Annotated in this window: 68 protein-coding genes, 1 tRNA gene and 1 pseudogene; 31 read left to right on the forward strand and 39 right to left on the reverse strand. The window is 62.3% G+C overall.

From position 1 onward, the window contains the following. Nucleotides 1-550: 550 nt before the first annotated feature. Nucleotides 551-2,605, forward strand: a complete 2,055-nt coding sequence (locus tag JQ611_RS30795) for a tetratricopeptide repeat protein (protein WP_212263234.1) — start codon at nt 551-553, stop codon at nt 2,603-2,605. Nucleotides 2,606-2,671: 66 nt separating this feature from the next. On the opposite strand, the pseudogene JQ611_RS30800 reads toward JQ611_RS30795, so the two are convergent. Continuing rightward, nucleotides 2,672-4,362, reverse strand: a pseudogene (locus JQ611_RS30800) (AMP-binding protein). Between the two features lie 174 nt (nt 4,363-4,536). Further along, nucleotides 4,537-5,730, reverse strand: a complete 1,194-nt coding sequence (locus JQ611_RS30805; RefSeq protein ID WP_212467543.1) for a serine hydrolase — start codon at nt 5,728-5,730, stop codon at nt 4,537-4,539. Nucleotides 5,731-6,081: 351 nt separating this feature from the next. On the opposite strand from JQ611_RS30805, the gene JQ611_RS30810 reads away from it, so the two are divergent. Together JQ611_RS30810 and JQ611_RS30815 are read left to right on the forward strand one after the other, a co-directional pair. Then, complete coding sequence (locus tag JQ611_RS30810; protein ID WP_212263231.1) at nt 6,082-6,399, forward strand: hypothetical protein; 318 nt, start codon at nt 6,082-6,084, stop codon at nt 6,397-6,399. Between the two features lie 134 nt (nt 6,400-6,533). Continuing rightward, nucleotides 6,534-8,027, forward strand: coding sequence for an NAD-dependent succinate-semialdehyde dehydrogenase (locus JQ611_RS30815; protein ID WP_212386345.1), 1,494 nt, complete (start codon nt 6,534-6,536; stop codon nt 8,025-8,027). 158 nt (nt 8,028-8,185) lie between these two features. Here the strand turns inward: JQ611_RS30815 and JQ611_RS30820 are convergent, their stop codons facing one another. The 6 genes from JQ611_RS30820 to JQ611_RS30845 all read right to left on the reverse strand — a co-directional run bounded on the left by JQ611_RS30820 (nt 8,186) and on the right by JQ611_RS30845 (nt 14,867). Further along, nucleotides 8,186-9,220: an alpha/beta fold hydrolase gene (locus tag JQ611_RS30820; RefSeq protein WP_212467544.1), complete on the reverse strand. Its 1,035-nt coding sequence runs from the start codon at nt 9,218-9,220 to the stop codon at nt 8,186-8,188. Nucleotides 9,221-9,260: 40 nt separating this feature from the next. Next, nucleotides 9,261-11,462, reverse strand: coding sequence for a SulP family inorganic anion transporter (locus JQ611_RS30825; protein ID WP_312012291.1), 2,202 nt, complete (start codon nt 11,460-11,462; stop codon nt 9,261-9,263). A gap of 88 nt (nt 11,463-11,550) precedes the next feature. Next, entirely contained in the window at nt 11,551-12,360 is an 810-nt protein-coding gene (locus JQ611_RS30830; protein WP_212263227.1) for a crotonase/enoyl-CoA hydratase family protein, read from the reverse strand. Continuing rightward, on the reverse strand, nt 12,357-12,794 hold the full coding sequence (locus JQ611_RS30835; protein WP_212467546.1) for a VOC family protein: 438 nt from the start codon (nt 12,792-12,794) through the stop codon (nt 12,357-12,359). Before JQ611_RS30835 ends, JQ611_RS30830 begins: the two co-directional genes overlap by 4 nt. Before the next feature lie 168 nt (nt 12,795-12,962). Then, nucleotides 12,963-13,877 (reverse strand): phosphoribosylaminoimidazolesuccinocarboxamide synthase, encoded by a 915-nt coding sequence (locus JQ611_RS30840; protein WP_212467547.1) that lies wholly within the window; start codon nt 13,875-13,877, stop codon nt 12,963-12,965. A 72-nt stretch (nt 13,878-13,949) separates the two neighbouring features. Beyond that, a complete protein-coding gene (locus JQ611_RS30845; protein ID WP_212467548.1) occupies nt 13,950-14,867 on the reverse strand; it encodes a pirin family protein in 918 nt (305 codons plus the stop codon). A 189-nt stretch (nt 14,868-15,056) separates the two neighbouring features. On the opposite strand from JQ611_RS30845, the gene JQ611_RS30850 reads away from it, so the two are divergent. Next, nucleotides 15,057-16,169, forward strand: coding sequence for a helix-turn-helix domain-containing protein (locus tag JQ611_RS30850; protein ID WP_212467549.1), 1,113 nt, complete (start codon nt 15,057-15,059; stop codon nt 16,167-16,169). A gap of 326 nt (nt 16,170-16,495) precedes the next feature. Next, nucleotides 16,496-17,929, forward strand: coding sequence for a serine hydrolase (locus JQ611_RS30855; protein ID WP_212467550.1), 1,434 nt, complete (start codon nt 16,496-16,498; stop codon nt 17,927-17,929). A 165-nt stretch (nt 17,930-18,094) separates the two neighbouring features. Here the strand turns inward: JQ611_RS30855 and JQ611_RS30860 are convergent, their stop codons facing one another. Then, nucleotides 18,095-19,465, reverse strand: a complete 1,371-nt coding sequence (locus JQ611_RS30860) for an MmgE/PrpD family protein (protein ID WP_212467551.1) — start codon at nt 19,463-19,465, stop codon at nt 18,095-18,097. 132 nt (nt 19,466-19,597) lie between these two features. On the opposite strand from JQ611_RS30860, the gene JQ611_RS30865 reads away from it, so the two are divergent. Continuing rightward, nucleotides 19,598-20,716: an aromatic acid exporter family protein gene (locus JQ611_RS30865; protein ID WP_212467552.1), complete on the forward strand. Its 1,119-nt coding sequence runs from the start codon at nt 19,598-19,600 to the stop codon at nt 20,714-20,716. A 151-nt stretch (nt 20,717-20,867) separates the two neighbouring features. On the opposite strand, the gene JQ611_RS30870 is transcribed toward JQ611_RS30865, so the two are convergent. The 12 genes from JQ611_RS30870 to rpsT all read right to left on the reverse strand — a co-directional run bounded on the left by JQ611_RS30870 (nt 20,868) and on the right by rpsT (nt 39,134). Beyond that, nucleotides 20,868-22,196 (reverse strand): SMI1/KNR4 family protein, encoded by a 1,329-nt coding sequence (locus tag JQ611_RS30870; protein ID WP_212467553.1) that lies wholly within the window; start codon nt 22,194-22,196, stop codon nt 20,868-20,870. Nucleotides 22,197-22,366: 170 nt separating this feature from the next. Beyond that, nucleotides 22,367-22,837 carry a DUF2867 domain-containing protein gene (locus JQ611_RS30875; protein WP_212467554.1) on the reverse strand — a complete coding sequence of 157 codons (471 nt, stop codon included), beginning with the start codon at nt 22,835-22,837 and terminating at the stop codon, nt 22,367-22,369. Next, on the reverse strand, nt 22,834-24,237 hold the full coding sequence (locus JQ611_RS30880) for an MATE family efflux transporter (protein ID WP_212467555.1): 1,404 nt from the start codon (nt 24,235-24,237) through the stop codon (nt 22,834-22,836). Before JQ611_RS30880 ends, JQ611_RS30875 begins: the two co-directional genes overlap by 4 nt. A 50-nt stretch (nt 24,238-24,287) precedes the next feature. Then, the gene (gene murA / locus JQ611_RS30885; RefSeq protein WP_192736310.1) at nt 24,288-25,586 is read right to left on the reverse strand and encodes a UDP-N-acetylglucosamine 1-carboxyvinyltransferase; all 1,299 of its coding nucleotides are present in this window, start codon (nt 25,584-25,586) and stop codon (nt 24,288-24,290) included. 14 nt (nt 25,587-25,600) lie between these two features. Then, nucleotides 25,601-28,036, reverse strand: coding sequence for a DNA topoisomerase (ATP-hydrolyzing) subunit B (gene gyrB, locus JQ611_RS30890; protein WP_212263216.1), 2,436 nt, complete (start codon nt 28,034-28,036; stop codon nt 25,601-25,603). Between the two features lie 430 nt (nt 28,037-28,466). Next, nucleotides 28,467-30,650, reverse strand: a complete 2,184-nt coding sequence (locus JQ611_RS30895; protein ID WP_212467556.1) for a hypothetical protein — start codon at nt 30,648-30,650, stop codon at nt 28,467-28,469. Nucleotides 30,651-30,789: 139 nt separating this feature from the next. Then, nucleotides 30,790-32,967, reverse strand: coding sequence for a hypothetical protein (locus tag JQ611_RS30900; protein ID WP_212467557.1), 2,178 nt, complete (start codon nt 32,965-32,967; stop codon nt 30,790-30,792). Nucleotides 32,968-33,078: 111 nt separating this feature from the next. Then, nucleotides 33,079-34,218 (reverse strand): DNA replication/repair protein RecF, encoded by a 1,140-nt coding sequence (gene recF / locus JQ611_RS30905; RefSeq protein ID WP_212263213.1) that lies wholly within the window; start codon nt 34,216-34,218, stop codon nt 33,079-33,081. Nucleotides 34,219-34,296: 78 nt separating this feature from the next. Beyond that, the gene (locus tag JQ611_RS30910; protein WP_212467558.1) at nt 34,297-34,602 is read right to left on the reverse strand and encodes an endonuclease domain-containing protein; all 306 of its coding nucleotides are present in this window, start codon (nt 34,600-34,602) and stop codon (nt 34,297-34,299) included. A gap of 146 nt (nt 34,603-34,748) precedes the next feature. Next, complete coding sequence (gene dnaN / locus JQ611_RS30915) at nt 34,749-35,867, reverse strand: DNA polymerase III subunit beta (RefSeq protein ID WP_212032095.1); 1,119 nt, start codon at nt 35,865-35,867, stop codon at nt 34,749-34,751. A gap of 354 nt (nt 35,868-36,221) precedes the next feature. Further along, complete coding sequence (dnaA, locus tag JQ611_RS30920; RefSeq protein ID WP_212263212.1) at nt 36,222-37,652, reverse strand: chromosomal replication initiator protein DnaA; 1,431 nt, start codon at nt 37,650-37,652, stop codon at nt 36,222-36,224. A gap of 1,215 nt (nt 37,653-38,867) precedes the next feature. Further along, nucleotides 38,868-39,134, reverse strand: coding sequence for a 30S ribosomal protein S20 (gene rpsT, locus JQ611_RS30925; RefSeq protein WP_212263211.1), 267 nt, complete (start codon nt 39,132-39,134; stop codon nt 38,868-38,870). 346 nt (nt 39,135-39,480) lie between these two features. On the opposite strand from rpsT, the gene JQ611_RS30930 reads away from it, so the two are divergent. The 4 genes from JQ611_RS30930 (at nt 39,481) to JQ611_RS30945 (ending at nt 42,773) form a co-directional block, all read left to right on the forward strand. Continuing rightward, entirely contained in the window at nt 39,481-39,798 is a 318-nt protein-coding gene (locus JQ611_RS30930) for a hypothetical protein (RefSeq protein ID WP_192736318.1), read from the forward strand. Nucleotides 39,799-39,949: 151 nt separating this feature from the next. Next, nucleotides 39,950-40,606 (forward strand): peptide-methionine (S)-S-oxide reductase MsrA, encoded by a 657-nt coding sequence (gene msrA / locus JQ611_RS30935; RefSeq protein WP_212467559.1) that lies wholly within the window; start codon nt 39,950-39,952, stop codon nt 40,604-40,606. 251 nt (nt 40,607-40,857) lie between these two features. Then, the gene (locus tag JQ611_RS30940; RefSeq protein WP_212386359.1) at nt 40,858-41,613 is read left to right on the forward strand and encodes a polysaccharide biosynthesis/export family protein; all 756 of its coding nucleotides are present in this window, start codon (nt 40,858-40,860) and stop codon (nt 41,611-41,613) included. 152 nt (nt 41,614-41,765) lie between these two features. Further along, on the forward strand, nt 41,766-42,773 hold the full coding sequence (locus JQ611_RS30945; protein ID WP_212467560.1) for a tripartite tricarboxylate transporter substrate binding protein: 1,008 nt from the start codon (nt 41,766-41,768) through the stop codon (nt 42,771-42,773). A gap of 52 nt (nt 42,774-42,825) precedes the next feature. Here the strand turns inward: JQ611_RS30945 and JQ611_RS30950 are convergent, their stop codons facing one another. The 3 genes from JQ611_RS30950 to JQ611_RS30960 form a co-directional block, all read right to left on the reverse strand. Further along, on the reverse strand, nt 42,826-43,497 hold the full coding sequence (locus tag JQ611_RS30950) for a dienelactone hydrolase family protein (protein WP_212263207.1): 672 nt from the start codon (nt 43,495-43,497) through the stop codon (nt 42,826-42,828). A 91-nt stretch (nt 43,498-43,588) separates the two neighbouring features. After that, the gene (locus JQ611_RS30955; protein WP_212467561.1) at nt 43,589-43,936 is read right to left on the reverse strand and encodes a hypothetical protein; all 348 of its coding nucleotides are present in this window, start codon (nt 43,934-43,936) and stop codon (nt 43,589-43,591) included. Then, nucleotides 43,933-44,721 (reverse strand): alpha/beta fold hydrolase, encoded by a 789-nt coding sequence (locus JQ611_RS30960; protein ID WP_212467562.1) that lies wholly within the window; start codon nt 44,719-44,721, stop codon nt 43,933-43,935. Before JQ611_RS30960 ends, JQ611_RS30955 begins: the two co-directional genes overlap by 4 nt. A gap of 320 nt (nt 44,722-45,041) precedes the next feature. Between JQ611_RS30960 and JQ611_RS30965 the strand changes: the two genes are divergently transcribed. From JQ611_RS30965 to JQ611_RS30975, 3 genes are all read left to right on the forward strand, one after another. After that, complete coding sequence (locus tag JQ611_RS30965) at nt 45,042-45,533, forward strand: (2Fe-2S)-binding protein (RefSeq protein WP_212263204.1); 492 nt, start codon at nt 45,042-45,044, stop codon at nt 45,531-45,533. Continuing rightward, entirely contained in the window at nt 45,530-47,821 is a 2,292-nt protein-coding gene (locus JQ611_RS30970) for a molybdopterin cofactor-binding domain-containing protein (protein WP_212467563.1), read from the forward strand. Before JQ611_RS30965 ends, JQ611_RS30970 begins: the two co-directional genes overlap by 4 nt. Nucleotides 47,822-48,088: 267 nt before the next feature. Continuing rightward, nucleotides 48,089-48,427, forward strand: coding sequence for a hypothetical protein (locus JQ611_RS30975; protein ID WP_212386364.1), 339 nt, complete (start codon nt 48,089-48,091; stop codon nt 48,425-48,427). A gap of 12 nt (nt 48,428-48,439) precedes the next feature. Here the strand turns inward: JQ611_RS30975 and JQ611_RS30980 are convergent, their stop codons facing one another. Further along, complete coding sequence (locus JQ611_RS30980) at nt 48,440-49,084, reverse strand: alpha/beta fold hydrolase (protein WP_212467586.1); 645 nt, start codon at nt 49,082-49,084, stop codon at nt 48,440-48,442. Nucleotides 49,085-49,320: 236 nt separating this feature from the next. Here JQ611_RS30980 and JQ611_RS30985 point away from each other — a divergent pair, with 236 nt between their 5' ends. Beyond that, a complete protein-coding gene (locus JQ611_RS30985) occupies nt 49,321-50,628 on the forward strand; it encodes an aminotransferase class V-fold PLP-dependent enzyme (RefSeq protein ID WP_212467564.1) in 1,308 nt (435 codons plus the stop codon). Nucleotides 50,629-51,052: 424 nt separating this feature from the next. On the opposite strand, the gene JQ611_RS30990 is transcribed toward JQ611_RS30985, so the two are convergent. Together JQ611_RS30990 and JQ611_RS30995 are read right to left on the reverse strand one after the other, a co-directional pair. After that, a complete protein-coding gene (locus tag JQ611_RS30990; RefSeq protein ID WP_212467565.1) occupies nt 51,053-51,301 on the reverse strand; it encodes a hypothetical protein in 249 nt (82 codons plus the stop codon). A 115-nt stretch (nt 51,302-51,416) separates the two neighbouring features. Continuing rightward, complete coding sequence (locus JQ611_RS30995; RefSeq protein WP_283816789.1) at nt 51,417-52,205, reverse strand: MOSC domain-containing protein; 789 nt, start codon at nt 52,203-52,205, stop codon at nt 51,417-51,419. Between the two features lie 890 nt (nt 52,206-53,095). Here JQ611_RS30995 and JQ611_RS31000 point away from each other — a divergent pair. Further along, nucleotides 53,096-54,193, forward strand: a complete 1,098-nt coding sequence (locus tag JQ611_RS31000; RefSeq protein ID WP_212467567.1) for an HD-GYP domain-containing protein — start codon at nt 53,096-53,098, stop codon at nt 54,191-54,193. Nucleotides 54,194-54,337: 144 nt separating this feature from the next. On the opposite strand, the gene JQ611_RS31005 is transcribed toward JQ611_RS31000, so the two are convergent. Both JQ611_RS31005 and JQ611_RS31010 read right to left on the reverse strand, forming a co-directional pair. Then, nucleotides 54,338-55,924: an AMP-binding protein gene (locus JQ611_RS31005; RefSeq protein WP_212467568.1), complete on the reverse strand. Its 1,587-nt coding sequence runs from the start codon at nt 55,922-55,924 to the stop codon at nt 54,338-54,340. A gap of 198 nt (nt 55,925-56,122) precedes the next feature. After that, nucleotides 56,123-56,542 (reverse strand): VOC family protein, encoded by a 420-nt coding sequence (locus JQ611_RS31010; protein ID WP_212268692.1) that lies wholly within the window; start codon nt 56,540-56,542, stop codon nt 56,123-56,125. Nucleotides 56,543-56,674: 132 nt separating this feature from the next. Here JQ611_RS31010 and JQ611_RS31015 point away from each other — a divergent pair, with 132 nt between their 5' ends. From JQ611_RS31015 to JQ611_RS31065, 11 genes are all read left to right on the forward strand, one after another. Then, a complete protein-coding gene (locus JQ611_RS31015; protein WP_212268693.1) occupies nt 56,675-57,652 on the forward strand; it encodes a tripartite tricarboxylate transporter substrate binding protein in 978 nt (325 codons plus the stop codon). 92 nt (nt 57,653-57,744) lie between these two features. Next, entirely contained in the window at nt 57,745-58,002 is a 258-nt protein-coding gene (locus JQ611_RS31020; protein ID WP_212414921.1) for a DUF3551 domain-containing protein, read from the forward strand. A gap of 58 nt (nt 58,003-58,060) precedes the next feature. Next, entirely contained in the window at nt 58,061-58,528 is a 468-nt protein-coding gene (locus JQ611_RS31025; protein ID WP_212467569.1) for a helix-turn-helix transcriptional regulator, read from the forward strand. Beyond that, nucleotides 58,495-58,872, forward strand: coding sequence for an SRPBCC domain-containing protein (locus tag JQ611_RS31030; protein WP_212467587.1), 378 nt, complete (start codon nt 58,495-58,497; stop codon nt 58,870-58,872). The genes JQ611_RS31025 and JQ611_RS31030 overlap by 34 nt, the downstream gene beginning before the upstream one ends. Before the next feature lie 22 nt (nt 58,873-58,894). Beyond that, complete coding sequence (locus JQ611_RS31035) at nt 58,895-59,632, forward strand: thioredoxin family protein (protein WP_212467570.1); 738 nt, start codon at nt 58,895-58,897, stop codon at nt 59,630-59,632. 58 nt (nt 59,633-59,690) lie between these two features. Next, on the forward strand, nt 59,691-60,053 hold the full coding sequence (locus JQ611_RS31040) for a DUF1428 domain-containing protein (RefSeq protein ID WP_212414918.1): 363 nt from the start codon (nt 59,691-59,693) through the stop codon (nt 60,051-60,053). A 124-nt stretch (nt 60,054-60,177) separates the two neighbouring features. Beyond that, nucleotides 60,178-60,795, forward strand: coding sequence for a hypothetical protein (locus tag JQ611_RS31045; RefSeq protein ID WP_212467571.1), 618 nt, complete (start codon nt 60,178-60,180; stop codon nt 60,793-60,795). After that, the gene (locus tag JQ611_RS31050; protein WP_409363595.1) at nt 60,779-61,162 is read left to right on the forward strand and encodes a transcriptional regulator; all 384 of its coding nucleotides are present in this window, start codon (nt 60,779-60,781) and stop codon (nt 61,160-61,162) included. The genes JQ611_RS31045 and JQ611_RS31050 overlap by 17 nt, the downstream gene beginning before the upstream one ends. Nucleotides 61,163-61,196: 34 nt before the next feature. Beyond that, nucleotides 61,197-61,943 carry a di-trans,poly-cis-decaprenylcistransferase gene (locus JQ611_RS31055; RefSeq protein ID WP_212467572.1) on the forward strand — a complete coding sequence of 249 codons (747 nt, stop codon included), beginning with the start codon at nt 61,197-61,199 and terminating at the stop codon, nt 61,941-61,943. A 149-nt stretch (nt 61,944-62,092) separates the two neighbouring features. Then, nucleotides 62,093-63,619 carry a magnesium-protoporphyrin IX monomethyl ester anaerobic oxidative cyclase gene (bchE, locus tag JQ611_RS31060; protein WP_212467573.1) on the forward strand — a complete coding sequence of 509 codons (1,527 nt, stop codon included), beginning with the start codon at nt 62,093-62,095 and terminating at the stop codon, nt 63,617-63,619. Nucleotides 63,620-63,798: 179 nt separating this feature from the next. Beyond that, the gene (locus JQ611_RS31065) at nt 63,799-64,233 is read left to right on the forward strand and encodes an aminoacyl-tRNA deacylase (RefSeq protein WP_312012292.1); all 435 of its coding nucleotides are present in this window, start codon (nt 63,799-63,801) and stop codon (nt 64,231-64,233) included. 83 nt (nt 64,234-64,316) lie between these two features. Here the strand turns inward: JQ611_RS31065 and JQ611_RS31070 are convergent, their stop codons facing one another. From JQ611_RS31070 to JQ611_RS31080, 3 genes are all read right to left on the reverse strand, one after another. After that, complete coding sequence (locus JQ611_RS31070) at nt 64,317-64,520, reverse strand: hypothetical protein (protein ID WP_212467574.1); 204 nt, start codon at nt 64,518-64,520, stop codon at nt 64,317-64,319. 171 nt (nt 64,521-64,691) lie between these two features. Then, nucleotides 64,692-65,813 (reverse strand): amino acid ABC transporter permease, encoded by a 1,122-nt coding sequence (locus tag JQ611_RS31075; RefSeq protein ID WP_212268703.1) that lies wholly within the window; start codon nt 65,811-65,813, stop codon nt 64,692-64,694. Between the two features lie 4 nt (nt 65,814-65,817). Continuing rightward, nucleotides 65,818-67,005: an amino acid ABC transporter permease gene (locus JQ611_RS31080; RefSeq protein ID WP_409411312.1), complete on the reverse strand. Its 1,188-nt coding sequence runs from the start codon at nt 67,003-67,005 to the stop codon at nt 65,818-65,820. A 95-nt stretch (nt 67,006-67,100) separates the two neighbouring features. Here JQ611_RS31080 and JQ611_RS31085 point away from each other — a divergent pair, with 95 nt between their 5' ends. The 4 genes from JQ611_RS31085 (at nt 67,101) to JQ611_RS31100 (ending at nt 71,096) form a co-directional block, all read left to right on the forward strand. Beyond that, complete coding sequence (locus tag JQ611_RS31085) at nt 67,101-67,976, forward strand: MurR/RpiR family transcriptional regulator (protein ID WP_212467576.1); 876 nt, start codon at nt 67,101-67,103, stop codon at nt 67,974-67,976. A gap of 5 nt (nt 67,977-67,981) precedes the next feature. Continuing rightward, nucleotides 67,982-69,331, forward strand: a complete 1,350-nt coding sequence (locus JQ611_RS31090) for an aspartate aminotransferase family protein (protein ID WP_212467577.1) — start codon at nt 67,982-67,984, stop codon at nt 69,329-69,331. Nucleotides 69,332-69,342: 11 nt separating this feature from the next. Then, on the forward strand, nt 69,343-70,353 hold the full coding sequence (locus JQ611_RS31095; RefSeq protein WP_212467578.1) for an amino acid ABC transporter substrate-binding protein: 1,011 nt from the start codon (nt 69,343-69,345) through the stop codon (nt 70,351-70,353). Nucleotides 70,354-70,463: 110 nt separating this feature from the next. Then, complete coding sequence (locus JQ611_RS31100; RefSeq protein ID WP_212467589.1) at nt 70,464-71,096, forward strand: arylsulfatase; 633 nt, start codon at nt 70,464-70,466, stop codon at nt 71,094-71,096. A gap of 6 nt (nt 71,097-71,102) precedes the next feature. Here JQ611_RS31100 and JQ611_RS31105 read toward each other — a convergent pair whose 3' ends face one another. Together JQ611_RS31105 and JQ611_RS31110 are read right to left on the reverse strand one after the other, a co-directional pair. After that, the gene (locus JQ611_RS31105) at nt 71,103-71,477 is read right to left on the reverse strand and encodes a hypothetical protein (protein WP_212467579.1); all 375 of its coding nucleotides are present in this window, start codon (nt 71,475-71,477) and stop codon (nt 71,103-71,105) included. Nucleotides 71,478-71,540: 63 nt separating this feature from the next. Further along, nucleotides 71,541-71,617: transfer RNA gene (locus tag JQ611_RS31110), tRNA-Arg, on the reverse strand. Nucleotides 71,618-71,880: 263 nt separating this feature from the next. On the opposite strand from JQ611_RS31110, the gene JQ611_RS31115 reads away from it, so the two are divergent. Then, nucleotides 71,881-72,408 carry a HEPN family nuclease gene (locus tag JQ611_RS31115; protein WP_212467580.1) on the forward strand — a complete coding sequence of 176 codons (528 nt, stop codon included), beginning with the start codon at nt 71,881-71,883 and terminating at the stop codon, nt 72,406-72,408. A gap of 57 nt (nt 72,409-72,465) precedes the next feature. Here the strand turns inward: JQ611_RS31115 and JQ611_RS31120 are convergent, their stop codons facing one another. The 5 genes from JQ611_RS31120 to JQ611_RS31140 all read right to left on the reverse strand — a co-directional run bounded on the left by JQ611_RS31120 (nt 72,466) and on the right by JQ611_RS31140 (nt 81,845). Beyond that, nucleotides 72,466-74,685, reverse strand: coding sequence for a DEAD/DEAH box helicase family protein (locus tag JQ611_RS31120; protein ID WP_212467581.1), 2,220 nt, complete (start codon nt 74,683-74,685; stop codon nt 72,466-72,468). 591 nt (nt 74,686-75,276) lie between these two features. Then, a complete protein-coding gene (gene groL / locus JQ611_RS31125) occupies nt 75,277-76,929 on the reverse strand; it encodes a chaperonin GroEL (RefSeq protein WP_212467582.1) in 1,653 nt (550 codons plus the stop codon). Between the two features lie 36 nt (nt 76,930-76,965). After that, nucleotides 76,966-77,283 carry a co-chaperone GroES gene (locus tag JQ611_RS31130; protein WP_212467583.1) on the reverse strand — a complete coding sequence of 106 codons (318 nt, stop codon included), beginning with the start codon at nt 77,281-77,283 and terminating at the stop codon, nt 76,966-76,968. A gap of 532 nt (nt 77,284-77,815) precedes the next feature. Then, nucleotides 77,816-79,798, reverse strand: coding sequence for a bifunctional diguanylate cyclase/phosphodiesterase (locus JQ611_RS31135; protein WP_212467584.1), 1,983 nt, complete (start codon nt 79,796-79,798; stop codon nt 77,816-77,818). 1,123 nt (nt 79,799-80,921) lie between these two features. Then, nucleotides 80,922-81,845 (reverse strand): HNH endonuclease, encoded by a 924-nt coding sequence (locus JQ611_RS31140; protein ID WP_212467585.1) that lies wholly within the window; start codon nt 81,843-81,845, stop codon nt 80,922-80,924. Between the last annotated feature and the right edge of the window lie 316 nt (nt 81,846-82,161).

An 82,161-nucleotide genomic window follows, 5' to 3' on the forward strand; every position in this document is an offset into this window, starting at 1 on the left:
AGTCTTTCGGGAGCCAACGCTTCCGAGGGGCGACGGTGGCAATAGAGGCCGTCTCACCGGGGAGAGCGCGTCATAAGTCGTAAAGCCACTGCGCAGGGAATGTCGGATGCTCTCCGCTGCCCTGTATGCTCGTGTGCAGCTTCTTTAGCACAATCGCACACGAGACCGCGGGTGCAGCGCGCATCCGGCATTCCCCGCGCCCTCTTTTCACGGAAGGCGCGAAACGACATGTACAACTCGGGCGCATTGCGTCGCGGGAACGTGACGCTATATCCACGTCGTCCCTGCGAACGCAGGGACCCATAACCACAGGCAGCAATTGTCTGGTATGTTTGGTCGTGATCTTCCGTTTTCGACAAAGTTGGCCGCGGCGTATGGGTCCCGGCGCAAGGCCGGGACGACGAAGATACTGCTAAATTGCGTTTCCATCCCCATCTCGATATTTTGTTCACCCATTGGTATTGCGGCACGGAGGTCGGCTCTGGTTCCTCCCAAACAAAAGCAAGTCGCTCTCCGCAATTGGTTTCTCGCGGCCATTGCGGCGGCTGCGTTGTGCCAGCCGCAGGCGTCGGCAGTTGCGGATGATCTGGCGGATTGCAACAGCGGGCCGCCCGCCAGGGTGGAAGCTGCGTGTGCAGCCATCATCAACGATACCGCGCGTCCGCCGGAAGACCGCGTCAAGGCGCATCTCGGCCGGTCGCGGCTCTATCTCAATACGTCGAAGATCGATCTGGCCCTGGCGGATGCCGAAGCGGCGCTGAAGCTGGATTCCAATTCCGTTCAGGCGCTGCTGCAGCGCGGCGTCGCCTATCAACGAACCGGCAAACTGGATCTGGCGAGGGCTGATTTCGATCGCGCGCTGGAGATCGAACCGAAGAACGCGCTCGCATTTCTCTCGCGCGGCAATCTTCGTTCCCAGCAGCGGAACTGGCCGGAAGCGATCAGCGATTTCGACGAGGCCATCGCGGCGCGTCAGGATTTTGCGCAAGCCTATGTCAGCCGCGGTCGTGCCTATTCGGAAAGCGGTCAGCTCGACAAGGCGCTCAGCGACCTGAACGCGGCCATTGCGATCAACGTCAATGTGCCGGCAGCATTCTACTGGCGCGGGCAGACCTACCGCCGCAAGGGCGACATCGATCGCGCCATCGAGGATTTTTCGCGGGCTATCGCGCAGGGGCCGAAGAACGACATGGCGCCCTATTTCGCGCGCGCCCAGCTCTACAGCTCCAAAGGCGATTACACCCGTGCGCTGGCCGACCTCGACGCGCTCCTGGCGGTGGCGCCGGACAGTGCGGCGGCGAAGCAACTGCGCCAGTCCACGCTGGCGATGCAGACGGAACTGGCGAAGGTTCAAGGCAGCGACAAAGGCAGCGACAAGGACAAGCCGAAGGCGCTGCCGGCGCCGTCGGCATCGCCGTCGACATCCGAGTTGGCCGACCAGATCACCCCGCCGCTGCCGCAAGCCGCGCCATCAGGCAATGCCGCCGGCAAGCCGTTGATCGATCGGGCGCGGCAGCTCATCGTCCAGGCCAAATACGCCGATGCGGTCGGGCTCCTGAACCAGGTACTGACAGCCGATCCGCGCGACGAGGCCGCGCTGCAGCTCCGTTCCAGCGCGCGCACCAGGCTCGGACAACTCGCCGAGGCCCGCGCCGACCTCGATGAATTGATCAAGCTCCGGCCGAATGACGCGACGGCGCTTTCGCTGCGCGGGGTGACGTCGGCTGCCATGCGACAGCCCGACCAGGGCCTGGTCGACGTCGAAGCGGCACTGAAGATCAACCCCAACAGCGCGCAAGCCCATTACAGCCGCGGCGTCGTGCATCGGCAGTTGGGGAAAGTCCCGGCCGCGCTTGCCGATTTCGATCGCGCGATCGCGATCGACCCCAGGATGAGCCCCGCCTTCTATGAGCGCGGCATCACCCAGATGTCTCTCAATCAGCTCGACAAGGCCTTGACCGATTTCGACCAGGCGCTGGCATTGACGCGGGTGTACGATCTGGCCAAGGCCGCCCGCGGCGTGGTGCTGCTCATGAAGGGCAACTCGGCCGAGGGGCTGGCCGATATCAACGCCGTGCTCGAGCGAAATCCAACCAACCAGACCGCCGTCTTCGGCCGCGGACTTGCCCTGGTCAACTCGGGCCAGTTCGATCGCGCGATCGTCGCGCTCGATACCGTGGTGGGAAAGACGGCGGACGACAGCATGGCGCGCACGCTTCGCGCCCGCGCCTATCTTGGCAAGGGCGAGACGCGCAACGCGCTGGCGGACCTCGATCTCGTCCTCAAGGCACGGCCTTCGGATGCTTCGGCGCTGACGCTGCGCGGCAGTGTGTGGTCGGCGCTGCGCGACTATCCCAAGGCCCTGAACGATCTCAACGAGGCGATCGAGCGCCGCGAAACCATCGAGAGCTATGTTGCGCGGGCGCGCGTCTACGAGGCGCAGAACGATTCCGAAAAGGCCGCCGCCGATTATCGCCGTGCGACCGAGCTCGTGCCACGGAGCGTGTTCGAAACCAACGCGCAGGCCAATGCGAAGAAAAAAGCGCAGCAGCTTTCCAAGCGCGTCCCCTGCGGCGACATGGCGGGCAGCGGCACGTGTCTGTGATTTGGATTGGTGGCGAAACCATATCCTCGTCGTCCCGGCGAAGGCCGGGACGACGCGCCCTCAAACTCACGCCGTCTTTGCCGCCTTCAACCCAAGCCTCGCCTCGACCGCGTCGCGCATCAGGAATTTCTGGATCTTCCCCGTCACCGTCATCGGAAATTCGTCGACGAACTCGACATAGCGCGGAATCTTGTTATGCGCGATCTGCCCGTGGCAAAAGGCGCGGACCTCCTCAGCGGTCAGGGTCTCGCCGGGCCTGACGCGAACCCAGGCACACAGCTCCTCGCCATAACGCTCGTCGGCGACGCCGAAAATCTGCACGTCCTGGATCTTGGGATGGCGATAGAGGAATTCCTCGATCTCGCGCGGATAGAGGTTCTCGCCGCCGCGGATCACCATGTCCTTGATGCGGCCGACGATGTTGCAATAGCCCTCCGCGTCGATGATCGCGATGTCGCCGGTGTGCATCCAGCCATTGGCGTCGAGCACGTCCGATGTCTTCTCGGCCTCGTCCCAGTAACCCAACATGATGCTCCGCGGGTGCAGAGTTCGCCGCGCATCCCGCGCGGCACGATGCGGCCCTCGAGATCGACCACCTTGACCTCGACATGCGGATGAATGCGCCCGACGGTGGAAACGCGGCGTTCCAGCGGCTCATCCGTCGAACTCTGGAAACTGACAGGGCTGGTTTCGGTCATGCCATAGGCGATCGTGACCTCGCCCATGTTCATCTCGTTGTTGACGCGCTTCATCACCTCGACCGGGCAGGGCGCGCCGGCCATGATGCCGGTGCGCAGCGACTTCAGGTCGAAGCGCGAGAATTCGGGATGATCGAGTTCGGCGATGAACATGGTCGGCACGCCATAGAGCGCGGTGCATCGTTCCTTCTCGATGGTCTGCAACGTCGCCAGCGGATCAAAACCCTCGCCGGGATAGACCATGGTGGCGCCGAGCGTCACCGCGGCGAGATTGCCCATCACCATGCCGAAGCAATGATACAGCGGCACCGGGATGCAGATGCGGTCCTGTTCGGTCAGGCGCATGGCGCGGCCGACGAAATAGCCGTTGTTGAGAATATTGTGATGCGTCAGCGTGACGCCCTTGGGCGAGCCTGTGGTGCCGCTGGTGAACTGGATATTGACGGGATCGTCGAACTGCAACGTCCTGGCCAGTTCCGCCAGCGTCTCGCGGTGCCGCGCGCTGCCCATCCGCGTCACGTCCTCGAACGCGATGGTGCCGGGCGAGGGCGGCCCGCCGATCTGGATCACCGCGCGCAGCTTGGGCAGCCGCGCCGCCTGCAATTCGCCGGGCGTCGATTTGGCAAGTTCGGGCAGCAGCGTGTTCAGCATCTCCATGTAGTTCGAGGTCTTGAACGCGGTCGCGGTCACGATCCCTGCGCAGCCGACTTTTGCCAATGCGAATTCGAGTTCGCTGAGGCGATAGGCCGGGTTGATGGTGACGAGGATGATGCCTGCTTTCGCGGCGGCAAACTGCGTCAGCGTCCATTCCGGGCGGTTGAGCGACCAGACGCCGATCCGCGCGCCGCGTTCCAGCCCGAGCGCGAGAAAGCCGGCCGCCAGCGCATCGACGCGTTCGGCGAATTGCTTCCAGGTCCAGCGGACATTATGGCTTGGCGAAACCAGCGCCTCGCGGTCGCCCCAGCGTCGCACCGCATGATCGAGGCTTTGTCCGATGGTATCGCCCAGCAACGGCGCATCGGCGGTGCCGGAGACGTAACTGGCGGTTGGTTCGGTCATCGTGCCACACCCTCGGTGTCATCCCCGCCTTGTGCGCAATTGCGCACTGGAGCGGGGATCCAGTATTCCAGAGGCGTCCGTTATAGCACGACAGGCCGCGGCGTACTGGGTCCCCCGCATGCGCGGGGGACGACAATTTGTGGATGGGTCGGACCGCGTCCCGACAGTTCGCGTTCAAGCCGCCCTCTGGCGACTCCCTGCATCAAGCCCGGCATAGATGCCGCGCTCGAAGCCCGCAAAGGCTTCCAGGCACTTGTGATCCACGAACGGCAGCATCTGCATCAGGATCACGCCCGAGACATTACGCGCCGGATCGATCCAGAAATAGGTGTTGGCAAGGCCGGCCCAGGCGAGGCTGCCCGCGCTGCGGCCCTCCGGCGTCTTGGCGGTGTTGATCAGGAAGCTCAGCCCCCATTTTTTCACCATGTCCGGATAGAGATCGACATCGTTGGTGTACATCGGCTCCATGGTGGGCATCTTGCCTATGGTGAGATCGCCGATGTGGTTCTGGCCCATCAACGCGACGGTTTCCGGCTTCAGCAGCTGGTTGCCGTTGCCCTTGCCCTTATTGAGAATCATCTGGGTGAACCTGATGTAATCAGTCGCCGTGCTGTAGAGGCCGCCGCCGCCCATATGAAATTCCGGATTCTGTTCGAGCTCGAACGGGATCGGCGCCAGCGCGCCGTCTTCGCCGCGCGCATGCATGCCGACCAGCCGCTGGCGCTGGGAATCCGTAATCTTGAAACTGGTGTCGCTCATGCCGAGCGGCGTGAACATGTGGTCGCGCAGGTAAGCGTCGAGGCGCTTGCCGCTCGCGGCTTCCACCGCCTTGCCGACGAAATCGATGTTGATGCCATATTCCCAGCGCGTGCCGGGATCGGACATGATCGGCCCCTTCAGCGCGGCGTTCAGGCAGCTGAAGATGGCCGGGGTTCCGGTCTTCTCCTGATACTTGCCCATGTCGCCGTTCCACACGTCGTAGCAGTAGCCGGCGGTGTGGGTCATGAGATGGCGCAGCGTGATCGGCTTCTTGGCCGGCCGCAGCTTCGGCTCGCCCTTGGCGTCAAAACCTTCCAGCACCTGCGGGTTGGCCAAATCCGGCAGCAGCTTGCCGATTGGCTCATCCAGCGAGAGCTTGCCTTGCTCGACGAGCTGCATGCCGGCGGCGCACGTGATCGCCTTGGTCATCGAGGCGATCCAGAACACGCTGTCGGCGGTCATCGGATCGTCCTTGGAGAGGTCGCGTTTGCCGAACGCGCCCTGATAGATCACCTCGCTGCCGGTCGCCGCGACAGCGACCACGCCTGGAATCTCCTTGGCCTCGCATTTCTGACGCAGAACCTCGTCGATCTGAGCTTTGCTTTGCATGGGTCACCTCCCGTTTGTTGTTATGGAGTGCCGCGATCTTCCCCCCGCCGTTGCAATCCCGCAAGCGCTCGCGGCGCCTTGCCGTTGATGTCGCGATCTCGTGATGGGTTGATGGCTAGCGCAGGGAGGAGGAAGGAGAGCGACACAAAACTGCAACACTGCGCCACAATTCGCGGTGGATCAGCGGCAACAGCGGTGACCGCTCCGGGCGCAAACGATAAGTTGATTCCATAATGATTTCCGGTGCTGATTCTTTGCAGTAAGACATTCAGATTCCAGCGGAAACGCTGCCCCCGAACTGAATGATTTGATGAAAATGGTTGTAGTTTTTCCCATTGTGAGGATGCCGCGATGATCTCGACCTGGAGTGAGTGGAAACGATACCCCCGCCCCGGCCGCGCTGAAAACATCGAGGCCCCGATCAGCCCGGGCATCTATGAGGTCCGTGTTGCCGGTACCGGCGCGCTGCACTCGTTCGAGGCGGTCGACAATGTCGCGGTGGCGCTGGCGCAATTGCAAGTCGGTTCCAAATCCTGGTTTTCGCGCCGCAACGCCAAGCTGCCTGATCTCGAATACCGCACCTGTGCGACGTCCTCGCGGGCCGACGCCAAGGCCGCCGCCGAACGCATGATCGGCCGCCGCGAAACGTATATGAACGGCACGGCGTGAGTTGAGGCTGTCATTCCGGGTTCGCTTTACGCCCCGTAATGACGATCAGCAGCCCTGCCTTTGCGGCCGATGCAATGCCGGCTGAATAGGCCTATACTCGGATCAATACCCCAAAAAATCCGAGGAGTTACGCCATGAACCCGCCCGTCGCTGCACGCGCTTCGCAATCCGCCCCCTCCCTGCGCGACCGCCTGAAGGATCCCTCGCTGCTGCGCGAGCAGTGCTATATCGACGGCGCATGGACCGGGAAGGCGTCCAAGCCGGTGACCAATCCGGTCAATGGCATTGAGCTGGCAAAAATTCCGGTCATGAGCACCGCGGAGACGACGCAAGCGGTCGAAGCCGCCGAGCGCGCGTTCCCGGCCTGGGCCAAGCTGACTGCCAAGGCGCGCTCCAACATCCTGCGCAAATGGTTTGACCTGATCATCGCCAATCGCGAAGACATCGCGCTGATCCTGACCTCGGAGCAGGGCAAGCCGCTGACGGAAGCGCTCGGCGAAGTCGATATCGGCGGCGCCTATGTCGAATTTTTCGCCGAGGAAGCCCGCCGCGTCTATGGCGAAACCATCCCGACCCAGCGCGCCGATGCGCGGTTGCTCGCGATCAAGCAGCCGATCGGCGTCTGCGGCGCGATCACGCCGTGGAATTTCCCCTGCTCGATGATCACCCGCAAAGTCTCCCCGGCGCTGGCCGCGGGTTGCACGGTTGTTCTGAAGCCCGCCAATGAAACCCCGCTGACGGCGTTGGCGCTGGTGGCGCTCGCCGAAAAGGCCGGCGTGCCGAAGGGCGTGTTCAATATCCTGACCGGCAATTCCTCGGCGATCGGCAAGGTGCTGTGCGAACACCCGGCGGTGCGCTTCGTCGGCTTCACCGGCTCGACCGAAGTCGGCAAGATCCTGTACCAGCAGGCCGCCGTCGGTGTGAAGAAGCTCGGCCTCGAACTCGGCGGCAACGCGCCGTTCGTGGTGTTCGACGACGCCGATATCGATGCCGCCGTCGAAGGCGCCATCGTCTCGAAGTATCGCAACATGGGCCAGACCTGCGTCTGCGCCAACCGCATCTACGCCCAGGACAAGATCTACGACACGTTCGTCGAAAAACTCTCGGCCAAGGTTGCGGCGATGAAGATCGGCGACGGCACCGAAGCCGGCGTGGTGCAGGGCCCGCTGATCAACATGGAAGCGGTCGACAAGGTCGAGAAGCACATCGCGGACGCGGTCAAGGGCGGCGCCAAGATCGTCACCGGCGGCAAGCGTCATGCGCTCGGCGGCAGCTTTTTCGAGCCGACAGTGCTCGCCAACGTCAAGCCCGACGCGCTGGTCGCGCACGAGGAGACCTTCGGGCCGCTGGCGCCGGTGTTCCGTTTCAAGGACGAGGCCGAGGTGATCGCGTTGTGCAACGCCTCGCCGTTCGGCCTGGCCTCCTACTTCTATTCGCGCGATCTCGGCCGGGTCTGGCGGGTCGCCGAAGCGCTGGAGTCCGGCATGGTCGGCGTCAACACCGGGCTGATCACAACCGAAGTAGCGCCCTTCGGCGGCGTCAAGGAGTCTGGCCTCGGCCGCGAAGGCTCGCATCACGGCATGGAAGAATATGTCGAGATCAAATACGTGATGATGGCGGGGATTTGAATCCGCTGTCGTCCCGGCCTTGAGCCGGGACCCATACGCCGTGCAAGCAGTGGTTACGGGAAGTGGTAATTGCCTGCGCTTTAGCAGAGTGCCTCAAACTGCACCCTGGGGTTATGGGTCCCCGCCTTCGCGGGGACGACAAGTGGATAGAGGTACGCCTAAAGCCCATCCATAAATTGCTTCAGCCGCGGCGCCCATTTGTGGGCGTCGAGACCGGAGGCGGAGTGGCCGAGTTCGCTGTCGAGCAGGAAATAATCGGCATCGACACCGGCGGCCTTCAGTCCCTGCATCACGCCGGGCGCGATGTCAGGCGGAAACAATTTGTCGGTCCGCGACAGCACAAACAGAACCTTCGATTTGATCTTGCCGAATTGCTGCGTCACGTCGAAGCCGCGCAGCGCTTTTGCAAGTATGATCAGCGAATTGGCGTCGAATCCCTCTGCCCACCGCGCGGCCTCGTCGCGGATCGCGGCCTCGATCTCCGCAGGATCGGACATCGTCGCTTTCAGGCGGGTCTCGATGCCATAGGTCTTCAGCGTCGCTATGCGGATCTCGGTCATCGTCTCCACGACGCCGCCGCGATCGTAATAGTCGCCGCCGTTCCAGTTCGGGTCCTTCGAGAGCGCTCCGAGCAGGCGCGCGACATTGCCCTCGGATCGTTCGCGCGGCACCAGCGGCGAGGTGACGACAGCCGCGATCCCCTTCATCGCGTCGGGATAGTTGACGGCCCATTGCAACGCCTGGAAGCCGCCATAGGACGGGCCGACGATCGCAACCAGTTTGTCGATGTCGAGATGATCGAGCAGCAGCCGCTGCGTGCCGACGATGTCGCTGACATTGATGTCGGGGAATCGCGGCCCGTAGGGTTTGTCGGTAGCGGGGTCGATACTCCCGGCATTGGTCGATCCGTAGGAGGAGCCCAGCATGTTCGGGCAGATCGCAAAATAGCGGTTGGTATCGACGGCCTTGCCGGGGCCGACGATCTCACTCCAGCTGCCTTCGCCCGTCGTGCCACCGGGATCGATGATGTGTGGGCCGCTGGTGTTGCCATGTGTCACCAGCACAGCATTGCTGCGATCGGGCGCCAGCGTGCCGAGCGTCGCATAGGCGATCGTCACCTCTGGGATCACGATGCCGCTTTGCAGGCGATAGTTGGTGGTCGAAAAAGTCTTCGCGTCAGCCTGTGCGGTCATGTGCTCTAACCCCGGAGCAGGAAGCTCAAAAAGCAGCGTTCTATCGCCGTAACACTGCAATGGTGCGATTGGCAAAAGTAAGTCGTTCGGCCATAACCGATACGAAATAGGTCAGCAGCTTCTGGCTGAGCGAGGGATCGTCGATCTTGAGCGCTTCAAACTGATGCGCGCTCAGGACGTACAGAATACTTGCGACCTCGGCTTGAATCGTCGCGCTGCGTTGCGCCTGCGACACCAGGCCCATCTCGCCGATCGTCGTGTAGCGGCCGAGGCTTCGTACCCGCGTGGTGCGGCCTTCGTCAGCCGGCACCATGATGCCAACGCGGCCGTCCAGGATGAAATGCATGGAATCGGCGACGTCGCCGGCGCTGACAATGATCTCTCCGGCGTCGATCTCGACACGCTCGCAGCGATGCATCAGCGCCACGGCGTCGCGCGGGGTTCCGAGAATCTGCGTGAACCAGTCACGCAGATTGGCCTCCTCCTGCTCGTGCCCCTGATGCTTCGCGATGATCTCGTTCTCGCATTGCTCCAGCGCATGATCGAGCTCCGGCACGATACGAACCCGGCCGGAGATGAAACCGCTGGACCGCAGCGCCTTCTCGGCGAGCTTTGGCAAATGAACCAGCACCAGTTCGATGTGACGCTCGTCGGCGCTGCGCTTGATCTGGGCAAAACTGTAGGCCGCCGATGAATCGAATCCGGTGACCAGCTTGAAGTCGAACACCAGATAGCGGCATTCCGGACGCTGCGCGAGCAGCGCCTTGACGTGCTGGTAAAGCCGGTTGGCGGAACCGAAGAACAGATAGCTTTGCAGATTAAGGCCCTGGATTTGTCCGCCATGGGCCGTCAGAACCGTCTGGTCGTCGCGCGAACGATCCAGCGAACTGCGATATTCGGAGCCGTCAAAGCTGAATTTGATTGGATCGATCCGCGCGGCCGTGAACGCGAATGTCGCGCAGCCGATCACGACGCCGATCAGCACGCCCGCGACAAAACCCCATTGCAGGATGATGACGATGATCGCCAGCAGGGAGACATATTCGGTCTTGGTCAGGCGCCGCCGCGATTCGATGATCCATTTGTGCAGCTGATCGGCGCCCAGATAGATCAGCAGACCCCCGAGCACGAATTTCGGCATATAGCCGAGCAGCATCGGAGCAACCGCCAGCATCAGAACCGAGATCGCGGCCACCGTCAGGCCGGCGAGCCGGCCGGTCCCGCCGCTGCTGAAGTTGAGGATGGTGCGGCTGACCGAGATGCAGCCGGTATAGCCGCCGAACGCGCCGGACAGGATGTTGGCCAGGCCCGTGACGTTCAATTCCCGCTCGAGATTGGCTTCGCGGTGCGCGACAACCTCGATACCCGCGGTGTTGAACAGCGTACTCGACGCCGTGACGAAAATGACGGCGACCAGATTGCCGAGCAGATCCGGAACGGCATGCCAGGGATAGCGGGCAATATCGGCCGTGTTCCACGGCAGCATGATGCTGACGCTAGGGGGTGGCTGAAATGTCCATCCCGAGGCCTGCGCTTCTGCTGACGTGAATCCCGCCAGCCAGAAAGCGATATGTCCAACGACCACGCCCCCGACCAGCATGGCGGGTAGGCCAAACGAGGTGCGCGTGCGATGCCAGGTCAGATACAAGGCCAGCGCCATGGCGCAGGCCGCCGCCAATTCGGACAGGGTCAGGATGTTGGCGAACTGATCTAGCGTCGTCAGTTGAAGGCGATGGCCGGTGATGACGCGGACCGCGCCCAAAAGGATCAAACAGGCGGTGGCGCCGAGGAACCCGCCCACGACGGGATAGGGCACATAACGGATCGCGCGGCCCATCCGCGTCACCCCGAAGCCGCACAGCACGATGCCGGTGACAATGGCCGAAAGCCCAAGCGTCATCAGCGCCGGGGCGAGCAACGATGCGGAGGGATCGTTGGCGACAACGTGCTCGACCAGCGACGCTGCCAATATTCCGGTCATCGCCGCCGTGGAACTCTCGGGCGCCGCAATGGCGAACGGGAATGAGCTTCCCCACGCGATGACAGCGGCGAGGATGGCCGAGGAGATGAAGGTCGCGGCGAGGCCGTAGGACAGATGTGGTGCCAAGGGCCCGGTAAAAATCAGAAGCGAGTACGACAGGCCAAATGTAATCGTGAGGACACTGGCGGCGCTGCCGCCGAGAATGTCATTGAGGGCCTTCCGAATTAACTCCGGCTCGCCTTTGAGAGATCGACTGACCACGCCCCACTTGCCCCCGGCACCCCTGCCAGTGGTAGAGACCGCAGACAGAGATAACAACGTTATTCTTATGACAGGGGTGACGGTGCCGTCAGCCGTTCCCCACGATATCTCCACCAAACGCGCCATGGCGGCCGACGCCGGACGCAAATCGTGCAGCGCCTGAGAGTGTCTCGCCCGAGGCGATCACCTTCAGTCCGCCGCGCATTTCGTTGGCGATGGCGTCTTCCTCCGCGAGGTCCCATTGCCGCAGCGCCGACAGCCGGTCGGCGCGCATGCAGGTCTGCGGGAAGGCTGCGATTTCCCTGGCCAGCGCAATGGCCTGTGCAACGGCTTCGCCTCTTCGCACCAGACGATTGGCAAGGCCCATGCGCAACGCCTCCGGCCCGCCGACCGGGCGCCCGGTCAGGATCAGGTCGATGGCCTGGGAATGGCCGATCAGCCGCGGCAGGCGGATGGTGCCGAGATCGATCAGCGGTACGCCAAACCTGCGGCAGAAGATGCCGAAGGTGGCGTCCTCGGCGACGACCCGCATGTCCGCCCAGAGCGCCAGTTCCATGCCGCCGGCGACGGCAAATCCCTCGACCGCGGCGATCACGGGTTTTGACAGCCGCAACCGGCTCGGCCCCATCGGCGCAATCGAGTCATGGCCGCCGATCTCGCGCTTCTTGTTGGGATCGCCCGCCGCCACCGCCTTGAGGTCGGCGCCGGCGCAGAAATAACCGCCGGTGCCGGTGAACACCGCAACAGATGCTGCTTCATCGGCGTCGAACGCCAGAAACGCATCGTAGAGTTTGCGCGCGGTCGCGCCGTCGACGGCGTTGCGGCAATGCGGACGGTTGATGGAAACGATGGTCACCGGCCCATCGCGTTCGACAAGCACGCTATCGGTCTCGGTCATGTCTGCGCTCCCGCGTTAGGTTGAAGTAGATCCCACAGGTTGCCATAGAGATCTTCGAAGACGGCAACCGTGCCGTAGCTCTCTACCTTTGGCTCCCGGACAAAGATGACACCTTTGGCCGTGTAAGCGCGAAAGTCGCGCCAGAAATCGTCGGTGTGGAGGAACAGAAATACGCGGCCTCCGGTTTGATTTCCAATACGAGACGCCTGCATGTCATCTACGGCCCGCGCAAGCAGCAGGCGTGATCCGGTCGAACCCCGCGGGGCCACGACAACCCAGCGCTTACCTTGCGCGGGAATCACCCTGTCTTCGATCAGGGCAAATCCGAGTACATCGACATAGAAGGCAATTGCTTCGTCGTAATCGCGCACCACGAGAGCCAATTGGCCAATCGTCTGTCCTGCTACGACGGGTTGATCGCCTGCTCCGGTCATATTCATCCTCAATCATGCGGAGGATCATTTCGTCGCGTCGGATCGGGTGGTGTCTAGCCGATCTTCAGCTGCGTAGGGTGGGCAAAGGCGCGCTTGCGCCGTGCCCATCATCTATCGGTTATCAGAAATGGTGGGCACGCTGCGCTTTGCCCATCCTACGAGAAGTCATCATATCTTCAGTTCCGCTCCCGTCACGCGTCGATACGCTTCCAGATAGCGCTTGCTGGTGGCGTCGACCACGCTCGCCGGGAGCGGGGGAGGCGGCGCGTCGCCGTTCCAGCGGCCGGCGCGGCGTTCGGCGTCGAGGTAATCGCGCAGCGGCTGCTTGTCGAAGCTCGGCTGCGGCTGGCCCGGCTTGTAGACGTCGACCGCCCAGAACCGCGAACTGTCTGGAGTCATCACTTCGTCGATCAGGATGATGCGGCCGTCACCGTCGCGGCCGAACTCGAATTTGGTGTCGGCGATGATGATGCCCTGCTTGCGGCTGACCTTCTCGCCGAAATCATAGACGGTGCGGGCCATGCCCTCCAGCGTCTGCGCGACGTCGGCGCCCAAAATCTCGCGGACGCGCGCGACCGTGATGTTCTCGTCATGGCCGGTCTCGGCCTTGGTCGCCGGGCTGAAAATCGAAGGCTCCAGCTTCTCGCTTTCGACCAGACCCGCCGCGAGCTTCTCGCCGGCCAGCGTGCCCGATGCGGCATATTCCTTCCAGGCCGATCCCGAGATGTAGCCGCGGATCACGCATTCAACCGGGAAGACGGTAGTGCGCCGGCAGAGCATCGCGCGTCCTGCGATGTCGGCGCGGTGTGCCTTCAGCGCCGGCACCTGCGCGATGATCTCGTCGGTATCCGCGCTGATCATGTGATGCGGCACGACGTCTGCGAGCTGCCTGAACCACCAGGCGCTGATCTGGGTCAGCACCGCGCCCTTCATCGGGATGGTTTCGGCCATCACGACGTCGAACGCGCTGATGCGGTCGGTGGTCAGCAGCAGCACGCGGTCGTCGCCGACGGCATAGATATCGCGGACCTTGCCGCGCCCGATCCGTGGCAGGGGCAAATCGCTGGCGAGCATCGCGTTCATGGTGTCATGCTTTCAAGAAGCGCGCCCGCGGGTGAAGCGCGGGTAGCGGAGCTTTGGTTTCCGAGGGATAGCTCACTCCGGCAGCGGAATGAACTCGTGTTCCTGGGGAACATGGGCAAAACGGCCGGTTTTCCAGTCCTGTTTGGCCTGTTCGATCCGCTCCTTGCTGGAGGAGACAAAATTCCACCAGATATGGCGCGGGCCCTCCAGCGCGTCGCCGCCGAGGAACATCATCCGCGTCGGCTTGATCGCCTTCACGGTGATGCGGTCGCCGGGCCGGAAGATTAGCAATCGCGGCGCCTCGTAGCGCTCGTTCGCGATCTCGACTTCGCCATCGACCACGTAGATGGCACGCTCCTCGTGGTCGGGGTCGAGCGGGACGCTGGTGCCGGCGGTGGCCGTCACCTCGCTATAGAACCACGGCGATACCATCGTGACCGGCGACTTCACGCCGAAGCCGCTGCCCGCGATGATGCGCGCGGTGAAGCCGCCATCGTTCACGGTCGGCAGGCTGTCGGCGGCGTAGTGCTGGAACGATGGCGTGATTTCCTCCGAGCCCGCCGGAAGCGCGATCCAGCTTTGCAGGCCCAGCATCTTCTGGCCGTCGCGGCGCTGCACGTCGGGTGTGCGTTCGGAATGCGCGATGCCGCGGCCGGCGGTCATCAAATTCATCGCGCCGGGCTGGATCTCCTGGATGTTGCCCTCGCTGTCGCGGTGCATGATGCTGCCGTCGAACAGATAGGTGACGGTGGCGAGCCCGATATGCGGATGCGGGCGCACGTCCATGCCGTTGCCGGCGATGAACTGCATCGGGCCGAAATGATCGAAGAAGATGAAGGGACCGACCATCTGCCGCTTGCCATGCGGCAGCGCGCGCCGCACCACGAACCCATCGCCGAGATCGCGGGTGCGCGGCACGATGATGAGGTCAAGCGCGTCGCAGGTTTTGGGATCGCCGAGCACGGGATCGTTGGAAGGTTGCCAGCTCATGAGAAGCTCCTTTGCATTTGCGGCGATCATAGCAGGGATCGTCCGGCGTCGTCCAAACACACTATCGTCGGTCCCGGCTTGATCGCATCAAAGGGACGGCGGTAAGCCGACACTCTTGCAAAAATTGAATCGTGCGCCGATCTGCACTAAAAGCGGTTTGCGCGGCTGACCGCGCTTCCGGGTCGATCGATGCTGCTTTCCACAATCGACATCGCCTTGCGCGGCGCCATCGTGGCGCTGCTGCTGGTGCTCGCGGCGTCGCTGTTTCGCGGGTTCGGTACCGTGCTCGCCGGGCGGCTGGCGGCGGCGTTTGCCGTGGGATCGGCCGCGCACGCCGTGACTTCGTCGATCGGCACGCCCTCGCCGGTATCGCCAGCGCTTGCACCAGTGATCGCGCTCTCGACCGGCAATGTCGTTGTCTTCTGGCTATTCGCACGCGCCCTGTTTGATGACGGGTTCAAGCTGCGCTGGTGGCACGCTCTGATCTGGATTGTGGTTGTCGTCCTTAGCTTGACGAATTGCCTGTTCATCGCACCAATCGCGATGATGCGGAACAGCTTCGTCGTTGGCGAGGGGGTGGTAACCATCGTCTCCGCGATGCGAAGCTCGTTCGTGGCGATTAATTTGCTTGTGCTCGGTTTTATTGCCATGGCCGTTGTCCAGACCATCGCGTCGTGGTCGACCGATCTGGTCGAAGGCCGCCGACGCGTCCGTGTCTTCATCGTGAGCGCGGCGGCGCTCTATGGCGGGCTAAATGCGGTGTTGCAGATAGTGCTGTCCGGCAATGGCGCGACCGAAATCGCCAACACCTTGAATTCGGCGGCCCTGGCTGCGGTGGTTGGGTCGATCGCGATCGCGATGATGCGCGTGGATGGCGCCGATCTGTTTCCGGTCGCGCCCGAAGCAAGGGCGGATGCCGGCGAATCGGCCATGGCCGAATCCAGCGCCGCCGACCAGAAACTCACCGATGCGCTGATGCGCTTGATGGCCGATGAGCGCATCTACCGCCACGACAACATCACGATCGGCGCGCTCGCGACCAAGCTTGGGATTCCCGAATACAGATTGCGGCGGCTGATCAACCAGCGGCTCGGCTACCGCAATTTCAATGTCTTCCTCAACAACCACCGGATCGAGGAGGCCAAGGCCGCGCTGTCAGACCCGACGCAGGCCGAAGTCCCCGTCATCACCATTGCGATGGACGCCGGCTTCCAGTCGCTCGGCCCGTTCAACCGGGCCTTCAAGGCCGTCACGGGCGTGACTCCGACCGAATATAGGCGGCAGAACGCTTCGGCAGTTTGATCGGTGCCTCTTCCCCTCTCCCCTTGTGGGAGAGGGTGGACGCGATGCGAAGCATCGCGGACGGGTGAGGGGTTCTCTCCTCACGGTAGGGCTAGAGATGAGGATAGAGACCCCTCATCCGGCGCGCTTCGCGCGCCACCTTCTCCCACAAGGGGAGAAGGGAAGCACGGGCCGTCATCCGTAGATTCTTGTAATTCCATCACAATTTCAAAATCGGCGAGACGCCCGTCAGTTTCGGCCAGCCCGATTTTCAAATCCGGCGAGCGGCCAGCAGCCCCTTCGCCAACATGCCCGGCACGCGCTCATGCGTCATGCCGGAGGCCAATGTGTTCAGACGAAACCTGCTGCTCATCCTCGCGACCACCACCGCGCTCGGCGCGCTGGCGCTCTCCGCGGCGCGGGCACGCGACGTTCCCAAAATTGCCACCGGCTTTGTCGCCAACATCCTGTGCTCGGAGACCTTCGTGTCCGGCCAGCAGCCGGACCGGATTTTTCGCGAAACCACCGCCGCGATGCCCGGCGTCAGCCTGATCACCTGGGCGATGGATTACCATGTCGATCGGGCACGGAAGGAAACCACGGTGACGTTGCTCGGCCTCGGCCGCAGCCACGCGGTCTACCGCGAAGGTTTGGGCTGCTATCTCGATCACGGCGGTACGGTCGCCGAAATCGCGGTGCCATCAGACGATGTCAAATCATCACAGGCGCTATTGCCCGACATCGCATGGCCTTCGGTGGTCGCGAGCGCGAATCCCCAACTGGCCGCCGCGCTCGATCGCGCCTTTGCCGAGCCTGAGCAGCCGCCGAAGCGTGCGACCAAGGCGATTGTGGTGCTCAGGGACGGCCGCGTCGTCGCCGAGCGTTATGCCGACGGTTACGGCATCGACACGCCGATCCTCGGCTTCTCTGCGACCAAGTCGGTGATGTCGGCGCTGACCGGCATCCTCGTGCGCAAGGGCGCGCTGACGCTCGATCAGCCGGCGCCGATCGCGGCGTGGCAAGGCGCCAATGATCCCAGGCGTGCGATCACGGTGGATCATCTGCTGCGTCACACCGCGGGGCTGGCGCTCGGCAGTTCGCTGCAGGCCTCGCTCGGTTCGGTGTTCGAGCCGGTCAACCGGATGAAATTCATGGAATCAGATATGGCCGGATATGCCCAGAGCGTCCCACTCGAGACGCCGCCCGGCAGCCACTGGAATTACAATGACGGCAACACCGTCATCCTCTCGCGCGTGGTCCGCGACGCGGCGGGCGGCAAGGCGGCGGACCTGCTGCGGTTCGCGCGCGCTGAATTGTTCGCACCGCTCGGCATGCGCAACGTGACCATCGAATTCGACGCGTCAGGCAATGCGGAGGGATCGAGCCAGATGCTGGGAAGCGCGCGTGACTGGGCGCGCTTCGGCCAGCTCTATCTCAATGACGGCGTAGCCGGCGGCAAGCGCATCCTGCCCGAGGGTTGGGTGAAATATTCGGCCTCGCCGACGCCGAATGCCTGGGTCGGAATGGGCGCCGGCTTCTGGACCAATCTCGGCGACAGTTTTGGCGCCAACTATCGCAACAAGCACGGCTGGCCGCGCGACGCCTTCTTCGCCAAGGGAACGATGGGACAATATGTGATCATCATCCCCAGTGAGAAGCTCGTCATCGTACGGCTCGGCCGCTCGCCGAACGGGCCGCCGGAGGCGGATGGGGTGTTCAGGCTGGTGGCGGACGTCGTCGCGTCGACCGCTGACAAAGCGAAGCTGGCGCGCGGCAATTGAAGGGCGGTAGTCGAGCCGACTCCCTCGCCCCGCTCTTGCGGGGAGAGGGTTGGGGTGAGGGGCTCTCTCCGCCATCACGGTCTATCGATAGACCTGTACCCCCTCACCCGGATCGCAAGGGCGATCCGACCTCTCCCCGCAAGCGGGGCGAGGTAAGAAGCGCCCCTACTGCCTTCCCAACTGCGTAGCCTTCGCGACGCGATCGAATCGCTCCAGCGAGAGGATCGCATCGGCAAGCTGGTCGGCGCGGCCGTTGAGCACCGGGCGGGCGAGGGTGAGGAATTTCTGCTGCATCGCCTGCGCGTCCGGGAATGAATCCGGCTCGCCGGAAGGATCGGCATAGAGCCGCTCATGCACGGCGTCATCGGTGGTGATGGAGACGCGCGCGCCAAAGGGATGGGTGCGGCCGATCTCGAGGCGATCGTCCTGCACCACGTCGAACTTGTCGGCGAGCGCGTTCACGGCGGCGTCACCGAGCCGTTCGTAATCGTCCCAGCCGAAGCGGCCCTGGTCGAGCGCCAGCGCGCCGGTGAAGAACATCGAGAATTGCCCGCCGACGATCGAGGTCGGATGACGCTTGGTGGCGGCGTCGCCGGTCAGCGTGATGCCGTTGCGGTGCAGGCCGATCTCGACGCGCTTGATCTGGTCCGGCGTCAGATTGTGCTCCCGGCGCATCGCGATCAGCGCATCGAGGGCCGCGTGGGTGTAGCGGCAGCTCGGATAGGGCTTTACGCCGATCCTGAGCGTCTCATAGGTCTTGCCGAGACCGGCGGTCGCCTTGTCCGGATGCGCGTTGTCGCTGTAGCCGACGAGCAGGCCATGTTTGCCTTCGACCGACTCGCTCGAACCGACAAAATCATTGCGCGCCAGGGTCGCTGCGATCACGCCGTTCATCGCGGCGGCGCCGACCTGATAGCGTTTGTTCCAGGCGCCATTGACCAGGAATTGCAGCGAGCCTGCGGCCTGGCTGCCGGAGACGCCAAAGGCCGAGATGATCTGGTCCTTTGACAGGCCGAACAGTTTGCCGGCGGCGGCGGCTGCGCCATAGGTTCCTGCGGTCGCGGTCGGATGGAAGCCGCGCGCATAATGCGAGGTGGGGTCGAGCGCGTTGCCGAGCCGGCAGCACACTTCATAGCCTGCGACGATGGCGGTGAGCACGTCGCGGCCCGATGCGCCGACCATCTCGCCGACCGCGAATGCCGCCGGCACCACGGGCGCGCTCGGATGCAGCGAGGAATCCGCGTGGGTATCGTCAAAATCCAGCGAATGGCCGAGCGCGCCGTTGAGCAAAGCGGCGACCGCGGGCGTCCAGGTCTTGCTGTCGCCGAACACGGTGGATTCGCCCTTGCCGTCCAGCGCCAAGGCTTCCAGCATCTTGAGCAGCGAGGCGGTGGATTCCGCATCGCGCCGCGCCCGGATCGTGCTGCCGAGGAAATCGAGCGTCAGCACCTTGGCGCGCGCCAATACCTCCGGCGGAATATCCTCGAATTTCAGGTTGGCGACATAGGAGGCGAGCGTTGCGGTTTCGTTGGCCATCGTGTTTCCTCGTTTTGGCCCGCAGGGTAGGCGGGCTGAATCCACCTTTCAAGCCGTCTCCGGGTCGCGGGCATCAGCTATGCTAAAGCTCATTTACAGGCAGGATCGCCTGCAGGTTGCGGAATGGGGCGCATGGCCGGCTTTCTGAAGCGCGTGGCAGGTCGTTTGCGGTCGCGCAGGACGCAGCTGGCGCTCGCCGTCAGGGTGACGGTGGCGGCGGTTGTCGCCTACACCATCGCAAACGCCTTGCATCTGACGCTGCCGCTATGGGCTGTTCTCACCTCCCTCATCGTCACCCAGATGAGCGTCGGCCGGTCGCTGAAGGCGACCACGGACTATATGCTGGGAACGATCGGCGGCGCGATCTATGGCGGAGCGCTTGCGGTGCTGATTCCGCATTCGAGCGAAGCGGCCCTGCTGGCGTTGCTGGTGCTGACAGTGGCGCCGCTGGCCTATCTCGGATCGATCAACCCCAGCCTGACCGCGGCCACCGTGACAGGTGTGATCGTATTGCTGATCCCGGAGATGCACCACACCAGTCCGCTGGATTCCGTGATCGATCGTCTGATCGAGGTCACCGTCGGTGCGTCCACCGGGCTAGCCGCTTCCTTTTTGGTATTGCCGTCGCGGGCGCATCGTCAGATCCGCGCCAATGCGGCGCGCCTGATCGAACTGATCGCGGGCGCGTTCTCGCAATTGCTGGTTGGCCTGACGCATGGCCTCGACAACGACGCGGCGCACCGGATCCAGGACGGCATCGGTGCTGCGGTGACGGCCTTGCATGCGATGGGGCAGGAAGCCGAGCGCGAGCGCGCGGCGCGTCTGTCATCAGGGCCGGACACCGGTCCGCTGCTGCGGACCATTCTGCGGCTGCGTCATGACGTCGTGATGATCGGACGGGAGTGTTTGGTGGCATTGCCTGCCAATTTGCAGGCGCGGCTGGATACGCCTCTGTCCGGCGTGCGCGAGGCGATCGAAGCCCATCTGCGCGCGTCGGCGGCCGCATTGCGCAGCGGCGCCAGCCCGCCGGTGATCGACCCCGTGCAATTCGCGCTGCAGGGCTACGCGGAGGAAGTCGCCTCTGTCCGCCGCGACGGCCTGATCCGCGGCCTGCCGGGCGATGCCGCCGAGCGCTTCTTCGCGCTCGGATTCTCGCTGGAGCAGATGCGCCAAAACATCGGCGATCTCGATCGCTGTGTCGCGGAGTGGTCGGCAAAGCCGCCCGTGAAGGCAACCGGAATCGAAAGCTAGGCCAATGTCGCGTCGTTGACGGGCCTCGTGGTTCGAGACGCGCGGCCTTGCCGCGCTCCTCACCATGAGGGTCTAAGACGCCATCCTGAATTGCTAGACCCTCATCCTGAGGAGCCGCGGAGCGGCGTCTCGAAGGATGTGGCCACCGACCCTAATCGAGATACACGCCCAGAAAGTTGAGAACGGTGGCATCGCGCTTCCCGATGCCGGAGGTCAGCGCCTTCAGCGCGGCGTCGAAGCTGGGCGCGGCCTGTGTGAGTTCCCAGCTGCCGTCATGGTCCCACTCAAAACACCAGCCAAAGCGTTCGCCCTGTCCAAGATTGATCACCAGGCAGCGGCTGTGCTGCGAGGGCGCGGCGACCGGCAGCAGGTCGCGCGCGGCCACGCCGTAGTGCTCGCGGAAGTACGCGTCGACCTTTTCCGGATCCTTCTCGAAGCGTGTGATGTAGTTGAACAGATTGTTGCGCTGGGTCGCCAGTTCCGTCGGCCGGTAGAAGCACAGTTCGGCCGACTCTTCCGGCAGCCGGACCTGCAATTCGGTCGAACCGTATGTCGTGAGAAACCTCCGATAATCCTTCGGCAGGTTGGCGCCGAGCTCTTGCTCGGCCTGCAGCACGTCACCTTCGCTTGCCGGCTTTTTTGTGTGCCAACGCCAGCCCTTGTCGGATTTCGATTTGCGTTTTCTCCGCGCGACATAGTCGGCATAGGCCGGCAGCGCGATGATGTCTTCGTAGCCGCCAAACTCGTGATATTTGTAGGCGTCATCGAAAGCCTCTTCCTGCCGCTCCGGAAAGTGCTCGACCAGAATCGTCGCGAGCTGCGCGCCGCGGTCCTGGCTTGCGTCGATCCGACAGGCCTCTTCGATTGCCTCCAGCGCGGCCTTTGGGTTATCGGCGCGCAGATGCGCCCAGCTCAGAACCTCCAATATTCGGACCTCGAGGTCGCGATCCTCCATCGACCAGAAATAATGCGGCGTCTTGGCGGCGCGGTGGGCGGCGATGGTGTCGCGGCCGCGTTCGGCAAGCGCAATGATCTGGTTGTTGTCCTGATCGTCGGCATAGAAGTGATGGGCGGCGAGCCAGAGATAGAGCGGCTGGCTTGCCGCGGGCGTATCCCGAAGCGCGGCAAGGTATTTTGCCTGCACGTCAAGCGGTTCGCCCAGCGCCGCCAGCATCAGATCGTCGAGGCCCTTTTGCCAGTCGGGCTTGGGCTGCGGATCCGGCAACAGATTCCGCAGCATGTAATCCGTGTGCGTGGTTTCGATATACCCGGCTGCGGTGAGTTCGGCGACTTGCCGGCGGAACGTGGCGACGGCGGTCTTGGGTTTGGAATATTCCTTGCGCAGGAACTCGTCTTTTTTCCGCGCGCCCGGCGCCTCGTTCATATACTTGCCGACAACTGTCGGCTCGTCGCCCGGGATGAACAGCAGTCCGCGGTCATCATCGCCCGGCGGACGGTGGAAGAATTTTGCCAGCTTCATGAGGGTCTCCGAACACGCGGGCGCGAGGCTGCGTGTAAGAGCCTGCCGCTAACGCAAAAGGGTCGTGCGACCGCGGCCGTCAGCCACGGACTTAACGTTTCAGTCGCATGCTCGGAACAACAGGTTCACGACGGAAAACGGTCCTACGGAGGCCCGCGGATCGGCCCTATTCAGGCCGCGACCTGACGCAGCAGGCTGCGGACGATCAGCCGGTGAAACGGCATGATGACGGCCAGATAGGTCCGCCCCAGCCAGTTGTGTGTCAGCACCAGCGTGGTCGCGGTGACCTCTCGGGCGGCGCCTGACGTCGCGACGTCGACGACGATGCGGAAATCCAGGTGTTTGTCGTTGAAGCCGGCGACCAGCCGTTCGGGCTGCTCGCTCACGATCGGGAAAATTCCGACCATCTCTCTGGGTTTAGAACTGGCGCCTGACGTCTTGAGGCCGAACGGCGCCACCAGAATGTTGCGCAGGGTCAGCAGCGCTTCGGCCCATCGCGGCTGCCGCGCCATCATGCGCTCGGCCGCCTGCCGCGCATTGAGGGCGCGATCGCCGATTTCGATACGGAAAGCGTCGGCAAACTGCGCGCCGGGCAGTAGCGTGTTCGGGTCAATCGCGGGTGTGACTTCACGAACGGTCATTGCAGCGCCAGCCTGTTCGAGAGCAGGCGGAAGCGCAAGATCAGCAGAATAGCAAACACGACGGTGCCGACGGACAATCCGACCCAGACGCCACCGGCGCCAAGCGATGTCCGAAATCCGAGCGCCCAGGCGCAGGTAAAGCCGACAAGCCAGTAGCTGAAGGTCGCGAACACCAGGGGTATGCGCGTGTCGTTCATCCCGCGCAGCGCGCCGTTGGCGACGGTCTGAATCCCGTCGGTGATGAAAAAGGTGGTGCCGACCAGCAGCAGCGTTGCCGTCAGCGTCGCCGTGGCGTCGACGGCTTCGCCGAGGAACAGTTCGGCGATCGTGAACCGTCCCAGGATTACGGCAAGCGTCATCGTCGCCATGAACACCGTCCCGAGCAGGATCGCGACATAGCCGGCGCGCCTGACGGCGTCGCGGTCGCGGCGCCCGACCGCATGCCCGACCCGGACGGTCGCCGCCATGCTGATCCCGAACGGCACCATGTAGAGGATGGCCGCGATCTGCAGGGCGATCTGGTGCGCGGCGAGCGCGGTGGTTGAGATCAGGCCCATCAGCAGGCCGGCCGCGCCGAACAATCCGTATTCGAGCATAAACGCCATCGAGATCGGCGCGCCGATGACGACGAGCTTGCCCATCAACGGCCAGTCGATCCGCCAGATGCGGCCGAGCACGTGATATTTGCGGAACGGCCGGCGGCGCGCGGTGAACCACAGCCCGGCGAGGAATGTTCCGAGATTGACGATGCTGGTCGCAAGGCCCGCGCCGAACAGCCCAAGTTCAGGCAGGCCCCATTTTCCGTAGAGCAGCGGATAGACCAGCAGCGCATTGGCCGGGATCGCGGCAAGCGTGATCCACAGCACCGGCTCGGGCCGGTTCACGGCGCTCATGAAGCCGCGTATCGCGATAAACCACAGCGCCGGCAGGATGCCCCAGGCGAGGCCGAACAGATATTGTTGCGCAAGCTTTGCGGCAGCCGGCGCCTGGCCGAGCGCGATCAGGATCGCCTCGCCGCGGAACGGCAGTATCATCAGCGGCACCGAGATCAACACCGCCGCCCACAGGCCGACGCGCAGCGCGCGCCGCACCATGCGCGGGTCGCGCGCGCCGAAAGCCTGCGCCGCCAGCGGCGCCACGGCAGACACCAGGCCAAGGCCGAACGTGAAGATCACGAAGAAGACCGTATGCGCGAGGGCTGCCGCAGCGACCGCTTCGCCGCCGAGCCTGCCGATGAACGCCAGATCGGTCGTCATCATCGCGATCTGCCCGAGCTGCGTCAGCGCCAGCGGCACCGCGAGCTTCAGTGTTTCGGCGAACTCCTCAGCCAGATGGCCGCGCGCCCGCGCCGCCGGGGCAGGCGCGACCGCGTGTGCGTCGATTTTGTCGAGCGAGGTCATGGATCAGAACTAACACGGCGGCGGGCCGAAAAAGTGACGGTGGCTGCGACCTATCCGCCGTCTCGCGCCGGCACCCGCGTAATCCTGGCGCCGAGTGCATTGAGCCGCTCCTCGATCCGCTCATAGCCGCGTTCGATCTGGTCGGCGTTGTTGATTGTCGAGGTGCCTTCCGCGGCCACGGCGGCCAGCAGCATCGCCATGCCGGCGCGGATATCGGGCGACGTCATCAACGCCCCGCGCAATCGGCTCGGGCCCGCCACGATGGCCCGGTGCGGGTCGCACAGCACGATCCGGGCGCCCATCGAGATCAGCTTGTCGACGAAGAACATCCGCGATTCGAACATCTTTTCGAACATCAGGATCACGCCGTCGCATTGCGTTGCGGTGACGATGGCGATCGACATCAGGTCGGCGGGAAATGCCGGCCATGGCTGGTCTTCGAGCTTCGGCACATGACCGCCGAAATCATCCTGGATCTTCATGGTCTGGCCGGACGGCACCACGAGATCGTCGCCTTCGACGCCGCATACGATACCGAGCCGCTCAAAGCCCATCCGGACCGAGCGCAGATGCTCGACACCGGCGCGCGCGATGCGCAGCGGCGAGCGGGTCACGGCGGCGAGCCCGATCAGCGAGCCGACCTCGATGTGGTCGGGCTGGATCGCGTAACTGGTCCCGCCCAGCGTCGCCGGTCCGTGGATGATGATGGTGTTGGTGCCGATGCCCTCGATCTTGGCGCCGAGCGCCACCAGGAAGTTGGCGAGGTCCTGCACATGCGGCTCGGAGGCGGCGTTGCGCAGGTGCGTGGTGCCGTGGGCGGCGACCGCGGCGACCAGTGCGTTTTCGGTGGCGGTGACGCTGGGCTCGTCCAGGAAAACGTCAGCGCCCTTCAGCCGCGAGGCGCGGAACTCCAGCCGGTGCGTCGCCGTGACGGTGGCGCCAAGCTGTTCGAAGGCCAGAAAATGCGTATCGAGGCGGCGGCGGCCGATGACGTCGCCGCCGGGCGGCGGCAGCGCCACCTCGCCGCAACGGGCGAGCAGCGGGCCCGCCAGCAGGATCGAGGCGCGGATGCGCGCGCAAAGCTCGGGATCGAGATCGGCGGCGCGAATTTCCTTGGCGTGGATTTTCAGCGTGTTGCGCTGTACCCATTCGGCCGAGGCGCCGACCGAGCGGATCAACTCGACCAGCGTCTCGGTATCGCGAATGCGGGGAACGTTCTCCAGCGTGACCGGATGGTCCGTCAGAAGCGCCGCCGCGATGATCGGCAGCGCGGCATTCTTGTTGCCGGACGGCTCGATCGTGCCCGCAAGCCGGTGGCCGCCTTCAACGATGTATTGGATCGGCGCCACTGGAACTCCGTGCCCTAGACGTCAACGTTGGCGCTGAGCGAGTTATCCTGGATGAATTCGCGGCGCGGCTCGACCACGTCGCCCATCAGCTTGGTGAAGATGTCGTCGGCCTCGTCGACCTCCTTGATCTTCACCTGCAGCAGCGAGCGTTCGTTTTTATCGAGCGTGGTTTCCCAGAGCTGCTCCGGATTCATCTCGCCGAGACCTTTGTAGCGCTGCAGCGCCACGCCCTTGCGGCCGGCGTCGGTCACCGCGTCGAACAGGCTGATCGGCCCATGAATCGCGATCTCGGCGTCCTTGCGGCGCAACAGGCCCGGCTTCGGATAGGCCTCCTGCAGCTTCGCCGCGTAATCGTCGAGCTTGCGGGCGTCGGCGGAGCCGAGTAGCGCGTCGTCGATAATGGCGGCATCCTTGACGCCGCGGACGGTGCGTTCGAACAGGAACCCTTCACCCTCCGTGAAGCGTCCGCTCCAGCCGCGCTCGACTTCGTCGGTCAGTGCATCGAGCCGCTTGGCGATGTAATCGGCGGCGGCATTGGCGGTGTCGATGTCGCTTGTGATCTTCGGGCTCAAGACGCCGGCGATCGCGGCCTGCTCGACCACCATGCGGTTGTAGCGGCTGTGCAGATTGTGCAGGATGCCGCGGATGATGCGGGCGTCCTCCACCAGTTGCAGCAGATCACGGCCGGCGCGCTCCGAGCCGGTGGCCGGCTTGAAGACGCAATCGTCGAGGCCGGTTGCGATCAGGTAATCCTCCAGCGCGCGCTCGTCCTTCAGGTACTGCTCGGACTTGCCGCGCGTTACCTTGTAGAGCGGCGGCTGGGCGATGAAGAGATGGCCGCGGTCGATCAATTCGCGCATCTGGCGATAGAAGAACGTCAGAAGCAGCGTGCGGATATGCGAGCCGTCGACGTCGGCGTCCGTCATCAGGATGATCTTGTGGTAGCGCAGCTTGTCGGCGCTGAAATCGTCGCTGATGCCGGTGCCGAGCGCTGCGATCAGCGTGCCGATCTGTTCGCTGGACAGCATCTTGTCCATGCGAACGCGCTCGACGTTGAGAATCTTTCCCCGCAGCGGCAAAACCGCCTGGAATTCGCGGTTGCGGCCCATCTTGGCGCTGCCGCCTGCGGAGTCACCCTCGACGATGAACAGTTCGGACTTGGCGGGATCTCTTTCCTGGCAGTCGGAGAGCTTGCCGGGCAGCGAAGAGCTGCCGAGCGGACTCTTTCGGGTCAGTTCGCGCGCCTTGCGGGCGGCTTCGCGCGCGGCGGCGGCCTGGATCACCTTGCCGACGATGACCTTGGCTTCTGACGGATGTTCCTCGAACCACGCCGCCAGCGCTTCGTTGAGTACGTTCTCGACCACCGGGCGCACTTCCGAGGAGACCAGCTTGTCCTTGGTCTGCGACGAGAATTTCGGGTCCGGCACCTTGACCGAAAGCACCGCGGTGAGGCCTTCGCGGCAATCGTCGCCGGTCAGCGCGATTTTTTCCTTTTTCGCGTTGGCCTCGGCATAGCCGTTGACCTGGCGCGTCAGCGCGCCGCGGAAGCCGGCCAGATGGGTGCCGCCGTCACGCTGCGGGATGTTGTTGGTGAAGCACAGCACGTTCTCGTGGTAGCTGTCGTTCCACCACAGCGCGGCCTCGACGCCGATGTCGTTCAATTCCGCGCGCACCATGATCGCCGCGGGCACGATCGCCTTCTTGTTGCGGTCGAGATATTTGACGAATTCCTCGACGCCGCCGGCATATTGCATCACCTCGCGCTTTTCGACCGCGTGGCGCATGTCGGATAGCACGATATTGACGCCGGAATTCAGGAACGCGAGCTCGCGCAGGCGATGCTCCAGCGTCGCGAAATCATACTCGACATTGGTGAAGGTTTCGGTCGACGCAAAGAACGTCACCTCGGTGCCGCGCTTGCCACTGGCTTCACCCACCACCTTGAGCGGGGCAACGGAATCGCCGTGGGCGAACTCGATGTAATGCTCCTTGCCGTCGCGCCAGACCCGAAGCTGCAGCTTGCTCGACAGCGCGTTGACGACGGAGACGCCGACGCCGTGCAGGCCGCCGGAGACCTTGTAGGAGTTCTGGTCGAATTTTCCGCCGGCGTGCAGCTGGGTCATGATGACCTCGGCCGCGGAAATGCCTTCGCCCTTGTGGATGTCGACCGGAATGCCGCGGCCGTCGTCGCGCACCGTCACCGAGCCGTCGGCATTGAGCACGACTTCGACCGCCGTGGCGTGACCAGCAAGCGCCTCGTCGATCGCATTGTCGACGACCTCGTACACCATGTGATGCAGGCCGGATCCGTCATCGGTGTCGCCGATATACATGCCCGGCCGCTTGCGCACGGCGTCGAGGCCCTTCAACACCCGGATCGATTCCGCGCCATATTCAATCGGAATGGGATGCTCAGTGTCGGCAGGTGACTGCCGGGCAGGTTCTGTCATGTAAGGCCTTCGAGGTGTCCCGAATCAGCTGCGCAATATGAGGCGCTGATGGATCTATTTGTGCCATGAAAGAGGCCATGCGCCTAGCGCAAAGTCTCCTTCCACAAGCTATTGAATAAATAGTGCTTTTTGGCGCTCTTTCAAGGCGCTCAAAGGGCGATTCGGCGGCCTCTGAAAAGGCGGATTCGGGGGATGATTCCGCGCCTCGAAGTGCCTGTTTTTGAGACGTGGTCGCGGCAGGAAATAGCAGACTGCAACGGATATGCTGGAGAACGGCGCAACAGGCGGGTTCGTTGCCGGAGAACCGATTCCCCTCACCGGGAAGGGCTCGGCTACCTGATCTTGTCCGTCATCGGCCGCGTGCTCGGGACGCAAGCGCCCGCGAGCACGCCGCCCTTGGTCTTCTCTGGGCTTCTCCAGAGCGATCGTGTCAATACATCTGCAGCGACAATGCCTCGCCGCTCGGAGCGATGATCAGGCCCCAGGCGTCATCAGCGGTGACCTCGACCGTATCGTTTCGTGCCGGACGGCCCGCGACCTTCACCGAATAGGTGTATTTGCCCGGCGGCAGGTCGAGCATCGGAGGCTTCTGCGATTGCGGCCCGCCGGCGCCGGCAGCGAGCTTGATCGTCTGCTTGTTGATGGTGACGGCAGCCTCGCTGCCGCCCATGTTGCCGAACACCAGCCTGGCCTGACCCGGTTTCGGGATCACGTCAGCCTTCGCGGCGACATCAGTGTACTTTTGTGCGAGGCTGACGGTGGTCTCGTCCTTAGCTCGGCCGAGTTTCAGCTGTGCAGGCCCATCGGGCGAAGCAAATGCCAGTTGCACGCGGTCTGCCTGCATGACGGCGCGCTCCGCGGATTCCTTCCAGCCGCGTTTGCCAAGCTCGGTGCGATAGAAGGCGAGCACGGAAGCGAGATCCGCAGGAACGCTGATTTCGAGTTCCCTGCGGAATGGAACGTTGCTGCCAGGCAGCTTTCCGCTTCCGCGGGAGATAGTCGAACCACGCTGCTTGGGCATCGGAAACGGCGCGTCGGCATCGGTTTCGGGGTCAACTTCGAGAACCTGCACCGCCGCTTTGGCGGCTGCGCCGCTGGAAGCCTGATCGCCTGCGGTGCCGGGCTTGGCGGCCATCTTGGCATCGGCCGTCACCAGAGCCGATCCATCGGCGCTGATCTTCGACCTCGGACCCATCTGCATGACGGTGAACGACATCGCCTTGCCGCCTTTGGAAAAGTCCATCACGACCATGCGGGGATTGTTGATGACCGAGGGCCGTTCTTTCCAGCCCTGGGCCTGCAGCGCGCCACGGTAGAACGCCGCGACCGCTCTCACGCTTGAGGGGGAATAGAAATCGAGCCGGCCTTTGGCGCCTTCGAACTGCATCTCTTCGGCGTTCTCCGGCAGCGGTACGGGTTTCGAATTGTCGGCAAGCGCGCGCAGCGGCGCGTCCGACAGGCTGGCGGCTTGGGCCACCCGCCGCACTTCGTCGGCCGCGATGACTTCTTTTGCCATTGCTGCCGCATCGCTGAGAAACTTCGCGTCGGCTTCCTTCTTGGCTTTGGCGCGTGCCGCCAGGCCGGCTTCGGTCACCTGCGTGGTGAGGTTGATGATCGTCAGGTCGTATTGGGGCTTGAGCCTGAGCGTGGCGGTTTGATCGGGAGACGAGAAGTTGAGGACGACCTGGTCCGGCGTCTCAACGGCGCCGCGGGTTTCCTCTTTCCAGTTCCGGGACCCAAGTTCGCGGCGGAAGAATGCGAGCACCACCGGCAACTCGGCCTGAACGGAGCCGTGTACCTTGCGGGAGTTCGAATTCGAATCGCCCTCGCTTCCGAAGCCTGCTGTCTGGTTCGGTACAGGCAGGCCGGCGGTCTCGCTCGCAAGTACGAGGTCCCGCGGCTGCGCGAATGGCGCAATCCGGACGTCGACACTGGTCTTGCCGTCATCGCGGCGCTGCAGCGTCAGCATGATCGGTTGCTGCTGGTAGCCGTCACGTTTGGGGAAGCTGTAGAAGGCACGCGCGCCGTTGCTGATCGTTGCGTCGATCGTGGCGCCGGGGTAACGCGCCGCAGCGTCTGGCGCCAACAATGGCGACCAGCCGGCCGCGATCAGTTCCTTGCGGAAGAACTCCTGGCTGGTCTCGACGCTCGCGGCGGTCGTGCAGCCAAGATAGGGCCGGCGCTCGTTGAATAGGATGTCGGTCGCATCGTCCGGAAACGGCACGTTCGCATAGATCCTGTCCGCGCCGTAATTCACCTCGGATTGATTGGGCTGGATTTGCCTGAAAGACACGTTAAGTCCGTGCGGACCCCTCTTGAAGTTCAACGTGCTCCTGACGTTTTCGAACGGGCGCACGTATTGCACCCAGCCGTCTGCGGCCAGTAATTTCTTCGTCGCGAGGGTGGTGGCTGCGACGGTGCCCGGAACGTAGTAGTTCACTGTAAAAGTTTCCGGACGGCCATCCACGGCGCCTTCCAGGCGCGGCACGGTGCGGACATTGACCATCGTGGGGTCGGCGCTGGCAGCCACCGGCACGCTGGCGATCACCGCAAGGGTGACCGCAAACAGATGTTTCCGTGCCGGGACCAGCATCCCGCGCGTCGTTCCAAACATGGGTATCTCCGGTATTTGCCGACGCCTGACCCGCGCAGCGGCGATAGAAGCTCGCGCCGATGGCGCGGTTGCTGAAGTCTAGTCGCGCGGGTGGACGTCGAGGTTCAACCGGACGCCCGCCGATTCAGCCGCGCATCGTTCAATACATCTGCATCGACAATGCCTCTCCGCTCGGGAGAATGATCAGACCCCAGCCGTCGTCGGCGGTCACCTCGATCGTATCGTTTCGGGCGGGGCGGCCCGCGACCTTCATCGAATACCGGTGCTTGCCCGGCGGCAGTTCGAGAATCGGGGGGGTCGGCGATTGCAGCCCACCTGCGCCGGCGGCGAGCTTGATCGTGCGCTTGTTGATGGTGACGGCCGCTTCGCTTTCACCGACATTGCCGAGCATCAGCTTGGCCTGACCCGGCTTCGGTACGAAGTCCGCTTTCGCGGCAACGGCCGGATATTTCTGCGCGAGGATGACCGACGTCTCGTCGTCGCTGCGGCCAAGCTTCAGCATCGCCGGCCCGTCGGGAGAGGTGAATGCAAGCTGCGCGCGGTCCGCCTGCACAACGGCGCGCTCAGTCGATTCCGTCCATCCGCGTTTGCCGAGTTCGCGACGATAGAAGGCGAGCACGGCATTCAGCTCGGCGGGAATGCTGGCGTCAAGTTGCCTGCGGTACACGGCGTTGCTGCCCGGCAGCTTTCCGCTCGCCGACGTGCTCATCGCGCTGTGCTGCTTTGGCACCGGAAAGGGCGCGTCGGGATCGGCGTCGGCCTCGAGAACCTGCACCGCCGCCGCCGCTTTGGCGCCAGCGCCGGCAGCCGCCTGAGCGGGTGCTGTTGCGCCTGGCTTGGCGGCCATCTTGGCATCGGCCGTCACCAGACCCGATCCATTGGCGCTGATACTCGCCCTCCGACCCATCTTCATGATGTTGAACCGCACCGCCTTGCCGCCTTTGGAAAACTGCATCACGACCATGCGGGCATCGTTGATGACCGAAGGCTGTTCCTTCCAGCCTTGGGCCTGCAGCGCGTCACGGTAGAACGTTGCGACTGCTCTCACGCTCGAGGGGGAATCGAAACTGAGCCGGCCGTCGGCGCCTTCGAACTCCACCTCTTCGGCGTTCTCCGGCAGCGGCACGGGCTTCGAATTGTCGGCAAGGGCGCGCAGCGGCGCATCCGACAGCGGCGCATCCAACAGCTTGGCGGCCTGGGCCACCTTGGCGGCCTGGGCCGCGTCGGCTTCCTTCTTGGCCTGGGCGCGTTCGGCGAGGACGGTTTCCTTCATTTGAGTGACGATATTGACCATCGTCATGTCATATCGGCGGCTGAGCTCCAGCGTGGCGGTTTGCTCGGCCGAGGAAAAGTTCGCCGTGACGTTATCAGCCGTGACCACAGCACCGCTGGTTTCTTCGGTCCAGTTTCGCGCCGCGAGTTCGCGACGATAGAAGGCGAGCGTTGCAGGAATTTCGGCAAGGACCGCCACGTCCAGCTGCCGCCGGGCCGAATCGGAATCGCCCGAGCTTCGCGTCGTCCAGGTTAGTTTTGGCGTCGGCAGGTCGGCCGTGTCGTCACCGGCTTCGAGCGTTTCCGGCATCGCAAATGGCGCGACCCGAATTTCCACGTCGGTCCGTCCGTCGTCACGGCGCTGCAGTGTCAACATCACCGGCTGCTGCCGATGAAAGCCATTGTCGAAATCATGGGTGTAATAGGCCCGCACGCCATTCTCGATCGTCTCGCTGAGCTGCACGTTCGGCCAGCGCGCGGCCGCCTCCGCGGCTTTGAGCGGCTTCCAGCCGCTCGCGGCCATCTCCTTGCGGAAGAAGTCGAGCGTTGCGTCGAGCGCAGTCGGGGCAATGCAGCCGAGATAGGGCCGCCACTCCTCGAACACGATGTCGGCAGCATCCGGCGGGAACGGCACGTTCACATGCGCTGCGTTGGCGCTATAAATCACGCTGGATTGATTGGGCTTGCCTGGCGGGACCGACACAAACAGTCCTTGCCGTCCCTTCTTGAATTTTGACGAGAACTTGTCGTTTTCGAGCGGGCCCGCATATCGCACCCAGCCGTCGGCGGCCAGCAATTGCCTCACCGCAGCGGTGGTCGCCGCGAAGCCGGTCGGAACGTCGTAGGTCACTTGATAGGTTTTGGATTGATGGGTCTTGGCAAGGGCCGTTTGTTCCACGGCCCCCTCGAGACGCGGCAGGGTGCTGACATCGACCATGTCGGAGTTGGCACTGGCGGCAACCGGCGCGCAGGCAATCACCGCGAGGGTGACAGCAAACAGATGTTTCCGTGCCGGGACCAGCATCCCGCGCGTCGTTCCAAACATGGGTATCTCCGGATATTGCCGATGCCTGACAGGCGCAGCAGCGATGGCCGCGCGTCGTGGCGCGATTGCTGGAGTCTAGTCGCGCGGGTGGGCGTTGAGGTTCAACCGGGCTCAGGCGCGGCGGGTGACGTGGCCGGAATCCACGTCGAAAACCTCGCCGGATGCGCCGATATCGGCGAATGCCGCCGGATCGGCGCCGGTCATCCAGACCTGCGCGCCGAGTTTTTCCAGCTCATTGAACAGCGCCTTGCGCCTGCCCGGATCGAGATGCGCGATGACCTCGTCGAGCAGCAACAGCGGCACGATGCCGGTCATCTCGGCGACCAGCGTGGCATGGGCCAGCACCAGCCCGATCAGCAGCGCCTTCTGTTCGCCGGTGGAGGCATCGCGCGCCGGCATGTTCTTCGGCGCGTAGACCACTTGCAGGTCGGTCAAATGCGGGCCGTCCAGCGTACGGCCTGCCGCGGCGTCGCGCGGGCGGCTCGCGCGCAGGATCTCGCGGTAGCGATCTTCCACGGCCGTCGCGGGCTCGCCCACCAGCGCATTCTCCATCCAGCCGTCGAGCATGATCTGCGCCGACGGAAACGCGGAAGCCGCGCCCCGTTCGCGCAGCATCGCTGCGAGTTTTGTGACGGTCTGGCCGCGGGTGGCGGCGACCGCGACCGCAAGCTCGGCGGTTTCGCGCTCGATCGCGTCGCACCAATGGTCGTCGTAATTGCGAACTTCGAGCAGCCGGTTGCGCGAGCGCAGCGAACGCTCCAGCGCCGACACGCGGCTGGAATGTTCGCTGTCGATCGCCAGCACCAGCCGGTCGAAGAAGCGCCGCCGTTCCGAGGCTGCGCCAAGAAACAGTCCGTCCATCGCCGGCGTCAGCCACACCATGCGCAAATGATCGCCGAACGCGGTCGCCGAGCCGACCGGCTCGCGGTCGATCCGGCAGCGGCGGCCAGTGGAACTGTTTTCATTTCCGGGCGCATCGATCCCGGTGCCCAGCGTCGCCAGCCCCAGCGCGCCCTCGACTTCGGCGGAGACGGCCCAGGAGCCGTTGCCCTGATTGTCGGCGACATCTTCCAGCGTCGCGCGCCGCAAGCCCCGTCCCGGCGATAGAAACGAGATCGCCTCGAGGCAATTGGTCTTGCCGGCGCCGTTCGGCCCCACCAGCACCACGACGTCGCCGCGCGTCTGCACGCTCCCCGCCCGATAATTGCGAAAATGCGTCAGCGTCAGCTTGTGGATGCGGGAGGGGGTCATATTCAACTGTCATTGCCGGTTTTTCTTCCCTTCTCCCCTTGTGGGAGAAGGTGGCGCGAAGCGCCGGATGAGGGGTTCTTACCGCTCGGCAAGCTTAGCGAGAATATCCTCCAAGACGGCGGTTGGCTGTTGCAACACATCGTTGTTCCAGTATCGCGCGACTCGAAAACCTTCTGCCACTAACAGGGCGTCCCTTGCCGTGTCGCGCCCGTTGTCCGCATGCTGGCTGCCGTCGACCTCGACGACGAAATGTTTCTCGAAGCAAACGAAGTCGAGGATCAGGTTCCGGAAAGGAACTTGTCGGCGAAATTTGTAAGCCTGAAGACGTCGATCGCGAAGTAGTCGCCACATCCTGGCTTCGGCGTCAGTCGGTTCTCGACGCATCTTCTTTGCGAAGGTGCGGATACGCTTGGCGGTTGGCCGATGGTGTGGCGCTTGCGGAGAGAACCCCTCACCCGTCGCCGAACTGCGTTCGGCGCCACCCTCTCCCACAAGGGGAGAGGGAAGGTCTGCGCGATGGTCTCTAGTTATCACACCCGCATCGGCATCAGCACGTAGAGCGCGCCTTTGTTATCCTTGTCCTGCACCAGGGTCGGGGAGCCGGGATCGGCCAGCCGCAGCACCGCGACCTCGCCTTCGATCTGGGCGGCGATGTCCAGCAGATAGCGCGAGTTGAATCCGATATCGAGCGCGTCGGAGGCGTATTCGACTTCGAGTTCTTCGGTGGCGCTGCCGGAATCCGGGTTGGTCACCGAGAGCACCAGCTTGCCGGCCGACAACGCCAGTTTCACCGCGCGGCCGCGTTCGCTCGAAATGGTCGAGACGCGGTCGACTGCGGCCTCGAAATCCTTCTTGTCGACGATCAGTTCCTTGTCGTTGTTCTGCGGAATGACGCGGCCGTAATCCGGGAAGGTGCCGTCGATCAGTTTCGAGGTCAGCACCACATTGCCGAGGGTGAAGCGGATCTTGCCCTGCGACAATTCGATCGAGACTTCGGCTTCATTGTCCTCGATCAGCCGCTGCACTTCGCCAACGGTCTTGCGCGGCACGATCACACCGGGCATGCCGACGGCGCCCTTCGGGAGAGCCAGATCGATCTGCGCCAGCCGGTGTCCGTCGGTCGCTACCCCGCGCAAGGTCGCAGCCTTGGCGCTGCCGGCCGAGTGCAAATAGATGCCGTTGAGGTAATAGCGGGTCTCTTCGGTCGAGATCGCAAATTGGGTGCGGTCGATCAGGCGCTTGACGTCGGCGGCGGCCAGCGAGAACGAATGCGTCATGTCGCCGGCGGCCAGATCGGGGAAATCGCTTTCGGGAAGGGTCTGCAGCGTGAAGCGTGAACGGCCGGCACGGATCGCCAGCACCGAACGGTCGCCGTCGGCCTCCAGCACGATCTGCGCGCCGTCGGGCAGCTTGCGGACGATGTCGTAGAACATGTGCGCCGGCACGGTGGTCGAGCCGGCGGTTCCGGTTTCCGCTGCCAGGGTTTCCGTCACCTCGAGATCGAGGTCGGTCGCCTTCAGCGAGAGTTTGGCGTTCTCGGCACGGATCAGCACGTTGCCGAGGATCGGGATGGTGTTGCGGCGCTCGACCACGCGATGGACGTGGCCCAGCGATTTCAGGAGTTGCGCGCGTTCGACGGTGACCTTCATTGCAATACCCGCCTGATCCCTAAGATGGAAAAGCCGGGCGGCCCTGAAGGCGCGCCGCGGCCATTGAAACCCGAAAAGCCGGATCAAGATGGGACTTGATCAAACCTTCGGGGGGACCGCAAGGTGGCGCGGATAGGGTTTAAGCGCAAGGGATTACGACGCCGTTTCCCACGGTTTGCAGGCAAATTCACCGTCGTCCTGGCCTGGTGCGCAATTGCGCACCACGGGCCGGGACCCATAACCACAGGCGTTCGTGGCTGCATAAGCCGTCAGCCAGGGTGCCCAAAAGCCCGGCCGCGGAGTATGGGTTCCGGCGCCCGTGCGCAATTGCGCACTAGGCCGGAACGACTGCGTTCATTCCTGCAATTGGCGCTTCAGCGATTCCACTTCTTCCGACAGCGCGGTATCCCGGGACACCAGTGCCTCGATCTTGCGCACGGCGTGCAGCACCGTGGTGTGGTCGCGTCCGCCGAACCGGCGGCCGATCTCGGGCAGCGACCGCAGCGTCAGCGTCTTGGCCAGGTACATCGCGACCTGGCGCGGGCGAACCACATTGGCGGTACGCCGGGAAGACAACAGGTCCGAACGGCTGACATTATATTGCCGGGCCACCACGCGCTGGATGTCCTCGATCTTGATCCGCTTCGGTTCCTGCGGACGGATCAGGTCGCGGACTTCGCGCTCGGCCATTTCCAGCGTCACCGGCTGGGCGTTGAGCTTGGAGTGCGCGAGCAGCCGGTTGATGGCGCCTTCGAGATCCCGGCCGTTATGGGTGATGGTGCGCGCGAGATAATCCAGCACCGGTTCCGGCACGTCGAAGCTCGCATGATGGGCACGGGCCGCGGCGACGCGCGATTTGAGGATGCCGAGCCGAAGCTCTTCGCCGAGCGAACCCATTTCCACGACGAGGCCGCCGGCCAGCCGCGAGCGCACGCGATCATCGAGGCTTTCGAGATCGGACGGCGGACGGTCGGCCGCGATCACGACCTGGCGGCCGGCATCGATCAGCGCGTTCAGCGTATGGCAGAACTCGGCCTGGGTCGATTTGCCCTGGAGAAACTGCAGATCGTCGATCACGAGCACGTCGATGCCGCGCAGCGCTTCCTTGAAGGCCAGCGCCGTCTGCGTCTTCAGCGCCGCGACGAAGCCGTACATGAACTTCTCGGCGGTGAGATAGAGCACCTTGCGCTCGTTGCCGGAATTGCCGGCCCACGTGACGGCCTGCAGCAGATGGGTTTTGCCGAGGCCGACGCCGGCGTGAATATAGAGAGGATTGAACATCACGGCATCGCCGCGCCGCCCTTCGGCGACCTGGCGGGCCGCCGCATGCGCCAGCGTGTTGGAGCGGCCGATCACGAAACTTGCAAAGGTGAGGCGCGGGTCGAGCGGCGAGCCGCCGAGCGCATCATGGCTCGCGGACACCGGCGCGGTCGCGGTGGCGCGCAGCTCGGGCGCGGGGCGACCGTTGGCATGCTCGACGCGGCGCTGATCGGCCGGCGCGGGAGCTTCCTTCGCGGGTGCGGCGCATCGCATCGCCGTGCGCACGGTGAGGTCGATCCGGTGCACTTCGGGCATCTCGGCCTGCCAGCAGGCGAGAACGCGATCGGCGTAATGCGCCTGGATCCAGCTCTTGAGGAACCGGGTCGGAACCGACAGATGGACGTTCTCGTCCTGCACGCCTTCCAGATCCATGCGTGCGAACCAGCTCGAATAGACGTCTTCGCCTACCGTCGTCCGCAACCGACCCTTCACCCGCGACCAGCGATCCTGTTCGATATTCGTCATTGCCTGATAACTTTTCTGAAAGAGTAATGTTCGTTGCTAATTCGCCTTGCAGGGTTCCTGCCAACAGGGGTGCTGCAAGGCGCGACCTCACGCGGGGCTTCAACTCCGGACATAGATCGACCGTTCGGCGCGAACGCCGCTGGTCAGATTTTCAGTTGGAGAAGAAGGTTTCCCGCGAGGTCAGCGCGTACTCGACGGCCCGTCCGGAGTTCGCACCGAGGAATGGTTGGAAAAGAAGGCTGGAGCAACCAATACGGTCTGTTGTGAAATGCGTCCGTCTAATGCCGCGATTCCGTAAAGCATAGTGCCTCCCCCTCTCGCCGCGAGAACGCGGCGAGTTGTCATGTCGAAAGTGTTTTCAAAGTCAGTCTGCCGCTACCGGACATCTGCCCGGCGCTGCGCCGCCGCGTAACCTCAGTCTGTCGTCTTCAACACGTTCACGCACTCCGCGTTCCCAACGCTGCGGTTGCCAACACTTGCCTTATCTCCCTAGTCATCGACACGCGAAACCTGCACGCCACGCCTGAGAAATTTAGACACAGAACAACCATTCTCATATTGCTATGAGTTACCAACTTAGCATCGCTTGGAAAGCGTCGCTAACGCGCACACCGCCGCCGATTTGCACGTCCACCCTTGGGTCTCAAACCGCGCTGGTCTGGAGAGCCGTGGGCGTCGCGAACGACACTAGATGTACACCAAGCGGAAATTCTGACAATCCGTGAATCGACGTGTGTGACCGAGTCCTCGGCTGTGTGGCCGGGTTGCAATTGTGACACTCGAAAGCAACGTTTTGGATTCGTGAACAGATTCGCGCGCGCTTGCGCATCGTGACAATTTTCGACGCACTCGAGAAAAATTTTAAGAAACCGTTACAATCGCGCTTGCGCAGACCATTTTTCAAACCGCTTGAAGTCGCTATGTGGATAAGTGATTAGCGAGACGAAGTTTTTCGCGATTCTTTTTTAGGGTAACTCTCGCGTGGCTGTTGCGGGCAAACAGCGGGAATCTTTTGGAACCTCGCGCAGCAAAACTCGCTGTGCATCTCGCGTCTGCGCACAGCATTGCCGTTGCAACAAACTGCACCGCGTAAAACTACGGGGCCGAAGAAATATGACACGCGCTCTGCTGTGCAGCAACGGGACAATCGAACTGGAAAAAAGAAAAAGCCCGGCCAAGGCCGGGCTTCTTTGACGAATATTTTTTTTCGTCAGTTCATTTCGCGAGCTTGGCGATCTGGTGCGTCAGGCGTGACACCTTCCGGCTCGCGTTGTTCTTGTGAATGATGTTGCGCTGCGCGGCTTGCATCAGTTCCGGTTCCGCGTGCGCCATCGCCTTCAACGCTGCATCGCGGTCGCCGCTCTTGATGGCTTCTTCGACGGTGCGAACCGCACCACGCATCTGGGTGCGGCGCGACTTGTTGATGATGGTGCGGCGGGCAATCTTGCGGGTCGCCTTCTTGGCGGAAGTGGTATTGGCCATGTTCTCAACTATCCTTCGGCTGTCATCGCTCGGGTGGTCGGGCTTGAGCGCGCCGGCCGTTCAAATTGCGCTGGTGTGTTTCAGGGTGTCCTTGAGGTCGCCATGCTCGGGAGCCAGAATGCTCCCACCGCGGCGCGGCTCAAAGAACAGCGGCGGCGGGATTGCGCCCGCCGCCATTGGGGGTCTTATAGAGGGCTGGTTCTGCACCGTCAACGCTTTCTGGACCCTCCAAAAATCGGAAAATCCAGCCGGGAATGGCGCATAAGGTGCTGACGAGGTTGAATTTATTAGGGGAGCCCGGTATTGGGCTGACGGCCTTCCGGGCCCGACAGGTATAAGGTGACGCATGATCCGCGGTTTCTTCCGGCTAATTGGCCTGCTGCTCCTGGCCGGCGGATTCATCTTTATGGTCTATGACGGCGCACGGTATGTCGCCGACCAGACCCTGCGTTTCACCCGCTTCGGTCAGTTCTGGAACGACATCCACCAGTCCAGCCAGCTGGCGTTTCGCACGTCGGTCGAGGGTGCCGCGCCCTGGCTCTGGAACAGCGTCATCAAGGTCCTGCTGGACCAGCCGGTTTTCGCGGTGCTGGGCGTGTTCGGCATTCTCTTGATGATCCTGTTCCGGCCCCGCAAGCCGTTGATCGGCTATTCGCGGGACTGACAGGCTTTGGTTCAGCAAAGGCCGGGCGTTGCCAAGGCTGCGTAAGGAGGCTTGCGTAACAGGGCTGCGGCAACCCGCGTAAAGCCTTATATAGAAGTCAGCCGGCTGCCGCCGTTTGCGCGCCAGCCGATGTTCCGCCTGGAGGCAATCCATGTTGTTCATGCGCAAGACCACCGCGTTGCCGAGTGCCGCCGAAGCGCTGCCGGGCCGCGCCACGCCGATCCCGACCGCGTCAACCCATTTCGTCAACGGCCGCAAGCTGCAGCCGCCTTATCCCGCAGGTCTCGAGCAGGCGGTGTTCGCGCTCGGCTGTTTCTGGGGCGCCGAACGCAAGTTCTGGCAACTCGGCGAGGGCATTTTTGCGACCGCCGTCGGTTACGCCGGCGGCCACACGCCCAATCCGACCTACGAAGAAGTTTGCTCGGGCCGCACCGGTCACACCGAAGTGGTGCTGGTCGTGTTCGATCCGAAGAAGTTCTCCTTTGAGGCGCTGCTGAAGACGTTCTGGGAAAATCACAACCCGACGCAGGGCATGCGCCAGGGCAATGATGTCGGCACCCAATATCGTTCCGCGATCTACACGCTCAGCGATGCGCAACGCAAAGCCGCCGATGCGTCGAAGGCGATGTACCAGAAGGCGCTGGCGGCCAAGGGTCTTGGCGCCATCACTACCGAGATCGCGCCGTCAGGCGAATTCTATTTTGCCGAGGACTATCACCAGCAATATCTCGCCAAGAATCCGGCCGGCTATTGCGGGCTGGGTGGCACCGGCGTGTCGTGCCCGATCGGCGTCGGCGTGACCGCTTGATTGACTAGTTCTTTCTTCACCTCTCCCCGCCTGCGGGGAGAGGTCGGATTGCATCGCAGATGCAATCCGGGTGAGGGGGTACAGGTCTAACGATCTACATCACCCTCGCGGTGAGAGCCCCTCACCCCAACCCTCTCCCCGTAAGAACGGGGAGAGGGAGTCTCACCGCTTCCCTCTCGCCCGCACCGCACCCAAAAAAACGCTTTGTTAACCATAACCGGTGCAAGACTAGAGCTGTCTCGCTTTGAGGGATGGCTCCGGTGCGAGTTGCGCGCGCGTTTCGATTTTCGATCACTGCGATGATGGCCGCGCTCGCTCTGTCGGGGTGCATGCGCACGGCTGGACCCGTCGCGGTCGCGCCGCAAGCCGATCTCGACGCCATGACCTATGGCGCGGCGCCGGCGCCGGTCGTCGTCGTGGACAATAGCGGCGGCGGCGCCATCAGCGCGATGCGCGCGTCCTTTGCCAGAACGCCGCGTCCAGTTTACGCGCCCGCTCCCGTGGTTGTCGCGGCGCCCGTCGCCTACGCCGAACCGGTCCGATATGACACGTCGTATCATCTCGATGCCGGCGACAGGCTGCGCGTCGTGGTCTACGGCCAGGAAGGCCTCACCAATACTTACGCGATCGATGCCGGCGGCTCGATCACGATACCGCTGATCGGCTCGGTGCCGGCGCGCGGCCGCACGCCCGCCGGTCTCGCAGCCGAGATCGCAGCCAAACTGCGCGCCGGATTCATCCGTGATCCCTCCGTCGCGGTCGAGATCGAAGCCTACCGGCCGTTCTTCATCCTCGGCGAAGTGGCGGCGCCCGGACAATATCCTTACGTGCCCAACATGACCGTCGAGAGCGCGGTTGCGATCGCCGGCGGTTTCTCGCCCCGCGCGCGGCGCGATCGGGTTACGGTCACGCACACCGATGGCTCGGGAACCGCGCGCTACATCGTTCCGCCCGGCACTTCGATCAGCCCGGGCGATACGGTGCTGGTCGGCGAGCGCTGGTTCTAGCGGCGCTGTTCGGATCATTCCGTGCTGCGGCATTACCGGGCTGTGGTGAATCAGCGCATTCGGCGCGAAGCGCCGGATCGGAACTTGCCTCTCACAGGCCAGCGGCATATGCCGCCGTCAACGCAATCCATTTAAATCAACCAGGGGAAGAGATGAGCATCCGTTTGCCAACCAAGCTCGTGCGCACTGCAATTTCAGCTGCAATGATCGCAGGCATTGCCATGACGGCCGTGTGCGTGTCCGCGGAACAGGCGGCGGCGCAGTCCTATCCGGAGCGGCGAATAACCTTCGTGGTGCCTTATCCCGCGGGAGGAGCCACCGACGTCTCGGCACGCCTCCTGGCCAACAAACTGTCGGAGGCGTGGAAGCAGCCCGTCGTCGTCGAAAACAAGTCGGGCGGCGGCGGTGTGGTCGGCAATGATTACGTCGCCAAGGCGCAGCCCGACGGCTACACCGTGCTGGTCGCCATCACCCAGATCATCCAGGCGCCGAGCCTGGTTGGGAAATTGCCCTACGACGTCTTCAAGGATCTCGCGCCGGTGACCCAGGTCGGGCTGTCGACGATCGTGCTGACGGTCCCCGAGGCGCAGCCGATCAAGTCGGTCAAGGAACTGATCGATCACGCCAAGGCGAACCCCGGCAAGGTGCCGTACGGCTCGTTCGGCAACGCGACGACGTCGCATCTCTACGGCGAACTCTTGAAGAAGAACGCGGGCATCGACATGACCCATGTTCCCTATCGTGGCGCGGCGCCGCTGGTGAACGATCTGCTCAACAACACGGTGACCGCAGGCTTCGTCGATCTGACCACGGCCGGCCCGCAAATCCAGGCAGGCAAGGTCCGGGCGCTGGCGGTCGGCGGCGAAAAGCGCAGGACCCAGTTGCCGAACGTGCCGACGCTGGCCGAACTCGGCTTCCCCGGCTTTGAGGCCGAAGGTTGGGTCGGTGTCTTCGTGCCCGCTGCAACGCCCAAGGACATCGTCACGAAACTGTCCGCGGAACTGGCCCGCATCATCGCATCCCCTGAGGGCACCGCGGGGCTCGAGACGGTCAGCCTGATGCCCGTCGGCGGCACGGCGGAAACCTTCGAAGCCACCCTGCGCCGTGACTACGCACGCTGGGCGGATGTGGTGAAAGCCACCGGCGTCAAGGGCGAGTAATCATTGTCGCCCCGGCGAAGGCCGGGGCGACGGGTGAATGACGCCGTTGCCGTCACTTCAAATGTTTTGCAAAGAAATCGAGGCTGCGCGGCCAGGCGATGTCGGCGCTGGCTTTGTCGTAGCTGGCCCGCTCGTCGCAGTGAAAGCCGTGCTGCGCGCCGGGATAGACAAAGACTTCGACGTCGGGCCGCTTGGTCTTGATGGTCTCGACGTCGGTCAGCGGAATGCCGGCGTCCTTTTCGCCGAAATGCAGTTGCGTCGGCACTTTCGGTTTGTCGTCGGCGAAGCGGACGACGGCGCCGCCGTAATAGCCGACCGCGGCCGATAGCCCCGTCAGCTTGGTCGCAGCGGCGAAAGCGATGCTGCCGCCGAGGCAGAAGCCGATGATGCCGACCGGGCCCACGCTCTTGACCGTATCGATCGCGGCCTGGGTGTCGAGCAACATCGCCGGCCAATCCGGATTGGCGATGAATTTGCGCGCGTTCGCGACCTCATCCGGCGAATAGCCGCATTGGAAGTTCGGGCTGATACGGTCGAAGATCGACGGCGCGATCGCGACATAGCCGGCGCCTGCAAGGCGATCGCACACCGAACGAATATGGTGATTGACGCCAAAGATCTCCTGGATCACCACGATGGCCGCCTTGGGCGCGCCCGCGGGATCGGCGCGATAGCCGCCGAGTTTGAAACCGTCCGAAGCCGTCAGTGTAATATCCTGTCCCACGGGTCATCCTTTTTGTTGCAGGTTTGCTTTTTGTTGAAGATTTGCTTTTCGTTGAAGGGTTGCACGAAGCCAGTTGCAGCGAAGGCGGCTGCTATTGCCACATCCAGTTGTGACCCCAGTCGCCCTTCCAGCCCGCCAGCCGGCCTTTGCGGAATTGCAGATAGAGCCGGTGCTTGCTGGGAAACAACCCGCTGCCGCCGAGATCGCGGAAGGTGAGGAACACCTCATCGCCCGGCCGTCCCTTGACGTAATTGAGCGGAGTTCCAAGCGCGCGTTCGGCTTCCATCGCATCCATGCCGAACACCAGCGGCGTGGTGTTCGACAGGGTTTCGGTGAACGGCGGCGGGTAGGGGCCGCCGAACGGCGGCAGATGTTGTGCAAGCGCGGGCGCCGAAGCGCCTGACACCATCAGAAAAGCCGCGGCGGCAATCGCCTTCATGTCGCGGCCCTCGTGCTTGCCTTTGCATCGAGACCGCTGAGGAACGGCAGCACCGCTTCGATAAAAGCCTGCGGCTGATCGATGTTGACGGCGTGGCCGGCGGCCGGAACCACCACCTTCTTCGCGCCGGGAATTTTTGCCGCCATGTAATCGGATGCGGCCAGGAACGGCGTGTCGTCGGCGCCGACCACGACCAGCGACGGCACCTTGATGTCGGGCAGCGATTCGATCACGCGCGCGTCGCGCTGGATCAGCATGCCGCGCGCGGCCCGCGCCAGTCCCGAGGCATCGCGATGGCTGACGCCCGAGCGTTCGCGGCTGGCGGTTTTCAGAACGTCCAGGCCCTCGCGATCGAAGCGGTTGCCGGTTTCATGGGCGCGCTTGTTCCAGACCTCGCGCGCATCGTCCTTCTTGAAGCCGGGTCCGGTGTCGATGATCAGCAGCGCCCGCACCCGCTCGGGGTGGCTGCGATAGAACGCCAGCGACATGTAACCGCCGAGCGACAGCCCGCCGACGATGGCCTTGTCCGCGCCGACCTCGTCGAGCAATGCTGCCATGTCGGCCACCGTCAGCGCTTCGCTATAGGCTGCGGGATCATCGGGATAATCCGACTGGCCGTGGCCGCGCATGTCCCACAACACGAGTTTGTGATGCTTCGACAGCGCCTCGATCTGGCCCTGCCACATCCCGGAGGTCGAGGAATAACCGTGGGTCAAGAGCAGCGGTGGGCCGCTGCCATGCACCTCGTAATAGATGTTGACGCCGTCACGGTTGATCTTCGGCATTGCGATTTTCCGGCCAGGATAGTGTGCGATTTCGATCCGGTGGCATCCTAGCGCGATCTTTCGGCGGTTGGGAAATGCGGAAATGGCGGACCGTGCCCACGCCGGCGCATTCCAAATCGAGGGCACGCACAACATCTTGCCGCAGCGCACAACCAGATTTTTCAAAATTTTATTCTCTTCGAACGATTCCAAATTGCATTGCCTCTAATTCGGATCGGTATCATTCTGCGCGCCAACTGACATCGAGCCGGTGGGTGCCAGGAATACCCAACAGTGATTGCCGCCGTAAGCGGCTTCATGCACCGGAAGGGGAAGCGCAAATGCCTAATCTGAATATCAACGGGCGGAATATGTCCGTCGAGGCGGCGGGCGATACGCCGCTGCTATGGGTCATCCGCGAACAATTGCAGATGACCGGCACGAAATTCGGATGCGGCGCCGGCCTGTGTGGCGCCTGCACGATTCACGTCAACGGCGAAGCCGTCAGGTCCTGCCAGACCCCGGTCAGCGAGGCCGTCGGCAAGAAGATCACCACCATCGAAGGCCTCAGCGCCAAGAGCGATCACCCGCTGCAGAAGGCCTGGATCCTCGAGCAGGTTCCGCAATGCGGTTACTGCCAGTCCGGCCAGATCATGCAGGCGGCTTCGCTGCTTTCCAAGAATTCCAATCCGACCAAGGAAGAAGTGGTTGCGCATATGGACGGCAATCTGTGCCGCTGCATGACCTATTCCCGCATCCAGAAGGCGATCCTGCGCGCCGCCGCCGACATGCGCACCGCGTCCAACGCCGGCACCGAGCGGAGGCCCACATGAACACGCACGTGAAAAAGATATCCGGCGAACCCGCCGACCTCAGCCGCCGTTCATTCCTCGTCGGCACCGCCGCCGCAGGCCTCGCGCTCGGCTACTCCGCCGTCCCCGGCCTGCTCGGCGCCGATCAGGCGCTGGCGGCCCCGGCCAAGTTCGATCCCAGCGTCTGGTACTCGATCGGACCGGATGGATCGGTCACCGTGACGTGCGGCAAGGCCGATATGGGCCAGCACATCGCCTCGACCATGGCGCAGATCGTTTCCGAAGAGCTCGGCTCGTCCTGGAAGGACATGCGGGTTCAGCTTGCCTCCAACGATCCGAAGTTCAACGATCCCGTCCTGGGCGCGCAGATCACCGGCGGCAGCTGGTCGACGATGATGAACTTCGACGCCATGAGCCGCGCGGGCGCCGCCGGGCGGATCGCGCTGACGCAGGCGGCGGCCACGATCATGGGCGTTCCCGCCGGCGAACTGGTGGTGCGCGATTCCACCGTGTCGCATCCGAAATCGAAGAAGTCGATGAGCTTCGCCGACATCGTCAAGAGCGGCAAGATCACCAAGACTTTCACGCCCGACGAACTCAAGGCGATCAAGCTCAAGACGCCCGATCAATACACCATGGTCGGCGTTTCGGTTCCGCAGCTCGACATTCCCCCTAAGAGCAACGGCACGGCCAAATACGGCATCGACGTCAACCTGCCGGGCATGGTCTACGGCGCTGTGGTGACCCCGCCGGTGCGCTTTGGCGCCACGGTGAAATCGGTCGATGATTCCGCGGCCAAGAAAGTGCCGGGCTTCATCAAGGCAGTGACGCTCGACGACAAGACCGGCAGCACGACTGGCTGGGTGGTGGCGGTAGCCAATACCTATGCCAATGCGAAGAAAGCGGCGGGAGCGCTGAAGATCGCCTATGACAATGGTCCGAACGCCAAGCTGTCGAGCGAGTCGCTGCTGGAAGAGGCGAAGCGGCTGCAGAAGCTGGATGATTCCGGGCAGTTCTTCGTCAAAGACGGCGATACCGCGGCGGCCTTCGGCACCGCGGCGAAAGTGCTGGAGGCGGAATACACCACCAGCATCAACATCCATGCGCCGCTCGAGCCGATGAACGCCACCGCGGAGTTCAAGGGCGACATCCTGAATATCTATTCCGGCAACCAGTTCGCGACGCGCTCCGGCGCGATCGCGGCGGGCGCCGCCGGTATAGATCCGAAGTTCGTCGTGATGCATCAGATGTGGCTGGGCGGCGGCTTCGGCCGGCGTCTCGATGCCGACATGATGGTGCCCGCGGTGCAGGCGGCGAAAGCCGTCGGCAAGCCGGTCAAGGTGATCTATTCCCGCGAAAACGACATGACCATGGACTATTCGCGGCCGCTGACCTTCCAGAAGGTCAAGGCGGGCCTCGATGGCGACGGCAAACTGATCGCGCTCAATCACGACGTGGTCAGCGCGTGGCCGACCCAGCGCTGGGGCATCCCCGATTTCCTGTCGCCTTCGGTCGACAAGAAGGGGCCGCTGGATGCGTTCACCGTGAACGGGGCGGATTTCTTCTATTCCGTGCCCAATCACAATGTGCGCGCCATCAAGAACGAGATGGCGCACAACGCCACCCCGTCGGGACAGCTGCGGTCGGTCGCACCGGGCTGGACCTTCTGGGCGGTCGAAAGCATGATCGACGAACTCGCCCACGCCGCCGGCAAGGATCCCGCCGAGTACCGGATCTCCCTGCTCGACGGCAAAGGCAAGAACGATGGTGGCGCGCAGCGTCTGCGCAGCACCCTGCTCGCGGCGATGGGCATGGCCGGCTACGGCACCGTCAAACTCCCCAAGGGAGAAGGCATGGGCGTGGCCTGCGTGTCGTCGCAGGAGCGGGCGACCGCGAGCTGGACCGCCTGCGTGGCCCATGTCGCGGTTTCGCCGAGCGGCGAGGTCAAGGTCAAGAAGCTGACCGTGGCCACCGACGTCGGCATGCAGGTGCATCCCGACAACATCCGCGCCCAGGTCGAGGGTGCGGCGCTGTGGGGCCTTTCGCTCGCGATGTATGAAAAGGCGACGCTGAAGGACGGCGGTATCGAGCAGACCAACTTCGATACCTACACCCCGCTCCGCATGAGCCAGATGCCGGAAGTCGCCGTCAACGTCATCGCCAACGGCGAAAAGCCGACCGGCGTCGGCGAGCCGGCGGTGACCGTGATCGCGCCCGCGCTGGGCAACGCCATCTTCAACGCCTGCGGCGCCCGCGTCCGCGCGTTGCCGATCACGGCGGAGGCGGTAAAGGCGAGCATGAAGGCGTAGGACTGCCTCAGGTTACGCAACAACAACGATCCGCCGGAGATTTCTCCGGCGGATTTTTTTGCGTTGTTGGCGCGAAGCTCCCACAACCGTCATTGCGAGCGCAGCGAAGCAATCCATAGCAGCCAAAAAAACAAGTGTGGATTGCTTCGCTCGCAATGACGGCGGAAGCTCCGTTGGCGGGTTCTCTTTAATCCGCCGCACGATTACGAGATGGCGTGTTAAAGAGAGCCCGCCCTACGCGAGCTATGGGTGGTAGCGGAGAGAAAAATGCAGCAAGCGATCAGCGCGCTTCTCGTACTTGGACCGCTTCCGAGCTCTGCGGCTGCTACCGTTCCAACGATGCAAGCATTTGAGGAGCAGATGTCGAAGGTTCAAACGCCTGTCACGGATGAAGAGGCTTGCGCGTTAGTGAAACTCTTCGGTCCAGACGGTTGCTTCGGACTTGCGTGGACCCTGTTGCATCTGATCGAGACAGCGCCCGGTTGGCCGGTTGAACGTGCATTGATTGGCTTCGAAGGCGAATGGATAGATCGCCTTCGCGAGCGAGCCGAGGGCCGGAGGGCGGATTCCCTTCAATCCGCCATCTCGTATGGGCCGGCGGGTTAAAGAGAACCCGCCCTACGCGACCTGCGCCAGCAATATCTCCGTCAGGGCCTCGGGCTGCAGCCGTGCTACATTGTGCCCGCAATCGAGGGCAAAGGTCGACCACTCCGGCTCGCCGCTCAGGCGTTGATAGAGGTCAAGGAACGGACTTCCCTCCCACCCATGCGCACCGATGTAGGTCTTGCGCGGCACCTCACGCCAGCGTCCGCTGAGATTGATCGATTGGAGAAACGTCGCCATCGGCTGCGGCCGGCATCGCGGGTCAAGCGTGGGAGGGGGCGCGCAGTTTAGTCCGTCAGCGTTGGCGCCCGCGACGAAGAGATCCCGAAAACGCGGCGTCGTCAGCGACCAGACCGAGTCGCCGGAATCAGGCACGTAGGCGTCGACATAGACCAGCGCCCGGATTTGCGATGGCGCAGCGTCAGCTGCGCCGCTCACGACCATCCCGCCGTAGGATTGTCCAACCAGGACCACGTCGCCCTGATGCAACTTCACGGCGCTGACGATCTCACCAATATGAGTTTCAAGATTGGCCATCGGGGCGGGCTCATCGCCGAGCCCTGAAAGCGTGATCGGCAAGGCCGTGTGTCCGTGCGCGGTCAGTATCTCTGCCACCTGTTGGTAGACCCAGCCGCCCTGCCAGCCGCCGGGGATCAGGATTAGGTGGCCATATCATTCATCCCTGACGTTGACACCTGCGGAGATTCGACATCTCCTTGGCCGAAATCAAGACCACGTGCCGGCTGACTGTGCTGAATTGAAGCTCGTAGAGCGACGTCCCTTTAATCCGCCATCTCGTATCGATCGGCGGGTCAAAGAGAACCCGCCCTACGCGCATGTCATGAAGCTGTCGTCTCAAATTGAGATCAAGCGCCCCTGATCCGAGGGAGGCTATCATGAACCGGACCCCGCAGTTTTCCAGGCGCGGCGTGCTGGGTGGCACGGCGGCGGCCATCGTCACGGCCAGCAGCGCCAGCGCGCAAAATGGCGCATCGTCACTTCCGTCGTTCACGCGGACTGGCGACAGCATCTCGCAGGACCGGCCGTTCTGGGAGCAAGTCGCGTCGCTCTATGACGTCGATCGCGGCATGGTCAATCTGGAGAACGGCTATTGGGGCATCATGGCCAGGCCGGTTCTTGCCGAATTCGTTCGCCAGACGGAGAGGGTCAATCAACAGAATACCGCCTATGCCCGCACGAAATTTGGCGCGGATTCCGACGCGGTCGTCAGCGCGCTCGCACGTACGGCCGGTGTCGACAAGGATGAGATCGCCATCACCCGGGGGGCGACCGAGGCGCTGCAGAATCTCATTGTCAACTATAACCGCCTTCAGCCCGGCGATTCCGTTCTCTACGCCGATCTCGACTATGACTCGATGCAATTCGCAATGGAGTGGCTGAAAGACCGGCGCGGTGTCGGCGTTTTCAAGATCGCGCTGCCGGAACCCGCCAGCAGGCAGGCCATTCTCGATGCCTACGCCAAAGCCATCCGCGAAACGCCGAAGCTGAAGCTGATCCTGCTTACCCATCTCAGCCATCGCACCGGATTGATCATCCCGGTCAAGGAAATCGCCGCGATGGCGCGGGAGAAGAACATCGACGTCATTCTCGATGCCGCGCATTCATGGGGTCAGGTCGATTTTCAAATCGCCGATCTCGGCGTCGATTTCATCGGCTTCAACCTGCACAAATGGATCGGGGCGCCGGTCGGCATTGGCTTCCTCTATATCCGGAAAGGCCGCCTGGATGCGATCGACCGGCACTATGGCGACGGCAGTTTCGATCCGAACGACATCCGCACGCGCGTTCATACCGGTACCGCGAACTTTGCGACCATCCTGACGCTTCCGCTGGCGTTGAAGTTACACGAGGCCATCGGCACGGCGGCCAAGGCCGCACGTCTGCGCTATCTGCGCGACCGCTGGGTCGCAAAGGCGCGCGCGTTGCCGAACATCGAGGTGCTGACGCCGGACGAGCCGGGGTTGGCTGCAGGGATCACGTCATTTCGGGTCAGGAACAAGGGATCGCGCGAGGACAACAATGCGCTGGTTGTCGCCTTGCGCGACAGGCACAAGGTTCTCACCGTGCGCCGCGATGGCGTAGCCAGGGGGCAGTGCATCCGTGTCAGCCCCGCGCTCTATACGACCGAGGAAGAACTCGATCGCTTCGTCGCCGCTCTCGCGGTTGAGACGAGTATGGGTTGAAGCTCCGTTTCCCTTTCACAGCGGGGCTTGCAGGGGCATAGGGCGGGTTCTCTCTAACCCGCCATCTCGTATGGATCGACGAGTTAAAGAGAACCCGCCCTGCGAGCTTGCTCGAAATTCATTGCCCGTACAATTTGCTAAGTACGGTTAGCACAAGCAAAGTTAGTGGAAGCGCCACGATCATGGTGAGCAATCGTTGCTGAACAAACACTCTGGTCTGTTCATCCTTGGGAAACATCTCCCAAGTCATGTGCTCCCAAAAGCCAACTCGTTTTGACGGCTTAAGGCCGCGCATCCAAAGAGAGCATTGTGTGATCACTACGGCAATCGCCAAAGAGAGCAGCATAATCCAGGCCGTCCGTGTCATTTCGCAAGTCTCTCTTCAAGCAGCTTGCCAAGCTTTGACACCGCTAGTTCGAAGCATCTATTGCTTGTACAATTCGGCAAACGCATAGAGCGCAAGCACCGTCACTGGGAGCACTATGATCGCCGTGAGCAAACGTTGCTTGTAGTATTCCTTCGTCTGCTCATCCCTAGGAGGCATCTCCCATAACAGGTGCTCCCACAGGCTAATTCTTTTAGACGGTCTAATGTTGCGTATCCAAAGGGACGCTTGCGTGATCGCTGTTGCAATCAACAAAGAAAGCACCAAAAGCCACGGCACCTTCGCCATATGGAAAGTCCTCTTCTGAGTAGGTTGCCAAGCTGCCAAGGTACCCGGCGGTTTCCCTTTAATCCGCCATCTCGCATGGATCGGCGGGTCAAAGAGAACCCGCCCGACACCGCTACTAATCCTCAAGAACGATCTCGTCACCCGGGCGAACCAGTCCCTCCACCAGCACAGCGGCGTAGACGCCCGCTCTGTTGTCATGGTTCTTGGCGACATACTGCAAGATATCGGGGTTCTCTTCGAGCGACTCCGGATCAAGGTTGATCATGCGACAACGGATGTCGCGTTCCAGGATGTGGACCGTCAGTTTCGGACCGATCCGCAGCCTGCGGCCGACGAATGCGTCTTCGGCGAAGCTTTCACCGGAGTTGAGATCGACATAGAGGTTTTCGCGAAAGCGGCGCTTGTCGAGCGTCACGCCCACCGCGCGGCCGATGCCGTCGATTGTCCGGGTCGCAAGCAGCGACAGCGGGCGGCAGTCCGTGATGGCGCGGTCTGACCGTCGCATGGTCAGCGCGCCCGGCGAGGACTCGTCGGTCAGCGCGCCGAGCAACCTGTCATCATCGATCCCGAGAATTTCTCCCGACGGCGTCTCGACATCGACAGCCAGATCCTCAAAGCCCGGAAAAAGCGGGGTGATGCCAGGCCCGCGCGCCTCGGCCTCGGCAAGGTTGCTCGGCAGCACGGAACGCGCCGGCTCCCGGAAAAACGGACGATAGCGCAGCATGTCCGGGCGAGCCCGTGCCGTCAGATACGGAAATGCGGTGGGCGCGGCCGAGTTATGGACCGCGTAAAGGCGGTCGCCCAAAACTCCGGAGAAACTGACATACGCTTCCGGCAGCATTTCGCCGCGCATGCTCTTCACAGGATAGCGCCAAACACTTTCGACCCGACCAACAACATTCATTCAAATCGACCACGGCTGATTACATTACTTTTCACCGTAGTTTCCTTTCAGATGAATTGCAAAAGCCTGACTGAGTCGCCCCGCGCGCAAGCGGAATGTTGCGCCGCGCGTGCGACAAAACAACCCGACGGGCAAATCAATTCCGATTTGCAGAAATCATGTCAAGTCCTAAATTTCCGAAAATCAAAAATATTTCTCTTCCCTTCGACCCCAAATCACCTGCACATTCTCACCCATCCCGTCCCACTCAGAGGGGCGTTGGCCATCGTCACAACGAGGGGCGGGTCGCGGTGGACGCTGAGGTTGCGATTGACGGTCGCGGCTGAGGCGTACGGCGAAAGCGTGTGGTCCTGGCGCCCGTAACGGCGTCAAGCCTTAAGGGAGCTAACGCTTCCGAGGGGCGACGGTGGCAATAGAGGCCGTCTCACCGGGGAGAGCGCGTCATAAGCCGTAAAGCCATTGCGCAGGGAATGTCGGATGCTCTCCGCTGCCCTGTATGCTCGTGTGCACCATCTTGTTGCACAATCGCACACGAGACCGCGGGTGCAGCGCGCATCCGGCATTCCCTGCGCCCTCTGATTTTCCGAGGGCGAAGATTACTTGCAAACCTCGGGCGCAATGTGCCGCGGGAATGCGAAAGTGTGTCGTCGTCCCGGCGAAGGCCGGGACCCATACGCCGCGGCACCCGTGGTTGAAAAAGGAGATAACGACCTGCGCGCAAGAACAATTATCGCCGCGGGTTATGGGTCCCGGCCTTCGCCGGGACGACAATGAATCCCTAAAATTCTATCGATCCCGATCAATCAACATTCACGATACGTCTTAAGCCACAAGGAACTCCTTATCCGGTAGCTTGGCGGACGGTCATCACCGCAAGGCCCTGGGGTCCTATGACAGCATTAACCAACAAGACTCCGTCCAAGCGCCGGCTGCTGCTGGCGTCGGATCGGAGCGATCAAAGCAGCGAACTGGCCGGCATTCTGCAGTCGGTCGGCCAAGTGGACATGATCGCCACGACGGATATTCCCGACGCGCCGGCGCGCGATCTCTCCGGCATCGTGGTCGACATCAATTTGCGCTCGGCTGAGAGCGTGCAGATGGTGCGCAACAAGCTGCGCACCGAAGCCTATCGCGAAATGCCGCGGCTGTTCGTGCTGGCGGACGCGCTGCATCACGGGTCGATGCAGGCCTGGGCGCTCGGCGCCACCGACACCATCGCGCGCCCGTTCGACGCGCAGGGCATCCTGCAGCGCATACGGGCCGCGTTCCCCGACGACAGTTCGTACAACGAGACCGATCGCGGCAAGGCGCTGAACCGGGGCGTCGAAGCCGCGCACGGCGTCATGGTCAGGATTTTCAACGGCATGCGGGCCGGCGAGCCGCTGAAATTCAGCGACATCGTGCAGGCCGAAAACAAGATTCTGAAAGCCATCAAGCACACCTCGCTGCGTGAATGGCTGACGACCGTCGGCTGCCACCACACCGACAGCTATCGGCATTGCCTGTTCGTGACCGGCTTTGCGGTCGCCTTCGCGCAGCATCTCGGCATGCGCGAGGACGACCAGCGCCGTCTCGCCCGCGCCGCGCTGTTGCACGACGTCGGCAAGGCGTTCATCCCGGTCGCGATCCTCGACAAGCCGGATCCGCTGCCGCCGGAGGAAATGGAAGAGATGCGCCAGCACCCGCGGCGCGGCTATGACGCGCTGGCGGCGCAAGGTGGTTTTCCGCCGGAAATGCTCGACGTGGTGCTGCACCACCATGAATTCCTCGACGGCACCGGCTATCCCGACGGCCTCTCCGGCAAGGAGATCAGCGACATCGTGCGCCTGACGACGATCGTGGACATCTACGCCGCGCTCGTCGAGAAGCGCGCCTACCGGCTGCAGTTCACCCACGTCAAGGCGTTCGGGGTGATGGAAGAGATGGGCGACAAGCTCGATCAGCACCTGCTGCAGGCCTTCCGCCCGATCGCGTTCGGGTATGGGTGAGAGCCCGTCATTTCGGGGCGATGCGCAGCATCGAACTACGGTGCGCAATTGCGCACCTGAGAATCTCGAGATTCCCCGGTGCGCAATTGCGCACCTGAGGTCTGGTCCTTCGGACCATCCCGGAATGACGTGCTAAGGCGCACGTCACTCCAGCAACTTCCGCAATTCCGCCTTCGCCACCTTCTCCAGCGTCGAGCGCGGCATCTCGTCGACGAAGATGATCTCGCGCGGCACCTTGAAATCGGCCAGCGCATTGCGACAGGCCGCCATCACGGCATCATGCAGATCGGCCGGCGCGGCCGCGACGCCCGCCAGCGGAATGATGAACACGACCGGCACCTCGTCCAGCATCGGATGATTCTTCGCCACCACCGCGGCCTCGCGCACCCCGGGCACCAGCGCGACCACCTGCTCGATCTCGGAGGCCGCGACGTTCTCGCCGCCGACCTTCAGCATGTCCTTGGCGCGGTCGCCGAACTTGATGAAGCCGTTGTCCAGCAGCGTGACGCGGTCGCCGGTGATGAAATAGCCGTGCTCGTCGAAGCTCTCGCGCGTCGCCTTGTCGTTGTGCAGATATTCGGCAAACAGCGACAGGCCGGGAATGCCCTTGATCAGGAGATTGCCGGTGTCGCCGACTTCGGCCGGCCGGCCGTCGTCGCCGGTGATGCGGATCTCATATTCCGGCGCGGCGCGGCCGATCGACATCGGTGTGTTGGGCTGATCGACCTCGCCGACGATGCCGTGGGTGATGGTCTCGGTCATGCCCCACCAGCCGATGGTCTTGACGCCGAAGGCGGCGAAAGGCGGCGGATCGTTCACCGCCGTGCCCCAGAGCCGGAATTTGTGATGCTTCGGAATCTCGTGCTCCAGCAGCGCCTTCAAGCAGAACGGGATCGTCGAGGTCCAGGTGCAGCCATGTTCCAGCGCGACGTTCCAGAACCGGCTCGCGGAAAACCGCGGCTGGATCACGCAGGACGCGCCGACCCACAGCGTTGCGAGCATCGAATAGGCCAGCGCGTTGGTATGGAACAGCGGCAGATAGGTCTGGTGCACGTCGCCCTGATGCAAGTCCTCATGGGCGGCGTTGATCTTGCCGCCCCACAGCGCGTTGGCATGCGTCCACAGCACCGCCTTCGGGCGCGACGTGGTGCCGGAGGTATATTGCACGCTGCAGGGCGCAAACGGGTCGGTGGCGCGGCGCGGCCGGTCCGTGCTGTCGGCGAACAACGATTCGAAACTATCGCCGCGCGGCGCGCCTTTGCCTTGCGCGGGCACGGCGCCGGCGTCATGCGAGATCACGGCGATCCAGCGCAGGTCGCGGCAATGGGCCGAAATCAATTCGGCATAGGCCGGCTGGGTGATCGCGGCGACCGCGCCGCAATGGCCGGCGAAATATTCCATTTCGGCGGCGGCCGAGCGGGTGTTGGTGGTGACGGCGATAGCGCCGAGCTCGACGCAGGCGAACCACGCCAGCATCGCCTCGATGCAATTGTCGAGATGAACAAGCACATATTCGCCGGGCTTGATGCCGCGTTTGACGAGGCCCGCCGCGAGCGCGCCGACGCGTTCGTGAAATTCGCCGTAGGACCAGCTCCGCGCCGTGGCCTCGAACGGCGCCCAGATCAGGAACGGATGGTTGCGGCGGCTCTCGGCCCGCATCCGCAGCAGCCATGGCACGTCGAGGCCGGCGAATGGTCCGACGACGCCCGGCACGGCCTGTGAAATAGACATATGTCCTCCCGGTGCAGCTTCGACCGCTGCCTTGGTTATTGCTTGGGAGCAGTTCTGCCATTGGATGGCGGGATGATCAAATCGTAGAAGCTCGTCATGCCCGGGCTTGTCCCGGGCATCCACGTCTTCACGGTATGGCGGCGAGAAAAGACGTGGATGGCCGGGTCAAGCCCGGCCATGACGGAAAAGCAAAACGCCTTACGTCACATCCCCCTCATACGACGAAATCTCAATCAAACTCCCGTCCGGATCCCTGCAATAGACCGAGCGCAGCGTGCCGCGCGCGCCCTGCTTGGCGACCGGGCCTTCCTCGATCGCGACGCCGTTGGCCTTAAGGTGCGCGACCACCTGGTCCGGCGTGCTCGCGGTCAGGAAGCACAGATCGTCGCTGCCGGCGGTCTCATGATCGGCCGTGAACCATTCGACCTTGTCGGCATCGCGCGGCCGCACGTTGATCTTCTGGTTCCCGAACACCAGCGACGTCCGCGGCGTTTTGCCCGGACCCGGATCGAACACCTTGATCTCCATGCCGAGGATGTTCCGGTACCACTCGGCGGAACGCGCCACGTCGGAGACATTGATCACGAGATGATCGAGCGCATTCACCTTGACGGACATGCCTAATCCTTTGGTCGCGCCTGTGGGCGTTGCGTCGCACTGGTCGCATGGATGTTTGTTTGTTACAACGCGGCCCTTGTTCAGTTCAATAGAAACGGCCCGGGTGAACCCGGGCCCCAGGGAGAATAACTCATGATTTCACGCCGTACCGCGATCTGCCTGACGGCCATCGGCCTTTCGATGGCCGCTTCGATCGGCACTGCCTTGGCGGCGGATTATCCGACGCGGCCGGTCAAGTGGGTGGTCGGATATCCGCCCGGCGGCGCCACCGACATCATTGCGCGCCTGCTCGGCCAGCGGCTGTCGGAGCGGCTTGGCCAGCAATTCGTGATCGAAAACAAGCCCGGCGCCGGCAACAACATCGCCACCGAATCGGTGATCAACGCCGAACCGGACGGCTACACGCTTCTGCTGGTCAATCCGGCGAACTACATCAACGCCTCGCTGTACGCCAACCTGAAATTCAACGTCGTTCGCGACATCGCGCCGGTCGCGGCGTTCAATCGCGTGCCGAACGTGATGACGGTCAACAATAACGTTCCGGCGAAGACGGTTGCCGAGTTCATCGCCTATGTGAAGGCCAACCCCGGCAAGGTGAACCTGGCGTCATCGGGCAACGGCACCTCGGTGCATCTGTCCGGTGAAATGTTCATGATGATGGCGGGCACCAAGATGCAGCACGTGCCCTACCGCGGTGCCGCGCCCGCGATCACCGATCTGCTCGGCGGCCAGGTCCAGGTGATTTTCGACAACATGCCCTCGATCCTGCAGCACATCCGTGCCGGTTCGCTGCGCGCGCTGGCGGTGACCTCGACGGTACGGTCCGAGCTTCTGCCCGACGTGCCGGTCCTCGCCGACACCATTCCGGGCTACGAGGCGAGCGCGCTGTTCGGCATGGGGGCTCCGAAGAACACGCCCAAGGAGATCATCGAGAAGCTGAACAAGGAAGTGAACGCGGTGCTGGCGGAGCCTGCGATCAAGGCGAAGCTGGTCGATCTCGGTGGTGAGCCGCTGATCGGGCCGCCCGAAGCGTTCGGCAAGATGATCGTGGAAGAAACCGAGAAGTGGAAGAAAGTGATCGACAGCGCCAATATCGAGAAGGTGCAGTAAAGCACCTCTCGGGAACCTTCTCCGGGTCGCGAGGTTTTGAACCTGAGGCGACCCGGCGATGCGGTATATTTACCGTGGAGGAGGATTCGATCATGCGCAACGCGAAGCTGGCCATGTTGGTTTTGCTGGCGGCTGGAACGGCCACGGTGGCTGGCCCGACGCCGGCCGCCGCTTACGATTACCCCTATTGTGTTCAGGGCCGGGGCGTCGGCATTCCCGGCGACTGTTCTTACCAGACCTATCAGCAGTGCATGGCCTCGGCCTCCGGCCGCGGCGTTTATTGCAACGTCAATCCGCGCGCGGCGTTGAACCAGCAGCCGCGGCGCGGCCGGGTCTATCGGGATTACTGATCAGGAAAATCAGCAGCAGGCGCTTGACGCCTGATCTTTTGCGCATATACTAAACCACATGGTTAAGTATCAAGAAGATGTCCTGGACCGTACCTTCGCAGCCCTCGCCGATCCGACGAGGCGCGCGCTGGTGGCGCGGCTCGGCGACCGCGAAAGCCTTTCCGTGAGCGAACTGGCGCAGCCCTTTGCGATGTCGCTGCCCGCGGTCATGAAGCATCTCGACGTGTTGTCGGATGCCGGCCTGATCGCGCGCGAGAAAACCGGCCGCACCGTGGCGTGCCGATTGACCGCCAAGCCTATGGAGCAGGCGATGGACTGGTTGAACCGCTACCAGCGCTTCTGGTCCGACAATCTCGACCGACTTGCAGCTTTTGTGGAGGAAGACCCATGGCCACCCAGTCAAGCATCCAGCCAGATTCTCGCCGCGACACCGGTCTCGCAACCAGCCCAAGCCTCACCCTCAAGCGTCGTATCAATGCGGCGCCGGCGAAAATCTACGCCGCGTGGACCGACCCGGAAAAACTAGCGGCGTGGTTCGGGCCCTCAAAGGTCAGGGAAGGTTCGTTGCAGGCGGAGACCGATCTGCGCGTCGGCGGCCGCTACCGCATCAGCTTCCATGCCACCGACGGCGAGTATTTTCAGGCCGGCGGCGTTTATCGCGAAATCGTGCCGAACGAGCTGCTGGTGATGAGCTGGGCCTGGCATTCGACACCGGAACGCGAATCGCAGCTCACCATCACGTTGAAGCCGGACGGCGCCGGCACGCTGCTGACGCTGCATCACGAGCAGTTCTTCAACGAGGCCGCGCGCGACGGCCATGAGAAGGGCTGGACCGAATTGCTCGGCAAGCTCGAACAATTTGTCAGCTGAACGATCAACACAGGAGCCGCCTATGCAGCCGCATATCGTCGTCTCGCGCGAAGCGTGGATCGCCGCGCGCAAAACCCATCTTGCGCATGAGAAGGAGCTGACGCAGGCGCGCGAGCGCCTGAGCGAGGAACGTCGCGCGCTGCCCTGGGTCAAGGTCGACAAGGACTATGCGTTCGACGGGCCCGGCGGCAAGGTAAAGCTGGCCGACCTGTTCAAGGGGCGCCGCCAGCTCGTGGTGCAGCATTTCATGTTCGCGCCGGAGTGGAACGAAGGTTGCAAGCACTGCTCGTTCTGGGCTGATGGATTTGAGCGCATGATCCCGCATCTTGCCGCGCGCGACACCACGCTGGTCGCGATCTCGCGTGCGCCGGTCGAAAAGCTTGCCGCTTTCAGGGCGCGGATGGGCTGGACCTTCGATTGGCTGTCGTCTGGCAACGGCGACTTCAATTATGACTACGCCGTGTCGTTCACGCCGGATGCGATAAAATCAGGTGACAATATCTATAATTTCGCCACATCCGGTTTTGCGATCGAAGACGCGCCCGGCATCAGCGTGTTCTATCGCGACGAGGCCGGGAACATCTTCCACACCTATTCGTGTTTCGCGCGTGGCCTCGACATGATGAACGCCGCCTATCATTATCTCGACCTGACACCGCTCGGTCGTCACGAGGAGGAACTGCCATATCCGATGGATTGGGTGCGGCTACGTGACCAATACACACCGGCGCCGGTTCAGGCATCCTGCTGCCACTCCTAACAGAAGTCGTCGCTTGCGTTCCTCGCAATGACGCGAACAAACAGAGGGAACAAAACCCATGGCCTATGTCGACGGATTCATCGTCGCAGTTCCAAAGAAGAACATCGCGGCCTATCGCAAGATGTCCACCAAGGCCGGCAAGGTCTGGCGCGAATACGGCGCGCTGGACTACCGCGAATGGGTTGCGGACGACGTCAAGGTCGGCAAGCTCACGTCGTTTCCGCGTAGCGTCAAGCAGAAGCCGGGCGAGACCGTGGTGTTCGCCTGGATCACCTACAAGTCACGCGCGCAGCGCGACAAGATCAATGCCAAGGTGATGGCGGATCCCAGGCTCAAGTCATCGATGGGCGATATGAAGTCGATGCCGTTCGACCCCAAGCGGATGATCTATGGCGGCTTCGAGAGCCTGGTGAAGGTCTGAAGCCGCCGCCAGGTGTCACACGCCAATAAGCTGTTGAGGTAACCGCGCAATCGCGGCTTCGCGCATCCCGCTTGCATCTACTTTGTAATCCGGTATACTTTGCGATACAAAGTAAGGGTGGGCGATGCGCGACCTCGACAAGGCGTTGGCTGATATCCTGGCGATCCGCAGCCAGATTGCGGCCGGCACCGCGTTTCGCGGCTATGGTCCGGCAACGGTTGCCGCCACCAGCGGCATCGCTCTGCTTACCGCGATCCTGCAATTCCTCTGGCTCAACGATCCGACCGGGCAGCCGGTTATTTTCTTTGCCGGTTGGGCGGCCGCCGCGCTGTTTTCCGGCGCGCTGATCTGGATCGAGATGCTGGCGCGCTCGCGCCGGCACCATTCGGGCCTCGCCGACGCCATGATCCAACAGGCGTTCGAGCAATTTCTCCCGCCCGGCGTCGCCGGCCTGCTGCTGGGGATCATGCTGTGGAAGTTCGCGCCCGAAACGCTGTGGATGCTGCCGGGGCTGTGTCAGGTGCTGGTCAGCCTTGGCGTGTTCGCCTCGGTGCGCACATTGCCGCGCAGCATCGCATTCGGTGGTGCCTGGTATTTCCTGTCGGGCTTTACGGTCCTGCTGCTCGCCAGCCAAAACCATCTGCTGTCGCCCTGGATGATGGGCGTGCCATTCGCGGTCGGGCAGCTCCTGATGGCCGCACTGTTGCATTTTGCGTCCGGAGAGAATGATGCCGAAGACTGAACCCAACAACGCGCCGTTTTCTTATGACGGGCTCGATCGCGTGATCCACGAGAAGGCGCGGCTCGGGCTCCTGACCTCGCTGATGGCTCATCCCAAGGGATTGGCCTTCGCCGACCTCAAGCAACTCTGCGGCCTCACCGACGGCAATCTCAGCCGGCATCTGCAGGTTCTGCAGGAGGCGGGCCTGGTCGAGGTCACCAAGGGTTACGAAGGCAACCGTCCCCACACCACCTGCCGCCTGACCAAGAGCGGCCGCCGCCGTTTCCTCGATTATCTCGCCGTGCTGGAGCGTCTGGTGCGCGACGCCGCCAAGGCCGCCGGCAAGGAAGACACCGCCATCGCCCGGCTCGGCATCCTGCCTGTCTGACCGCCATCCCCTTTTTTTAATCGGAGACTTTGTGATGCAAAGTAATCTCTCGCCCAAACTTGGAGACACGCCCGACGCGCGGCTGCATGTCGGCATCATCATGGATGGCAATGGCCGATGGGCGACGCGGCGCGGGATGTCGCGGTTGCGCGGCCACGAGGCCGGCGTCGAAGCGATCCGGCGCGTGGTCGAGGCCGCGCCAGGGCAGGGCGTCGGTGCGCTGACGCTGTATGCTTTCTCCAGCGATAATTGGCGTCGGCCGAAGACCGAAGTCTCTGCGCTAATGGCGCTCTTGCGATTCTATCTCGCCAACGAGGTCGAGGCGCTGGTCCGCAACGGCGTTCGTCTCACCGTGATCGGACGCCGCGATCGCATTCCCGAAGGCATCGCCCATGCCATCACCCGCGCGGAAGCGGCTACCGCCGCCGGCGACGCGCTGCACCTGCGCATCGCGATCGATTACTCGGCCCGCGACGCCATCCTCAACGCCGCAACGCGCGCGGCGGGCATTGTCGATCTCACCCGCGAGAGGCTTGCTGAACTCATCACCGGCGAAAAAAACCTTCGCGACGTCGACCTCATCATCCGCACCAGCGGAGAAAAGCGGTTGTCGGACTTTCTGCTCTGGGAAGGCGCCTACGCCGAGCTGCACTTCACCGAACGGATGTGGCCGGAATTCGAGGCGCAGGATCTTGCCGAAGCCCTCGGCGCGTTCCATCGCCGCGAGCGCCGCTTCGGCGGTCTGCAGGCGATCGCACCGGAAGAGGTACCGAGCCTCTAGACTCTTGTCTTGACGCGTTTTCTTCACGCGAACCGGTGTCCACTTCGCTCGAAAACGCTCTAGTACCTCACCAAGCGCCGGCCGGGGGGGCCGGGCTTTTCCACGCATGCGGGGACGAACGATGACGCCAACAAAGCGGAGCGACGTCCATGCGCATTCTTCTGATCAACGTGCCACACCCTTCGATCGGCAGCCGGATCCCCGATGACCATTTGCCGCCGCTCGGCCTGCTGTCGATCGGCGGCCCCCTGATCGACGACGGCCACGAGGTTCGCCTCATTGATGGCGAGTTCGGCCCAATGCCGGTACGATCAATCAAAGCCGAGGCGCTGGCATTCGCGCCGGACGCCGTGCTGTTCGGCCATTCCGGCTCGACCTCGGGCCATCCCGTCATCGCCGAGATCGCGCAGGCAATCGTGCGTGCCATGCCCGATGTTCTGATCGTCTATGGCGGCGTGTTCCCGACCTATCATTGGCGCGAGGTCCTGCGCGAGGAGCCCTATGTCACCGCGATCGTGCGCGGCGAGGGCGAGGAGACCGCACGGCGACTGATGCGCGCGCTCGAATTTGGCCACGAGCTCGGCAATGTCGCGGGCATCGCCTTCCGCGACGGCAACGATGTCAGCGCCACTCAGCCCGCGCCCGTGATCCGCGATCTCGATGCCTACCGGGTCGGCTGGGAACTGATCGATCACGCGCGTTACAGCTACTGGGGCGGCCTGCGCGCCGTGGTGGTGCAGTTTTCGCGAGGCTGTCCGCATCTGTGCAATTATTGCGGCCAGCGCGGCTTCTGGACCCGCTGGCGCCACCGCGATCCCGTCCGATTCGCAGCTGAGCTGGCGCGCCTGCATCGCGAGCACGGCGTCAAGGTGATCAATTTCGCCGACGAGAATCCAACGGTATCGAAGAAGGCCTGGCGCGCCTTTCTCGAGGCGCTGATCGCGGAGAATGTCGATCTGATCCTGGTCGGCTCGACCCGCGCCGACGACATCGTTCGCGACGCCGATATTTTGCACCTCTACAAGAAGGCGGGCTGGCAGCGCTTCCTTCTCGGCATGGAGAACACCGACGAGAAGACGCTCGAACTGATTCGCAAGGGCGCCACCACCACCACCGACCGGGAAGCGATCCGCTTGATGCGCCAGCACGGCATCCTGTCGATGGCGACATGGGTGGTCGGCTTCGAGGAGGAGACCGATCGCGATCATTGGCGCGGGTTGCGGCAGCTGTTGTCGTACGATCCCGACCAGATCCAGATGCTCTATGTCACGCCGCACCGCTGGACGCCGTATTTCCGGCTCGCGGCCGATCGCCGCGTGATCCAGACCGACCGCCGGCGCTGGGATTACAAGCATCAGGTGCTGGCGACGCGCCATATGGCGCCGTGGCGCGTGCTGCTCTGGTTCAAGTTCACCGAAATGGTGCTGCAATGCCGCCCGAAGGCGATCCTGCGCGTCCTGTTTCATCGCGACGCCGGCCTGCGGCACGCGATGCGCTGGTACACGCAGATGGGGCGCCGGGTCTGGCCGCATGAGATTTGGGGATTTCTGCGCGACATCAGGCTGAAGAATGGACCGACGGTGGCGCAATTCTGGGGCACGCCGCAGGACAGCGAGGAGGAATCGATGTCAGCAGCGCGGCCCGAGCGCCGCGTCGGCGTGCGCGAGGCTGCGTGAAAGCCCGCGCATGCCGCTCTGCGGAATTGCAGAGGCGGCCGCTTGTGAAAGCAATGCGTAAGCCCTTATCAAGGCTGCGGATAACTGGCCGCGGCTGCTGGACGGGTGCCTTAGCGAGGAAATACTCTCGCCTCCGATCGCACAGAACAAAAAGAACCGTCGCGGTCCGAGGCGTTGGCGTGAGCATACAGGTTGCTATTCTGAAGGTCCTGGCCAGTCACGGCAGCGGCCGGGCCACGCTTGCTTCGCTCAAGCGAGACGTCGTCATTCTCTCCGCCAGCGGCCCGGACTGGGACGCGCGCATCAAACGCCTGGCCCGACGCGTTCCGGCGATTGACATCTTTGGCGCCGGCTATGTGCTGCGTGACGACGAGGGATGGCAAATCACACAAGCGGGCCGCGATTTTCTCGCGGCGCTCGAAGCCGTGAGTCAGGATAACCAGCCGGCCGAACTGCATTTGCCTGCATCGCAGGCGGCCGATGATGCCGGGCGTCGTCAAGGCGCCCTCATCGTCGTCGGTCACCGTTTCAAGAACCGGATCCGCAGGGATCGCGATCCCGCCCAGCTGCAACGCGATCAGCGCCGGCGTCCGCGCCACGATTCAAACGTGTGACCGCCGCGGCAAGTGCCGGCGCCGTCAGTCCGTGTTCAGCGTCAGCATGGCTGCGATGAACAATCCTCGCGCCATCCTGCGCATCAGGACGCCTTCGCCACGATCTGTATCAGCGATGTGACGATCAGGAAGAAGCCGGCGATACGGCAGGGCATGCCCCAGCGCTCCTGCCAGGCGATCCATTCGAGATGCTTCGGGCCGGCTGGGACCGGGCGCCAGCCGTAATAGGCCGCGAGGATCCCAGCGGCGAAGGTCATGCAGGCATCGATTGATTGGGCAAGTGCCATCGTACTATCTCCGAACGAGCCTCTTGGTCGGAGACCGTCCGCGACAGGTTCAATGAGTTTGCGGGTTGGCTCGGCGGGGGGGCCCGGCAGGTCGGCGACCCGACCCGGGCCTCCCGGGGAAATCCGACCATCGAAGCCGCGCATAGGTAGTTGCCGGCACGCATTCCATCGTCAGGACGGTCTCGCCTGCGCTTCAAGGTGCCGGCTGTAGCGCGACATGGCAAAGCAGAAGGCAAAATAGATCAGGCTGACGAAGATGTAGACTTCGACGCTGAAGGATTGCCAGGCGGGGTCGATGATCGAGGTCTTGGCGGTCGTCAAGAGATCGAAGATGCCGATGATCAGGACCAGGCTGGTGTCCTTGAAGAAGGCGATGAACGTATTCACCAGCGGCGGGATCACGTGGCGGATCGCTTGCGGCAGGATGATCAGGCCGTTTTTCTTCCAGTAGGACAGCCCGAGCGCGTCGGCAGCGTCGTACTGCCCGCGCGGAACGGCCTGCAGGCCGCCGCGAATGACCTCGGCGAGATAGGCGCCGGCGTAGAGCACGAACGCGATCTGGGCCCTGAGCAGCTTGTCGATATTGACGCCGTCGGGCATGAACAGCGGAAACATCACGCTCGCCATGAACAGGAGGCTGATCAAGGGTACGCCGCGGATCAACTCGACATAGAGCACGCAGAGCGACCGGATCGCGGGCAGTTTAGAGCGGCGCCCCAGCGCGACGAGGATCCCGAGCGGGAAACCGAAAGCCAGCCCGAAGGTCGCGAGGATCAACGTCACCGGGAGACCGCCCCAGCGGTCCTGCGAAACGTAAGTCAGATCGAAGATGCCACCCCACATCAGGACGCCGATCAGCGCCAGCGCGCCGATCCACAGCAGCACGAGCTTGCGGCCCCAGAAGCTGGGGCGGGTTGAAAAATAAAACAGCGCGATGAACGTCAGCGTCGCCAGCGCCGGTCGCCACTGCTCATTGAAGGGATAGGTGCCGAACAGGATGAAGCGATATTTTTCCGGGATGACGGCCCAGCAGGCGCCGATGCCGCGGAGCGCCCGGCAGGGGCCGGTCTGGTCGCCCGAGACGATCCAGATCGCGTTCACATAGCCCCATTGCACGAGGCTGATCAGCGCCTTGCCGAGCACCGCGATCAGCAGCAGCGAGATGATGGACGAGGGGATCGACGCAAACAGATTGGCGCGCAGCCATCCGATGAGGCGGCCGGCCAGGGTCCTGCGGTGTTGCGGCCGTCCGAGCGGCAGCGGATTTTCCGGGGCTGATGCTACCGACGTCATGGGATCATCGCTCCACCAGCGCGATGCGCGCATTGTACCAGTTCATGAACAGGCTGATGCCGAGGCTGATGGTGAGGAACACCAGCATGATCAGCGCAATCGCCTCGATCGCCTGCCCGGTCTGGTTCAAGGTCGTGTTCGCGATCGACACGATGTCCTGGTAACCGACCGCGACCGCGAGCGAGGAATTTTTGGTCAGGTTCAGATACTGGCTGGTCATCGGCGGGATGATGACGCGCAGCGCCTGTGGCAGCACGATGTGGCGCAGCATGAAGCTGCGGCGCAGGCCAAGCGCCTTTGCCGCATCCCATTGGCCCACATGGACGGCCTGGATGCCGCTGCGCACGATTTCTGCAATAAAGGCCGAGGTATAGGTGACGAGCGCGATCAGCAGCGCGAAATATTCCGGCGCCAGCGTCAAGCCGCCGACGAAATTGAAGCCGCGGAGTTCAGGGAACGTGACGGTCCAGGATGCAGCGAGTGTCCATGACAGCAGCGCTGGCAGCCCGACCACCAGCAGCAGCGCGTAGGGCCAGAGAGGGCGTGTCCGGCCGTCGGCCATCTGCTGCGCGATCAGCCGTCGCCGCAGGAAATACGATGCGATCAGCCCAAGCGTCGCGGCGCCGATGACCCAGAGGTTTGCCCCCTCGATCGGAACCGACGGCAACACTAGCCCCCGGTTGGAAAGAAAGACACCGTCGACCGGCTTCCAGGCGGTGCGCGCCGCTGGAAGGCCCTGCATCAGGACGTACCAGAACAATAATTGCAGCAGCAGCGGGACGTCGCGCAGCACCTCGACGTAAACCGCCGCCAGCCGCGACAGCAGCCAGTTCGAGGACAGCCGGGCAATGCCGATCAATGTTCCGAGCACCGTCGCCAGCACGATGCCGATCACAGCGACCCGCAGCGTATTGACGATGCCGGCGAGGAAGGCGCGCGCGTAGGCATCCTTCGGGCTGTAGGCGATCCAACTGTCGGCAATCGGCATTCCCGCCTCACGGCCGAGAAAAGCAAATCCGGTCGAGATGCGGCGGACCGAGAGGTTGTGCAGTGCGTTCGACCACAGCCAGCCGACGCCGGCGATCACAATCCCCACCACCAATAGCTGCCACAACAATCCGTTCAGGCGCCGCCTGTCCTGCAGAAAGCGCCACAGCGCGCGGCGCGGCGATCGGGGCGTCGATATCGTCACGGCATAAGAATCCTTATTGCAGCAGCGATCTTCGGCTATGCGCCGGGTACGTTTCATATGTTGCACCAAATCGTAAAACATGCAACATATGTTTCATGGCCCAACCGCAACTGAAACCTTCCCCGCTGAATGAGCTGTGCAGCGCCTTGCCGTCATTGCCGGCGCGGCTGCAGCAGGTCGGACGCTTCGTCGCGGCCAATGATTATGACGCCACGACGCGTTCGATGCGCGATCTGGCCTCCGAGGCGGGCGCCGATCCTGCCGCCTTCACCCGGCTCGCAAAAGCGCTCGGCTATTCCGGATGGGACGGCCTGCGCGCCGCCTTGACCGAGGCGCGGCGGCCGGAATCGCCGTCACCGTTTTCGGGCCGCGCCAAGGGGCGCCGCCCCGGGCCGAACTCTGATGTATCGTTGATCGCCGACAAGCTGGAAGCCGAAGCGGCAGGTCTTGCGCGCATCGATATCGGGTCTATCGCAGGTGCCGCGCGCGCGTTGCACACGGCGCAACGGATCTGGATTGCCGGCTTCCGAAGCTGCCGCAGCGTAGCCGAGCTGCTCAACTATCAGCTTCGTCTGTTCCGGCCGCACGAGGTGCAGCTGGTCGGCGGCTCCGGCCCTGAAGATCTCGATCTCGGCGCTTTCCGCAAAGGCGATGCGGTCGTCGTTGTCGGCTTTGCACCCTATTCCACCGCGAGCGTGCTGTCGGCGCGCGCGGCGCATCAGTCCGGCGCCACGCTGATCGCGATTGCCGACACCATGTCGGCGCCGATGGCGGAGGGGGCCGAGCATCTGTTGCTGTTCGAAGCGGCGGCGTCGCCGGGATTCTTTCCAAGCCTGACCGGAGCGATCGCCATTGCACAGTCGCTTGCCGCGGTCACGTTCGCGCTGGGCGGCGCGGCCGCGAAGCGCCGGCTGGAGGAAACCGAAATCCGCCTCGCCGCGATGTCGCAATATGTTGCCGAGAAGGGTTGAAAGCCATGGCCGGTCAAAAGAGCCGCGTGCTTCATCGTAGTTTGCGTGAGACCCCACCCAAGGCCATTGGCGGCGAAGGCATGTGGCTGATCGCCGAAGACGGACGCCGGATTCTGGATGCGTCCGGCGGTGCTGCGGTCTCCTGCCTTGGTCATCAACATCCGCGCGTGCTCGAGGCGATGTCCCGTCAGGCCTCGAAGCTTGCTTACGCCCATACGGGTTTCTTCTCCTCCGAGCCGGCGGAGGCGCTGGCCGAGCATCTGGTCGGCGAGGAGCCCGGCGGTCTGGCCTATGCGTACTTCGTCAGTGGCGGATCGGAAGCGATCGAAGCCGGCATCAAGCTGGCGCGGCAATATTTCATCGAGCGCGGCGAGCCGCAGCGCCAGCGCTTCATCGCCCGCCGGCAGAGCTATCACGGCAATACGCTGGGCGCGCTTGCGGCGGGCGGGAACGCCTGGCGGCGCCAGCCTTATGCGCCGCTGCTCTCGGATGCCTTCAGCCATGTAACGCCGGCTTTCGCCTATCATGAAAAGCGCGACAATGAATCCGAGCCGAATTTTGTGGCGCGGCTGGTGGCCGAACTGGAGGCCGAATTCCAGCGTCTCGGCCCCGACACGGTGGCCGCGTTCGTTGCCGAACCGGTGGTAGGCGCCACCGCCGGATGCGTGCCGGCGCCGGAGGGATATTTCCGCGCCGTCCGCGACATCTGCAACCGGCACGGCGCGCTGCTCATTCTCGACGAGGTGATGTGCGGCATGGGGCGTACCGGCACGCTGCATGCGTGGGAGCAGGAAGGCATCGCGCCCGACATCCAGGCCGTCGCCAAGGGATTGGGCGGCGGCTATCAGCCGATCGGCGCCATGCTCGCGAGCGGGGCGATCATCGATACCATCCGGCAGGGCTCGGGTGCGTTCCAGCACGGCCATACCTATCTCGCGCATCCGATGGCCTGTGCCGCGGCGCTCGGGGTGCAGCAGCTGATCAGCGAGGAGCGATTGCTCGACAGGGTGAAAGTCATTGGCGCGCATCTCGAGCATCGACTGACCGAGCGCTTCGGCAATCACCGGCATGTCGGCGACATCCGCGGGCGCGGCCTGTTCCAGGCCATCGAGCTGGTGGCCGATCGCGCCAAGCGCACGCCGTTCGATCCCGCGCTCAAGCTCAATCAGCGGATCAAGGCCGCGGCGTTCGAGGGCGGGCTGGCCTGCTACCCGGCAGGCGGGACCATGGACGGCCGCAGCGGCGATCATGTTCTGCTCGCGCCGCCCTACATCGCAGCGACTGAAGATATCGACATGATCGTCGACAGATTGGGCCACGCCGTCGACAGCGCATTGAAGTCTGTTGGTCATTAGGAGGAGCAGAGATGAAGAGAATTGTCATCGCGACAGGTTTGCTCGCTATTTCGTTTACGGCCGCGCCGGCGGCCACGCTGGACACGGTCAAGCAACGCGGCGCGCTGGTGTGCGGCGTCAGCGCCGGCTTCGCCGGTTTCTCCACGCCGGACTCCCAGGGCAATTATAAAGGCCTCGATGTCGACTACTGCCGTGCGCTCGCCGCGGGCGTGCTCGGTGATCCCAGCAAGGTTCGCTACGTCGCGCTGACCGCGCAGAACCGGTTCACCGCCCTGCAATCCGGCGAAATCGACGTGCTCTATCGCAATTCCACGCAGACCTATCTGCGCGGTGCCACGCTCGGCCTGCGGCAGGGGCCGATCAATTTCTACGACGGGCAGGGTTTTCTCGTGAAGCGCGACAGCGGCGTCAAGGAGCTGAAGGATCTGAAGGGCGCCACGGTTTGCGTCGCACAGGGCACCACCCATGAGGTGACGCTCGGCGATTACGGCCGCTCCAACGGCATCGACTGGAAGCCGCTGGTGTTCGATCGCACCGATACGATGTACCAGACCTTCTTCGGCGGCCGCTGCGATGTCATGACCCAGGACGCTTCGGCGCTGGCGGGTGCGGTGACGACGGCGGCGCCGAATCCCGCCGACTATGTCGTGCTGCCGCAGACGATCAGCAAGGAGCCGCTCGGCCCGTTCACGCGCAACGGCGACGAAGCATGGTCGGACATTATCACCTGGCTTCATTATGGCCTCGTCGAAGCGGAAGAACTCGGCGTGACATCAGCCAATGCCGACGAAATGGCGAGGTCGGGCGCGCCGGCGACGCAGCGCCTGCTCGGCACCGCCGGCGACCTTGGATCGCGGCTCGGCCTCGACAACAAGTGGATGCTGCAGGCGATTAAGGCGGGCGGCAATTATGCCGAAATCTTCGAACGCAACGTCGGCAAGGCAAGCCCGATGAAGCTCGATCGCGGCTTGAACGCAACCTGGAACAAAGGCGGGCTGATGTACGCCCTCCCGTTCAAGTGAAGTATTGCCTTTGAGGCAAGTATTGCCGTTCAAGAGAAGTCTGTCTCTTTAGGTAAGGCATGGCGGCGCACCGGGTTGACACGGATCGCGCCGCCGTCACACTGATCGGCATGCGCATCACCCTCATCCACGCCCTGAAACACTCGATCGTGCCGATCGAGGCCTCATTTGCAAAACTTTGGCCTGATGCTCGGCTGATGAATTTGCTGGACGACAGCCTGTCGGCCGATCTGGCGCGTGATGGCGGGCTCACCGAGGCCATGACCGAGCGCTTCCTGCAACTTGGGCGCTACGCGGCGGGCACTGGTTCGGATGCGATCCTGTTCACCTGTTCCGCCTTCGGTCCGTGCATCGAAGCGGTGGCACGCGCGCATGCGCCGATGCCGGTGCTCAAGCCGAACGAGGCGATGATCGAGCAGGCCGTCACCAGGGGCCGCAAAATCGGCCTGCTGTCCTCGTTCCCGCCGACGCTGGTGTCGATGCCGCGGGAATTTCCGGCTTCGATCGAGCTGGTGCCGAAACTGGCTGATGGTGCCATGGCCGCGCTCGACCGCGGCGATCGCGCCACCCATGATCGTCTGGTGGTGGAGGCGTCCAAAGACCTGCGTGATTGCGACCTGATCGCGCTGGCCCAATACAGCATGGCGCCCGCCGCCGAGATGGTCGCGCAAGCCTCAGGCTGCCCGGTCGTCACCACGCCTGACAGCGCGGTGCTGAAGCTGAAGGCAATGCTGCGCGGCTAGCCGCGCTCAGGCCTTTTTCTTGTCAGCTTTCTTGGCCTTCTTCGCGGCCTTCGCAGGCTGTTTCTCGACCTTCTTCTCGGCCTTCGTCTCAGTTTTCTTGGCGAGCTTCATCGCCGCGATTTCTTCCGCGGCGTTCTTGACCGCCCGCGCGTAGCTGTCGGCGGCATTGTCGGCAGAGTTCTGCAGCCGTTTCGCCGCCGCCGTGCCATGCAGCATCGCGCTCTGGGCGAGCAGCTTGAACCGCGCCTTGGCTTCCTTGTCCTTGGCCGAGGCGGCCTTGGCCATAAACAGGCCCTGCCGCTTTTTGGCGGCGGCCATCAGGCTCTTGTTCTGTGCTTTGGCGAGTTGCCGGATTACGGCGTCTAGATCAGCTTCAGCCATTCCGGGTCACTCATCACTCCGCTGCGTGACCCCGGGGAACAAGGATATTGGGGTGCACTTTATTGGCGCACCCGACACGATTCGAACGTGTGACCTTTGCCTTCGGAGGGCAACGCTCTATCCAGCTGAGCTACGGGTGCAGTGGGGCTTCATTTAGCCGATTGGTCTGGCATCGGCAACGGCCTTTGGGGGGGGCTGGTTGGGGAAGGAGCAAGGCTCCGAGGGCAAAGGTCACACGTTCGAATCGTGTCGGGTGCGCCAGAAAAGCACGTGCCGGGGGTGCCGGGACTGTGGCGGGCCTATCCTGGCTTCGGGTGGCACCCGAAATGGCACTCGGCGCGACTTTTCGCAAAATTCACAGAATGGTATAATCGGCTCTCACAATCGGGGCGGACAAATAACTATGACGGCATACGAGGTTACTGTTCGCCATTTTGCACGCCGAACGCGTAAGAATCTCAACACTATTGATGAACTAAGCAAAGTGAACCCGAAGAAGTATTTCGAAGTTACTCAACTTGTTAATTCGGCCATCGGTTTGTTGATGTTCCCGCAACAGGAGTTCTTTGACGCCATTCCAAAGACAAGCATAGCGGAATTGAAGAAGCAGGGTTGGCCGATACCCTTATTCGAGCACGGTGCAGAAAAAACACAGAACCTTCGAGATTTGGCGAGGAATATGAGAAACAGCTTTGCACACTTCAATGTCGACTTCAAACCGGAGAAGGGTTCAATTGCAGGAATTTACCTTTGGAACAGACCTCAAGAAAAGCAGCCACCCAACTGGATTTGCTATTTGAGTATTCAAGATCTGCGGGAAATCTTTGAGAGGTTTGCAAAGTTGGTCGAGAAGATCTCGCAAGCGTCCTACAAAGAAGTTGGGATAAAACAAGTTCGTTCCGAGCTGCGCCTTGCAACACGCAACAGGTGATTCTGCGTTATCAAGCGAGCCGTAAAGTTTGCCGACGGGCTGCGATTATTGCGCAAGTTATTTTTTGAAAGATACGCCCTGTCGGGCCATGGAATCTATCCCTCTTGCGCGGATCTCGCCCCCGTGAGAATTCCGGGGAGGCGCTTTTGCTGGTTGCCAATCGACCATTTGTTGCATGCCAGACACATGAAAATAAACGCGACCCATATACTTTTTGGAGTAGAGTTTTATCTCGTCATATTGAGATCGAGCGTAACGTTCAAGTGCAGCCTTCGCATGATCGATTGCTTGCTGGGGATGGCGCCCCGACCAATTGGCTTCGATCTGTAAATGTTTTCCACTTGGAACGAACTTATATTCGATTAGTGACTTTCCCGAATCAGGCATTGGACGCCCTTCAAAAAAAGGTTGGTTATCTATGTTTGGGACATCGACTCCTTCGTTAAACATGTCGACCGAGAAGATAACATCGAGATCGCCATTTGCTAGTTGATCCAGTGAAGTGGTCCTTGGAGCGCTCTCACTACCGGCATGAACGGCGACCGTGCGAAGCCCATGCGTATTAAAAAACTCTGCCATAAAGTTGGCGTGGCGCTGCGAACAGCAGAATGCGATACAGCGTTGAGCTCCATGTTTACGTAGCTGTTCGAGAGCGTTTTGCGCGCGCGCGTCGGTTGCGACCGCTGCCGTGAGCTCTGTCGGGTCAAAACGCGCATTGCGCCAGGGGATGTTGGCATAATCGACCAAATCGGGAACGCCCCAGTATTGGAAAGCACAGAGCAAGCCCGCTGAAACGCCATCGGGCACCGAGGCCTCAAAAACGAGGTTCTCTTGACACAAGGCAAGAAGATCTCCTCCGTCCATGCGCTCTGGTGTTGCCGTTAACCCAAGAAGAAACTTTGGTTGGAAGTAATCTATAATCCGGCGGTAAGTCGGGGCGGCTGCGTGGTGAAACTCGTCGACTACGATGTAGTCAAAGGCTGTCGGCGCGAATCTACTTAAATGCTCTATTCGGCCGAGCGTCTGCACCGAGGCGAAAAGCAGGTCCGCGTCAGTCTCTCTCTGTGATGCGTTCATCCGCCCAATGGACGCATTCGGTCTAACGCGTCGAAAATTGTCTATCGCTTGGTTCAGTATTTCTTCGCGGTGAGCCACAAAGAGAACACGCCGAAACTCTGATCGATCGCTATCAAACGCGGAGAGCCAAGTTTTTCCAAGACCCGTAGCCAGGACAACCAGGCCAGCCGAGAAGCCTTCGCTCCGAGTATCCACAAGAGCCGCAAGCGCTTCTTGCTGGAGGGCATGAGGGACTGCCGGAGGTGGAGGCGCCTCTTCAGCTACTTCTGCCGCCGGCCAGTCCGGATGCGCTCGACGGGCCTCGTAGCGGCATATCCAAGCCTCATCCGCGAGAACAGACGATGGTGCGTTGAAGATATTTTCGAAGCCCGCAGTAATCTCCGAAAAACCAGCATGCTCGTCGCGCGAGATAACTTTGTAGTTCCATTCGACGGAACTGGTGAGGGCCGGAGCTGACAGGTTCGAGCTCCCTACAAAGGCGATACCTTCAAGCTCGGTTTGAAAGATGTAAGTCTTGAGGTGAAAGCCGCGATCTCGCGCTTCGTAGACCCGGACCTGTAGGTTGCCAGAGAGATCATTGAGGCGGCGTAGCGACGCCGGCTCGGTGACCTCGAGGTAATCCCCGACCAGGATCCGTGCCCGACCTCCCCGCGCCAGGAAATCTCGGAGGTGTGAGACGATCAAGCGCGCGCCGCTGTCGAGCAGGAAGGCGACAGCCATGTCACATGTCGTTGAATGATCGAGGTTCAGTAGGAGGTGCGGCAACAAAGGATCGTCGCCGCCGGTAATCAGCCTTTGGTTCGTTGCAGTTTCAGCAGGGGGGGCCGCCTTGAGGTAGTTTGCTTTGCCGGGAATGACATGCCGCACACCGCCTCGGGGATCAGCAACATCGCCCGAATAGCGCGGGATGACGTGCAGATGAAAGTGAAAGACCGTTTGACCGGCTGCCGGACTTTCGTTGAAGCCGATATTGAAGCCATCCGGGCGAAAGCGTTCGGTGATCATGGCCTGCCCCTGATCGATGGCCGACCAGACCGCGGACTTCTCGACGGATTTCAGGTCCGACCAGGCCGACACGTGGCGATGGGGAATGATGAGAAGATGGCCCGCACTGACCGGAAATCCGTCCCAGAGGGCGAATATTATGTCATTTGAGAAAGCAATTCGACTTGGATCAATCGAGCAAAATGGGCAGCTCATCGCACCTCAAGTAAGTCAAGATTTGCCGTATCGACCCAATAGCGCGCGCGTTACTGGCAATTTGAGGTTTTGATCGTGGCATAGTTCGCCCAAGATTCGAAGCGCTACCTTCGGTCGAGCTAGCTTCGCAAATCGACTTTCGACGCGCGCGCGATTGCAACTAGCGTGGCCCGGGTGTGCCGATGGCGAGGAACTGACGCACAGGTCGTCAGAAACCTGCAGTTTTCGAGGGATCAGCTCTGTCACCGGTCCAGCTTCGGAGGGCAGCGGTCTATTGTCTTGCGCCGCTATTGTGACGGATTGCGACTCCTTTTGCTCTGCCAGAGCCGCGGTCCATTCGCGGGATTGAGACAGCGGAGGGAGGAACTGGCACGCCCAAACCGCGCTCCGATCAGAGCCGTCGGAGGTTAGCCCGTGAAAGCTCAGCGGCCTGATGTGTGGGTTCGCCGATTCAGAATGAAAATAACGTCTGACGGTGATCGTTCCACTTTGGAGTCCGGGGTCGCCGAAAGCTAGCCGGTTGTTTGGCGCAAAAAGGCCCAGCAATTGCTGCCGGGCCTTTCTTGATTGTCGTGCTTTAAACGGTTGGAATTAGAAATCCATACCACCCATACCACCCATGCCGCCACCACCCGGAGGCATACCGCCGCCGCCAGCGTTCTTCTTCGGCACTTCGGCCACCATGGCTTCGGTGGTGATCAGAAGCGCCGCAACCGAAGCTGCGTTCTGGATCGCCACACGCACAACCTTGGTCGGGTCAATGATTCCCTTCGAGATCAGGTTGACGTATTCGCCGGTCTGGGAGTCGAAGCCGTAGGAATACTGATCCTTTTCGAGGATCTTGCCGATAATCACCGAACCGTCTTCGCCTGCGTTGATCGCGATCTGGCGAGCGGGCCAAGAAAGTGCCTTGCGGACGATCTCGACGCCGGTCTTCTGGTCGTCGTTCTTGGTGCGCAGCCCCTTCAGATGCTGGGAGGCGCGCAGCAGGGCGACGCCGCCACCCGGCACGATGCCTTCTTCAACCGCCGCGCGGGTTGCATGCATAGCATCATCGACGCGATCCTTGCGCTCCTTCACTTCAGTTTCAGTCGCGCCGCCGACGCGGATCACCGCGACGCCGCCTGCGAGCTTGGCCAGACGTTCCTGCAACTTCTCACGGTCGTAGTCCGAGGTGGTTTCATCGATCTGCGCCTTGATCTGCTGCACGCGCGCCTCGATGTCGGCCTTCTTGCCGGCGCCGCTGACGATCGTGGTGTTCTCCTTGTCGATCATCACCTTCTTGGCGCGACCGAGCATGGCGAGCGTGACGTTCTCCATCTTGATGCCGAGATCTTCCGAGATCGCCTGACCACCGGTCAGCACCGCGATGTCCTGCAGCATCGCCTTGCGGCGATCTCCGAAGCCCGGAGCCTTGACCGCCGCGACCTTCAGACCACCCCGCAGACGGTTGACGACGAGGGTAGCGAGGGCTTCGCCTTCGACGTCTTCCGCGATAATCACGAGCGGCTTGCCGCTTTGCACCACGGCTTCCAAAAGCGGAAGCAGTTCGTTTAACTGAGAAAGCTTCTTTTCGTTGATCAGGACGTAGGCGTCATCCATTTCAACGCGCATCTTGTCGGCGTTGGTGACGAAGTAGGGCGAGATGTAGCCGCGGTCGAACTGCATGCCTTCGACGACCTCAAGTTCCGTCTCGAGCGACTTGGCTTCTTCAACGGTGATGACGCCCTCGTTGCCGACCTTCTTCATGGCATCGGCGAGGAACTTGCCGATTTCAGCGTCGCCGTTGGACGAGATGGTTCCGACCTGGGCGATTTCTTCGTTCGAGGTGACCTTCTTGGAGTTCTTGACGAGGTCGGCGACCACGGCGTCCACTGCCAAATCGATGCCGCGCTTCAGATCCATCGGGTTCATGCCGGCGGCAACCGACTTCGCGCCTTCCCTAATGATGGCGGCGGCCAGCACGGTCGCCGTAGTGGTGCCGTCGCCGGCCGCATCAGCCGACTTGGAAGCGACTTCGCGCACCATCTGGGCGCCCATGTTCTCGAACTTGTCGTCGAGTTCGATCTCCTTGGCGACGGTGACGCCGTCCTTGGTGATGCGGGGAGCGCCAAACGACTTGTCGAGCACGACGTTGCGGCCCTTGGGGCCGAGTGTGACCTTCACCGCGTTGTTAAGAATGTCGACGCCGCGTAACATACGGTCGCGGGCATCAACGCCGAATTTGACTTCTTTACTAGCCATGATGTTTTTCCTTGAAGTTCTGGAGGGATTAGGCGCTTAAGCGGCCTTCTTCTTGGCAGCGGGCACGTCGGTGAGGACGCCCATGATGTCGCTTTCCTTCATGATGAGCAGTTCCTGACCATCGAGCTTGACCTCGGTGCCGGACCACTTGCCGAACAGCACGCGGTCGCCAACCTTGAGGTCGATCGGGATCAGCTTGCCAGCTTCGTCACGGCCACCCGGGCCCACAGCGACGATTTCGCCCTGCGAGGGCTTTTCCTTGGCACTGTCCGGAATGATGATGCCGCCAGCAGTCTTCTCCTCAGCGTCGATACGCTTGACCACAACGCGGTCGTGAAGCGGACGGAATTTCATGAGATCCTTTTGTTGATTTTGTTTTGGATTGGCAGTCGCAAGCCGCGAGTGCTAGCAATGGTATAAGCCTGTATGAGCGAGATACAAGCCTGTCCCACCGAAATAGAGCTGTCGCTGCTAGCCCGGACCACGTTGATTACGATCACGAGCGAGAGCTGTGTCGATTTTAGCAGGCCGCAAGTTCGAGTAGACAGGCGAGTATCAATCGAGGGTCCACCGCCGCTGATTCAACTCTCGCGGGTTCAGATCCTATGGTCGGCTAAACCCGTCATTTGCCGCGGATCGCCGTAAGGCCCCGCTGCACGCCTTTCGCCAGTCTAATAATTCCTCGAAATCTGTTTGTTACCGGTGAGATGGACGACAAGCGCCCAGGATAGGGCGAAATTCTATCGGCAACGTAGGCGAGCCGGGGAGCACCGCCCTACGGGAGAGCTCAGACCTCTGTTCAGACGGCAGGTCGGAAGGCTAGCGCTAGTTTGAAAAGCATGTGCCGGCGTGACGGAGTTTTTTTGGCGGAACCGGGAATCCCGAATCACCGCCCGAGCGCAGAAAGTTGATTCAGCCCGCGAAGCTGACGGGCGATCAAAGCAAGGGCTTGGGCAGGCAGCATCGGCTTGCCAATAAGATATCCCTGACCTTCTGCGCACCCGTTATCGCGCAAATAGTTCAACTGTTCCTGGGTTTCGATGCCCTCAGCGACAACATTCATGTTGAGGTCTGCGGCAAGCCGAATGATCGACTTAACAATCGCAGCGCAGCCGTCATCCTTGAGCATCTCATTCGTGAAGGATCGGTCTATCTTGATTCTGTCGAAGGGAATTTTGCGCAGATGGGTGAGCGAGGAATAGCCCGTGCCAAAGTCATCGAGAGCTACGGTGACACCGAGCGCTAGCATCGAATTCAGTATGCCCGACACGTCCTCATAATTTGATATCAGCATCGATTCAGTTAGTTCTACCTCAAGGCGGCCGGCATGGACCCCATTGTCTGCGAGGGCAGAGACGACGGTGTTCAACACGCCAGCATTTTGAAGTTGGATAGCGGATAGATTAACGGCAATTCGGAGGTCGGAAGGCCACTCTGCAAGAGTTTCACACGCGCGCCGTATCACCCAGTTTCCGATGGAATGAATAAGACCCGTCTCTTCGGCTAAGGGAATGAAGTCGAGCGGAGGAATCACTCCCCGCGTCGGGTGCCGCCATCGAAGAAGAGCCTCGAATCCGGTAACGCGGTCTAATCTCAGATCATAGAATGGCTGGTAAACAAGAAAAAGTTGATCATTTTCGATCGCTAGCTCCAGATCGCGCTTGAGCGCCTGATGCTCGCGAGCTGCGATATCGTCGCTTGCTTCATGAAAGCAGATTGAGCCGGGCCCAAATCGCTTGGCGCGATAAAGCGCGGCATCAGCCCGCTTAAGCAGGTGGGTGGCAGTGCTGCCATCGCGAGGCGCCAAGGCGATGCCAATACTGGCTGCCGCCTTGATTCGCTTATCATCAACCCAAAAGGGTTCGGCAAAAATGGATTGCAACCGACCTGCCAGTTCGAACGCTTGTTCCGGCTCAGCCGCGCCTTCCGCAATGATAGCGAACTCATCGCCTCCCAGGCGCGCCATCATTTCCATTGCGCGGGCGGATCGACGTAAACGCGCGGCGATCTGGACGAGGAGTTCGTCTCCTGCAGGATGCCCAAATTGGTCGTTCACCTCCTTAAAGTGATCGAGGTCCAATAGCACCAGGACGAATTGGCCGTGTCCAGGAAGAAGTCCTTTCAAACACTCATCTAGTCGCTCGTTAAAGGCCAAACGATTGGGTAGGCGGGTGAGCGTGTCTTCCCTGACGGCCCTTTCCGCCTGCAATTGAGCGATTAATCGCTCGGCAAACTCGAATGAATGGGCGAGGACGATCCGCAAGAGCACAAAGGCATAGACCACGGTAAGGATGGCGACCAACGAATAGACGAAATCGCCGTTCTGCCCGATAAAGATCGCTACCCCAAGAAGGATGGGAAAAGTGAAGGCGATTGCTGCTATCGGGATCGTCGCAAAAGCAAATGCGCCGCCGGCCAGCATTCCCGCACATAAGCAAGTTATCACCAACTGGCCGCCGTTCGAGGCGTCGGCGAAGAAAACGACCGGAACGATGCCCCAAATGGATCCGAGTATCGACGCGTTTCGAACGAGGCCGTGCATGGCTCTTCGCGATACGAATTGCGGTTGGGTTGAACGCCAACTCGCGTGTGCCTTGATGCCGAGAAAAACCGCCGCGCTGACAACAACGCTCGCCCAAGAAACGACCAACCATCGATCGGGGCCCGTCCAAAGAGCCATTGCCAGCACCACCGCGTTGCAGGCATTCGCAATCAGCATGCCTGGAGCGCTTCTCCGAACAATTTTTATTTGTTCGGAGCGAATTAGGCTGGCCGTATCGTTGTCCGGAGAGGGCCCGCCGAATGCCCGCAGATCGCCTGCAAACAACATCGAAAAATATTCGCTGTATTTGTTCCCGGCGATGTCCATCGCATCACAATGCGAGTGTATTATTGAGGAATAATGAAGTCGTGGGGTTCTTGGCCCCCACCATTGCGCGCAAGGTTTGACGCGCTTTTCAGGCGTTCAGGACAACCGCCTGGTTACCGTAGTTAACTCTTGGTGAACAAGGAGTGGCCATGTCTCGCGCGAGCGATCCGGGCCTCATACGCCGCCGTTAAACCCGCGCTAGCAGTTACGGCAGATCACAAGTTGCTTAGTTAGCTTCGTATCGGCCAGCTTGTTCCCGCGCTCATTAGTTCTGATTTTCAGAACTTAAATATTCGTTTCGCTTGCCTGACCAAGGCGTAATCTTCTATTCTAGGTCCGGGCCATCGACGCGGCCGTGACCGTCCGATTCCTGAGGAGCCCGTCAGTCCTATAAAGTTTTCGCGTCAAACTCATTCGGTCCAGTCATTGAGTATGCCAGACAATCTCTACAAATTTCGCAGAATTAAATGGGCGGATCCGAAGCGGCTCAGGATGATTGCAGACTTCAAACCGAAGCAGCGTGGCTCACGTTACTTGTCTGGGCTAGTCGTCCTTTGTGTCCTTATTGGTTTCGTGGCCGTCCAAGCGTGGCCGAAGCGTTCCACTGAACTCAAGTTACCCGCAGCCGAATCGGTCTCGTCCCCTATTTCCATTTCGGTGCGCGTCATCGACGGGGATACAGTTAGTCTGGATGATGGTAGGCCCAACATTCGCCTAGTGGGGTTCAACGCGCCGGAAACAGGCGATCGGGCGCGATGCGAAACAGAGCGCCAGAGGGGCGAAGCGGCTACGCGGCGGCTTCGTGAACTTGTCAGCAGCGGCCGTTCGGACTTTCAGCAGATTGCGTGTTCTTGTGCGCCCGGGACGGAAGGCACGGATGCGTGCAACTTCGGCCGTCGCTGTGGAACACTCCGGGTCAATGGCGTAGATGTGGGAACAACTTTGATCGGGGAGGGGTTGGCAGTTCGTTTTGTATGCGGCGCAACAAGTTGTCCGAAGCTACCACGCTCCTGGTGCTGACGCAGAATGTTAGTTGAAGGTGAGACAGTTTCAACACAATCGTAGCTCAGCTACGGACTTGACCTCACGTATCGTCAGAACGCCCAGGTTAACGCGAACCGAACTACGCGACTTGCTTGAAGCGCTCGAAGCGCACGGCAAGTCGATCTTTGTCAGGATGGTCCCTTGTTCGGCCCGGCAGGCGAATATTCCGGCCATTTAGCTCTTTCAATGCTTCCAACATCGGGCCGTCATTTTGGCCGAGCAGTCGATCTGACACATGCATACGAAAATCAGGATCGATTCCGATCAAGTGGGCATCGAAGGCCGCGTGATGAATTTTGGAAAGAGGAATTCCGTTGGTAACTAAAGGCTGACCAAATAGATCGTCTTTGTCGGCCACGATGTGCGCGGCGTCGAGCAAAAGGGCCTCAGGAAGGCCAGAAAGGGCACAGCGTCCATCGTATGCCGCGATTACGGCCGCTCTAAAGGTTGCCTGATGCAGCCGCTGCTTGACCGTGCGCAGCGCGTATCGTCGCTCTAGCGCGTTCGCTGGCGGCGCCAGACTCTCTGGGCTCGGTCCAAAGGTCACCCGGGCCGTCAGAGCATGCCCGTCCCAGCCGGATATAAACGTCGGGAGGAGGGCTTGATAGCGGCCGGGTGCTATCCCAAGAAAGTAGATGATTGGTATCTGGTTCTCAAATGCCTCTCTTAGCCATCGATTATCGGCCGCATCCGGGTTTTTGCCCATAAAGGCGTAGTCAATGAATTCATCACCCTGAAAAATCTGGCGATGGACTTCCCGCTGGTCGTCATACCAGACCTTGCCGCCCGGCTTTGGAAATACCGTCTTGATCGACAGTAAGAACCGCATCTGTTGCGGCTTGAAAATCCCTCGCTGGGGATTCACCAGCGGGATTCGTTCTCCTCGGAAGAGAAAGCCGGGCTTTAATTCCGTGGCAGTTAGATGATCATGGATTTCATTGAGCTCTCGGACGCGCTCGAAAGCGGCCACTCGCAAAGGCGAATCAAGACTTGGCGTGTCCATTCGGTTGATCGTGTGCTTTGCCGGCCCCTTGGGGCTTGACCCTGCCATAGTTCGCCCAGCATTCGAAGTGCTGCCTTTAAGCCAATCTCCAGGGCAATCTCTCGAGGGTTAGATGAAGGGGGGCCAGCCGGCAAACGTGGCCCGGGTGTGCCTGCGACGTGGAATCGATGCACGGGCAGCTAAAAAACGCTGCATTTAAAGGGATTACACGCGCCACCGGTCCAGCTTCGGAGGGCAACGCTCTATCCAGCTGAGCTACGGGTGCAGTGGGGCTTCATTTAGCCGATTGGTCTGGCATCGGCAACGGCCTTTGGGG

This window comes from Bradyrhizobium sp. AUGA SZCCT0182 (genome assembly GCF_018130185.1).
Taxonomy (GTDB): domain Bacteria; phylum Pseudomonadota; class Alphaproteobacteria; order Rhizobiales; family Xanthobacteraceae; genus Bradyrhizobium.

Bases quoted from the DNA above. Each gene is read 5' to 3' on its own strand.
- JQ611_RS30805 (WP_212467543.1), bottom strand. From the start codon at position 5,730: ATGCAAAGCAAAGCTCAGATCGACGAGGTTCTGCGTCAGAAATGCGAG.
- JQ611_RS30810 (WP_212263231.1), top strand. From the start codon at position 6,082: ATGATCTCGACCTGGAGTGAGTGGAAACGATACCCCCGCCCCGGCCGC.
- JQ611_RS30815 (WP_212386345.1), top strand. From the start codon at position 6,534: ATGAACCCGCCCGTCGCTGCACGCGCTTCGCAATCCGCCCCCTCCCTG.
- JQ611_RS30820 (WP_212467544.1), bottom strand. From the start codon at position 9,220: ATGACCGCACAGGCTGACGCGAAGACTTTTTCGACCACCAACTATCGC.
- JQ611_RS30830 (WP_212263227.1), bottom strand. From the start codon at position 12,360: ATGACCGAGACCGATAGCGTGCTTGTCGAACGCGATGGGCCGGTGACC.
- JQ611_RS30835 (WP_212467546.1), bottom strand. From the start codon at position 12,794: ATGACCGGAGCAGGCGATCAACCCGTCGTAGCAGGACAGACGATTGGC.
- JQ611_RS30840 (WP_212467547.1), bottom strand. From the start codon at position 13,877: ATGAACGCGATGCTCGCCAGCGATTTGCCCCTGCCACGGATCGGGCGC.
- JQ611_RS30845 (WP_212467548.1), bottom strand. From the start codon at position 14,867: ATGAGCTGGCAACCTTCCAACGATCCCGTGCTCGGCGATCCCAAAACC.
- JQ611_RS30850 (WP_212467549.1), top strand. From the start codon at position 15,057: ATGCTGCTTTCCACAATCGACATCGCCTTGCGCGGCGCCATCGTGGCG.
- JQ611_RS30860 (WP_212467551.1), bottom strand. From the start codon at position 19,465: ATGGCCAACGAAACCGCAACGCTCGCCTCCTATGTCGCCAACCTGAAA.
- JQ611_RS30865 (WP_212467552.1), top strand. From the start codon at position 19,598: ATGGCCGGCTTTCTGAAGCGCGTGGCAGGTCGTTTGCGGTCGCGCAGG.
- JQ611_RS30870 (WP_212467553.1), bottom strand. From the start codon at position 22,196: ATGAAGCTGGCAAAATTCTTCCACCGTCCGCCGGGCGATGATGACCGC.
- JQ611_RS30875 (WP_212467554.1), bottom strand. From the start codon at position 22,837: ATGACCGTTCGTGAAGTCACACCCGCGATTGACCCGAACACGCTACTG.
- JQ611_RS30880 (WP_212467555.1), bottom strand. From the start codon at position 24,237: ATGACCTCGCTCGACAAAATCGACGCACACGCGGTCGCGCCTGCCCCG.
- gyrB (WP_212263216.1), bottom strand. From the start codon at position 28,036: ATGACAGAACCTGCCCGGCAGTCACCTGCCGACACTGAGCATCCCATT.
- JQ611_RS30895 (WP_212467556.1), bottom strand. From the start codon at position 30,650: ATGTTTGGAACGACGCGCGGGATGCTGGTCCCGGCACGGAAACATCTG.
- JQ611_RS30900 (WP_212467557.1), bottom strand. From the start codon at position 32,967: ATGTTTGGAACGACGCGCGGGATGCTGGTCCCGGCACGGAAACATCTG.
- recF (WP_212263213.1), bottom strand. From the start codon at position 34,218: ATGACCCCCTCCCGCATCCACAAGCTGACGCTGACGCATTTTCGCAAT.
- JQ611_RS30910 (WP_212467558.1), bottom strand. From the start codon at position 34,602: ATGCGTCGAGAACCGACTGACGCCGAAGCCAGGATGTGGCGACTACTT.
- dnaN (WP_212032095.1), bottom strand. From the start codon at position 35,867: ATGAAGGTCACCGTCGAACGCGCGCAACTCCTGAAATCGCTGGGCCAC.
- dnaA (WP_212263212.1), bottom strand. From the start codon at position 37,652: ATGACGAATATCGAACAGGATCGCTGGTCGCGGGTGAAGGGTCGGTTG.
- rpsT (WP_212263211.1), bottom strand. From the start codon at position 39,134: ATGGCCAATACCACTTCCGCCAAGAAGGCGACCCGCAAGATTGCCCGC.
- JQ611_RS30930 (WP_192736318.1), top strand. From the start codon at position 39,481: ATGATCCGCGGTTTCTTCCGGCTAATTGGCCTGCTGCTCCTGGCCGGC.
- msrA (WP_212467559.1), top strand. From the start codon at position 39,950: ATGTTGTTCATGCGCAAGACCACCGCGTTGCCGAGTGCCGCCGAAGCG.
- JQ611_RS30940 (WP_212386359.1), top strand. From the start codon at position 40,858: ATGGCTCCGGTGCGAGTTGCGCGCGCGTTTCGATTTTCGATCACTGCG.
- JQ611_RS30945 (WP_212467560.1), top strand. From the start codon at position 41,766: ATGAGCATCCGTTTGCCAACCAAGCTCGTGCGCACTGCAATTTCAGCT.
- JQ611_RS30955 (WP_212467561.1), bottom strand. From the start codon at position 43,936: ATGAAGGCGATTGCCGCCGCGGCTTTTCTGATGGTGTCAGGCGCTTCG.
- JQ611_RS30960 (WP_212467562.1), bottom strand. From the start codon at position 44,721: ATGCCGAAGATCAACCGTGACGGCGTCAACATCTATTACGAGGTGCAT.
- JQ611_RS30965 (WP_212263204.1), top strand. From the start codon at position 45,042: ATGCCTAATCTGAATATCAACGGGCGGAATATGTCCGTCGAGGCGGCG.
- JQ611_RS30970 (WP_212467563.1), top strand. From the start codon at position 45,530: ATGAACACGCACGTGAAAAAGATATCCGGCGAACCCGCCGACCTCAGC.
- JQ611_RS30975 (WP_212386364.1), top strand. From the start codon at position 48,089: ATGCAGCAAGCGATCAGCGCGCTTCTCGTACTTGGACCGCTTCCGAGC.
- JQ611_RS30985 (WP_212467564.1), top strand. From the start codon at position 49,321: ATGAACCGGACCCCGCAGTTTTCCAGGCGCGGCGTGCTGGGTGGCACG.
- JQ611_RS30990 (WP_212467565.1), bottom strand. From the start codon at position 51,301: ATGGCGAAGGTGCCGTGGCTTTTGGTGCTTTCTTTGTTGATTGCAACA.
- JQ611_RS30995 (WP_283816789.1), bottom strand. From the start codon at position 52,205: ATGAATGTTGTTGGTCGGGTCGAAAGTGTTTGGCGCTATCCTGTGAAG.
- JQ611_RS31000 (WP_212467567.1), top strand. From the start codon at position 53,096: ATGACAGCATTAACCAACAAGACTCCGTCCAAGCGCCGGCTGCTGCTG.
- JQ611_RS31005 (WP_212467568.1), bottom strand. From the start codon at position 55,924: ATGTCTATTTCACAGGCCGTGCCGGGCGTCGTCGGACCATTCGCCGGC.
- JQ611_RS31010 (WP_212268692.1), bottom strand. From the start codon at position 56,542: ATGTCCGTCAAGGTGAATGCGCTCGATCATCTCGTGATCAATGTCTCC.
- JQ611_RS31015 (WP_212268693.1), top strand. From the start codon at position 56,675: ATGATTTCACGCCGTACCGCGATCTGCCTGACGGCCATCGGCCTTTCG.
- JQ611_RS31020 (WP_212414921.1), top strand. From the start codon at position 57,745: ATGCGCAACGCGAAGCTGGCCATGTTGGTTTTGCTGGCGGCTGGAACG.
- JQ611_RS31025 (WP_212467569.1), top strand. From the start codon at position 58,061: ATGGTTAAGTATCAAGAAGATGTCCTGGACCGTACCTTCGCAGCCCTC.
- JQ611_RS31035 (WP_212467570.1), top strand. From the start codon at position 58,895: ATGCAGCCGCATATCGTCGTCTCGCGCGAAGCGTGGATCGCCGCGCGC.
- JQ611_RS31040 (WP_212414918.1), top strand. From the start codon at position 59,691: ATGGCCTATGTCGACGGATTCATCGTCGCAGTTCCAAAGAAGAACATC.
- JQ611_RS31045 (WP_212467571.1), top strand. From the start codon at position 60,178: ATGCGCGACCTCGACAAGGCGTTGGCTGATATCCTGGCGATCCGCAGC.
- JQ611_RS31050 (WP_409363595.1), top strand. From the start codon at position 60,779: ATGATGCCGAAGACTGAACCCAACAACGCGCCGTTTTCTTATGACGGG.
- JQ611_RS31055 (WP_212467572.1), top strand. From the start codon at position 61,197: ATGCAAAGTAATCTCTCGCCCAAACTTGGAGACACGCCCGACGCGCGG.
- bchE (WP_212467573.1), top strand. From the start codon at position 62,093: ATGCGCATTCTTCTGATCAACGTGCCACACCCTTCGATCGGCAGCCGG.
- JQ611_RS31070 (WP_212467574.1), bottom strand. From the start codon at position 64,520: ATGGCACTTGCCCAATCAATCGATGCCTGCATGACCTTCGCCGCTGGG.
- JQ611_RS31075 (WP_212268703.1), bottom strand. From the start codon at position 65,813: ATGACGTCGGTAGCATCAGCCCCGGAAAATCCGCTGCCGCTCGGACGG.
- JQ611_RS31085 (WP_212467576.1), top strand. From the start codon at position 67,101: ATGGCCCAACCGCAACTGAAACCTTCCCCGCTGAATGAGCTGTGCAGC.
- JQ611_RS31090 (WP_212467577.1), top strand. From the start codon at position 67,982: ATGGCCGGTCAAAAGAGCCGCGTGCTTCATCGTAGTTTGCGTGAGACC.
- JQ611_RS31095 (WP_212467578.1), top strand. From the start codon at position 69,343: ATGAAGAGAATTGTCATCGCGACAGGTTTGCTCGCTATTTCGTTTACG.
- JQ611_RS31100 (WP_212467589.1), top strand. From the start codon at position 70,464: ATGCGCATCACCCTCATCCACGCCCTGAAACACTCGATCGTGCCGATC.
- JQ611_RS31105 (WP_212467579.1), bottom strand. From the start codon at position 71,477: ATGGCTGAAGCTGATCTAGACGCCGTAATCCGGCAACTCGCCAAAGCA.
- JQ611_RS31115 (WP_212467580.1), top strand. From the start codon at position 71,881: ATGACGGCATACGAGGTTACTGTTCGCCATTTTGCACGCCGAACGCGT.
- JQ611_RS31120 (WP_212467581.1), bottom strand. From the start codon at position 74,685: ATGAGCTGCCCATTTTGCTCGATTGATCCAAGTCGAATTGCTTTCTCA.
- groL (WP_212467582.1), bottom strand. From the start codon at position 76,929: ATGGCTAGTAAAGAAGTCAAATTCGGCGTTGATGCCCGCGACCGTATG.
- JQ611_RS31130 (WP_212467583.1), bottom strand. From the start codon at position 77,283: ATGAAATTCCGTCCGCTTCACGACCGCGTTGTGGTCAAGCGTATCGAC.
- JQ611_RS31135 (WP_212467584.1), bottom strand. From the start codon at position 79,798: ATGGACATCGCCGGGAACAAATACAGCGAATATTTTTCGATGTTGTTT.
- JQ611_RS31140 (WP_212467585.1), bottom strand. From the start codon at position 81,845: ATGGACACGCCAAGTCTTGATTCGCCTTTGCGAGTGGCCGCTTTCGAG.